The organism is Erwinia aphidicola, assembly GCF_014773485.1.
GTDB classification, from domain to species: Bacteria; Pseudomonadota; Gammaproteobacteria; order Enterobacterales; family Enterobacteriaceae; genus Erwinia; species Erwinia aphidicola.
The window spans coordinates 172,691-288,033 of record NZ_JACXBP010000006.1; the positions used below are offsets into that span (position 1 = coordinate 172,691).

A 115,343-nucleotide genomic window follows, 5' to 3' on the forward strand; every position below is an offset into this window, starting at 1 on the left:
TTATAATTTTGGGAATCGCTACTCTATATTTTCATCTCGCAAAAGCGAATGTAGCAGTTGACTGGGAGTTACAGGGAGATGATCTACATTACACAATTACATCTGCAACTTATTCACCCGGAGGCAATAAAGATATGAATTGCGGAATCTTAGGGGGAAAGTGCTTTGTTCAGATGGGACTGTCTTCTTCTCCATTTCAAGATGTACAGTGGAAAGATTATGTCTCTTTGAGAGGGAGTCAAACTTTCTCAGCTGTAGCCCAGGCCTGGAATGCTAAATATATGCCAAGAAGTGGTGTTATTTATAACTGGATAACTATTAATTCTATCAAACCGAGATGCATAAATTTATATATCTCAAGTGATATTGCTGGTGCTGCATACATGGGTAACTCATGTACTGGGACAATGAACCCTCCGCCTGTTGTTCCTCCAATTCCGCCATTATCATGTGATATTGATGGTTCTATAAATCTGGCTCATGGAGTTTTAAGCAATAATTCACTCAATGGAAACACAAAATTCATAAATTCACTCGTGCACTGCACTCGGGCTGCATCGGTAAAAATAATAGTTATAGCTAATCAGGGCGGTGATGTAGTGAAATTACGCTCCGATGGAAGTCTCAATTCTCAGCTAAAAGTAAATGGCGTTAATGGAGTGAGCGGTGTTACGCTATCAGTCCCTGGACCTGGAGGGATAAATGTGCAATTTTCGTCAACTCTCGTTACTAATGGTGAGGTATCACCCGGGGATTTTTCAGGTTCAGCCGTAGCCCTTCTCACAATATTATAATGTATTAAACACCTTTATTTTAATGTACAGACTTAAACTATTACCTTGTAGACCTTTTAAAAAAGCGTAAAAACAGTCGTTAACCTGCTGCACTCAGCTCGTCAGATACCCGACCGACTCCCTGCGGCAGGTTATATCTATTCGCTCCGGCATCTAATTTTCCTGACATATCACAGTAGCGCGATTGGCTTCCGTTAATTTACCCACAGGCTGTTACATTTCCCCTACCCCTTTCCAGCTTGTAAAATAGCACCCGCCAGTAAATCCTATTTTTATAAAACCAATATGATAGCGTCTGTTAATATACAGCAACCCGGCCGGGGTTAGTTCTAATCCACTGGTTCTCTGGCTATCGATAATTACACATAAAGTACAGACTTAAACGAACGGTATAAAGCCTCTTTATTGTGATATCGGAAATTTTGATGATACAATCTATGGAATATAATTGGTACCCTCCCACATGGCCAGTTATTGATTAAGCATAATTTTACCGATATCCTTTCTCAGCTTTCGATTTATTGCCTGTTTTATATTATAGACCTTTTTGACAGTCAGCTTTAGAATCTGCGATATCTGGATTGGTGAGTGGCCTCGCAATGATAAATCAATATGGAAGACCTCCTCCCTGTTCAGTCTTTTAATTTTTCGCATATAGGACGTATGCGAACAATAGGCAGACAATGTTAGTATTTCCAACACTTTGCTTATATTACAATCTGTATAAATAGCAGTATATATGCGCTTATCCCGCAGCACCCAATACTCTGCTAAAGGCTCCATAATACTGTCACAGATAAGGATTATCTTCAGGCCGCTTGTTCTTAGGCGATCAATCCACTCATTGTTGGTGAATAAACGTAGGTTAGGTGCTGAAAAATCAATAAATAAATAATCTTGCTTTATATCGACATTAGTACACATCCGAGCAATGCATTCAATTCCTTTACGAAGATAACAATTTGAATCTGGCCATATTTTTATCTCATTCGTTTCATACATAGAGAGCGACTCCTTTAATTTTCGTGATTCATCCTTACTGTTAATAATATAATCAGCATAAAAGCATTAGAAATATTAATGACTATACTTAATTTAGCGCACTGAAAATAAAACCACTGCATGCTAATTTAATCTAGCCAGACGCGCTTCTTAATTTTAGTGCACATCCATGACCTTCTCCTCTCTTCACGGTGAGATAATTGTGCTCGAGGGGGGGTGTTACAACAACTTGTATGATAACATGTGTTATAATAAAGAATATTATATTGCATTTCTGTCTTTATAAAGGATTTTCACTGCGCGAGTAGTGATTCTATGGAAATTTAAAGATAAAATTAATGCTTCTAAAAGGTGCCATTTTGCTGGCACCTGCTGATAAAAGAGCTGAGAACAGGATTGTCAGTTGGCTTAGTAAGAAATTAGTGGAGTTACCATGTACTTTATTCTGAACAAAGGCATTAAGTTTACGCCTGAAACAAATGAATTGTCGTTAATCCCTGATGGTAAAAACGGCATACTTATATCTAACGCAGCATCACGTTTGCTTGTCGAGATGGTCAGGAATGCAAATGAAGTGGTAAGCCGTGATGTTCTCCTGCAGAAAGTATGGGAGGATTACGGATTTAAAACATCTTACAATAACCTGTATATGGCCGTGAGTGAAATAAGAAAAACATTTGAGATACTAGGGTGCAATAAAACTGTAATCATTACGATCCCTAAAGTAGGAATTAAGCTCGTTGCTGACATTGATATATTTGATGCTTCTGAAACAAAACTCAAGCCTTTATTTTCAGAAGAACTTTCAAAGGTTACCCCAGAGGTTCCTTCATCAAATGACACCTTCTCTGATCCGAACATAGATAATCCACCCGAAGATAAATTCGGGTCAGACATTGAAACAATCACATTAAGCGCGGAAAATAAAAATTATCTTTACCGATGGATTCTCCCACTGTTAATTATGGTGTTGAGCATGACAATTTTCTACTATCAGCTCAACAAAAAATTGGGTTTCTCGCCCTTAGTTCAGTATGACGTATTCGATTATCGTTCATGCCGAATCTATATCATCAACAGTAGCGTAGGCTACAATTTAACACTCTTGAAAGAAAAAGCGCTTAAAAATCTTAATGATAATCACGTTGATTGCGGCAGCGAGAAAAAAAGCATCTATTTTCAGGATAACTTCATTCGCTCAGGAAAAATTAATGAGTATACGCTTGGCGTTTGCTCACGATCTCCCGGTAAAAACAAATGTGAGACTATTAAGTCTCTGGCTGGATAAATATGTTAAAATCAAATAAATTTTTTTACGCTGTATTGATATTAACACTGCTGCTTGGCATTTTAATTAATTACTTTTATTTTAAAAGTAAAAACCTGGTTTATACGTGTTCATCCGAATTAACCTTATCTTATCCAGATGGCAATAACATTTACGCATCATTTAATGGGTTTATTTTTAGCAATGGAACAGGGCTATCAACATATCGTGGTACAGTGGTAGGAAGAAATAGAGAATATGCTCTGAATTCAGATTTTCCCTTTAAGATTCATGGCAATAAAATCAATGTCATTGTTTATGGATCAGCAATAAAAAAATACAATGATACCACTCCAGATAATATGATTTTTCGTGAGATGTTAAGTAAAGATGCAACCTACTACCTTTCCTTTTATACATCACCTGAGGGGGATATAGTCGTTAAGGACAGAGGTGCTATAACCTATATCTGTTCTCACTGATGCTTACGTATCAATGTGGCTCATCTCACGACTTTATTCTTATGTGCCAACTCGATATGTTGGCACTCCATTGAATGTAAGCCCCTTTCATCATTAAAACTAAGAAAGGGGTATACTGCTCGATTCTTCACCCTTCAACAGCAACTGCGAGGCAGGCCGATGCGATATGCGTTTAGCTGTTAAGATACCGCTTCACGCCTCTGGGTGAGCTTAAATTTTTTCGAATTAAATTATGCACACTTTTATTTCTCAACGCTCACGCAATGCTTCGTTCATTTTATTCAGCGGCTTAAGCAGGTAATCGAGGATGCTTTTATTTCCGGTTTTGATGTCTACCGTGGCGATCATACCGGGGAAGATATAAAACTTCTCGTGGTGCTTATTTTCCAGGTAATTTGCATTGGTTTTGATCTTTACGCGGTAGTAGTAGACGTCGCGGCGCACATCATCCTGAATGGTGTCCGGTGAAATTGTCGTCACTTCGCCGTCTAAACTGCCGTAGATCGAGTAGTCGTAGGCAGTGATTTTGACTTTGGCTTTCTGGCCCGGATGAATAAACGCCACGTCGCGCGGGGAAATTTGCGCTTCCACCAGCATCTGGTCGTCAATCGGCACCAGCGTCATCAACATGCCGTTAGGCGGGATCACGCCACCGACGGTGTTAACCTCGATATTCTTTACAATGCCTTTCACCGGCGAGAAGAAGTCCAGTCGGTTGAGGGAGTCTTTGCGGCCTAAAATCACCGAACGCTGAGTCTCGATCTCCGCATTGGCTTTCGCCAGCTCCTCACCCGCGCGGACGTGATACTGCGTTTCCAGATCGGTCGCCTTGCTTTCCATTTCGTTAATCTGCCGTTGCAGCCGCAGTACTTCGACATCGCTCGCCGCGCCCTGTTTGACCAGCGGTTTGGTCATCGCAAGCTCGCGCCGGATCAGTGCCACCCCCTGTTTCAGGCCAGAAAGCTGCTTCTCGAGGCTGTTGCGGCTGGAGTTGTACAGCTCAGTTTCCGATTTCACCAGATCCGGCTCGTTGTTCAGCTCTGGTGGAAACACCAGCGGGGTATCGTTGATTTGAGCGGTCAGACGCGCCGCCGTCGCCAGCGCCGCGTGCAGACGGGACAGACTCTCCTGTACGCCGGACTCGGTTTTAGTGCGGTCTAGCTGCGCCAGACGCTGGCCGCGCTCCACCACTTCACCCTCCTGCACGTTGATGCTGTGGACAATCCCGCCCTCCAGCGACTGCACGATCTGTTCGTGCGAAGAGGGAATGACTTTGCCAGTGCCGGTGGTCACTTCGTCCAGCGTATAAAAGTTCGCCCACAGCACAAAACTCAGCAACATCAGCGCCAGGCTCCAGACCAGAACGGTCGAGCGCGGCAGGGATTTTTCCGCCAGCGGCCGGTGATACTGTTTTTGTCCATTTATCGCTTTTTTGCGTCCGATCATGATGCCCTGTCCTTATTCGCTGGTTTAACGGCCTGAGCGGGCTGTCCTTTTGGCCTGAAATGTTTATTCAGGATCTCATCTTTGCTGCCATCGAGCGTGATACGGCCGTTATCCATCACGACGATGCGATCGACCAGCTGCAACAGCGCCAGACGGTGCGTAGCGATCACCAGGGTTTTGTTTTTCCCCCACGCCGACAGGTGATGTATCAGGTTCGCCTCGGAGATTTCATCCAGCCAGGCGGTGGGTTCATCCAGCAGTAATACCTGCGGCTGCATGATGATATGCCGCGCCAGCAGCAGTGCCTGGCGCTGACCGCCGGAAAGCCCGACGCCGCCTTCGTGGATCAGGAAGTTCAGACCGTTCTCTTTTTGCTGCACAAAGGGCAGCGCGCCGCTGATGATCAGCGCCTGATGGATCTCTTCATCGGTAGCCTGCGGGCGGCCCATGGTAATGTTGTCACGCACCGAGCCAAAGAACAGCCGGGCGTGCTGGTTATGCAGCGCCACGTCGCGGCGTAAATCTGCCGGATCGATCTGTTTGATGTTGACGTTATCCAGCACCACCTGCCCTTGCTGAACCTGCTGCATCCCGGCCAGCACCTGCAACAGCGTGGATTTCCCCGCGCCGTTTTTGCCCAGTACGGCAATCTTCTCGCCCGGCGCGATTTTCAGGCGGGCGATGGCCAGATTGGCGACTTTCTCTTCTTCGTCGTAATAGAACACCGCGTCATTGAGCTGATACTCACCGGCGATTTGTGCCTTGTGGACCATTTTCTGGCCATCTTCCCGATCGATAGGCCGTTGCATCAGTTCATCCAGCCCTTTACGGGCAACTTTGGCCTGCTGCCAGCGGGAAAGCACGCCGGAGATCTGCGCCAGCGGCGCGATAGTGCGCGAGGCCAGAATGGTGGTTCCGACCAGCGCACCGGTGGTCATGTCGCCGTTCATCACCAGATAACACCCCACCAGCAGCACAATGGCATACACAATCGACTGCACTTCCTGCGTCCAGGTCATCAGCAGGCTGGTGAGAAAACGCTGACGCATACTGATATCGGCGGAGACTTCGTTACAGTGGTTCCACTGGTTCTGGAAACGCTGTTCGGCGCGCATCAGTTTGATGTCTTCAAGGGATTCCACCGCTTCCACCAGCGAGGCGTTTCGCACCGCGGATTCGCGCATCCCTTCGCTGGCGAGCTTCGCCAGGGGTTTTTGGATAAGCAGACCGGGGATCAGCAACAGCGGAATGGCCAGCAGCACCACAAACACCAGCGGACCGCCAATCATCCACAGAATGACCGTGAACAGCAGGAAAAACGGCAGATCGGAAATCACGCTGATGGTAGTGGAGGTGATTAACTCGCGCACCGATTCCAGTTCACGGATTTGCGAAATAAAGGAGCCGGTGGATTTGGAACGGGCACTGTTTTTAATGCGCAGCGCGCGGCCAAACACCCGGTCGGATATGCGCAGATCGGCGCGTTTCCCTACCACATCAGAAATATGGACGCGGACCATGCGCATCACGAATTCGAAAACAATGGCGATCATCACACCGCCAAATAGCACCCACAGCGTGGGGATGGACTGCGACGGAACCACGCGGTCGTAAACCTGCATGGAGAACAACATGCCCGCGAGCGCCAGCACGTTGGCGATCATCGCTGCCACCATGATGTCGCTGTAGCGGCGCCAGTCTTTCAGCGCCAGCTCCCAGAACCAGTTTCTTTTGTAGGGCTTGATGTAGTTATCAACGCGCGCATCGGGAATGGTTTGCAGCGGTCGCAGCAGCGTGATGCTCTGCACCCGCGCTAACAGTTGTTCAGCCGTCAGCGGCGTTTCCAGCCCCTGATCTTCGGTAAATTGCACGGCGCATTGGCCGCTGGCGTCCATATGCGTCACCACGCCCAGTCGGCCATTATCCAGCGCAACGATAAACGGCACCGACATCGGGTCGAGATCCGCCGGATGAAAATCGCGGGTCACACGTGCCAGTCCGAGCTTTTGCGCCATCTCATCGAGCACGCTCTCCTGCGGTGCGCCCATCTCCCAGGCGAGGGTGGCTTTCACATGCTCTTCTGAGTAATCCAGACGATAGTGCCGTGCAACATCCAGCATGGCGCTCAGCCACGCCGCATACCCCTTTTGTTTCTCCGCCTGCGCGGCGCGACCGTCGACGACCGCTGCATCGGGTGCGCTACTGCTTTTATCTGACATGGTCTCTTTATTCATCTGCATTGTTCCCTAATTCACTGTTCCTTCACGTTCATTCCAGAACATGATTATGGAGCGGGAGCAGCGGAGCAGAGACTGTGCCCTCTGCCCCGCCGCCTTCCATTTACCGTTAATTAGCCAACCACTAATTGATGGTTTGCCAGCAGCGTCGCCAGATCGGTATGGACGTTGGTCAGCGTCGCGATGGTCGTCATCGACTGCGCCGTGCCGCTGCCATCCAGATCAACCTTAATCACCGTGTTGTTACCTTCGGTGGTTACGCTCAGGTAATTCGCCAGATTGCCAACGCCTGAACCCAGCGTCGCGACGCCGTTAACGTAGCTGGCGTCCGCCGTACCGCTGTACCCGCTCGACTGCAACAGGTCACTCAGATCAAGACGGTCGGTATTCGCCGTCCCTTCCCAGGTCCCAACCTTGAAGCCGTTGATGGTGTCGACACCGTTGCCGCCGGTGGCATCGCTGCTGTCCAGCAACTTGTACAGCAGCGTGTCGTGCCCACCTTTACCCAGGTTGAAGGTGTCATTACCACCGCGCCCTTCGAACACGTTATTACCTGCGCTGCCGGTGATAACATCGTCGTAATTCGACCCGGCAATCCCCTCGATATCCTTGAAGGTCGCCGTGTTGAATCCGGTGTTCTGTGCGCTGCTGCTGCTGAGATCTACCGTGACCCCGCTGGTGGCGTTTTTAAAATCGACGATATCCTGACCGCCGGTGGCGCTCCATGTCGCATGGTCTGACGAGCTGCTCCAGCCGCCGCCACCGTTGTAAACGTAGGTGCCGCTTTCAGCGATAAATGTGTCGTTATAGCCGGTGCCGGTGAGGGTGCCGCTGGTCCCGCCGTTCGCCGCGTCTGCGGTGAGCGAATAGCTGCTGGTGCCGTCGCCTGCGCTCAGGTCTGTCCAGGTGGCATCGGTGGACACGCCGTTGATGTTGCGCACCAGCACCGCCGAATAGGTTTCATTCGGATCCAGACCGTAGAAGTTCACCAGCGCCGAGGAGTCGTTGACGCCGACGCCCGACTGGGCGTTGATGATCTGCGACGCCACCCGTTCACCGGCGGAGTTGTAGAGCTGCACGGTATTGCCGTAGAACACGTTCATGCCTTCGCCGTCGAGAATGCGCAGGTGAAGAGCCGTGCCGTCCGCAATGCTGGCATTGTTGGCGATGTACACCACTTTGCCGTTTGCCTGCGACACCAGCAGATCCTGCGTACCGTTCCAGTCGTAATCGAGGGTGGCAATCCCCGTCACGTTGACCAGTGAGGAAGCAAGCGTGCTGCTGCTCCAGCCTTTGCCGGTACCGTCGTTAACATACAGTTGGGCGGTCTGGCTGGCCGAATAGGTGCTGAACTTGATGATGTCCATGTCACCGTCGCCGTCCCAGTCCACGGCAGCGGACAGATAACCGGCGGACGCAGTATTGGTGGTCGATGTTTCAACCGCGGTTGGCGTGGTCAGCAAGGTTCCCTGCCCGCTGTTGTAGTAAATCGCACCGCCATAGTTGTAGCTGCCGTTAGGGTTCAGACCGGAGGAAATGTACAAATCCATCAGGCCGTCGCCGTTGAAATCCGCCCAGGTCATTGAGACGGCCGTGGTGGTGTTCGCGGCATTCGGCACAAAGACGTTGGCGATGTTCTGCGTTTCCGTCAGCGCGCCTGTGCCACTGTTGTTGATCACCGTCAGCGCATAGGCACCGCTGCGGTTGGTATGCTGCACAATGTCGACCGTACCGTCATTGTTAATGTCCACGCCGGAAATTTCCCGGTAGGTGACCCCGGCAAGACCAGCCGCTCCGTACGTACCATCTGGCGACAGCACGCCGTTGTTATTGACCAGATAGCTGCGGGAGTCGCCGCCTGCATCGCCGTATGCCATGTCCAGCCAGCCATCACCGGTTTTGTCATAAGCCATGATCCCGCCGTACCAGATGGTTGTGCCGATAGCCTGCTGACCGTAGGTATAAGTGCCATCAGTGTTCGCCGTCCATTTGCCCTGGATACTGCCGCCGTAGTTGGTTTCCGTCGCATAAATGTCTGAGGTGCCATTACGGTCGGTATCCGCCAGCGTGTAACTCACCACGATGTTGCCGCGGGAGTTGGTCAGCGTGGTGCCGGTATAGCTGTTCAGACCAGAGCTGGTGTAATCAGAGATACCGGTGACCACGTTCCACAAGCCACTGCTGTTCAGGCTGAATGCCATCGCATTGGTGGTGGTTGCCCCAGCGGTGCTCGCCCAGCTGGTGTCCACCGCCGTTTCGGCATAAACCACCAGAGAACCGTGGCTGATCCCCGCCTCGTTACCGTTGCCCGCGCTGCTTCTGACCTGTGCAGTCACGTCATACGTCGCCAGCGCCAGAGAACCCGGCAGCTGCAAATACCAGGTGTTGTTGATCGGATCGACCACCACCGCACCGCCGGATTCCGAGGTATAGGTGACGCCGTTTACCACCACCTGTACATACATCCCCTCACCCAACGCTTCAGATAGCGTACCGCTGATGATCGGTGTCGTATCCTGGGTCGATTCACCGGTCACGGTGGCAATCGTGGTCGGAATCGAGGTATCGACCGTCAGGGTGAAGTCTGACGACGATGTGACGTTGCCCGCCAGATCCTGCGAGGTCGCGACGTAAATATAGGTCCCGTCCGCCAGCGCGGAGTCCGAGAAGGTCCACGCCAGGCCCACCACCGTCGCGACGCCAACGTACACCCCGTTGCGGTAGATCTTCAGCACTTCGCCGTCGGCCAGCGCTTTGCTCAGCGTGCCGCTCAGCGTCGGCGCGGTTTCGTCGGTGTGGGTGCCGGAACCGAACGATCCCTGACGGTCTCCCTTATTGTCGGAATAGCTGGCGATAGTCGCCTGCGCTTCCGGGTTCAGCGTATCAACCGTCACCAGCTGAGAACCGACCGCCCCGGTGTTACCCGCCAGATCGATCACCCGCACCTGCACGTTGTAAACGCCATCGCCGAGTGCGGTACCGGTCGCGTCATAGCTCCAGGTGCGTCCGCGAGTGACGACGTCAATCCATGTCTGACCGCCATCGAGGCTGATCTGCGCCCATTCATCGCTCGCAAGCGTTGCACTCAGGTTGCCGGAGAACGTCAGCGTGGTATCGCTGGTGATGAAATCATGGCTGTTATCACCGGTATCGGTGCCGATCGCGCCAATGGTGATGGCTTGCGATGGCGCAGTGGTGTCAATCGTCACCACCTGCTGCGCGGTCTGGCCGACGTTACCGGCCTGATCGACCACGCGTACCTGATACAGCGTTTGCCCGTCGGTCAGCGTGCGACCATCGCTATAGCTCCACTTCAGGCCGGAGAGCGCAACGGTCGTCCAGCTCGCGCCGTTATCAATGCTGATCTGCACCACTTCGCCCGCGCCCAGCGCCTGTCCGATAGAACCGGTCACCGTCAGCGAGGTATCACTGGTGATGAAATCGCTGGCAGACACACCGGTGTCGGTGGCGATGCTGTCGATGGTCACAGTTTTGCTGCTGTCCGGCGCCACGGTATCCACGGTGACAACCTGACTGGAGATGCTGCCCACGTTACCGGCGGCATCTACCACGCGAACATAGTAGGTGTAATCCCCATCGGTCAGCGTGCGGTCATCAACGTACCTCCAGCGCGTGCCAATGGTGGTCGTGTTGAGCCACGTCACCCCCCCATCAAGGCTGATCTGCGCATATTCATCCGCCGCCAGCGTCGCGCCGAGCGTGCCGCTCACGGTCAGCGAAGTGTCGCTGGTGACGAAATCGCTGCTGCTCAGACCGGTGTCGTTGCTGACAGCATCAATGCTGATGGTTTTACTGCTGTCCGGGGCGACGGTGTCGATGGTCACCACCTGACTGGCGGTTGCGCCGACGTTACCGGCCAGATCTACCACGCGCATCTGATAGTTGTAGTCGCCATCGGCCAGCGTGCGGCTGTCGATATAGGTCCACGTCAGGCCACTGATATTGACATCTTTCCAGGTGGTGCCGCCGTCGATGCTGATCTGCGCATATTCATCCGCATTCAGCGCCGCGCCCAGCGTGCCGCGCAGGTTGATGGTGTTATCGCTGGTGATGAAATCAGTACTGCTCAGGCCGGTATCCTGCGAAACCGCATCGATAGTGATCGACTGGCTGGCCGTTGGCGCTACGGTGTCAATAACCACCGTTTTCGTCGCCGTCGAACCGACGTTCCCCGCCGCATCAATCACCCGGACGTTATAGGTGTATGACCCGTCCGCCAGCGCGCTGCCCGGGGCATAACTCCACGTGGTGCCCACCACGGTGAGCGTCTGCCAGCTGATGCCGCCGTCGAGGCTGATTTGCGCCGACTCGGCATTGCCCAGCGCCGCACTCAGCCCGCCTTTCAGCGTGATGGTGTTGTCGCTGGTGACAAAGTCCGTATTGCTGCGCCCGGTGTCTTCACTCAGCGAATCAATGGTGATGGTCATCGACGGCGCCGTGGTATCCACGGCAATCTCGTGGATGTCGCTGCCGGTGTTGCCGATACTGTTGGTGACGGAAGCGGTGATTGCGTAGTTATTGCCATCCGCCAGCGCTGACACCGCGTTGGCGCTGAGGTTGAGCGTCCAGCTCAGATCCGCCGCGACCGAAGTGGTGTACGTCTGCCCGTTGAGCGTCACGGTGACGAGGCTGTTCGCCGGTGCGGTGGTGGTGCCGCTGATAGCGAGCGAAGTGCCGTGCTCGGCGGCGTTCACCACGTCGTCCTGCGCGAAGGTGTTGATGCTTATGGTTGGCATCTCACCGCTCAGGGTAACGGACGATGCTGCCGACACCGGGTTGCCCGCCACATCACTGACGGATGCGCTGACGGTATAGCTGCCGTCCGCCGCGCCGAGGAAATCCGCCGCCGGAACGGTCACACTCCAGGTGCCGTCAGAGGCCACCGTAGCGTGATACTCACGGTGATTAAATGTGACGGTCACCGTCTGACCGGCTTCCGCGCTGGTTGTCCCGCCGATCGCCTGACCGGCATGCTGCTCGGCGGAGTTGATGATGTCATCACCGGCAATGGTGTTGATGGTCAGGGTCGGCGCGAGGCTATCGACAATCACCGACGCATTCGCCGACGCCGGGTTCCCGGCCACGTCGCTGGTGCTGGCGGTGACCGTCAGCGTGCCGTCCTGCAGGGCCGCAACGTCATTTTGCGGAACCTGCACCGACCAGAGGCCGTCGGCGCTCACCTGCGTGGTATAAGTGACGCTGTTCAGCGTCACGTGCACCGTTTGCCCCGCCTGCGCCGTCGTGGTGCCGCTCAGGGTTAACGCCTGACCCAGCTCCGCTGCATTCAGGATCCCGTCCGCGGCGATCGGGTTGATCAGCAGCGCCGGTGCGGTGGTATCAACCGTCACGTCATGCGTGGCGCTGACCGGGTTGCCTGCCGTATCGCTGGCGCTGGCTGTTACGGTGTAATAACCGTCAGTCAGTTTCGCCACATCGCTCGCCGGTATGCTTAGCGTCCAGTCACCTTTGACATCCACCTGCACAGTGTAGGTTTTGCCGTTCAGCACGACGACCACCTCTGTTCCGGACACCAGTTTTTCGCTGCTGCCGGACAGCGTCAGGCTGTTGCCCTTTTCCGCCGCATTGATAATGTCGTCCTGCGCAATGGTATCGATGCTCAGGCTGAGGGCATCAGTCATGACGGTGATCAGATGGTCGGTGCTGCCGGTGTTGCCCGCGTTATCGGTGATGCTGACCGTAAATGTCGTGTCACCGGAAGCCAATGCGCTGATAGCGCTGGCCGGAACGCCGATGCTCCAGTTGCCGCGGGCGTCAACCACGGTGGTGTAGGTATGGCCGTCGATCACCAGCGTCACCAGATTGCCTGCCTGCGTGCCGGTGCTGCCACCGGTGATCACCTGCGCCTGCGCATGTTCAGCGGTATTCAGCACATCGTCACCGGCGACGGTATTGATGGTTACCACCGGCGCGGTCACGTCAACCAGCAAGGAGCCGGTGGCGCGGCTGCTGTTACCGGCGATATCGCTGACGCTGGCGCTCACGGTGTAAGTTCCGTCAGCCAACGCGCCTGCACTCGCCGCCGGTAGCGTGGTGCTCCACGTCCCGTCTGCCGCCACGCTCGCCGTGTAGGTCTGGCCGTTAAGCGTCAGGGTGACCTGCTGACCAGCTTCGGCGGTGGAGGTCCCGCCGATCGCCACGTCCGCATTCGCTTCCGCGCCGTTAAGCACGTTATTACCGGCGATGGTATTGATGGTCAGCGTTGGCGCAGCGGTATCCACTTGCGCCGTGTTTGCCGCCGTGGCGCCGTTGCCCGCCGCGTTGCTCACGCTCACGGACACCGTTGCGTCACCGTCTTTCAGCGCCTTCATGTCCGCTGCCGCAACGGTGATGCTCCAGCTGCCGTCGGCCTGCACGCGGGTGGTGTACTGATGACCGGCAAAGTTTACGCTGACATCGCGACCGGCTTCGACGTTCTGCGTGGTGCCGCTCAGGGTCAGATCCGCCGCTTTCTCCGCCGCGTTAATGATGCCGTCGCTGGCAATGGTATCGACGCTGATCGCTACGCTGCTCAGATCGACGGTGATGTTTTGCGTGATGGTCACCGGGTTACCGGAGGCATCCGCGCCGCTGACGACGATCGCCAGCTGACCCGCAGGCCACTTCGCCACGTCTGCCGCCGGAACCGCCGCCGACCAGCTGCCGTTGGCGCCGACCGTGGCAGCATAATCGGTGCCGTTGACGGTCACGGTGACGCTGCTGCCCGCGGCGATATCAGAGCTGGTGCCGCTGATGATCTGGTTTTGATTAATCTCGATGCTGTTGACGATGTCGTCACCGGCAACCGTATTGATGCGCAGGCCCGGCAAACCGGCGTCGATACCGATCTGGCGATCGCCGCTGCCGGTATTGCCGTGCTGGTTGGTGACGCTCGCGCTGACGGTCAGGTCGCCGTCGCCCAGCGCCTGCAAATCGGCCGCCGGAACGCTGACGCTCCAGCTCAGATCCGCCTGCACTTTGGCCTGGTAGGTGTGGCCGCCGAGCGTAACGGTGACGGTGTCCCCGGCCGCCGCGTTGCTCACGCGCCCGCTCAGGGTCTGGCCTGCCGCCGCTTCGGCTGCGTTGATGATGTTATCGCCCGCCACAGCATTAATGATGACGGAAGGCAGCGAGGTATCAACCAGCAGGTTAGCGCTTTCGGTGATGGCGTTGCCGACATCGCTGTTGGCGCTGGCTGTTACGGTGTAGTTGGCTTCCCCAAGCGCTGCCAGTGCGCTGGCCGGAACGGTCAGGCTCCAGACGCCCGCAGCAATTTGCGCGCTGTAAGTGACGCCGTTCAGCGTGACGCTAACCTGAGTGCCGTCACTCAGGTTGCTGCCGGTGCCGGAAATCGTCAGATCTGCACCTTTTTCGACGGCGTTGAGTACGTTGTCCTGCGCGATAGCGTCAATGCTGAGGCCCGGCAGGCCGGTATCTACGGTCACATTGTGCGTCTGCGAACCGGTGTTACCGGCGCTGTCAGTGATGCTGACGCTCACGGTGTAAGTGCCGTCAGAGATCCCGCCGATCGCGCTGGCCGGTACGCCGACGCTCCAGTTGCCGCTGGCATCCACCACGGTGTTATAGGTATGGCCGTCGATCATCACGCTCACGCTGTTACCGCTGACCGTACCCGTACTGCTGCCGCTGATCACCTGCGCCTGCGCGTGTTCGGTGCTGTTAATGACGTCGTCACCGGCGATGGTGTTGATGGTCACCACCGGCGCGGTCGCGTCAACCAGCAACGCGCTGGTCGCCCCGGTGCGGTTACCGGCGATATCGCTGACGCTGGCGCTCACGGTGTAAGTTCCGTCAGCCAGCGCGCCTGCACTGGCCGCCGGTAGCGTGGTGCTCCACGTCCCGTCTGCCGCCACGCTCGCCGTGTAGGTCTGGCCGTTAAGCGTCAGGGTGACCTGCTGACCGGCTTCGGCGGTGGACGTTCCGCCGATCGCCACGTCCGCCCCCGCTTCCGCGCCGTTAAGCACGTTATTACCGGCGATGGTGTTGATGGTCAGCGTTGGCGCTGTCGCATCCACCAGCGCCGTATTTGCCGCCGTGGCGCCGTTGCCCGCCGCGTTGCTCACGCTCACGGACACCGTTGCGTCGCCCTCTTTCAGCGCCGCCATGTCCGCTGCCGGGACGGTAACGCTCCAGCTGCCGTCCGTTTCTACCTGCGCGGTATAGCTATGACCGGCGAAAATCACCGTCACCTTCTGACCGGCTTCGACGTTCAGCGTGGTGCCGCTCAGGGTCAGATCCGCCGCTTTCTCCGCCGCGTTAATGATGTCGTCGCTGGCAATGGTATCGACGCCGATCGCTACGCTGCTCAGATCGACGGTGATGTTTTGCGTGATGGTCACCGGGTTTCCGGAGGCATCCGCGCCGCTGACGGCGATCGCCAGCTGACCCGCAGGCCACTTCGCTACGTCTGCCGCCGGAACCGCCGCCGACCAGCTGCCGTTGGCGCCGACCGTGGCAGCATAATCGGTGCCGTTGACGGTCACGGTGACGCTGCTGCCCGCGGCGATATCAGTGCTGGTGCCGCTGATGATCTGGTTTTGATTAATCTCGATGCTGTTGACGATATCATCACCGGCAACCGTATTGATGCGCAGGCCCGGCAAACCGGCGTCGATGACGATCTGGCGATCGCCGCTGCCGGTATTGCCGTGCTGGTTGGTGACGCTCGCGCTGACGGTCAGGTCGCCGTCGCCCAGCGCCTGCAAATCGGCCGCCGGAACGCTGACGCTCCAGCTCAGATCCGCCTGCACTTCGGCCTGGTAGGTGTGACCGCCGAGCGTAACGGTGACGGTGTCCCCGGCCGCCGCGTTAGTCACGCGCCCGCTCAGGGTCTGGTCTGCCGCCACTTCGGCTGCGTTGATGATGTCATCGCCCGCGATCGCGCTAAGGGTCACCGACGGCAGCGCGCTGTCGACCAGTACGCCGTGCGTCGTGCTGCCGGTGTTGCCTGCGGCATCAACGGTGGAGGCGGTCAGGCTGTAATTCGCTTCGCCGAGCTGAGCCACATCCGCCGCCGGAACGTTCAGCGTCCACGCGCCGCCGCTGACGCTGGCAGAGTAGTCTTTGCCGTTCAGGTTCAGCGTCACGGTGGAACCGTCCGCGCCGCTGCTGGTGCCGCTCACCGTCAGGGCTTCGCCTTTTTCCATGGCGTTGATCACGTCGTCAGCCGCCACGGTACTGATGGTCAGCACCGGCGCGGCGGTGTCTACGATCACCACGTGCGAGGCTGTACCCGGATTGCCCGCCGCATCGGCGACAGTGGCGGTGATGGTGTGGCTGCCGTCCGCCAGACCGCTGACCACGGCGGCAGGCACACCGACGCTCCAGTTGCCGCTGGCATCCACCGCAGCGGTGAAGCTGCTGCCGTCGATGACCACGGTGACCAGGCCACCCGCCGGAACGCCGGTAGATGAACCGCTGATGATAAGGTTCTGCTGGTGTTCATGGGCGTTGACAATGTCGTCTGCAGAAACGGTGTTGATGGCAAGCGTTGGCGCGGTCACGTCCACCTGCAGCGAACCATTCGCGCCGGTGCGGTTACCGGCGATATCGCTGACGCTGGCGCTCACGGTATAGGTTCCGTCAGTCAACGCACCTGCACTGGCCGCCGGTATCGTGGTGCTCCAGGTGCCGTCTGCCGCCACGCTCGCCGTGTAGCTCTGGCCGTTAAGCGTCAGGGTGACCTGCTGGCCGGCTTCGGCGGTGGAGGTTCCGCCGATCGCCACGTCCGCCCCCGCTTCCGCGCCGTTGAGCACGTTATCACCAGCGATGGTGTTGATGGTCAGGGTTGGCGCAGCGGTATCCACTTCCACGGTATGCGCTGCCGTGGCGCCGTTGCCCGCCGCGTTAGTCACGCTCACGGACACCGTTGCGTCGCCGTCTTTCAGCGCCGCCATGCTCGCTGCCGGAACGGTGACGCTCCAGCTGCCGTCCGTTTCTACCTGCGCGGTATAGCTATGACCGGCGAAAATCACCGTGACCTTCTGACCAGCTTCGACATTCAGCGTGGTGCCGCTCAGGGTCAGGTCCGCCGCTTTCTCCGCCGCGTTAATGATGTCATCGGCCGCGACAGTGTCGATAGCAATCGCCACACTGGCGAGATCGACGGTGATATCGTTTGAAATCGTGACGCTGTTTCCGGCTGAACTGGTGCCGGTAACGGATACCGTCAGCGCGCCCGCAGGCCAGCTGGCAACGTCCGCTGCCGGAACCGCCGCTGACCAGCTGCCGTTGGCGGTCACGGTCGCGTGGTACTCAACGCCGTTAACCGTGACGGTAACGCTGCTGCCCGCGGTCAGGCCGCTGCTGGTGCCGCTGATGATCTGATTCTGATTGATCTCGATGCTGTTGACGATGTCGTCACCGGCAACGGTATTGATGCGCAGGCCGGGGATCGCGGCGTCAATAGCAATGTCGCGCTCACCGGATCCGGTGTTGCCGCTGATATTGGTCACCGTTGCGGAGACTTTCAGCGCGCCGTCGCCCATGGCAGCAAGATCGGCGGCAGGGATCGTCAGGCTCCACGTAAAATCATCTTCGACGGTGGCGTAATACGTTTTTCCACCCACGGTGACGGTCACCTGCTGTCCCGCTTCCGCATGGATAACGGTGCCGCCGATCGCCTGATCGGCCTTCACTTCGGTGGCGTTGATGATGTCATCACCGGCCACCACGTTGATGGTCACCGCCGGGCTGTCGGAGGAAGTTTGCAGCCCTTTGCTCACTGACCCGCTGTTGCCGACATCATCGGTGCCGCGCACGCTAACCTGATACAACGCCTGGCCCAGATTCGCCAGATCGCTGGCCGGAATGTCCGCGCTCCATGCGCCGTCGGTCACGGTGCCCTGATACTCCAGACCGTTAAGCGTAACGATAACCGTCACGCCATCCATCAGACCGGTCACGGTGCCGGTGATGGTCAGCGTTGAAAGCGCTTCGGTGGCGTTAAGAATGTTGTCGCCGCCTGCCATGTCGTTGATGGTAAAGACCGGCGCGGCGGTATTGACCACCACGTTTTGCCCGGCCGAACCGACGTTACCGGCGGTGTCTGTCGCGCTGGCGGTGACCTTATAGCTGCCGTCCGCGAGGCCGCTGATGATGCTGGCCGGTACGCCGACGCTCCAGTTGCCGCTGGCATCCACCACGGTGTTATAGCTATGGCCGTCGATCACCACGTTCACGATGTTACCGCTCACCGTACCCGTACTGCTGCCGCTGATCACCAGCGCCTGCGCGTGTTCGGTGCTGTTAATGACGTCGTCACCGGCGAGGGTGTTGATGGTCACTTCCGGCGCGGTCGCGTCAACCTGCAATGAGCCGCTGGCGCGGCTGCTGTTACCGGCGATATCGCTGACGCTGGCGCTCAGGGTATAGGTTCCGTCAGCCAGCCCTGCCGCATCTGCCGCCGGTAGCGTGGTGCTCCACGTCCCGTCCGCCGCCACGCTCGCCGTGTAGGTCTGGCCGTTAAGCGTCAGGGTGACCTGCTGACCGGCTTCGGCGGTGGACGTTCCGCCGATCGCCACGTCCGCCCCCGCTTCCGCGCCGTTAAGCACGTTATCACCGGCGATGGTGTTGATGGTCAGCGTTGGCGCTGTCGCATCCACCAGCGCCGTATTTGCCGCCGTGGCGCCGTTGCCCGCCGCGTTGCTCACGCTCACGGACACCGTTGCGTCGCCCTCTTTCAGCGCCGCCATGTCCGCTGCCGGGACGGTAACGCTCCAGCTGCCGTCGGCCTGCACGCGGGTGGTGTACTGATGACCGGCAAAGTTAACGCTCACATCGCGACCGGCTTCGACATTCATCGTGGTGCCGCTCAGGGTCAGATCCGCCGCTTTCTCCGCCGCGTTAATGACGCCGTCGCTGGCAATGGTATCGACGCTGATCGCCACACTGGCGAGATCGACGTTGATATCGTTTGAAATCGTGACGCTGTTTCCGGCTGAACTGGTGCCGGTAACGGATACCGTCAGCGCACCCGCAGGCCAGCTGGCAACGTCCGCTGCCGGAACCGCCGCCGACCAGCTGCCGTTGGCGGTCACGCTCGCGTGGTACTCAACGCCGTTAACCGTGACGGTGACGCTGCTGCCCGCGGTCAGGCCAGTGCTGGTGCCGCTGATGATCTGGTTTTGATTAATCTCGATGCTGTTGACGATGTCGTCACCGGCAACGGTATTGATGCGCAGGCCCGGCAATCCGGCGTCGATACCGATCTGGCGATCGCCGCTGCCGGTATTGCCGTGCTGGTTGGTGACGCTCGCGCTGACGGTCAGATCGCCGTCGCCCAGCGCCTGCAAATCGGCCGCCGGAACGCTGACGCTCCAGCTCAGGTCCGCCTGCACTTCGGCCTGGTAGGTGTGACCGCCGAGCGTAACGGTGACGGTGTCCCCGGCCGCCGCGTTGGTCACGCGCCCGCTCAGGGTCTGGCCTGCCGCCACTTCGGCTGCGTTGATAATGTCATCGCCCGCAATCGCGCTGAGGGTCACCGACGGCAGCGCGCTGTCGACCAGTACGCCGTGCGTCGTGCTGCCGGTGTTGCCTGCGGCATCAACGGTGGAGGCGGTCAGGCTGTAATTCGCTTCGCCGAGCTGAGCCACATCCGCCGCCGGAACGTTCAGCGTCCACGCGCCGCCGCTGACGCTGGCAGAGTAGTCTTTGCCGTTCAGGTTCAGCGTCACGGTGGAACCGTCCGCGCCGCTGCTGGTGCCGCTCACCGTCAGGGCTTCGCCTTTTTCCATGGCGTTGATCACGTCGTCAGCCGCCACGGTACTGATGGTCAGCACCGGCGCGGCGGTGTCTACGGTCACCACGTGCGAGGCTGAACCCGGATTGCCCGCCGCATCGGCGACGGTGGCGGTAATGGTGTGGCTGCCGTCCGCCAGACCGCTAACCACGGCGGCAGGCACGCCGAGGCTCCAGTTGCCGCTGGCATCCACCGCAGCGGTGTAGCTGCTGCCGCCGATGACCACGGTGACCAGGCCGCCCGCCGGAACGCCGGTAGATGAACCGCTGATGATAAGGTTCTGCTGGTGTTCATGCACGTTAATAATGTCGTCGGCAGAAACGGTGTTGATGGCAAGCGTTGGCGCGGTCACGTCCACCTGCAGCGAAGCACTCGCGCCGGTGCGGTTACCGGCGATATCGCTGACGCTGGCGCTCACGGTATAGGTTCCGTCGGTCAGCCCTGCCGCATCTGCCGCCGGAACCGCCGTGCTCCAGGTGCCGTCCGCCGCCACGCTCGCCGTGTAGGTCTGGCCGTTAAGCGTCAGGGTGACCTGCTGACCGGCTTCGGCGGTGGACGTTCCGCCGATCGCCACGTCCGCCCCCGCTTCCGCGCCGTTAAGCACGTTATCACCGGCGATGGTGTTGATGGTCAGCGTTGGCGCTGTCGCATCCACCAGCGCCGTATTTGCCGCCGTGGCGCCGTTGCCCGCCGCGTTGCTCACGCTCACGGACACCGTTGCGTCGCCCTCTTTCAGCGCCGCCATGTCCGCTGCCGGGACGGTAACGCTCCAGCTGCCGTCGGCCTGCACGCGGGTGGTGTACTGATGACCGGCAAAGTTAACGGTCACATCGCGACCGGCTTCGACATTCAGCGTGGTGCCGCTCAGGGTCAGATCCGCCGCTTTTTCCGCCGCGTTAATGATGTCGTCGCTGGCAATGGTATCGACGCCGATCGCTACGCTGCTCAGATCGACGGTGATGTTTTGCGTGATGGTCACCGGGTTACCGGAGGCGTCCGCGCCGCTGACGGCGATCGTCAGCTGACCCGCAGGCCACTTCGCCACGTCTGCCGCCGGAATCGCCGCCGACCAGCTGCCGTTGGCGCCGACCGTGGCATGATAGTCGGTGCCGTTGACGGTCACGGTGACGCTGCTGCCCGCGGCGATATCAGAACTGGTGCCGCTGATGATCTGGTTTTGATTAATCTCGATGCTGTTGACGATATCGTCGCCGGCAACGGTATTGATGCGCAGGCCCGGCAAACCGGCGTCGATGACGATCTGGCGATCGCCGCTGCCGGTATTGCCGTGCTGGTTGGTGACGCTCGCGCTGACGGTCAGGTCGCCGTCGCCCAGCGCCTGCAAATCGGCCGCCGGAACGCTGACGCTCCAGCTCAGATCCGCCTGCACTTTGGCTTCGTAGGTGTGGCCGCCGAGCGTAACGGTGACGGTGTCCCCGGCCGCCGCGTTAGTCACGCGCCCGCTCAGGGTCTGATCGGCCGCCACTTCGGCTGCGTTGATGATGTCATCGCCCGCAATCGCGCTGAGGGTCACAGAGGGCAGCGCGCTGTCGACCAGTACGCCGTGCGTCGTGCTGCCGGTGTTGCCTGCGGCATCAACGGTGGAGGCGGTCAGGCTGTAATTCGCTTCGCCGAACTGAGCCACATCCGCCGCCGGAACGTTCAGCGTCCACGCGCCGCCGCTGACGCTGGCAGAGTAGTCTTTGCCGTTCAGGTTCAGCGTCACGGTGGAACCGTCCGCGCCGCTGCTGGTGCCGCTCACCGTCAGGGCTTCGCCTTTCTCGATGGCGTTGATCACGTCGTCAGCCGCCACGGTACTGATGGTCAGCACCGGCGCGGCGGTCTCTACGGTCACCACGTGCGAGGCTGACCCCGGATTGCCCGCCGCATCGGCGCCAGTGGCGGTAATGGTGTGGCTGCCGTCCGCCAGACCGCTGACCACGGCGGCAGGCACGCCGACGCCCCAGTTGCCGCTGGCATCCACCGCAGCGGTGTAGCTGCTGCCGTCGATGACCACGGTGACCAGGCCGCCCGCCGGAACGCCAATAGATGAACCGCTGATGATGAGGTTCTGCTGGTGTTCATGCGCGTTAATAATGTCGTCTGCAGAAACGGTGTTGATGACCAGCGTTGGCGCAGTAAAGTCCACCAGTAACGCGCTGGTCACGCCGGTGCTGTTACCGGCGATATCGCTGACGCTGGCGCTAACGGTATAGATGCCGTCGTTCAGCCCTGCTGCATCTGCCGCCGGAACCGCCGTGCTCCAGGTACCGTCCGCCGCCACGCTCGCGGTGTAGGTCTGGCCGTTAAGCGTCAGGGTGACCCGCTGGCCGGCTTCGGCGGTGGAGGTTCCGCCGATCGCCACGTCCGCCCCCGCTTCCGCGCCGTTGAGCACGTTATCACCGGCGATGGTGTTGATGGTCAGCGTTGGCGCAGCGGTATCCACGGTGACATCCTGCGCGGCGCTGGCGTTGTTGCCCGCCACGTTGGTCACGCTGACACTTACCGTGGTGTCGCCGTCTTTCAGATTGCGGATATCTGCCGCCGGAACGGTGACGCTCCAGCTGCCGTCGGCCTGCACGCTGGCGTGATAAGTGCCATCCGCGAAATTAATCGTCACGCTCTGGCCAGCCTCCACGCCCTGCGTGGTACCGCTAAGTGTGACATCCGCCGCTTTTTCAGCCGCATTTAGCACGTTATCCAGCGCAACGCTATCAATGGCAATCGCCACGCTGCTCAGATCCACGTTGATGATATTGGCAATGCTGACGCTGTTGCCCGACGTGTCGGAGCCGGTGACGCTAACGCTTAGCGCGCCCGCAGGCCAGCTGGCGACGTCCGATGCCGGAATCGCCGCAGACCAGCTGCCGTTCGCGCCGACCGTAGCATGATAATCGATGCCGTTTATGCTGACGGTGACGCTGCTGCCTTCGGCGATATCAGAGCTGGTGCCGCTGATGATCTGGTTCTGACTGATTTCGATGCTGTTGACAATGTCGTCGCCCGCAATGGTATCGATGCGCAGGCCCGGCAAACCGGCGTCGATGATAATCTCGCGATCGCCGCGACCGCTGTTGCCGTGCTGATTGGTGACGCTCGCGCTGACGGTTAAATCACCGTCGCCCAGCGCCTGCAAATCAGCCGCCGGAACGCTGACGCTCCAGCTCAGGTCGTCCTGCACGGTGGCCTGGTAGGTGTTGCCACCCAGCGTCACAATCACGGTATCGCCCGCCGCCGCATGGGTCACTCTGCCGCTCAGAGCCTGGTCAGCGGTGATTTCAGTGGCATTGATGATGTCATCGCCTGCAGTCACGTTAACCGTGACGACAGGCAGCACGGAATCCACCTGCACCTGATGCGACGCAGTGCCGGTATTGCCCTCGGCGTCTGTGCTGACTGCCGTCAGGGTGTAATGGGCTTCGCCGAGCTTTGCGACGTCGCTGGCCGGAATGCTGACCGACCAGTTGCCGCCGCTGACGACGGTGGTGGTGTACTCCACGCCGTTAAGGGTCAGAGCGATCTGCGTACCCTCAGCGCTGTTGCTGGTCCCGGTCACCTCCAGCGCCTGGCCTTTGGCTTCGGCGTTAACCACATTCTCAAAGGCGACGGTATCAATCGTCAGTTGCGGCAGTTCGGACGACAGCACCACGGTCGCGTTCTGACTGCCGGTGTTACCCGCTTTATCAGTGATGCTGACGTTCACATCATAGCTGCCGTCGGCCAGCGCGCTGAACACGGATGCCGGTAAACCGATGCTCCATGTGCCGTCGGCGGCAAGCGTCGTGGTGTAAGTCTGGCCGTTGATGCTCAGCGTGACAGTATCGCCCGCTTCGCCGCCGGTGCTGCTTCCGCTGACCATCTGCGCCTGAGCCTGTTCGAGGCTGTTAAGGATGTTGTCACCGGCGATGGTGTTGATGGTCACGACCGGCACGGTGGTGTCAACGCGCAGATCGTGCGTGGTAGATGTGCGGTTACCCGCCGCATCGCTGACGGAGGCGCTCAGCGTAACACTGCCGTCTGCCAGCGCGCCCGCCTGTGCAGCCGGAACATTCACTGACCAGTTACCGTTTGCCTCAACGCTTGCGGTATAGGTCACTCCGTTGAGCACCAGCGTCACCACCTGCCCGGCTTCGGCATTTGAGGTGCCGCTGACGGTCAGATCGTGACCCGCTTCGGCTGCATTCAGAATATCGTCGCCCGCCAGCGTGGCAATAGTCAGCGTAGGTGCCTGCGTATCCACTGACAGCGTAGATGCGGAGGTGATGGTGTTGCCAGCGCTGTCTACACCGCTGACCTGAACAGTGTGGACACCGTCCGCCAGCGCCTGCGCGTCTGCGGCAGGCACAGTGATTGTCCAGCTGCCATCCGCCGCAACGGTGGTCTGCCAGGCCTTACCGTTAAGGGAAACGGTGACGGTGGTACCCGCCGCCAGATTGGCGCTCTGACCGGAAATGGCAACGTCCGCGCCCGCTTCGGCCGCGTTCAGCACGTTGTCCCCCGCCACGGTGTCGAGGGTAAGGGAAGCCTGCGCGGTAACGATGTTCAGAGTGATCGACCCGGCGCTGGTGGTCGAGCCGTTGCTCTCCTGCACCACGACCCAGGTGTGCGCGCCGGCGCTCTGCGCGGCGAGCTGCGCTGTCCACTGGCCGTTGGTGCCGACGATGGCTGTGGCAATCACATGGCCGCTGGCATCGACAATCGAAATCTCCGCGCCCGGATAGCCGGTACCGCTGAAGGTGGGTCGGGTATCGTCAGTCACGGCCTGATTAGCAAGAATACCCTGACTGTCGCCCTGCGTGTCGGTCACGAGGAAAGTCGGTTTTGCGACTTCCACCGCCTGAGTGTTATCAATGACTTCGGTTTTTCCGTCACTGCCGCCGCCGTGGCCGAGCAGCGCCCCGGCCGCGCCTGCGCCCAGCACACCGGCCAGCAGATACGGCCACTCCACGGTGACTTCGGCGGTGCTGAGCAGCAGCGGATCAATGCCCGGCAGTGGGGTTTCCACCGCCGTCAGCGCAAACGCCGGGGTATCATGAGGCGCAGTGGCGTCGGTGAAATTCACCTCCGTCATCTGCTGATTTTCATCCTGAAAGACCAGTTTATTCTCGTCTTTCTCACCAATATTCTCGAAATATCCTACGCAGCGAATGACCGATCCATCCTGCATATGAATAAGCAGATCGTTGCCACTGCGTTCGTAGCTGGCGACATTCTTTACTGCGTCGTGAATAACGACAATGCCGGATTCATTCATCGCAACAGCGGTGTTACCTTCTGCAGTGAAAGTATTTTTAAGCGACGTTTTACGAGAGATAATATCCATGGTTCTGCTCATGATATTGTGTCCATTCCTTGTATATCTGACTGGTGTTAAAACAATACCGTCAAAAGGGTATTGAATTTGCGTGCATAACTGACTTTATTTCAAATCAGGTAGTGACTGACTCCCACTCTGATTAATACCGAGCTGAGTTAATAACTCGTTGACGGCCGTGGTGTAATTTATCAGTGAATACCAACTGTCATATTTCGCACTGATTTGCGAAAACTGCGCCTGAAATACCTCCTGCTCGACGCTAAGCAGATCGTTCAGCGTGCGCTGATTGAGCTTATATTCGCTCTTGTACACATCGCGCGAGCGGACAGAATCCTGTAGCTGTTCAGCACTGGCCTGCGCCTGCCCTTCAGCGCCAGCCCAGTTGGCATAAGCCACTGAAGCTTTTTGCATCACATCCAGCTTGGCCTGATCGACCAGCGTGGCGGCAATATTTTTATGCCCTTCAGCCTGACTGACGCGAGCCGACACCGCACCGCCCTGATAAAGCGGCGCATTCACGTGTAACTGGATCTGATTATTCCAGTACGGATTATTCGTGGTTTCGTAACGCGTTCGACTCGCCTGTAAACTCAGGGTAGGCAAATAATCCGCCTTCGCCTTATTGACTTCAAATGACGCCGATTCCTGTTGCGCCTGCGCGTACAGTACCGAGGGCACTTTGGAATAATCGATATTATCCGGCAGCACTGGAGTATCGAGATTCACCGCGGCAATGGACTGATAATGGCTGGCTCGCACACCCGTGAGCGAGGCGAGTTGCGCTTTCGCCGCTGACAGGCTGGCCTGGTATTGTTTAAGCGTCGAGCGCATTCCGGAAATACGCGACTGCGCCTGCAGCACATCTGAGCGCGTGCTTAATCCGGCATCGGCACGTAATGACGACATGCGGCGGACATCCTCCAGCGCCGTAATGTTATCCTCCACCGCTTTGGTCAGATCCTGATATTTCAGCACATCCAGGTACGCCGTCGCCGTTTGCTCAGCGACGTCAGACAGTGTCGCCAACAATTTGTAGCGATAACTTTCCTGCGCAGATTTCTGCTGGTTAATGCTGGCGTTGGTTTTACCAAAGTCGTAGACAAGCTGCGACAGCGTCAGGCCGTAGGCAGCGGCATTATTCATATTGTTGAAGGTATCCTGCTGGGTCGAATTGCCGGTATTGGCGGTCAGACCGACCTGCGGAAACCACGCACTTTGCGCTTCGCGGATCTGCGCCTGGCCGATCCCCATTTGGTACGCCTGTTGCGTAACCGACGGACTGCGTGAAAACGCCTGCAAAATAGCGGTTTTCAGATCTACCGACGCCATACTTTTCATCGATGGCGGATTGGCCCACCGATCTGCGTGCCCTGATACGACGGCATTGGCGATATACGGGAACGTCAAGAAAACAATTAAAATACAGATTTTTTGTAAGCTGTTATTAAATAATTTTACAATCCATGTCATTGAATGATGAGATCCATCTTATTAATTTGCAGAGTCGGGTGTTCTTTATCCTACCCCACTTAAGACAAATCTTAAACTCTTTTTTTAGGGACAAAAAAGGGCACAGGAATATTGTTTTAGTTTCATAACGTTATTACTAATAGAAATACTTTATGCCTTGCCAATCATCAGGCTGTAAATTCGATTAGGAAGAAATAAAAAAAACATGGCGTTTATTATTATCCCTGTGAGTCTAGTACATGATATCGCCTAACGCCACTCTGTTTATGTTAAACACCCTAACACTTTAGTTAAATAATTGTTGGCCACTTGTAATAACTCCTTACCCTGTCTGAATCAGAAGATCATTCCCAGTCGCACCTTTAATATCTAAATATATCAGGCACTCCGGAATAATAAGGTCTTCTCGATATTATTTTTACGCGTTGAGTTTTAAGGAAAGTTGTTGCGGCAGACTAAATTTGACCATCTTAATAGTGGTGCATCATCGGTTATTAATTTAAAACAGCTGCTATATGATCGGGCGTAGTTCAGCGTTAACATCGCTGGCAAAACCTATCACAACGATTGCGCAAAGCGATGGTGACTATCATTCGCATATTTCATTACTTTCCTTTTATCGGCGTAATCAACCCAATTCGCCTTGCCATGACCGCTACCAGTATTGAACACAACGCCCAGTGGGTCATAGCCGATCCTGGGCCGCAACCCTGATGTAATTGCGTTTAGCCGTACTCAATAACAGTAAACCCTTCGTCATCTGTTGGTGCGGAGAAATAGCGCGTTATGATTTCGAATTGTTGATCGGTCGCGCTAAAGTCGTGTACACCCTCTGCGTTTCGGGCATGCAATCGGGCTTTACAGACCTCATCAGAGACTTTCAGATAATGCAGACGATGACTGGCACCTGACTCCTTAATGATACTCATCATCCATTCACGATGTGTAGGTGTGTTGGCCGGAAAATCCAGAACGACGGATAAACCTGCTCTGAGTAACGATACGAGGTGGGGCTTGATGGCGCTGCGGAGCTTCGAGGAACACTGCAAATAATCGGCTACTGAATGGATTTCATTGGCATAGAGCACCGCCAGCCACCGATCCTCACTGACGAGCACGGTGGCTGGCGAGGCAGCTAATTTCGCAGATAGCGTGGATTTACCTGATGCAATTTTTCCACACAGCAGGTGCAGCGTGGGTTTTCCTGCTGTGGTGACTCTATTGGTATCCATCATTTACCTCGCTAACAATTAACAGTAAGGCCCTCCTTACTGTCGCTTAACACTCACTGCATGGCTGCACTCTTCCCGCCTGCCAGACGGTACAGGCATACACCACCATTCCGGTAACGCCCAGAATCACGCCCACATAGGCGGTCGCGATCCAGCCGTAGCCTAAAGATACCGCCATGCCGCCCAGATAGGCGCCCATCGCGTTGGCAATATTCAGCGCGGAGTGATTCATTGCGGCGGCTAACGTCTGTGACTCTTTCGCCACGTCCATCAGGCGTATCTGCAGTGACGGCAGTAAAACCGACGAGGTACCAATCAGGAAAGTCGCCAGCATCCCACCCGCGACCTGCGTTGCCAGCAGCGGGAAGACAATCATAATGCAAATATTCCACAGCAGCGTCCAGCCTATCACCTTCAGCACGGTTTTATCCGCCAGCCGGCCACCCACCAGATTCCCGACAATCATCCCCAGGCCAAACGCGGCCATGGCCCACGGAATAAGCCGGGCGGACATGCCCGCCACGTGCATCAGGGTGGGTGCAATGTAGCTGAACACCGCAAACATCCCGCCAAAGCCGATCGCCCCCACCAGTAGGGTCAGCAACACCTGGCTGTTTTTCAGCGCGCCCAGTTCACGTAACGGATGAGCATCGCTGTCTGCCGAAGTGGCAGGTACAAAGCGCAATATCAGCATGCAGGTGACTAAGCCAATCACCCCGACAAACCCGAATACCACATGCCAGTTAAAGACTTGCCCTACCCACGATCCCAGCGGGACGCCAATCAGCGTGGCGATGGTTAACCCCAGCATCAGGGCACTGAGCGCCCTGCCACGCTTTCCTGCCGGAACCAGAGAAGCGGCCACCAGCGACGCTACGCCAAAATAGGCACCGTGCGGTAAGCCCGTCAGGAAGCGGGCGATAATCAGGCCGTGATAGCTTCCCACCAGCGCACTGCCTACGTTGCCAATAAAAAACAGCGCCATTAATGCCAGCAGCAGGTGTTTTCTCACCATCCGCGCCGCAATCACCGCAATCACCGGTGCGCCCACCACCACTCCAAGCGCATAGCTGGCAATCGCATTACCGGCCTGCGGTTCAGTGATGTGAAAAGAGCTGGCGACGCCCGGTAACAATCCCATGATGATAAATTCGCCGGTGCCAATACCGAACCCACCTAACGCCAGCGCGAAGATAGCCCAGCGTGCCGCTGCGGCACTCAAAACATTCTGGTTTTGCAAAACTCCCCCTTACAGGTTTCAAATTTCAGTGGCTTAAAACCCTTGCAGGCAAAACCTGACAAGATTCTAAACTAATTTGAGCCACATCACAGTTTTACAAAACTCAGGTTGATTTAAAAGTAATCGATTGCTCTCCAATACAGTATTGTCATCGATGTTTTTCCTGCGCTGCATGGGTTCCGCTGAGAAGCAGTTTGCCATGAAGCACAAAGCGGGATTTACGCGTCATGTTGAAATAGTAGAGGCCGCGAGGTGATCCCCCACCTGTGGCCGGAGAACACCTGCATGTTCGCCTCCGGCGGCCTCGTTATCACAGCTGCTTCTCATACAGCCGATAGCGCTTATAGGCCACCGCGCCGATACGCTCGAGGATATGGCGCATCCCGCTGTTGGATTCGAGGATCCACGACATCTCCAGCGCGTCGATCTGACGTCTGGCAAAGGGATCGCGCAGCGCTTCAATCAGCAGCAGAGCAATAATCGGCCCAGTGCGGCTAAATTGATACTCCTGCACCACCCCCATTAATGGCACGCGTGCGGTGCGCACCCCGCTGACTTTCAGGCGCCATAACAGTTTCGCCCAGCCAAAAGGCAGTAAGCGGCCGTTGAGATCGCGAATAGCCTCATTGAGGTTGGGTAAGCCGACAATAAAGGCACAGGGTTTGTCATCTATTTCAGCAATATAGATCATATCGTCTGGCACCAGATGCTTTAGCTGCTCTCCCATCACTGCAAATTCATGCTCGGTGAACGGCACAAATCCCCAGTTATTCTGCCAGCCTGAATTGAAAATCTGCCGCATTATCTGCATCTCTTCAGCAAAGCGCTGGCGATTAATAGTGCGAACGGTCACCTTTTTTCGCACTCTGTCCATTAGCGTGAATAAAGGCTTGGGGAAATGAAGATCGCTGCGCTGCATCCAATAGGCCAGCAGGTCAGTACCTTTACGGTATCCCTGCTGCTCCAGCGCGCGGGCATAATAGGTTTTACCATGAGTCATCATGGCCGACGGCGGTGTGTTAAAGCCGTTAATTAATAAGCCACTCTCCTGATTGATATTGAGCCCAAAGGGGCCGGTTATTTTTCTGGCACCTTTGGACTTCAGCCAGCTTTCCGCTGCGCTAAACAGCGCGCTAAATACCTCCTGATCTTTAATCGCGTCAATCATGCCAAAATGGCCGGTATCCTCACCATAAAGTTCACGGTGAAGCGTGTCTATTTGTGCCGTTATTCGGCCAACAATAACATTGTTTTTCCTGGCTACCCATGCCTGCCATTCGATATGCTCATTGCCTGGATTTTTCTCAGAAAGATGCTCCATGCGTTCCATATATAATGGCGCTATCCAGCCTGGATCGTTGTGATATAGCGAGGAGGGAAACGCAATGAAACTTTTAAGGTCCTGCTTATTAATGACTTTCTCGATGCGGATCATAACCACCCTGACTTATTTCAATTCATGAAAGCACAGCAAGTATTTAAGAATTAACTTATCTGGCGCTGTATTAGCACCTACCCTCTGAGCCAGTGATGACGGAAATTAGCGGAATGAATCTGTTCATCTTTACCACTAGATGCGTTTAACACCCTCAATGTGGAATAAACCATACACTTTTTAAAAATGGCGCGTCATACTAACTCCCGCTATGTTTTTCATCGGGCATGAGGTTTTTATGCTAATCGTTTATCAAAATAAAACTGAGCCATTTTTCACCCAACACCCTTACCGATATTTTTTCGCGTGACGTTTAACAAAAAACAACCTCTACCCTGCGTACTTCTCGGAGTTATCTGGCGGTTTTTAATCAATGGCTTTATTGCATATGTCTGAAACGAGTTCAATCCATTCTCTTCCTATGCGCTATGCTGATTTCCCCACCTTAGTGGAAGCATTAAATTATGCTGCCAGCGGAAGCACGGGAATGAATTTCTACGATCGGCACAATCAGCTCACTGCCGTATTGGAGTACCGCACGTTGAAACAGCGTGCCCTGGCAATGGCCCAGCGGTTATTAGCGCTTAAGCTAAAAAAAGGTGACCGTGTCGCCCTGCTCGCTGAAACCTGCCCAGGATTCGTCGAGGCGTTCTTCGCCTGCCAGTATGCGGGTTTAGTCGCAGTACCGCTCGCTATCCCAATGGGGGTCGGTCAGCGGGATTCGTATATCTCCAGGCTGCAGGGCTTAATGACAAATTGTCAGCCTGCGGCGATCGTGGGGAGTGAGGAGTGGTTACCCATCATCCGCTCCGCCAGCGTTAATAATCCGGGCATGCACATCCTTAGCCATCAGGCTTTGCACGCCTTACCCGCCGGGACAGCTGGCATGCCCGCTTTGTCGCCTGACGATATTGCCTATCTGCAATACACCTCGGGCAGCACGCGTTTTCCGCGCGGCGTGGTGATTACCCATCGCGCCGTGATGGCCAATCTACAGGCCATCAGTCACGACGGAATAAAACTGCGCGCTGGCGATCGCTGCGTTTCCTGGCTGCCGTTTTATCACGATATGGGACTGGTTGGCTTTCTGCTGACGCCGTTAGCCACCCAGCTATCGGTGGATTATCTGCGCACGCAGGACTTCGCCATGCGCCCGATGCAGTGGCTCAAGCTGATTAGTAAAAACCGCTGCAGCATCTCTGTTGCTCCCCCTTTCGGTTACGATCTCTGCCTGCGCCGCTGTAACGATACTTCGCTGGCTGAAATCGATCTCTCCAGCTGGCGCGTGGCGGGCGTTGGCGCAGAAAGCATTTCCGCCGAGCAGCTGGCGCATTTTGCGCAGTACTTTCGCCAGGTCAATTTCGATAGCCACGCCTTTATGCCCTGCTACGGTTTGGCGGAAAACACCCTTGCCGTCTGCTTCTCACCCGCGGCCTCAGGGACGTTGACCGACTGTGTCGACCGTGCAGTTCTCGAATATCACAGCCGGGCCGTCGCGCCCACGCCCAGCACCAAAGCCACCTCGACCTTTGTTAACTGCGGCAAGGCGTTGCCGGGTCACCGTATTGAAGTGCGTAGCGAGGACGGCACGCCACTGCCTGAACGTCAGGTGGGGCATATCTGTATATCCGGTCCCAGCCTGATGAGCGGTTATTTTCAGGATGCCGCTTCGCAGCAGAAAATCCAAGCGAGCGGATGGATGGATACCGGTGACCTGGGCTATTTGCACCAGGGTTATCTGTTTGTCACCGGCCGTAAGAAAGACCTGATCATCATTCGCGGCCGCAATATCTGGCCACAGGATATTGAGTATGTCGCTGAGCAGGAACCTGAGATTCATTCAGGTGATGCAATAGCCTTTGTGACCTCAGCAGGGCAGGATGAAGGGGCACGCATTATCTTACAGATCCAGTGCAAAGTGAGTTCGCAAGAGCGCCGGCAGCAGATCGTGCATTCACTGATGGCCCATATTCAAAGCGAGTTCGGCGTGACGGTTGATATCGAACTGCTGCCACCGCACAGCATCCCGCGCACCTCTTCAGGCAAGCCCGCCCGTGCCGAAGCGAAGAAGCGTTACCTCAGCGCCCTTGGCGTAGCGATCAACCCTCAAACCGAGCTGGCAGGTTAGTGAACAGGAGAGCAGTCGTGGCCATAACCGGCGCGACCGGTTTTATCGGCCGGCATATTGCCGACAACTTACTGGCGCGCGGCTTTTCCCTCCGAGCACTGACGCGCCAGGCATCTCGCCAGTCGATCAACCATCTCCAGTGGGTTCAGGGAGACTTGCAGCAGCCCGCATCTCTGGCGGAACTGGTGAGCGGCGCGGACAGTGTCGTTCACTGTGCAGGCCAGGTGCGCGGGCACAATGAAGCGGTTTTCACCCGCTGCAATGTCGGCGGCAGCCTGAATCTGCTGCAGGCGGCAAAGGAGAGCGGCCGCTGCCAGCGCTTGTTATTTATCTCCTCTCTGGCCGCGCGCCATCCCGACCTTTCCTGGTATGCGAAGTCAAAATATGTCGCGGAACAGCAGTTAAGCGCCCAGGCGTCACCCGTTGCGCTGGGAATTTTTCGCCCCACGGCAGTGTACGGGCCGGGTGATAAAGAGTTAAAGCCAGTGCTTAGCTGGCTGCTACGCGGCGTACTGCCGCGCACGGGCGCGCCTGACGCCAGGCTGTCGTTTCTTCACGTCAGTGATTTGGCTGAAGCGGTTAGCCAATGGCTCTGCGCCAAAAATCCCTTACCCCAACCCTATGAACTCTGTGACGGGTTAAGTACGGGATATAGCTGGGAGAGTCTGCGCCTGATTGGCGCGGAGGTGCGACGCGGCCCGGTGCGCTTAATCGGCGTCCCGTTACCGCTACTGAAATGGCTGGCTGATATTAGCGTATTTGCCTGCCGTATTGCGGGTAAAGAACCGATGCTGACCCGTAGCAAAATCCAGGAGCTTACCCACCACGACTGGTCGGCAAGCAACAACAGTTTATCTGAAGATATTGATTGGTTTCCAAAAATCACTTTGCAGCATGCACTGCGTGAAGGCTGGTTTTAAACATCTGATAAAGGGAAGTGACGAGCGCTATGATAAATCGAGAAGCGGTGATGGATTACATCCTCGCGTGTTTAGGCGGGATGGTCGCCAGTGAGGTTGAAATAAAACCGGAAAGCGATCTGATTGATGAACTCGGCCTGGAGTCCATCAAGGTAATGGATCTGTTGATGATGCTGGAAGAGAGATTTGATATCTCAATCCCGATCAATATCTTGCTGGATATCAGGACGCCAGCAGAGTTACGCGATGCGCTGCTGCCACAGCTGGAGAAGAGTTATGGGCCTCTATGATAAGTTCGCTCGCCTCGCTCGCCAGCGCGAACAGTTCCATCATTCGGGACTGACCCCATTCGGCACCTGTATTGATGAAATCTACTCCGCCACCGAGGGGCGAATTGGCAATAATAAGGTGCTTTTGGCAGGCACCAACAACTACCTTGGCCTGACGTTTAATCAGCAGGCAATAGCGGCGAGCCAGGCGGCAGTCGCCGCTCAGGGCACCGGCACCACCGGTTCACGCATGGCGAACGGTAGCTATGGCGCGCACCTTGCCCTGGAGCAGGAGCTGGCGCTATTTTTTGACCGCCCCACCGCCATCGTATTCTCCACTGGCTATACCGCCAATCTGGGCATCATCAGCACGCTGGCCACCCCGGACGCCGTGGTGCTGCTGGATGCCGATAGCCATGCCAGTATCTATGATGCTTGTGCCATGGGTGGCGCCACGATTATCCGCTTTCGCCATAACGATGCCAGCGATCTGGAGCGCCGCATGCTACGCCTTGGCGAGCGCGCGCGTGAAGCCATTATTATTGTTGAAGGTATTTATAGCATGCTGGGTGATGTCGCCCCGCTGGCAGAAATTGTCGACATCAAGCGGCGCCTTGGCGGCTACTTAGTGGTGGATGAAGCGCACTCTTTCGGCGTAATGGGCGCCAGCGGGCGCGGCCTGGCGCAGCAGCTCGGCGTTGAGCAGGATGTGGATATCATCGTAGGGACATTCAGTAAAAGCCTGGCATCCATCGGGGGATTTGCCGTCGGCGGCGCAGCCATGGAGGTTCTGCGCTATAGCAGCCGCCCATACATTTTCACCGCCTCGCCCTCACCCTCCAGTATTGCCTCGGTGCGCTCCTCATTACGCACTATTGCGCAAAAACCCGAGCTGCGCCAAACGCTGTGGAGTAACGCCCACCGCCTTTATCACGGTCTTGCCGGGCTGGGGTATGAAATGGGGCCGCACATCAGCCCGGTGGTACCGGTAATGATTGGTTCGAAAGAGGACGGTTTACGCTTCTGGCGCGGGCTGATTGCACGTGGCGTCTATGTCAACCTGGTGTTACCGCCTGCCGCCCCCGCAGATATCACCCTGCTGCGCTGCAGCGTGAATGCAGCCCACAGCGACGAACAGATTGATACCATCATTCAGGCCTTTGCTGAGCTGAAGCGCTAATTTCCCCGTCAAAGTAAGAGCAGATAAGCTGTTTGATCGCAGTCAGTGGCGTTTATCAAAGCGATAAATCAGCAGCAAAGCGCCCAGCATCAGCAGCCCTGGCACTGCCAGCGTGGTGAGCGGGGCATTCAGCGCCAGCAGCAGCCCCAGGTTAACGATTATCTGATAGCTAATGTAGGTGAGCAGCCCGACTATTACCCCCGAGGCTAATCGGCTGCCCAGCCCGGGCGAACGCGGCGCGCTAAACGTAAAGGGAACGGCGAGTAAAATCATGGCGAGGGTTAACAGCGGGCGCCCCAGCTTTTGCCAGAGCGCCATGCGGTACTCTGCCGAGGGCTGACCGCTATCATGCAGGTAGTGAATGTACAGGCGCAGCTGGTGGATGGAAAAGCTGCCGCCCGGCAGCGTGAGTTCGGCCAGGCTCATCCGGCTAAAGATCGAGCGCCAGCGCAGACTTTCTGTCGATGACAGGGTCTCTTTGCCGTTCTGCCAGCTCTTTAGCCTCACGCCGTGCAGTATCCAGCTGCCGTCTTTCAGCACCGTGGCTTTCGCGGCGAAAATATAGCTCGCCAGCGACAGGTCAGGAAGATAGTAAAATATCTCCACGCCCACGGGTTGCTGCCGGGCATCGAGGGTTTTCACTGTGGCAAATTCATTATCTTTCCTCGCCCACAGCGCGTTTCTCACCCCTCCGCTGTCAGGATCTTCAGCCACGGCCGCCGCTTTCAGCTGCAAAGCACGCTGCTGTAGCGGTGAAGCCACCCACTCATCAAGCGCGGCCAAAGCCACCGTCAGCATGACGCCAGCGGCCAGCGCGGCGAGAGAAATTTTGAAAATTGACCAACCCGCCACCCTCATCGCGGTGAGCTCCAGACTTTTTGATAATTGCCCCAGCCCGACAATGCCACCGATCAGCGCGATAAACGGTCCTAAATCAATCAGGCTTCTCGGCGATGTCATCAACACCACCAGCAATGCCTGGGTCCAGCGGTAGCCACCCGGGTTGACGTCATCAAGCTCGTTAATCAGGTTAAACGTGGTGAACAAGGGCATTAACATGCCTGCGGCAGCGGCGAATCCGATAAAGATATGGCGAATTAAATAGCGAGTTAACAGCGTCATGGTCGGTATCTCTGCCAGAGCGAAAAGTCGCGCGCCATCAGCAGCAGCAGCCCGAGAAACATCATAACGGAGAGGATCCAGACGCCGGGTATCAGGGCAAACGTACCGTTGGCAACCAGCGTGCGGCTGAGATTACCGCCGTAGAAGATCAGGGTGAACAGCACCGTTAACGGCAGCAGCGTGGCAAAACGCCCCTGCCGCGGCTTAATGCGGCTGAGTGGAATAGCCAGCAGCGCCATCAATAGCGTGTTAATGCCACGACTTTCGCGCCACTGCAGCTCGGCCCGGTCGGCAGGATCGCGGGAGCCTGACAGCGTCAGGCTCGGGGCGGATTTACGCTTCAGGCCGGGGTTTTGCCGCAGCGGCTTAAGCTGCAGCTTCATATGACGGTAAATCATCTGGTTATCCCCCGCCCCCTGGTGCTCCAACACGTCAGAGGTGCCCGCGTGCAGCATCACGGAAGGTGCGTTCGGTGACGGGTTCAGCACCCTCACCGTGTGGGCCCGATAGACACGGCTGCTATGAGCGGACGGGGTGTAAATCAGCACATCGCAGAGCATGCTGTTAGCGGAGTCGACCTCTCCTGCCAGGATCATCCGGCCATCATCATTGACGTTAAATTTATTGGCAATAAGGTGGACAACATCCAGCTCCGATTGCGACTGCTGCTCCAGCTGATAGATCTGCCCGTAAGCCCAGGGTCTGACAAACAGGGAGAGCAGCATCACCAGCATTGCCAGCGGAATGGCAAAAATCATCACGGCTTTGTAGAGGCGCAGTGGACTGGCCCCCGCGGCAAAAATCGCCGTGATTTCCGAGTCATTCCAGAGCTGACCCAGCGTGACGCCAACGGCAACATACAGCGCAACCGGCAGCAGCATTTCCAGCGCAATCAGAACCTTATAGCAGATGATATCGAACACCACTTTCAGCGCCAGGGTACCGCTCGCCGCATCGGTCAGGTAGCGTTGCGCGGAATAGCTGGCAAAAATAAAGATCAGAAAACCTGCCAGAGTCAGCACTAAGCGCTGGGTCAGACTCACGATATAGCGTTCTATTAGCAGCATGGTTTACGCGCCTCAAGGAGTAGCGGGCAGCGGCGCCGGTTGAGCACGGCTTGGCTTCAGCAGGTCATGCACGCTGTGCAGCAGCTGGCAGACCTCCTGCTCAGTCAGCGCGCCATCTTTTGCCCACTGGATATGCCCGTCTTTATCCAGCAGCAGAATCGTGGAGCTTGCTGGCTTAAGATGCCAGGTCTTTCGCCCCAGCCCCTGGCTGTCGATAATAAATTGTGCCCAGGGGTACTTTCTTTTATTTTTCTCGACTTTTCTGCCGACAAAAAAACCCGAGCCGGGAATTTCATCGTCGGTATTGACGATGGTTGTCGGTTGAAACTGTTTATCTGGAAATTGTGCGCGCTTAATCGCTTTAATCAGTAACGCATTTTTGTCCTTGGCGGAGGTGCGCCCAGCAATATACTGTAACACGCGTACTTTGCCCGCCAGCTGCGGACTCGACCAGGGGCGATAGCGGATATTATCTTTATCGAGCACCAGCTCACCCCGCTCGCTTATGGTCAGCGGCGCCATCTGCTCACCGACAATAAAATTGTGTGCGCAGGCCATGAGTGGGCATAACAACAGCGATGTGAGTAGCAATCTGCTTAACGTCATCACGCTGCGCTTATCGCTAAAATCCGCGCACTGATCTTCACCATGGATAACGTTCAAGCCATAATGCCAGGCGCTGGCGAATATCGTCATCTAATCGTGACGGTGAATCGTAGGCATTGCGCCCGGTCAGACTATCCCTCACCATCTCATCATGTCGGTCTCCCATTAGCCCATTTATGGCGGCTAAATAACGGGAAACCTGACGGAGGTGCAGGTTTTGAGGATTAAGGGTTCTGAGCGTGTCAAAGCAGGAGACCTGCTGACTGATAATCTTACGTACCGTATGGAACTCCTTTCCGCTCAGCAGAGGTTTGCGGATAAATGCGTTCAATACGTGCATCTCCCCCTGGCAATACGCAATAAAATCCTGCTCTGTGTCTAATTTTATCTGGCGCAACGAATGATTGACCATCTTCCACACGGGGGGGCTGAGATAAAATCGCAGAATGCGGGCGTAAAAAATAAGGTTCTTCTTATCATCATGGCGAAAGGCATCCTGTAATTTACCCAAAAAAACCGTCGTTTTACTGAACCACAGACTGGAGGCATGATGTTGACAATAAAGGCGCTGGGCAAAACGCAAATGCTTATAGCGCGCACGGATCAATTTATATTTTAAGCGCTCAGCTTCAGATAAGTGACCTTCATTCAGAAGCTTATTAATAAGGTCGAGTAGCTCCTCACGCGTAAAGCCCTCTTCCCAGTACTGCAGGCACAAGGCGTAATTATCCTGAATATTTTTCTGCGGGCCGTGTAAATCGATAACATCGGGCAGGCTGATATTTTCATCAACCAAATCATCCTCATCCACTGCCGCCAGCAGCTGCTGTAGCGTCTCAGGCGGAAATTTCCGCCACTCAATGTTACCGCTCATTAATGACTCTCTTTAGGCTTGGTGAAGGGTAATAAATGGCGATAGTGCCAGGCCCGCAGAGTTGGAATGAACGACAGCAGCACGTCTAAACACTGCCCTGCAAGATAGGCGTAAGCCGCACCTGACACGCCAAAAAAATGGGACAAAACAATTAACAACGCAATGTAACTGGCTGAAGAGAGCGTTTGTGCCACGAGGAAAACGCGTTGTTTACCCGCCATAAACAGCAGCGACTCCTGTGGAAAACCCAGCATAGAGACAACGATCGCGCCGAGCATGATCTCTATTAAGTGATAGGCCTGCAGATATTGCTCGCCAAAAACTGAGGAGATAACGGGTTTACCGACCACCATCACCAGCAGCGCCACCAACACGCCAATGCCGCCGGCTAAGCAGGCAGATTTCAGCCCCAGTAGCCAGGGCTGGCTGCTGCGCGGATCCAACCGCATCACTTCGGGGTAGAAGCTCTTTTCCATTAGCTTAGCCGGGGAGCCTGTCGCATCAAAAAAGGTCGTGGCAATTTTAAACAAGCCGGCCGCTGCCGGCCCTAACACTATCCCCACTAACACCGTACTGCAGGAATTGCGCGCTGACCAAATTGAGTGGGCGAAGTTGGTGGTCCAGACAAAATTCCAGGCCCCTGCCAACCTGCTGGCAGGGGCAAATAAGCGAGGGCGCAGTGCGTGATGAATGTTTCTGCGCCGCAGTTCGCGGGCGGCAAACCACCAGTAGAGCACTCCCCCGATCAGATTAGAGGCATACCAGGTGATAATGAAACCGGCGAAGCCCAAATCCCCCAGGTAAGAGATGACGCTGCCAGCAGCGCGCAATAGCGGCCTGACCGCCTGCTGGATCGCAATCAAATCAAAGCGGTCAACGGCGCGCAAAATCCCCGTGGGCGTCGATGCCGCCAGCGAAGGGATCAGCGTGCAGTAAAGTATTGCCAGCCACAAGCTCTGCCTGTCAAGCCCTAGCGAGTGTGCCAGCAGCGGCAACAGCAGCATGCCAGCCACCACGGCAATGGCACCACTGGCGATATCAAGGGCAAAGGAGAAAGAGATAACATCGCGAAACTGCCGAATATTTTTATTATCTACCGCAGTTGCGCCATATTTAACCACCAGCTGCCAGGTCTGGAACTTAATAACATCGCTAATGCCTTTCGCATAGGCCTGAATAACCACCAGCACGCCAAACATCTGCGTCGACATACCTTTGCCCGCGCAGGAGAGTGCAACCAGCCCCAGCAAAGCGCTCAGCGCATTACTGGAAGCCAGATAAGCCGCATTACGAAGAATGGTACGAAACACACCATCAGAGAACCAATGTTTCATGGAAATAGACCCACGTGCGAACCATTAAGCCAGTTCAGGAAGTCACTCGCTGAGCGCCTTTTTAAGGTGAGTATGTTGAGCCACGGAAGAAACCAGCTTAAGCGCTTCGCTCAATACGCTGTTATAGGGCGCGCGGGAGTCAAGCACAAAAATCCGCGCATGATTGTAATTAATCTTTTGCATCACGGAGATTTTATCCCGTAGCTCTTCATAATCATGGTCTGGCTTGCGGGCAAGCGCCGTCTCGATATCAATATCCAGGCGAATAACCAGTTCAGGACGGCAGTTCGCCATTTTCTGGTATAAACGGCGTTCGCGCTCGGCAAGATATGTCATCCACCCACTGCTCACCCTTTCAATACCAATCCCTGGCCCATCATAGTAAAACCCTGAAACTTCCGCCTGCGGATAGCGATCGCTAATCACCAATACTCCACGCTTTGTCAGGCGCCGTACTTTGCGTAAATTCGCCATGCGGCGTAGTGAAAAAGCATACATAATCAGCGCGGCCCATAAGGGAGGTGCCTTGCTGCTCATACGTTGAGTTTCTGAGGATTTTTTTGCCAGCCGTCGCTCCAGCCAGACACCAATAATCGGCAGGCGCTTAATTTTGTCGCCATCCTCACCGGACAGCACACCTAAGTAGCGGCGTTCGCTCATCCCACGGGCTTGCATATTTTTGACTAAATCGGCCGTGAGCGTTGATTTACCGGTGCCGTCACACCCCACCACGGCAACTAACCCGGCGATATAGCTGGCAGAGGCGTCTGTATTGACAGGGGGTCTATTTATCGCCATGGGTTTCTCTCAAAGATCGTTAAAAGGCTAAATGCCGGGCGAAGCCAGAGACGCGTTTATCACGCGCAGTGATTTAGCTAAAATCTTGTCGGCGGCCTCAAGGCCATTTAAGTCGCAAATCGTCGCGCCGTTGAAAGTCAGATGCGGAATAACCGCGCTCTTCTCGCGCAGTGAAGAAAGCGCGTGGTCGGGCTTGCGCGCATGCGCGGTTCCGGCATCCACATTCAAACGGATCAGCAGCAAAGGGGGATAGGAGGCCATCCACTGATAGATCTTTTTCTCGCGCTTTCTCAGTGCGCTTACCCACCAACTTCCGCCTGCTGTTTTGTCCAGCTGTGGACCGTCAAAACGAAACCCCGCCACTTCAGCCTGGGGATAGCGATCGGTAACCAGTAAACAGCCATTTTTACAGCGTAAAAGCATGCGCAGAAATTTATAAGCCCGCCAGCAGGAGAGTAAAAAAATCACCAATGCCGTTACTGCATCCGGTGGCTGAGCACGGCGATGGTGAACCTGGCTGGCTTTTTTTTGCAGATAATAGCCAAATGATGCGCCAATAATAGGAATTCGACTAATCCATTCGCTAATACGCCCGGAGGATTGCCCAAGATATAATAATTCTGTGGGTTCCTGTAACGAGAGATGACTCACCAGGCTTGCGGCTAGCGTTGATTTTCCTGCACCATCACAGCCCGTAATGGCAATAACCCTTACAGGAGCATGACGGCTAAAATGAGGCGCCTGACGATTCACATAAAAACCAATATCCAAAAAATTTGCCCAATGCTAATAGATCTTTTCACCTATCGATTTGCGTATAAGTGCGGTAGCAGAACTATTTATTTTTATCGCTATTTACACCGCGTTCGCTTGAAGCGAAAGCAATTAGAGCGTATTTTTTCCAGGTGCAATTTAAGGAAGAAAGTTATGCAATCCAAAATGCCCCCGCTTATCGCGGTTATTGGCAGTGATGGTTCAGGGAAGTCCACCGTGTGTGAACATCTGATTAAGCATTTAAATAAATACGGGCCATCGGTCAGAGTTCATCTCGGTAAGCAGGCCGGCAATGTGGAGCGTGCCGTGATTAAACTTCCCCTGCTGGGGAAAATGCTGGCCACAACCATCCGTCGTAATAAAGTCAAAACCGCCAAAGTGCTGCCAGGAACATTGCCAGCGGCAGTGATAATGTTTTTTGTGCTGAGGCGGCTATGGCGCTTCAGGCATATGCTGGCCTGTCGCCGCCGCGGATTGATCGTGGTCAGCGACCGTTTTCCGCAGGTGCAGTTGCCAAACACCTACGACGGCACTGTTTTCCCCGCCGCTGCCTCGGGCAGCTGCGCTGTTAACTGGCTGGCCCGGCAGGAACGCCGCGCATTTCACTGGATGGCGCAGCAAAAACCGGATCTGGTGATTAAACTCCATGTTGATCTCGAGGTGGCCTGCGCCCGCAAGCCCGACCATCAGCCTGAATCGCTCGCGAAGAAAATTGCTGCCACGCCGCTGCTCACATTTGAAGGGGCACAGATTGTCGATATTGATGCGAATCAGCCGCTAAAAAAGGTGCTTGAAGCGGCAGTAAAAGCCGTCGCGGATTTTATGACCGCTCGCTCAATAACCCTGGCCTGTGAACACCCGTCGGATAAACATTCGAGCACCTGAACCCTGTTGCGAACAAGCCTGGCCAGCAGCTAAGAAGAATCCCAGCCTGCGGCTAAAACCCTCAGAAAGCAGAGTCAAATGCGTATAATGCCAGCCAGGAATCGTTCTCTAACAACGGGTGGATCTTTTCATGTCAACACGATTATTTACTGTTTCTGCGGCAATCCTTGGTGGATGTGCCCTGTTTACCCCTTTGCTCACCTTCGCCGCTGATGACATTGCGCCAGCACCGATTGTGATTCAGGGAGCAATGCCGATTGAAGCCGAGCATTTTGCGGCCAGGCTCGACAACGCCAGGCTACAGCAAATCGGCGAGTGGCGTTTCTGGAAAGGCACCGTTGAGGGTTACCCGGTTATCGTTTCCGAAACCCTGAAAGGCATGTCGAATGCTGCTGCTGCCACCGCACTGGCGGCCGTGGAGTTCAAACCCGTCGCGATTATCAATCAGGGTACTGCAGGCGGCCACGACCCGGCGCTCAACGTCTACGATATTGTGGTCGGCAAATACTCGGTCAACCTGGGCGCGTTCAAAACCCCAGCCCAGGCAGCAGGCCAGGGCAGTCATGCCCTTGACTGGAAGCCAATGGATTTGCTGGCGTCAAAAGGCAGCGCGGGCGAGGATAAGAACGCGCACAGCATCCGTCAGTTTGCCGCCGACCCGCTGCTGCTGAAAGCCGCAGAACAGGCAATGCCAAAGTATAAAAACGGGAAAGTTGTCGAAGGCGTTATCGGCTCTGCCGACGTCTGGAACAGTGAACTAGACCGCATTCGCTTCTTCCATGAGCATTACCAGACGTCGGTTGAAGAGATGGAAACCGCCTCCGCCGCGCAGATCGCCTCCCTGTTCAATATTCCGTTTATCGGCATCCGGGTGCTGTCAAATAACATCACCAATAATGGCAAATACGATGCGAAAACCGGCTTAGTCTGCCAGGACTATGTTTACGATGTATTGAAGTCATGGATTCAACTTATCCATGAGAAAAAAGCTGAACGTAAAGCAAAAATGGACTAACGCTATCAAAAGGCCACGCCGCCGCGTGGCTTTTTTATCGAGGGACGCATGGATAATATTAATAAAAAAATGGGAATAGTGACCTATATCGATAACACTGAAAATATGCTGCAGGAGTTTACCTGGCTCTACAAGAGCTGGATCCACAGCGGCAGCTGGCGAACATCCGATCTGATTATCGTTCACCATCCGGCTATCGGGGGGCAATTACCACAAGAGCCCGGTATCCGCTTGATAGCGCACGAACCGCTCTCGCAAACCGACCCGCTGTTTCATGATTATCATTTCATTAACTCCATTGCCTGCCTCAGCGGTCCCCATATTGACCCCATCATCAAACAGTATCAGTGGCTTTTACGCACCGATGCCGATGTGTTTTTAACCCCCTATTTCGCCAATTTTACTCCTGCCTGGCCCGTTCACGGCTGTGGCGGGTACCATTTGACGGAAGATTTCAGGCAAAAAATGCTCGATTTTTGTCGCCGCCAGGGTGTTAATCACACTCAGCGGTTTGGCTGCGGGCATTCAATAATATTACCAGCCGAGTTGATGATCGCTTTTCTGCAACGCCAGGTTTACTGGTGTTATAAACTGGCAGAGGACTTTGGAAGCGATAGCGCCAATTGGGGAGCCTGGCCCGGCTGGTATCGCGGCGTGCTAACCATGTATGCGGCAGAGATTGCTGCAAATGAAGGCTGGGATAAATACCTGAGGGAGGGACGCGAGCGGATCCTTGATATGAACAGCTCCAGCCATAACCCCATCGATGCACTCACACTGCACATTCATTCCTCACACTATGATATTCATTTTTCCAAACACCAATATCGTGCGGGCAGCTACGCGGCCATTGATCCCCACTCACTAGATATCCGCTGCATTGATGATTATTGCCTGTGGATTTGTATGACGCCGATAGACACCATCAAAGCACAGGCTTTTTATCTAAGATAGGCGCTTAATAATCAGAGTTAATCAGCACTCTTTCGCCAAATGCACCGTTCCGCGGCAGCGGCAGGTTGGAGGAGTTCAACGCTCTGAGCACCCGGATCCCTTCTGCGCCAGCGGCGCGGGCATCGGTAATGTCGCTATCCGCATCACCGTAATAAATTTGAATATGGTGGCTGCGAATATCATTCACCTTCGCGCCTTTGCCTGGCGCGGTGAAAATCACCGGGTTCATCTTATCGGCTGCAATCCCAAAGTCTTTGGCAATCTGCGAGCTGATCGTTTCATGGCCGCTCTTCGGCTTGGGTCGCCCGGTGATAAACCAGATGCGATCGCCGCGCTCAAGATGCAGTTTTATTAACGCTTGCGCAGATTTTTTTGGCACCGAAAACGCATCCCACCCGTTGCTCACCTGCTCCCAAAACTCATCATTTTTGAGAAAGTCATTGCTGCCGGGAGAAAACATCTGCTGGCCGTGATAGAAGGCAGGTGTTGAGTAGAACACCGTATCATCAATATCAAAGCCAACATCAATCGGCGCTTTACCCTGCAGCCCTTCGGCGATCTGAGCGGTGGTGATCCAATGAATCGCATACTGCTGATTGAGCTGTTGTAGCGTGGCTCCCGCCTCACTCACCTCCGGCACCTCTGCAGCGCTCCAGGCCGGGGCAGTTGAGAAGAGTGAAGCCAGCAGCAGCAAGGCCGGTTTATGACGTAAAAACAGGGACATCTCTCATCCTTATTGTGGCGTTAGAACAGGTTAAAAGCGTAGTCGATTTGGAAATCAATCGAATGATTTATCGCGCGTTTAGGTTTCCCTTCTGCGCTGAGAATCGGGCGATTTTTTTGATTCTGATAATTCCATGATGGCCCACCAGAGAGCTGGAAACTGAGTTTTTTCACCGCCGACGGTTGCCATTTTGAGAAGAGAATAGTTTCACCGCGCCGGATAGCATGATCCCGATACTTAATGCCCCAGCCGAAGGCGCTCTGCAGCCCCAGCTTGATTTCCGGCGTCACGAGATATTCAGTCGTCCAGGCCACCATTTTCTCATTGTTGACGACATAGTCATTACCCCAGGCATCGGCCATCGAAGAGAATCGCCCACGGCTGTTTTTCGCCATATGGCGCTCAAAATAGCCAAGGCGATCGCTGGATTTCGCTTTGGTATAAGAAGCGCCAATCTTATGTTTCCAGCTTTTCTCGCGCCACTCAACATAGACGGACGGATGCCAGGCATCATTGTTGAACGGCCGATAATCTGCACTCATCGCTTTCCAGTTTTTCAACGCATGATTGTAATACAGCATACCTAATACATTGACCTGATTGCCGGACAGCGCCGCAGGATGCCAGCCCAGTTCAAGCCCATGGCGTTGCAGGTACTGCTGGCTTTCGCCAAAGAAGTAGAGCGCACTGTACCCCGGCTGTTTGTACAGCAGCTCGCCGGTAGAGAGGTGGCCGATCTCTGTTTTGCGGTCCGCCGTGGCGAAGTGGATCTGCTGCGGTGCGCCTCTGTCGCTATAGCGCGTCAGCCAGGCGCCGCGCAATACCCAAGGCCCTGCGCCGCTGTCCATGCGCCAGCCCTGATAGGTGCTGGGAATAGTGCGGCTGGAGTTAGTTATCGCCCCCCACTGATGGACGATTTGCCAGCCGGAATAGAGTTTTAAATAGCTGTCGTCGCCTTCCAGCTTCGCTTTAGCCAATAGCTGGCCCAACTTATGGAACCCCCTGGCGTGGCCGTTATGGTTATACAGCACACTGCGCCCGGCGAAGTCATCGCTGGCCGCCAGTTTGTACACCTGATAATAAGAGGCATCAAGCCCGATAATATCGGCGAAATAGCCGGAGTTGTAGTCCAGCGATATTCCCTGCCCCCAGGCTGTCTGCACCGAGCTATCTCCAGAATCTGAAGTATTCAGATTCTTAAATTGATTCCTGAAGGAGATTTCCGCGTGACTGTCGGTGATAAAACGACTTAATGAGTCAGTTAACTGCAAGGAGGAAGTTTCGAAGGCGCAGAGTGGCAGCGGCGCCAGCGTGAATAGCGCAGCAGAAAACAGGAACGTAGGTTTACCGGATAGCGTCAATAACATGTGTGAAATCCTTTTCTTATTGATTAATGGCTGAACTCCTGTCAGCGGGCGGCGCAATAATATCAAAACGTTCCGCAGGTAAAGTGATAAACCTCACAATTAACCGTTATTACTGGAAAAACTCAGCACCATTCAACAAATATCAAAGCTATTCTTATCGCTTGTCGTTACTTATTACGGCATGCTTGCGATATTTCTGGCGTAATAAATTGCGGGCGTACCGAAATAAAAGGTCCGTCCATTCGTTGTAGAGGTCGACCACTGAGGGATCCCCAGAAATGACTTCCATCGCTAAACGTCCGCTAACCGGTCTGAGCTCAGCCTGAGCACGCCGGAACGGCAAAAGACGCTCGCTGCGGGTTTTAAACCGCGACGCTGAGGCTTTGGGTGCAAGGAGGGAGGGCTGATTGCAGCAGGCCCACGGCCAGGGATGGCCGTGAGCCAGGCTACAGGGATGTATTCATGCCGGTGCGGTAAGCAGCCCTCCCTCCTGAAACCGGGCACCTGTCATCCCGCAACCCTATTCAAATCAATTTTTATGGAGATTCCTCAGGGATTGACCCTGTGTACCGGTCGACCCGTCAGCGTCAGTGCAGGGTCGGAAACAGGGAGACCACATTGCTGCCGTCAGCCGCGGAAAATCGGGCGTTATAGCGCAGGCGGAAGTCATGCATCTCCTGCGCATCGGGTTCAATGTCACGCAAAAAATTCAGCGCCAGCCGCACATGTTCAGCGGAGATCTCGGTTGGCAGGTAGGCTTTGCGCAGCACGCCGCGCCAGAAAGCGATGCTCTCGTCCGACTCATCGACAATACACACCTGGTAGATAAACAGCACGCTGGCGGCATTGGCGAGGTGGCTCTCATTTTCCACCGTCAGATAGTCAACGAACTCCTCGCCTGCGCTTTTCCCCATCAGGCTAATCAGCGACTCGACGTACACCGGGTCGAGATTGAGCCGCCGGGTTAACGCCTTCACCGCACGGCGCGGGCGCGAATTCAGCACGCGAAAACCAATAATAAACACCACTACCAAAGTTAAAAGCATCAGCCAGATCATGCACTATCCTGTTGAAAATGAAATCAGCCGCGCAGGGCGGAAGGCGTCATGCCGTATACGCTTTTAAAGCGATTGCTGAAATGACTTGAGGAGTTAAAGCCGCAGCGCAGCGCGATTTCGGTCAGCGGCAGCGTGCTGTGGCGCACCAGCTGTTCGGCCTGCGCCATACGCCGCTGCATCACATACTGGTGCGGGGCCAGCCGGGTCGACTGTTTAAACATGCGCGCAAAGTGAAACTCGCTCAGATCCGCGACCGCCGCCAGCTCCCCCAGCGTCAGCCCATTGCCCAGATTGGCATCAATAAACGCCAGCACGTTACGCAGCACAATGGGTGCCAGCCCGCCGCGCACCGTTGGCAGCTGCCACTGTACTTCGCTGTAGTGCTGTAACAGGTGAGTCATCAGCAGCGTTGAGGCGGAGCTGAGCGTAAGCTGGTTGGCGTTCTGCCGCCAGTCGCTGCTCAGCAGGAAGTGGCGATAGAGCTGGGTAATGCGCTCATCCTGCTGGAACACTTTTTCATCCAGCGCGATGCTGGCCGGGCTGCGGTCCCAGATCTGCAGCGCCAGATTTTTCAGGTGCTGGTCGGTGCAGTAAAGGTGGACAAAAGAGAACTCGCCACGAATATCCCACGTTGACTCGCTGTCCTGCGGCATCAGGCAGAAGCGATCCGGCGCGCCGCCGTTCTGCCAGCCGGAGCGGGTCTTATGCCAGGTGTCAAAACCCGCCTCAACGTACAGGCTCAGCGTATGGTGGTCGCTCTTTTGCGTCACGCAGTCGAAATCATTGCGCCAGGCTGCCAGCTGGATCCCGGAGCCAAGCTGCACGTGGCCCTGCAGGCGCGCACGATGCTGACTGAGATTTTCAAAGGCCTGATAGACGTTTTTCATGGCAACCGATCGCAAATTGACAGGCATTTAGTTTAAGGAGCCTGACCGCCGGATACCAGATGTTAGCGATTGGCCGGCAAAAAAAAGCGCAAGATTTTGCAAGTCACCACAGCCTGCTGCAAGTCAGCGGTGGGCAATCGGGCCACACTACGCGTAAATCCCAGGATATTAAGGTAGCCATGAACGCGTTATTGTATTTTTTAGTGGTGGTGATTTGGGGAACAACCTGGATTGCGATAGTGATGCAGCAGGGGGTGGTGTCAATCACCGTGTCCATTTTCTGGCGCTTTCTGCTGGCCGCCGCGGCAATGATGCTGGTGCTGGGCGTGCTGGGCCGCCTGCGCAAACTCTCCCTGCGCGACCACGCATTCTGCCTGCTTCAGGGCTGCTGTGTGTTTGGCTTCAACTTTGTCTGCTTCTATCACGCCGCCTCTTATATCAGCAGCGGGCTGGAGTCGGTGATTTTCTCCATGGCGGTGCTGTATAACGCCGTTAACAGCTGGCTCTTTTTCCGCCAGCGCCCGCACCCTAACCTGCTGCCCGCCGCCTTACTCGGCATTACCGGCATCGTCGCGCTGTTCTGGAACGATTTGGTCAGCACGCAAATGGCACCGCAGCTGCTGCTCGGGGTCGGCCTGAGCGCGCTGGGGACCTTCGGTTTTTCGCTCGGCAATATGATCAGTACCCGCCACCAGCGGCGCGGGCTGGAGACGCTCTCTACCAATAGTTACGCGATGTTTTACGGCGCCATGGTGATGGCGGGCATCAGCCTGTTTCACGGCGACCGCTTTATGCCGGAACTGTCGGCGCGCTACCTCGGCTCGCTGTTTTATCTGGCGATATTTGGCTCCGTGATTGCCTTCGGTGCCTATTTTACTCTGGTGGGGCGCATCGGGGCCAGCCAGGCTGCCTACAGCACGCTGCTGTTCCCGCTGGTCGCCCTGACCCTCTCAACGCTGTATGAGGGCTACGTCTGGCACCTGAATGCAGCGATCGGGCTGGTGTTGATTCTGCTGGGTAACCTGGTGATGTTTGCCAGGCCAGGGCTGTGGCGATTTGCTCAGCGCCCCGCCTCTTCCTGACAACATCATGGTTAGTATGATAAATATAATAATCACCGCTGAAATGAATATCGGGATAAATTAGACAGTGCTGTTAACCATTATTGTTGAAAAATTTTATTAATCGTTTCACATTATTAATACCATAATCTTTCGCCCGGTTAGCCGGGCGACAAATATCGGCATAGCACCTATACTTCCTTTGGTAGTAAATATATTTAACCAACGAAGTGGAGGTCTTTTTGACTATTTCTGATGAAGATGAACTGCACCACGTCATGATCGGCGAAGCCGCAATGAACCTAATCTTCAGCAGGGAAGAAGTGAGTATCGGTTCGCTCATCAACCAGCTACAGCACATGGCGCGACTGGAGGAAGATGATGACAGACTACTCAAGATTTGGGCGGCGCGGAAATGGCTGTTGCAACACAAACAGGGCAGCACTGACGCCTATAAAAAGCCGCACTGGCTAACCGCCGGGACGGAGCATGCAGACCCCGGCAACCGCGAGGCTGATATCCGCCTGCATCGTTTTTCCGATAGTGAAAATACGGAATCCTAACCGGCTGACCGCCGGATACTTTCAACCTTAACGTCAGGGATGACGTTAACAGATAACATTGGTCACGCTTCAACTAGTGAAAGCTCTCCAGCAGATAGCGGAACGCCTGCTGATAGATATCTTTGAGGCGTGATTCTGAGGCTTGCTCGCTGTGAGCGTGCAAGGTCAGCAGGACACTCTTCTTGTCCAGCGCTTTACCGCTGGCGATTAACTCGGATACTGCGCGTCCTATTACTGCATAAATTTCCGCTGGATAGTGGTGATCTTTGCCGTGCACGTGTACCCCTTGTGTGACTGGATGTACAGACAGTATAGCATTTGCCAGGAACGCTGCTCTTTCAGCACCACCAACCGGTACTACACGCCGTACCACACGCGGATTTATGACCCTGTTTTCGGAGTCATCCGGGTTATGGCGAATCAACGCGCCACAAAAAAAATTAAAATAATTAAACCTTGCTAATGAAGACCAGCCATGTTTTTATAGCCTCATCGGTTTGGAATACAGACCTTATGAAGCAGTTTTAGTAAAGCAGTCCTCAGTTCAAGTGTTATCCATAGATATCCTTTCTCATGAGCCTCCTCCTAAGTGCCCAATAAGTAAAACTCTGAAAACAGGCCTTCTGCCACACTGTGTGGCTCAAAATTAAGGAAATATTTATGTCTAATAAAATGACTGGTTTAGTAAAATGGTTCAACGCTGATAAAGGCTTCGGCTTTATTTCTCCAGAAGACGGCAGCAAAGATGTGTTCGTACACTTCTCTGCAATCCAGGGTACTGATTACAAAACCCTTGATGAAGGCCAGAAAGTTGAATTCACCATCGAGAATGGTGCTAAAGGTCCATCAGCCGCTAACGTAGTCGGTCTGTAAGCCTTTCATTATTACCGGCTCACAATCGCGATGAGGGCAACAGCCTGAGCAGATGAGTTGGAAATATGAGAAACGGGGAGTGCCTTGCGGCACTCCCCGTTTTCGTTTACGCGCCCCGCCCTCACTAATTCTCTGTTTACTCTGCCTTATTTTTTCCAAGACCCGGCTTGTATTCTTAATCCTTTCCCGCCGTCACAATGCCCGCAGATAAAGAGTGCTGCGGCGTAGCCATACCACTGCCGCTAAATCTTTGTCCTCACTGCGGGTATTCGCCCCACTTTTACTGATGTCGCGAATATTCACGCAAACACTCGCGTCGTTAGGGATTTGCCTGGCAATACTGGCATGACTATCAGAACGACCTTCTCTCTGCCTGGAAAAAAAGGATTAACAATATGATAAATAAAAAATTGATCGTTGCTGCTGTGCTGGCCGGTTCTGCTTTCGCTTCAGTGGCTCAGGCGGCTGACGGCACTATTAACTTTACCGGTACGATTATCGATACCGCTTGTACGGTAACCCCGGCAACCGCAAACCAGACCGTGGCGCTGGGGACCGTGAATAAATCGGCCTTTGGCGCAGCAGGCAGCAGCGCCAGTCCAACCAGATTTAGCGTAGTGCTGACCTCTTGCCCTGCAACGGCCACCACTGCAAGCATAAAATTTGATGGCCCAACCAATGCTGCCAACAGCAACCTGCTGGCCATTACCCCATCAGCGGGTACAGAAGCGCAGAATGTTGGGGTAGGTATTTACGAGCAGGATGCCTCAACGCTTATCCCAGTGGCGAGCGCCTCTGCCAGCAAGACGTTATCAACCACTACAGACACCACCTTCAACTTCGTCGCCAAATACGTTGCGACCGCTACGGGCGTGACTGCTGGCCCGGCGAACGCCGTTAGCGACTTCACTGTTTCGTATAACTAATTTGCACGCGAGTATTGAAGGATGTTGCTAAGCTCATGCAACCGGGCAGGGAAGCCGTTGTTGAACCTGGCGACGTCATGACGTCGCCATCAAGCAGCAGTTGCTAAGAATTCTTAAGGGGGATGTCATGTTCAGCAAGTTGAAAACTTTTTGTGTAGCCGCTGCGATTCTCAGCACCGTGCAGTTTGCCTCAGCCGGAGTCATCGTAGGCGGAACGCGTGTGATCTACAACGCAGCCCAAAAAGAGACCTCAATTGCCGTGCGTAACCCGGAGAAAGCAACGCCCTATCTGATGCAGTCCTGGGTTGAGAACGCCTCCCCCTCTGACACTAGCAAGGTACCGTTTATTATTACCCCGCCGCTATTCCGCCTCGATGCCGGGCAGGAAAATACCCTGCGCATCGTGCGCACTGGCGGGCAACTGCCTGAAGATCGCGAGTCGCTCTACTGGCTGAATATTAAATCGATCCCGGCCAGTTCAAAAGCCGATACGAACCAGTTACAGATCTCGGTCAAAACCCGCATTAAGCTGATTTATCGCCCTGCATCATTAGTCGCTAACGCACCGGATGCCTATAAAAAGTTAACTTTTTCCCGCCAGGGAAATCAGCTGCAGGTCACCAACCCCACGGCCTATCAAATCGCTTTTTACCGCGTGATAGTCGGCGGCGTAGAGATCAAAGAGCCTGGCAGCATTACGCCATTTAGCACACTGAGCCTCCCCCTGCCTGTCGGTGCTTCCGGACAGGTCAGCTGGCAGACCATTAATGATTTCGGTGGTATTACTCCGGCGGAAAGTAAAGCCCTGTAATCACCACCGCTACACCCGTTAAACCTGCCCACTGCTTTTTTCAACCACCATCATTTTATGAGAGCGGGAGGGATCCCCTTGCTGTCATTCCTGAAGGGAACGCTTTGCCATGAACAAAAAATATTACAAAACTCATGCGGCCGCCATTACCCGGCCCGGCACCGCGCGTGAGGCCTTTATGCCGTCACTGCTGGCGCTGGCTATTGCCGTATGTTCTGGCGCCGTTCAGGCTGATGACTATTTCAACCCAGCGGCGCTGGAGCTGACCCCGGAACAGGCCGGACTTGATCTCAGCAAGTTCTCAACTAATGGCGGCCAGATGCCGGGCAGCTACCTGGTGGATATTTACCTCAACGATAATAAGATCGAGACCCGTAAGGTTAAATTTGATGACCTTAACGGTAAACTGCAGCCCGAGCTGACCCCAGAACAGCTACGGTCAATGGGGATTAAGCTGGAAGCTTTCCCTGCGCTACAGCTGATGGCTGCGGATAAGCCGATAATCGGACTAAGCCAGTATATTCCCGACGCTGACAGCCAGTTCGATTTCAGCCGCCAGCGCCTGAATCTGAGTGTTCCTCAGGCTGCGCTGACTAGCGAAGCACGCGGCTATATCGCCCCCTCACAATGGGACCAGGGGTTGCCAGCCGCCCTGGTCAACTATAATTTCAGCGGTTCCAACACCCGCCGCGACGGGCGTCCCGGCAGCGACGACAATTATTATCTTAACCTGCGCACCGGCCTGAACTTCGGCGCGTGGCGTTTGCGCAACTATTCTACCTGGAGCGACGGCGGCGGTCAGCGCCAGTGGCAGAACGTCAATACCTATCTGCAGCGTGATGTCCAGGCGCTGAAAGGCCAGATGACGCTGGGGGACAGCGCTTCGCCAGGCGAGATATTTGACAGCGTGCAGTTTCGCGGCGCGCAGCTTGCCTCCGATGACAATATGTTCCCGGACAGTCTGAAAGGGTTTGCCCCGGTGGTACGCGGCATAGCCCAGAGCAATGCCCAGATAACGGTGCGCCAAAACGGCTACATTATTTATCAGACTTATGTCCCCCCTGGCCCCTTTGCAATCACTGACCTCTACCCGACTGCCTCCAGCGGCGATCTCGACGTGACCATCACCGAGGCTGACGGCAGTGAACGTCACTCGGTGCAGCCTTTCTCGGCGGTACCGGTGATGCTGCGTGAAGGGCGCCTGAAGTACGCCGCCACGGCCGGTGAGTATCGCTCCGTCATTCCAGGTGCGTTGAAGCCTGGCTTTGCCCAGGGCACGCTGATTTACGGCCTGCCGGCCAATACTACCGTTTACGGCGGCCTGCTGGTTTCCGACCGCTATAATGCACAGGTGGTTGGTCTGGGTCATGGCTTTGGCGATCTCGGTTCCCTCTCTGTGGACGTCACCCAGGCTAAAACCGAACTGCGCGACGGCAGCAACCACAGCGGCCAGTCATTCCGATTTCAGTACGCTAAAGATATTGAAGTCACTAAAACCACCTTTACCCTGGCAGGCTATCGTTACTCCACCAGCGGTTTTTATGACTTCAAAGAAGCTAACGAGCTGGGGACCACTTCCCTCGATGACTGGCGCCAGAGATATAACAAGCGCAGCAAGGCGCAGGTCAATATCAATCAGTCGCTGGAGCAGTATGGCAACTTTTATCTGTCCGCCTGGCAACAGGATTACTGGCGTGAGTCTGGATATGAACGCAATCTCGGTGCGGGATACAACCTGAGTTACAACAGCATCACCTGGGGCGTGAGCTATACCTATAGCCAGTCGCCGGGCAATAACGCTAACGACCAGCAATTTGCTATTAATATCCAGGTGCCGCTGAGTAAGTGGCTGCCGAACAGCTGGGCAAGTTACAATATGAATACCTCCAAGCGCGGCAGCACCACCCACCAGGTTGGGTTGAGCGGCACTACGCTGGCCGATAACAATCTGAACTATAACCTGCAGCAGAGCTATAGCAATCAGGGCGAAGGGGCCAGCGGCAATGTCAACGCCAACTATAAAGGGACGTATGGCGAAATGCAGGGCGGCTATAACTATGCCAAAGACGCTGAACAGCTCAACTACGGCCTGCAGGGTGGCATTGTGCTGCATCCTTACGGCGTAACCTTCTCACAGCAGCAGGGGGAAACCCTGGCGCTGGTACGCGCGCCGGGAGCCAGCGGCGTCAAAATTGAGAATAACACGGGGGTGCGCACCGACTGGCGCGGTTATGCCGTGGTGCCCTACGTCAGCACCTATCGTCAGAACCGCGTGGCGCTGGAAACTGAAAGCCTTGCGGAGAATGTCGACCTTGACGGCAATGTCCAGACCGTGGTCCCTACCCAGGGTGCCGTGGTGCTGGCCGATTTTAAGACCCGCGTCGGGCGCCGGGTGTTGATGACCCTCAGCTATCAGGGCCGCCCAGTGCCATTTGGCGCGACTGCGGCGCTGCGCCAAAATAATGACAACTCAGCCAACAGCAGTATTGTCGGCAGCGATGGTCAGCTCTATATGAGCGGGGTGCCGGATAAAGGCCAGCTGCGGGTCAAATGGGGCAATGCGGCTAATCAGCATTGTCAGGTTAACTTTGCACTACCTGACCAGGGTGCCACTACCATAACCGCAGCGGACTTTGTCTGCCGCTAAGCGAACAGGATGCACACCATGAGAATGAATAAACGAACGCGTTGTTTTTCGGCGGCATTAGGTATGATGTTCCTGCTGCCTGGCGCGGCGATGGCGGCTTGTACCTTAAAGTCAGGACCTGGCACTGGCACTATCAGTTTTGGTCGGGTTGTCGTTCAGCGCGATACGCCTGTGGGGACGATTTTGGCAACACAGTCTATTGTGTCTGGAGGAGCAACCTGGACCTGTGATGCTCGTTGGACTTATACAGGCAATCTCACACTGTTCTCAACGCTAAGCCCCTATGGTAACAGCGTATATTCAACCAATATTCCAGGTGTCGGTATGCGTATACATTTCGGGGCAGGGTTTAACAGTTATTTTCCGATCGGTTCCGTGTCTGGACCCGCTTCCTCATTTCAAGGTGGGACGATTGCTGCAGACCTGATTAAGACCTCTGCTGCTGCCGTAGGCAGCGGCAATCTCACCAATGGCGCGCTTGTTACATTCAAAATTGATGCCACGACGGTATATACATTGAATCTGTCCGGCACCAATACCATCGTCCCGGTTGCCTGCTCCGTTTCCAGCAGCGCCATTAATGTGCCAATGGGCAATGTGGCACGCAATCTCTTTACACATGTAGGGTATGCAGGCACCCCCGTTCCCTTCTTTATTCCATTGCGATGTGATGCGGGTACCAGCGTGAAGCTGACAGTCGATGCTGTCGCCGACAGTTCAGCAGCACCAGGGGTGATCGCGCTGACTTCAGCAGGTTCAGCGGGCGTGGCCAGTGGTGTTGGGATCCAATTAACCTATAGCGGCGCACCGGTCACATTTGGCAGCCAGATGCCGATTCTGACTTCCCCTGGTGGCGTATTTAATATTCCACTGATTGCGCGCTATTACCAAACTTTACCCACGGTGCAAGCCGGCACCGCCAACGCCCAGGCCACCTTCACCATGACCTACAACTAAATCCTTACTGTGCCTTGATAAGCTGTTGTTATCATCCTGTGTACGCTGAATGCCTGGCGTACACTTTTTTTTGCCATAAAAAAACGACGCGCAGAATCTTCTGCACATCGTTATTTGAGATAAAATTCTTGCTTATTTAAACAGATCGTCACGGTATTTAAATAACTCGAGGTCAGACCCTATCCCCAACTTTTTCATTCCCGTCTGCTTATGACCGCTAATGGTTTTTCGGCTGCGCTTCAGCTTGTCAGCAATATCAACAATTGCCATGCCGTCGAGGAAGCAGCGAATGACTTCTGCCTCGCGTGGGGTCAGCAGCTTGCTAAGTTTCGCCAGGTCGTTGTCCTGCGGCTGTGCCGTAAAGGCCATTTCCAGCAGTGCGTTGTCGCGTTTGCGAGTGGGCACCTGCGATAGCTCAACCGCAATATTCTCTGGCATATAGCGCTGCCCTGCCGCAACCCTGCGTACCGCATCAAAGTAGAACTGCGTCTCTTCGCGTTTGGTGATATAGCCTTTGATACCCAGCATAAATGCCGCGCGGATCACCGCCAGGCTCTCCATTGATGAAGAGAGCAGAATTTTCAGCTCTGGGTGGTGAGCCTGAATCTGTTTGATTAGCGACAGGCCATCCATCTCATCGCTGTTAAGGATATAGTCCAGCATCAGCACATCGGCATGATTATCACGCAGCCATGCCAGCAGTTCACGGCTGTGACCAAAGGTTGCCGCCATCATAATATCTTTCTCTTTGGCCGCAGCAACTTCAAAGGAGAAACGGATCATCGGATGATCGTCCAGCAGTACCACGGTGATTTTTTTATCGTTCAACAGGCTCATTAAGCAGACCTCTACAATGAGGGGGGCGTATTAGCCCCCCTAAAATTAATCTTATTATTTCTGGCCCTGGAGCCAGTGAAGCAGTTCCCCGGCGCTGGCATAACCGCGGAAAATCGCACTATAACCGTCAAAGCGATTAGTAATTTCCGCCACGCGATTGTTGTAGTAATCCGATTCTGAAGTTAGCACATCTAACAGCGTTCGTTTACCCAGGTGATACCACTGGTCGAAGAAGTCATGGCGAATGCGGTCAGATTCGGTGGTCAGGTTGCGGTACAGGTCCGCGCGCTGCAGCATCGAATGGGCATCCTGATCCGCCGCGCGCACGCGCTGCTGCAGATCGTCCAGCTGGTTCTCTGCCTGCTCGCGCTGCGCATAGGCACGCTGCACGGCTGCCTGCTCAGCGGCCTTGCTTGAACCGCCACGGAATACGCCCCAACTGACGTTGATACCGGTCTGCCAGGCTTCTTCACGCCCGTTATACTCATCGCGACCGGTGCTCTTACTGACTACCCAGTTGACCTGCGGCAGATTGGATGATTTCAGCGCTTTCGCTTCGTCGAACGACGCCTCAGCCTGCTCACGCGCCTGTGTCAGCGTAGGGTGATCGTTTACCTGCGCCATCAGTGCATTCAACGCGGCCGGGTTCAGATCCCACCGTTTTCCCGGTGGCAGTGCAACCTGGGCATCGCCCAGCAGGCGGGTGAGCAGAATCTCGCTATCGCGCGCTTTCGCCACGGCGTTATCCAGCGCCGACTGCGCCTGTAACATGCGCCCGGTCGCCTGGGTCAGCTCGCTGCGACGTCCCGGGTCCTGAGCGACGATGCCACTCAGCATCGTCACCAGCTCATTCATCCGCGCCACATACTGCTCGCTCATCTCGATAATCAGGCGCTGTTTCGCCAGCTCAACCAGTCCGCCGCTCACCTGCCAGGCGAGGTCTTCACGCTGCGCATCGAGCTGTGAATCTGCCGCTTTCACCGCATGCTGCTTGCTGTCGATGGTGTGCGAGGTCTGACCAAAGTCATACAGATTGGTAGCAATATTAAGACCAATTGCCGGCGTGGTACTGGCATTACGGTTTCCCTTACCAAACTGCCAGCGGCGCGAGTCGGTGCTGATATCCACCTGCGGCAGGCGCGCGCCTTTGGCAGCCTTAACCTCTTCACGCGCGGCCTCGCTGGCAAACTGTGCGCTGCGCAGCTGTGGGCTGCGCTGTACCGCAATGGCTACCGCGTGGTAGAACGCGGCGCGGATATCGCGCTCAGCCGGAAGATGACGCTCGCCGACGGCGACCGTTTTAGCCGGCGCGCTGTTGAACGTATTTGGCGCAACGGCCGCGTTGGCCGACGTCATCATCGGCATATTCAGGGCAGCCGCTACCAGTACCGCGCTAATACGCAGCGTCGTTAGACAGATTTTCATTATTTAAATTTCCGTTATTATCTTTCGCGGAAGGCTTCACGCGCTTTGAATATTGGCTTGAGCAAATATTCGAGAATTGTTTTTTCACCGGTGCGGATTTCAACACTGGCAACCATGCCCGGAATTATTGGCAATTGTTTATTACCGACATTCAGGGTGCTGCTGTCAGTTAATACCATCACGCGGTAGTAGGTATCGTCCGGTCGACCGGCTGTGGATTTCACATCATCTTTAATCGTGTCCGGACTGATTAATTCCACTTTGCCTTTCAGGCCGCCGTAAATGGCGTAATCATAGGCAGTAATTTTTACCGTTGCCGCCAGTCCCGGGTGGAGAAAGGCCACGTCAGAGGGGCGAATTTTCGCTTCCACTAACAGCTGATCTTCTGACGGTACAATCTCCATAATATGTTCACCAGGCTGAATTACGCCGCCAATGGTGTTGACGCTGATATTTTTCACCGTGCCGTTAACCGGCGCGGAAAGGGTGGTACGGTCCATTACGTCAGCACGCCCAATCAGGTTTTCCGAAGTCTGCGATAGCTCCAGCTCCAGCTTGTTCAGCTCGGTGTTGGCTTCCGCCTGATAGCGGTTGCGGCGCTCAACAATCTGCGACTGCAGGTCGTTGGCCTGGCGCTGCATGCGTAACATCTCCACTTCAGAGAGCAGCCCACGCGCCGCCAGCGGCTGGGACATATGAATCTCACGCTTCGACAGGTCATAGCTGCGCTGCAGCGCGCCGACTGCATCATTCAGCGCGCTTTTTCGCGCGTTGTAAGCTTTGGTTTCCTGCTCGACCACCGCACTGTCTTTCATCACCTGTTCGTCAAAGACCAGCGGCTGGCCATAAGCTTCGGCGCGCAGGCGGGCAATAGTTCCTTTCAGACCGACCACTTTGTTCAGGGCTTCACGGTAGCTGGCCTGGGCGCGGGTCGGATCAATTTTCAGCAGCACTTCGCCCTGCTTCACCACCTGCCCTTCGCGCACGTCCATTGAAGCCAGGATGCCGCCTTCCAGGCTTTGGATCACCTGCTCATGGCTGCGCGAGACGATTTTGGCCTCACCTTTGGTGATCTCCTCGACTTTGGCAAAGTGTGCCCAGGTAAGAAAACCGGCAATAACCGCGATAAAAATCAGCAGCACCAGATATGAGCCGGGCGTTCTCTGGCTCAGTAACGAGGAGTGAATATCATTCATAAAAGCCGCATCGCTGGCGCTGATTGCCTGCTTGCGGCGCAGGGATAACTTAGCCATTATGCGCTTTCCTCGGTTTCTGGCTGTGCCACTGCGGCGCTATTTGCTGCCGGTGTCGCCGTGCTCACTTTGTTAGTGCTGGTCGCGCTTACCGGCGCTTCGCCACGCAGTTTTGCCAGCACGTTCTCTTTCGGTCCATCCATCGCCACTCTGCCGTTATCGATAACAATAATGCGATCGACCAGGGTCAGCAGTGACGGACGATGGGTGACCACCACCAGAGTCTGCCCTTCGCTGGCCGCATGCAGATGGCGTAAAAATTGCTGTTCTGTCTGGGCATCCATCGCGCTGGTCGGCTCGTCCAGCAGCAGCATCTGTGGACGGGTCAGCAGGGTTCTGGCCAGTGCCACCAGCTGACGCTGGCCGCCGGACAGATTACCGCCGTGTTCCCCCACCGGCAGGTGGATACCCTGCGGGTGGCGGGCGGCGATCTGGTCCAGCCCGGTCAGTTTCAGCACGCGCATCAACTCACTGGCTGAGGCATCGGGCACGCCAAGCATCACGTTTTCACGCAGCGAGCCGTAGAACAGGCGCGCATCCTGACTGACATAGCCCACGGTGTGGCGCCAGTCGGCCGGGTCAATCTGATTCACGTCGAGACCGGCGGCAAACATCTGCCCTTCCGTTGGCATATACAGACGGGCCATGATGCGCAGCAGCGTGGATTTGCCGCTGCCAATCGCGCCGAGAATCGCCACGCGCTCGCCGGCTTGAATATCAAGGCTGATGTTGTGCAGCACTTTCGGACTTGGGCGCATCGGCGGTGCCGGGTAGCTGAACTGCACCTTCTTCAGGGTTAAGCCGCCTTTAAGATCCGGGTCCGCCACATACTCCTGCTCTTCGTCGCGATCGACCGGCATGTTCATCAGTTTGCTCAGTGACGTCAGGGCAGCTTTTGCCTGCTGGTAACGTGTTGCCAGGCCAATCACCTGCCCCAGCGGAGCCGTTGCGCGGCCCGCCAGCATGACCGTACCTATCAAGGCACCCATGGTGAGGGTGCCGGCATCAATCAGGTACACGCCAATCACAATCAGTAACACGGTCTGGAACTGCTGCAGAAACGTTACCACCCCAGTCGCCAGCGAAGAGAAACGCTTGGATTTCGCTGCGCTGCCTGCCTGCAGGGCGCTGAAGTTCTGCCAGCGGCGCTGCATATAGGCCTGACCATTAACGGCCTTCAGGGTTTCCATACCTTCCACCGACTCAATCAGCACCCCCTGCTTCAGTGACGATTCCTGCAGATTGGCCTTCATGATTTTTGCCAGCGGCCACTGAATGATCACGCAGACAATAAGAATCAGCGGCAGCATCAACATCGGAACCCAGCCCAGCGGACCGCCGATGGTGAAGATCACCCCCATAAACAGCAGGATAAACGGCAGGTCAGCCAGTGCCGCCAGGGTAGCGGATGAGACAAACTCACGTACCGATTCAAACTCGCGCAGCTGGTTAGCAAAGGTGCCCGAGGATTGCGGTTTATGCTCCATCCGTACCGAAAGCGCCTGACGAAAAAGGATACTGCCGACAATCAAATCTGCTTTTTTGCCGGCGGTATCCAGCAGATAAGCACGCACATAGCGGGTTACGGCTTCAAACAGCATCGCCACGGTTACGCCAATCGCCAGCGACCACAGGGTGGTAAATGCCTGGTTCGGGATAACGCGGTCGTACACATTCATGGTGAAGAAGATGCTAGCCAGGGCCAGCACGTTAATTAATACCGAGGCCACAGCCCCGCTGCGGTAATAGCGTCGATAGCGCCACAGGGTGCTGAACAGCCAGTGTTTCTGATTTTCCGGTAACCCTTCTACTACGCGGCGGTCTACTTTCGCCTTTGGCTTAGTCATAATGGCGTAGCCGCTGAACCACGCTTCAATCTCCTCGTGTTCAATTTCCACCGGCTCTTTGCTGACTTCCGGCAAAATAACCTTGTAGAACCAGGTCAGCTTATTTTCCGCGTTTTTCTTTTTTACCCGGTCTAGCAAAATGCAGCCGCCGGAAGATTTGCGCACCAGAATAATTGGCGTCACTTCCAGCGGTAATTCCCACAGCTGCCGCTCGACCAGGCCTGAGGTGAAACCGTTGTTTTCGAGTGCGTCCAGCGCCTGCGACGGCGACAGGAAAACGTCTTTGGCTAACCCTGCTACCAGCGCTTCCTGACTGCGCCCCATTCCATAGTGCTGGCAAATCCAGTCCACGCTTTGCAGCAGAGTATCGTCGATGCGCATTGTTACCTGCGCAAGCTGCTGCAATTCATCCTGCTGCAGATTGTGGGATTCATTCGCGTTCATCTCAATCTCTTGTTAATTAAAAGTCAGTTGTGGTGATACCAGAGCGTGAAGAGAGTGAGCAAAGCGTTGCCACTGACTTCGCCCCCTCGAGAAGTGAACAGAGAATATTAAATAGCAGGACTTTTCTGAATAGCGGATTACTTACCCGGACGTAGGAAAAGGATTACCTTTAAACGCGACTCACTGGCAGAAAATTATCCCCCTCGATCCGTCACGCCTTCTTCTTTATTTACTTTTAATCAGAACACATTTTTACGGACAAAATCTTCTCATCCAAGACATGGCCTGGTTCTTTTCTAAACCATTCCCCGCATTATCAGGAAAATTCTGAGGAACAGCCTCTGAATTTAATTCGTTCAATTCTCTCATCAGGACTCATGCATTATGAATTCACCTCTGCATCTGCTGGTTGTTGACGGCAAAACTATCACTAAGACGGCATCGCTGCCGCAGGCGGCCAAAGGCCAGCCGGTTCATATCAAAGCTATTGACGGCGGTAAATATCTGCTGTCCAGCGGTGAAAATCAGACCGCACCAGACCACATCGTGGTAAAACGCGTCGGTAAAGATCTGCAGGTCTTAACCCAGGACGGCGACGACACGCCGGAAATTATCATTGACGGCTTCTATGACCACCAGGGCGAGCTGTCCGGCATGACCGCCGACGGCACTTACCACACGTACGTCAACCAGGACGGCTCCGATCGCGACGCCTTCCTGCTGCTGGATGACAGCGGCGCATCCACGCTGATCCTCGGCAGTGATTCGACGGCGGGTCTCGAAGGCCTGGCGGCGGCGGCTGGCCTGAGCAACGGCATGATCGCCCTTGGTGCGCTGGCGGCTCTGGCAGCCCTGACCGGCATTGCGCTGGCCGCCAACAATCACGGCGGTGGCCATCACGAAAACGGTAACCACGCCCCGGCAGCTCCGGGGGCGATTACCGCCACCGACAACGTCGGCAGCGTGCAAGGGAAGATCCCAGCCAATGGCAGCACCGATGATAGCCACCCGGTATTCGCCGGTAACGGCACTCCAGGCAGCACCGTCAACGTCTACGACAACGGCAAGCTGATTGGCTCCGCGCACGTAGCAAGCAACGGCAGCTGGGAGTTTAAGCCGGTCAGCGCATTGGCCGAAGGCCCGCACAGCGTCAGCTTCAGTCAGGTTAACGCCGAGGGCGTCGAAGGCGCGAAAACTGCACCGATTTCGTTCAGCGTTGACCTTACCGCTCCGTCTACGGGCGACGACCTCAGCCTCGCCGACGGCAAAGGCCAGGACCTGACTCACGGCGGTATGACCAACGACGGTGATGTGCGCATGTCCGGCGGCGGCGCAACGCCCGGTGACGTGGTCAAGCTGTATGATGGCGACAAACCGATCGGCTCTGCGGTGGTTGATAAGGACGGCAACTGGACCGTACCCGGCACCATCGTCGGCGACGGCAAACACGACCTTAGCGTTGGCATCACCGATCCGGCCGGCAACGAGAGCGCGCGCTCCCTGCCGATTCCGGTAGACCTCGATACTACCGCACCTGCGGCCCCTGCTCCGACCCTCACCGATGGCAACGGCACCGACCTGACCCACGGTGGCCTGACCAACAACGGCGATATGGATATGTCCGGCACCGGCGGTACCCCTGGCGACATCGTGAAGCTGTACGACGGTGACAAGCTGGTCGGCTCCACCATCGTCGACAAAGACGGCAACTGGACCATTCCCGACGCATTAATCGGCGACGGCACCCATGACCTCAGCGCCAGCTATACCGACCCGGCGGGCAACGAGAGTGCTAAATCTGCACCCATTGCTGTCGATCTCGACACGACTGCACCCGCTGCGCCAACGCCCCATCTGGAAGATGGCAACCACCTCGACCTGACCGCCGGCGGCCCGACTAACAACGGCAGTCTGGAGATGTCCGGCAGCGGCGGCACTAAGGGTGACATCGTTAAGCTGTATGACGGCAACACCCTGATAGGCTCTGCAGTAGTCGGCGACGGCGGCATCTGGACCGTACCCGGCGCCATTGCTGGCGACGGTATTCATCCGATCAGCGCCAGCTTTACCGACCCGGCGGGCAACGAAAGCGCCAAATCCGCACCGATTGCGGTCGACCTGGATACCGTGGCTCCGGCTGCGCCTGCGCCAACGCTGGAAGATGGTAACGGCCTCGACCTGACCCACGGCGGCCTGACCAATAACGGTAACCTGGAGATGTCCGGTAGCGGCGGCACCAAGGGTGATATCGTCAAACTTTACGATGGCGCCACTCTGATCGGCTCTGCGGTAGTCGGCGATGGCGGCGTGTGGACCGTACCAGGCGCGATCGGCGGCGAGGGTACCCATCCAATCAGCGCCAGCTTTACAGACCCGGCTGGCAATGAAAGCCTCAAATCTGCCCCTATCGCGGTTGACCTCGACACCATTGCCCCGTCAGCACCGGCTACGCCGACGCTGGAAGATGGCAACGCTAAGGATCTGACCGCAGGCGGTCTGACGAATAACGGCAACCTGGACATGTCCGGCACGGGCGGTACTGAAGGGGAGATCGTTAAACTGTACGACGGCAATACCCTGATTGGTTCCGCCATTGTCGGTCCGGGCGGCGTATGGGACGTTACCGGTCCGATTAGCGGCGACGGCACCCACCCGATCAGCGCCAGCTACACCGACAAAGCCGGCAATGAGAGCGCCAAATCGGCTCCTATCGCGGTTGACCTCGACACCACCGCTCCGGCGGCGCCAACGCCAACGCTGGAAGATGGCAATGATAAAGATTTGACCGCGGGCGGCGTAACCAACAACGGTAATATGGAGATGTCAGGCAGCGGCGGCATTGAAGGTGATATCGTCAAGCTGTACGACGGCAGTACCCTGATCGGTTCTGGTATTGTTGGCCCTGGCGGTGCCTGGACCGTTACCGGTCCGATTACCGGCGACGGCACGCATCCAATCAGTGCCAGCTTTACCGACCCGGCAGGCAATGAAAGCGCAAAATCCACGCCAATTGCGGTGGATTTGGATACTGTTGCTCCGGTAAAACCGGTGATTGTTAGCGCGGAGGATACCACCGGCACCGTCACTGACCCGCTGCACAGCGGCGACTGGACCGATGAGAAGCAGCCGCTGCTGAGCGGTACATCCGGGGAAGAAGGGTTACGCGTTGAGCTGCGCGACCAAAGCGGCACACTGATCGGCACCGCGATCACTGGCCCTGGCGGAAGCTGGTCGGTTAGCCCTGACCTGGCGCTGGCCAACGGCGACTATAACTTTACCGTGCGCCTGATTGATGATGCAGGTAACAGTACCGACTCCGACCCGTTCGAACTGCACATTAATGATACGGTTCCGGCAGCACCGACAATCACCGACCTTGAAGATAACGTCGGCCTTGTAACCGGCAGCCTGGTATCAGGATCCATCACCGATGACACCACGCCGACCCTCAACGGCACCGGTCCGGCCAACGGTCAGGTGGTACTAATGAATAACGGCACCCCGGTGGCAACGGTGGATGTGGATGGCAGCGGCAACTGGAGCTGGACACCAACCGCCGACATGGCTTACGACAACTATGCCTTTACGGCTCAGCCGATCAGTCAGGCGGGCGTCGTAGGTGCCGCCAGTAGCGAGTTCGACTTTAAGCTGGCGGCTACCGTACTTGATCCGTTCACCAGTTATACCGAAGGCAGCACCGTTGCCAGCGGTACGCATATGAATGGATACACGATCAGCTATACGGGTAACCCTACTGTCATGGTGGGAGCTGTCGCCTGGTACCCTGCTGGCGGGAAAGTCTTACAGCTTAATGCAAGCTCTCTCAGCATGACGATGGAACTTAATCTTGACAGCCCGGCGTATAACTTCTCGATCGAGACTGCTGGGGTGAATGTGGCGGGTACGGCGTGGCTGAACTTCTATGACACCAATAATACGTTGATTGGAACACTGCAATTAGCCACGGGTGCAATCAGCACCAACAGCTATACAGCTCCCGATGGTTCACTGATTGGCCGTGTTGAAATCGTTGCGGTCAATGAAGCAAGTGGTTTCATTGTAGATAACATCCAGTACTCCAAAGCCAACGCGGCAGATATCGCCGCAGCTCACAGCGCCGGCATCAGCAGCGTTGCAGACGAATCCGCTTCTCACGATGCAGAGCACGGCATCATGGCGGTGTCGTCCGTGACGGAAGAACATCACGATGCGGCGCAGCAGCCTCAGAGTGCCGTGGAGCATCATGACCAGCAGAACAGTATTCACGGTCAGCCGCTGAATACGCTGGTGATTGATCAGGCCGAGCAGCCAATCAATCTGAGCAATATTGTGCATCAGCAGCCGGAAGTAGATGTGATTGATATTACGGCTAAAGGGGACACCACGCTGAATCTCAACGCCAACGACGTGCTGGCGATGGGCAGTGAAGATCTGTTCCTGAACAACGGCAGTACCCAGCTGATGGTCAAAGGCGATAGCGGCGATAGCGTTAACCTGGAGAGCGTCAACGGCGATAAATCACCGGATCAGTGGAACGCCCAGGGTGAAGTGACCATGGATGGTACTACCTACAACGTCTATCAGAACAGCGATCACGAGGTTGATGTGCTGATACAGCAGGGCGTTCAGGTTCACCAGCAGTAATTCCGTTGTGTTACAGGCCACCGCGCGTGGTCCTGTTTTGCCCGCCTCCTCTGGCGGGCTTTTTTTCCCTGCAATTTCCCCCGCCAGCTGAAACCAAGACCGGGCCTGGACTAACTCTTAACCCACTCAGGCACAATCAAAGAAATTTCTTAACACGCGGCTTTTTCTCACTTTTTTACAGGAACAATTCCAGATGCCCCCTTTTACTGACACCACTAATCTGCGAGAGTCACAGGCTCCTTCAGCGCTCTCCCCCACCGAGCCAGAGCGCGCCGACCCACAGGAGTGGGAAGATAGCGGCGATGATGACAACAACCGCTACGCGCGCTCCCTACAGGGCAGTGCCCCTGCTCGTGCCCTGTATACCGGCACTGACGTCAGCCACGAGTTGGTGTACCTGGTGAACGATCGCGCGCTCGATCCCATTGCCGTGGCGGGGAGTGACACTGCGCCCGTTACCTCCCTAGCCGAGACTCGCCCCGAAGACGTAAATCTACAGCAGGATGCACAGAGTTCTGACGTGCCAGCCAGCGACGCTTCCGCCACGAAAGCTGAAAATAGTGTCGTCCATCAGGAAGCTAACCACAGCGCTGACCCACAGGATAAAGGCGAGCCGCCGTTAAAATCACCATCACAGCATGCCGCTGAAGCCAAAGTTGACTCCCACGACCGGCACGCAGAACAGCAGCATGGCGAGCATCATCCGCAGGCCGATCATAGCGCGGTAACCCAACATCACGCTGCCCCGGTGCAGGATAGTTATCTGGGCACCAGCCACCATGACCCGCTGCTGGCGGATATTATTTCGCTACACACCGTTACAGCCAGCGTCGAGTCCGGCGCCAAGAGCGTTACGCCACTGCCGGGTCCCGGCGAGCTGCTGGTGCCTGCGCCAGAGCAGCTGTTCAGCGGTAATGCGATCGCCGACAGCACGCCAGCGTCCGCGCTTGAGCTGAACGACGTCGTGGGTGAAGAACCCCCAGCCAGTTGGAACAACCACCAACCCGCCTGCGATGACGGGATTGTGGCCGTAATGCCGCCAGTGACGCCATCCGAACCGGAACAGACTGAAATGCATCATCTGTTTTAACACCGCCCACTGAGCCGCCCCACGAGGGAGCAGGCGCAAACATGTTGCAATAATGATGAATCGATTTCTGCTAACTCTTCTGCTGTGTGCCGTCACGCTGTGGTCTGACGTCGTGGCAAGTACGCCAGCACCGCAAGTCCTGACGCTAACGCCGCGTATTGAAGTCACGCCGCCCGTGACAAACTTCACCCCTGATGTGACGGCCTGGCTGCGCTCGCATCCGGTAATAAAGGTCGGCGTATGGGGCCTGTCTCAACCTCCCGTCAGCGAGGGGATTGAGCGCGGCCAGCTGGCAGGAATCGATGCCGACTATTTGTCACTGCTGGAGTCGGCGCTGAACGTCCACTTCACATTACTCCACTATCGCAACAGTAGAGCCGCGCTGGCGGCCCTGAATAGTGGGGAGATCACGCTGCTGGCGGTGTGGAATAAAGCCATAACGTCGCAGGGCCGGGTACAGGCTTCACTGCCGTGGCTGCTCGACAGCCCGGTGCTGGTCAGCCGCCAGAAAATTGTCTCCGCTGCAGCAGGTATGTCTAACGCGCCACCTCATTTGCTTAACGACCTGCTGACAGATGCGGCAAACCTGACCGGCCGCACGCCGCTGGAAGAGAACAGCGGACAGCAAAATTATCATCACATTATCAACTCCGTGGCACTTGGCACTTCTGCACCCCAGTGGATGAACCGCGCCACGGCGAAATTTCTGACGCGCGACATGCAGGTCGAGCACCTCTGGCTGCTGCCCCATCCGACGCATGGCGATCTTAATCTTAGCTTCGGCGTCAGCGAGCGTTCGCCGCACTTACTGCGCGCCATTGATAGCGTGCTGAGCAGCCTGCCGCTGGTCAGTCGCCTGAGGATTGCGCAAAGTTGGGGGCTGGGTAATGACCATGTGATCAACCCACACGCTTTACAGCTTAGCGAACCGGAAAGCGCCTGGCTGCAACAGCAGAATGCCATCAACGTGCTGTTGGACAGCCGCCATGCTCCACTGAATTTTGTTGATGCCAACGGGCGACCCGCCGGACTCTCCGTTGATATTTTACAGTGGCTGAGCCAACACTTCGGCCTGACGTTTAATTATAAAATCGCCCATAGCGATGAACAGATGGCCGAGCTGCTAGGGCAGTATAAGTCGGCGATAGTGGCCAGCGATCTGAGCGCGCCAGGGGAGAGTGAGGTGATGCCCCCTACCCTGAAGCAGAGCATGCCATGGCTGGTCAGCCCGGCTATTTTGCTGATGAAAAAGGCGGATGTTCACCCCATCTCAATGCACGAACTCAGCGGAGAGAAGATCGCCATTGAGCGTGACAATCCCCTTATCCCGTGGTTGGAAACCTGGTTTCCCATGCTGCAGCTCACGCTGACAGAGACCTCCAGCCAGTCCATCGATTTACTGGAAAATGACGCAGTACATGGCGCTATTTCAACCCTGTTTGCTGCACAATATTATTTGCAACAGAACAGCCATCGCGGTCTCTATCAGGCTCTGGCACTGCCTGCCAGGCCGATCAATGTTAGTTTTGCCGCGCGCGGTGACAATGCCCCAGCCATCGCCATCATTAACAAAGCGCTGCAGGCCACCTCACCGGAAACCCTGATCAAACTCGCCGCAACCTGGCGCGTAGAGCCGGTGGCAGAGGAAGATGAGCAGGACTGGTTCTCAGATTTAGGTTCACTGATGCTGCCCGTTCTGGCCGTTCTGCTGGTTATCATTCTCAGCGCGTTGTGGATTAACCATCTACGCCACTCACTGCAGCGACTGCTCGACCGCCTCAGGCAAAATCGCATGCTGATAGCCCAGTTGCAGGCCGCCAAAGACAAAAATCAGCGTATGCTACAGGCGCATAACACCTTTATGAAAAGTATGAGTCACCAGGTGCGCACGCCGATCAATGCCATTATCGGCCTGCTTGAGCTGGAGTTACGTAAGCCGGGCAACGCAGTACGCCCCAATATCAATCTGCAAACTGCCTATGAATCTGCCTGCGAGCTGATGTCGCTGACCGGGGACGTGTTCGATATCTTTCGCGCGGAAACACCAGACCATGCGGGCAATTCACGCCTGGTAAACTTGTCCTCGCTGGTACAAAGTACCGTGGCGCTCTACCGCCAGCAGGCCGAAGAAAATTCCCAGCGAATTCTCATCACCAATCGAATGAGAGAAACACAGTGTGAAACCGACCCCCTGCTGATTATCCGCGTGCTCTCTACGCTATTGCGTAATGCGGTGAAACACACCCCAGCCGGGGATATCGAAGTGATGCTGCTGCAGGGAAACATCAATGCTCAGGGCCAGCTTCCACTGGAGATAAAAGTCACTGACCGCGGAGCTGGGCTACCAGTAAGCTGGGAAACAGATCTCCAGTTAGAGGAGTCCGCCAGTGAAACCGACCTGCACGGCACCGGGTTGAGCCTTCAAGCCTGCCGCCAGATGGTCGCGATGGCCGGAGGAAAACTGCGGATTGAGAGCGAAACAGGGCATGGCACTGCGGTCAGCCTGCATCTGAATGCCCGCTCAGCGCTTAAGCCCGCTACGCAGGTGCTCACGCCGACATCATTGAACATTCTGGTGGTGGATGATTACCCCCCGGCCTTACTGATCCTCAATCAGCAGCTTAGCGCGATGGGTCACAAGGTCACTACCGCGGTTCACGGGCTGGAAGGCTTGAATTACTGGCAGAACGCGGGGGATTACTCGCTGATCATCACCGACTGCACCATGCCGGAGATGGACGGTTTTGCCATGACGCAGCGTATTCGCACCGAAGAGAGAGAGCTGAATCTTGCGCCAATCCCGATCCTCGGGCTGACGGCAATGATTGGCGAGGAAGTGGCCCGCCTCTGCCTGGAGGCCGGAATGAATGAGTGCCTGACCAAGCCACTGTCATCTAATCATCTGCATCGTCTGATTACTCATTACACCACAGCCGGCGCTTTACACGCGACGGAATGAAGGAGACCCGTCCTGGTTTATCTATTGCGTTGCTATGAGAGAATTTAGTCATCTAATTAAGGGAATAGCATGTCTACTAATGTAATTATCTATGATAGCCACCCGATTATTATATATGGCTTAAAGCATCTGTTGGCAAATATGGATTACACCATAACCTGCAGCACTTCAGAACCGAGTGAGTTTATTTATCAGGTTGAAAGCCATATTCCCGACGTTATTATTTTCGACCCGGTTAACCTGCCAGAAGAACATTTCAATAAGCTGTGTCGGATAAAACGCTTGAACCCGCACATCAAAGTTTTTGTACTGGCGGGAGGGGACAGCGCCTATCACCTGATTCGCGGCCATCGTCTGGAAATACAGGGCTATCTGACCAAGTCAGACGAGCTGGAGAGAATTGTGATACTGCTTGAGCGAATGAAAAGTGACAGACATATCTTCGTACACTCGCCACTTCAGATCGGCAGCACCAATAAAGATCTGCAGTTAATACTGACATTCACCAACCGGGAATTGCAAATTCTGCGCGAACTGGCCAGTGGGAAAACGAATAAAACTATTGCCAGCGAGCTTTTACTCAGCAGTAAAACTATCAGTACCTATAAACGCAGTATTATGACAAAACTGAAAACGGATAAAATCCGCGACGTGGTGGATTTTGCCCGTCGTAGCGGTTTTTAGCATGGCCTGTTTAACTCCTCTGCTGCTTCCGTTTCAAGCTGAGCCAGGTAGTCATTAAGTATCCTGATTAACTGACTGTACTGTGTAGCTAATCTACCTTCATGAGCTTCAGGCTGGCGACAATTGACTTCCAGCTGAATGCAGGCATCCGCTAAGTCATTTCGCCCGGCAATCCTGACGCTGCCCGCGATACGGTGCGCCAGGTCGGCAACCTCACCAGGCTGCTCGGCAAGATGCAGCACCGCCATCCGCTCAAGATCCGCCTTCAGGGTGGTGATCATCAGGTTGCGCATAGCGATTTTAATCTGACGGTCAACTTCATCATTGGCATTTTCGATACTGCTGTCAGGCTCAACGCTTTCGGCACGTTGGTTTTGCTCAATGCTGATACTCTTTTTCACGCTTTGAACATGTTGACGGCTTACGTTAATAGCCCGCAGTGCGGCAGCCAGACTGTTGATCGAGCAGGGTTTAAACAGGCAGCTGTTCATACCCGCCCGCAAACACCGCTCGGTGATTTCATGCATGGCATTGGCGGTAAAGCCCATTATCCAGCTGGGTTCGCGCTGCTGCTCCTCTTCCGATTCACGAATAATCTCCGTCAGCTGATAGCCATTGATCCCCGGCATATTACAGTCGGTGATAATCACATCGAAGCGATTCTCCTGCCAAAGTTTTAACGCGGCGTAGCCGTCACTTGCCAGTTGGGTAGTTTGCCCGAGCCATGCCAACTGCTTTGCCAGCAGCATCCGATTGGCGGCATTATCATCTACCACCAGCACGTGGAATATCGGCAGCCCCTGCTCCGGTTGCTCACTAACGCTACTCTGCTCAGCTATCTGAGCAACAAGCGGCAGCTGTAGCGTAGCGCGTACCCGCGTGCCCATACCCTTTTCGCTGTTTAACGTCAGCGAGCCCTGCATATTTTCGCAAATGGTGCGGCTGATATATAGCCCCAGCCCGGTGCCAGCACGGCGATTTTCCGCCTGGCTGAAAGGCTGGAACAGCGCCGCCTGGCTGGCTGCCGCAATCCCAATACCGCTATCCTGTACCTCAATACAGTAATATACGCAGCCATTATCCCGGTCGATACTCTGTTGCAGTGAAAGCGAGACGCCGCCGCGATCGGTGAATTTGATTGCATTGCTGAGTAGATTCGCCAACACCTGCTTAATTCGCAGCGGGTCGGCCATGACATCCACTATCGGCTCTTCCGGGTAGAGTTTGTTGAGAGTAATATTTTTATCAATCGCCAGGCCCTGATAAACCTTCAGCATGTTGTCGATCACCTTGCCAAGGTTGATCGTTTCAGGATTGAACTCCAGATGACCGCCCTCAATACGGCTGATATCAAGAATATCGCCGATCAGCCCGACCAGGCTCTCAGCTGATTCATAGGCCACTTCCAGCGCCTGCAGATCGATCTGGTTATCGCGCCCTCTTTTCAGCGCCATATCCAGCATGCCGATAATGGCGTTCATCGGCGTGCGGATTTCGTGGCTCATGGTGGAGAGGAATACCGATTTGGCACGGTTTGAGTCCTCGGCGCGCTCTTTGGCATCGCGCAATTCGGCAAACAGCGCCTCACGTTCGGTAATATCCATCCATCCGCCAATCACCCCCATCACCTTGCCATCACTGTCGTGCCACGGCTGGATCCACTGGTAGACCGTCAGACCAATTGAGGAGTCCGGGTTACCATAGAGATCGTAGCGGCGGTCCTCAACGATCGGCTGATCGGTAGCAATCACCTCAAGCATCTGCTGATGATAGAAGCTGGCCTGCTCGGGGGAGCGCAAACCGGGTGATTGCTCCATGGTGGTACCCAGCGCTGCCTGATAATCGATTCCGGTCTCTTCCAGATAGCGCTGGTTACAGTAGATTAAACAGGCGTTATTGTCGCGTAGCGATACCGGGAAAGGCATGCTGTTCACCACTTCACGCAGTTGTGAAAGCTGGTTATTCAGCTGTCGACGCAGCTCGGCTTTACGTTTGATCTGCTGACGTAAATAGAGCGCCCAGCCAGTGGTAATCGCAATGATCAGCAGAGTAAAAAGCCCGCTGGCGATCAGCACTTCACGATAGCGTGACCAAAAATTATCCACCACGATAAAGTCACTGGGCCGCCAGCGATTGGCAAGGCTTTCCATCTCAGAGGGAGGAATACTCAGCAGAACCTTATCGAGAATATTGCGTAATACCGGATCGGCCCGCCCGACGCCAAAAGAGATCCAGGCGGGCGTATCCCCAATCGTACCTACGATTTTCAGCCGGTTAGCATACTGGGTTTTAATGTGGTAATCCGCCATCATCAGGATACTGACTGAGGCATCGGCCCGCCCTTTGGCGACGCTGGCTAACAGCTCGGATTCGTTCTCCACCGCCACAATATTAATTTCAGGATAACGGCTGCGCACCAGCGACTCAACGTTGGTGTTGTGCACCAGTGCCAGGCGTTTACCGCGCAGATCGGGCAGTGAGTGAATATCATTATTATCTTTGCGCACCGCCAGGGCGAAGGCACTGCGCAGATAAGGCCGGGTAAAGAGAATCTGCTTGCTGCGTGCCTCGCTCGGGGTTAGTGAGGCGAGCATATCGGCTTTGCCGCTGTTCACCCCGTCAACCAGCTGCTGCGTGGTGTCCACCGTAGAAAAATGGAAATGCATACCGGTTTTTAACGCAATAACCGATAGCAGGTCACCCACCATGCCATGCAGAGTGCCATTGTTATCAACAAAAGAGATGGGCGCAGCGTTATCCTGGCCATACAGCAGCACGTTAATATGCTGATGATCTGCCATCCATTTTTTTTCTTCTGGCGTAAAACTGAGCGGTGATGCCGTCTGCCCCACCTCCACCAGATTAGTCTGCCACAGCCGCTGTAGCCGATCTTTCTCCTCCTGAGGAATGGCCGCAAGCGCTTCATTTACCAGCGTAACCAGGATCGGCTGTTGGCGGCTCAGCGCGAAACCGACCAGACGATCGGGCAGCTGGCTGTAACGCTCAAGGCGCACGTTGTTGAGAAAGTTGCGGCTGAGCGAGTAGCTGTTGCCAATAAAGACCTTTTCCTGGCCGAAAGCCACAGCGCTAAGGGCATCCTGATAATTATTGTAAAAGCGAAAATTTGCCTCGGGGTAGTATTTCTTCAGCGTGGTAAGCGGTAAAAAGTCTTTCACCATCGCCACATTGATGTTGCGCAGATCGTACGGCAGCGTCTGAATATCATTGATATTGACCCCCAGCACCGGTTTTTCCACTGCATAAGGAAGGGAAAAATCATAGTCCGGGTCATCGCTGAATCCCGGTACTGAGGGGATAAGGTCAATCTCTCCTTTAGCCAGCGCCTGCCACAGCATCTTGCTGTCGTCGTATTGTTTGACGACCACTGGCAGCCCGAGCTGTACAGCCACCATGCTGATATAATCGGCGCTGACGCCTTCATATTCCTGGCGCATATTGCGCATGCCAAACGGCGGCATGTCATAACGTAATATGCCTATCACCAACTGTTTACGCTGGTGCAGATACTGCTGCTGCGTAACGCTAAGCTTTAGCGGTTTGAATTCGTGAAGCGCTGCGCGTGACAGCAAATGAAATTCTGCTGCCCATGCAGGCGTCAGTATCATTACACAGGCAGCCAGCAGCATGGATTGAAACAGGCGCATCATCGCGTCAGTCATTGATCAGGGCATTGTTGCGGGCAAAATCAATCAGCTCGATCAGCGTGCTGGCATTAAGTTTGATTTTAAGACGATGTTTATACGTGCTGATGGTCTTTTCACTCAGCAGCAGCTGCTCGGCAATCTGCTTATTGCCAAAGCCCCGCCCTATCAACATCAGTACGCTAAGTTCGCGATCAGAAAGTTGCTTAAGCGGATCCACATCGGCCGCGGCTCCGTAGTTATGGCTGCTCTGGGGAAAATAGCTAATGCCGCGCATGACCAGCTTGATAGCGTCCGTCAATTCAGCAAGATCGTCAGTTTTAGTGACAAAACCATCTGCGCCGGTCTGCTGGCAGCGCTGGGCAAAGTGCGCTGTCGCCTGCGAAGTCAGCACCAGGATCTTCAGCGGGATGGCCATCGAACGTAAGCGCTCAATCACCTGGAAACCGTCAATCTTAGGCAACCCGATATCCAGTAGGACTAAATCTGGCTCCAGCTCACGTACTTTTGCCAACGCATCGACGCCGTTATCCGTTTCAGCGACCACTTCCAGACCATGCTTTTCCAGCAGCATTTTTACCGCAAAGCGGATGACAGGATGATCGTCAACAATGATCACTTTTTTCATAAGAATTCAGTTTCCTGGATAAGCAAACTCTCCCCATAAGGGGTGAAGAAGGGCGCTACCATAGCTGGTTAATACAGATTTAACTGTAGGATATTACTTATCCTTTTGGCTATAAAAAAGTTAATTTCCCGAAAAAAAACCTTAGTTATTAGATGGTTTTTGAAAATTCCCGGTGAAAAATGACCTTGTTAAGCTGTTAAACCAATGGCGGCAAAAATAGTAAAGCCATTGCCGGATCTATTTAATCGGACTTAACTCAAATAATTCAGTTCGCTAGTGAAAAATACCCTCTATATATAATTAAAGGCAGAACCAGACGACCCTGGTGTTGGTTGCTCAATTCGCGCCCCCGCCATCAAACCTTGCGAACGCTGAGCTCGCCACGCTGATACCGCTGCACTAAGAAAAAGGGTAGCGAAATCGACCAATCCCCCCCCTGGACACCGGCGTGATAGCGATACTGCTGGCCGCCCATCATCAGCTCCACCGCCTGCTGTGCCCCGTCCGCCAGCGTGCTGCTCCCGGCCGCGCAGGAATAACCGACATTGCTGCCGACGTGAAAGGCATCGGTCTGCCAGCGGATGGGACCATGCGCCGGCCACGGCTGCGCGTGATGGAAATTAAATAGCTCGTCGTGATTAAGGATGCTTTCACGCACCGTCGGCCACAGCACCGCCTTCAGGAAGTACTGATCGGTGAAGCGCTCGGCGCCCTGGTAGCTGGCGATAAAGTTCTGGATCAGCGGTTCCACTCGCGGGAATACCCCGTTCACCCCGCCCCACATTCCGGCCAGCAGCAGCTCGGTATGGGTGAAGTAGTCGCGCATATGGTGGAAATGATACGGCGAGGCGAGCCACGCTTGCACGGCGGCGCTTTCGCGCTCCGATACCAGCGAGTCGGCATCGCGCACGATAAAGCGCTCCACCAGCGGATCGTCCATCACCAGGAAACGCCACAGCGTAGGGAAGATATCTTTATCACCGGACATATCGCGCAGCTGAGCTCCCGCATCCCTCAGACGCTGCCAGACGTGCTCAGGCACGCTGTCATCCAGATAGACGCGGCATCTCCAGTGCGGATAGAGTTCGGCTGCCGCTTTAATGTTTTCAACCAGCGTTTCACAGTAGCGCGGCTGGGCACCGTATAAACTGAAAGCGATAATATTCTTGTCACGTGCCTGAGGATTGAAGGGTTTTATCGGCCCGAGCGGCCAGCGCTGCCCGTGACGAAACTTATCATCCGCGGCCCGGAGCGAACGATGGCCGTAGCGCTGCAGCTCCTCTGTTTTACCCAGCCAGCCGCACACTTCAGCCAGCCCGTCGAGCCAGGTTTCAGAAGCCTGCTGCCGAAACGGCGATGCCTCAATGCGCTGATAGGTTTTATACGCCTGGCTGTAATTGCCTTCGCGCATCAGCGCCAGCGCGTAGTCGCTCAACACCGACATATTGCCCGGCATCATCCTCAGCACTTGCTCGCAGCACTGGCGTGCCCGTGGGTAATCCAGCTGCGCCATGGCCTGGCGGAACTGCGCGGCGAGCTGCTGGCATTTTTGCACCATAGCAGCAGAGGGAACAACGGGCTTGCGCCCTGATGATTGGATACGCGGCGGCATAATTTTCACTCATAAAGACCAGAAATTTCCGATAGTTTAAACGCCGCTTGCCTTTTCCTTCACAAGACTGGTCTTGGAATACTTTTTGTTTACAATAATCACCGCCGCATTACCGATAGTTTCCGGACGCTGTACAGCTATCCTGTACACCCAGAGCATCAACATAACCCTATGATAATCTTCACTTAGCACTTTTTGCACAAAAATTATAAGCAGAAATATTCACTATTTCTGTACAACGTGTCAAAAGATGTATAACTTTGCATTCAGAAATATTTGACCATAATTTGAACTTTACGACTGAGGGGCATTTAACATGCGTCAGGACAATTCCAACCCGAAGATTGAAAATGACATCAGCCGTTACTTTAATGAAGCCATCCTGCCCTCCCAGCAGGAAACTCTTGGCCAGATAGTGGTTGAGATTTTACGCTCAGGACGTAACCTTAACCGCAAAGCCATCTGTTCAAAGCTGCTAACGCGCCTTGAACTGGCGACCGGACACGAGCAGGAACGCCACTATCAGGAACTGATTGGGCTACTGTTTGGTCGCGGGGACTGAGTTTTAAGCAATATGTTTGCTGAATTACCACTTTTTAGTGTGCGTTACGTTACAGCTCAGTCCGACAATCTGACCGGCCCGGACGCCTGACTTGAGCAGGCGTTTTATGACCGGCATGCAGGTACCTGGATAACAGGTTTCTGTGGGCATCTTCGATGTCCCGCTTCACTGATTCAGAGACGTTGGTATGTATAAAAACGAAGAAGAGAAATTAGCCGATATTGTGATGGGCGAGGCTGTCATGGTCCTGCTCTCAAACGATGCTGCCATCAGTAAAACTGCACTTATCAGACAGTTACAAGACATGGCCGCAGCAGAAAAAGAAGGGCTGCGTCAGCGCGCCTGTCGGCGTGCTATCGCCGAAGTCAGACAATCTCAGGCCCAGGAGCAGAACCGCCAGACGCATGAGATCCGCGACCGCGATAATGTCACCCATCTTTTTACCAGTGAAGGCCCGGCTAACGGTGCAAAGAAACATTAAGACTTTTCTGTGAGTTAACTACACTTGGTTAAGTTTTTTACCTGCTGACGCCCGCGAACCCAGCCGTTCTCGTCAGTGCGTTTTCATCTCGGAGAATTTCTCCTATTAAGAAGGCTACCTCTATGCAGCAGCAATCAACAGAATCCGAAATCGTCGCCTGGTTTCAAGGAGGAGGAGAAAAGTACGCCCAGGAATCTCAGGCGCTCGGCGGCGTGATCAGGGATCTGATCGCTACGGGTCAACTGGTTAATAACAAGGCGATCATTCTGAAGCTGATTGAGAAGCTGGAAACCACTTCTGACGTGGTTGAGCTAGACGTTTACCGCCAGGTGCTGGAAGTGGTGGTTGGCCTGACCCCGGACGACGCGTAACTCTCAGGGTTAACAGGGCCGTTTTTATTCAGGCGGCCTGCAAAATTTCAGTTTTCATCTACACTTACAGGTTGTTGACTTTATTCACCTATAAGGAAATTAACGATGAAACAGAACATCTTTAAAACCACTGTGATTGCCGCACTCTCCGTATTTGTGCTGGCGGGTTGTTCCTCTAACCAGACGCTCAATACCACCGATGGCAGAACCATTGTCACCGACGGTAAGCCGCAGATTGATAATGATACCGGTCTGGTCTCTTATAAAAATGCGCAGACGGGTAAAACCGAACAGATTAACCGCGATCAGGTTAAGAACATGAGTGAACTGGATAACTAACTCGCTTAAAGCCCCGCCAGGGGCTTTTTTGATCCCCTCAGGGCACTTACCGCCCCCTTGCTCTCCCCACCCCTGCCCTTTACATTACTGGCTGCGCTTTGCAAAACTCTGCTGAAGAGGATGTCTGATGTCTCGCTACCCACTCGCGCTGTGCGCCCTGCTCTTTTCGGAGTGCCCATGAACGCCCCACAGCCAGCGAAAGCGCTGCGCAAGCGCCCGATGAAACTCAGTACCTCCGTCAGCCTGATGGTCAGTGCGGTGATCGCCACGGTGCTGCTGATCGTCCATCTGTTCTATTTTTTTCAGATCAGTGACGTAACGCGCGATGCGGTGAAAGATAAAGCGCTGGCGGTAGCGCGCACGCTGGCGGATTCGCCCGATATCCGGCTTGGGCTGACACAGTCGCCAGACAGCGACATTATCCAGCCGCTGGCCATGGCGGCGCAGCGCAGCAATGACCTGCTGTTTGTGGTGGTGACCAATATGGACGGCGTGCGCTTCTCGCATCCGAAGAAAGAGCTGATCGGTCAGCATTTTATCGGCAACGACCTCATCCCTGCCCTGTCCGGCCGCGAGAACATCGCCATTAACCACGGCAAGCTGGCGGAAGCGCTGCGCGTCTTTACGCCGGTGTATGACAGCCAGCATAAGCAGATTGGCGTGGTGGCGATAGGCATCTCGCTGAGCGAAGTGGTACAGCAGGTGAATAAGAGCCGCTGGAATATCCTGTGGACCGCCCTGTTCGGTATGCTGGCCGGTGCGCTGGGCACCTTCCTGCTGGTGCGGGCGGCCAAGAGCATTCTGTTCGGGCTGGAGCCTTATGAAATCTCCACCCTGTTTGAGCAGCGTCAGTCGATGCTGCAGTCAATGAAAGAGGGGGTGATTGCCATTGACGATGGCTCGCAGGTGACGTTGATCAACCACGCGGCGCATCTGCTGTTTCGCGAGACCGGCGCGCAGGCCGCAGAGCGCGATATCAGTGCGGTGGTGGCCGACTCCGGCCCGCTGATCGCCAACCTGCATGAGGTACTGCAAACCGGCAGGCCGAAGCGCGATGCCGAGATTGATTTCAAGGGTCACCCGCTGCTGTGCAACACCATGCCGGTACGCAGCAATGGCGCCATTATTGGGGCGATCTGCACCTTCAGGGACAAAACCGAGGTCAGCCAGCTGATGCAGCGCATGGACGGCCTGGTCAACTATGTCGATGCCCTGCGCGAGCGCTCGCACGAATTTATGAATAAGCTGCACGTGATCCTCGGCCTGCTGCACTTAAAAAGTTATGGCAAGATGGAGGATTATATTCTGAAAACCGCCAATAATTACCAGACGGAAATCGGCTCCCTGCTGGGGAAAATTAAGTCTCCGGTGATTGCCGGATTCCTGTTAAGCAAGATGGGCCGCGCCTCCGATACCGGCAACCAGCTGATTATCAGCGATGAGAGCCTGCTGGCCGACAGCGGCAATGAACAGCAGGTGGCGGCCCTGATCACCGTACTCGGCAACCTGATTGAGAACGCGCTGGATGCGGCGGGCGATCAGGGCGAAGGCGAAATCAGCGTGCTGCTGCACAGCCAGAACGGCTGGCTGACCTGCGTGGTCAGCGACGACGGCCCGGGCATTGCAGAGGAGCAGCTGGAGGCGATTTTCGCGCGCGGCGTGTCGACAAAAGGTGAACAGCGCGGCGTCGGGCTGTTCCTTGCCCGGCAACAAACCGAGAGCCTTGGCGGCAAAATTATTGTAGAGTCCGAACCTGGCGTTTATACGCAATTTTTTGTACAACTGCCCTGGGATATAGAGAGTAAAAGCGCATGATCAATGTTTTAGTCGTCGATGATGATGCGATGGTGGCAGAGCTGAACCGCTGCTATGTCGCACAATTACCCGGTTTTCACTGCTGTGATGTGGCCTCAACCCTGCAACAGGCGCGGGACCGGGTGCTGGATCCGGAATTCGCCATCGATCTGATTTTGCTGGATGTGTATATGCAGCAGGATAACGGGCTGGACCTGCTGCCGGTACTGCGTGAAGCGGGCCGCGCCATCGATGTGATTGTTATCTCCTCCGCCGCCGATGCCGCCACCATCAAGCAGTCGCTGCACTACGGCGTGGTTGATTATCTGATTAAGCCTTTCCAGTTTGCCCGTTTCGAAGAGGCGCTGACCGGCTGGAAGCAGAAAAAGACGCTGATGGATAACCATCAGTTCTACGAGCAGGCCGACGTTGATCAGTTGATCCACGGCAATCCTGCCGCCGCGGAGGATCCCAAGCGCCTGCCGAAAGGGTTAACGCCGCAGACGTTACGCACCCTGTGCCAGTGGATTGATGCGCACCCCACGGAGGAGTTTTCCACTGACGATCTGGCAGCAGCGGTGAATATTTCTCGCGTCTCCTGCCGTAAATATCTGATCTGGCTGGCGCAGGTTAATATTCTGTTTACCAGCATTCACTACGGCGCCACCGGCCGCCCGGTGTACCGCTATCGCCTGCAGGCGGAACACAGCGCGCTGCTTAAGCAGTATTGTCAGTAAGACGGTAGCGGGCGTCTGACAGCGTAAAGCGGAACTGGCGCTGCGATGAGCAGATCACCTGACGATCGCGGGTAACGAAGATGGCCTCAATGTGCGGATAGTCGCCAAGGTAGGCGAGGCCTTTTTCGACGCCCATGCCGTACATCAGGGTGGTCCAGATATCACCGTCAATCGAGTTTTCAGAAACAATCGTGACGCTCAGCAGCTCGTTATCCAGCGGGTAGCCGCTCTGCGGGTCGAGAATGTGATGGTATAAGCGCCCGTCGAGCTCGAAGTAGCGCTCGTAGATCCCCGATGTCACCACCGATTTTCCCGTGACGTTTATCACACCGATCAGCTCATCATCGCGGCCAAACGGCTGTTTCAGACCAATGCCCCACGCCTGCCCGCCACTGTCACCCAGCGTCTGCACATTGCCGCCGAGATTAATCAGCGCGTGCGCCACCTGCTGCTGGCGCAGATAGTCACGCACCACGTCGGCAATGTAGCCTTTGGCAATTGCGCCGAGGTCAATTTCCATACCGGCCTGCTGCAGAAACACCGAACGCGCCCCGGCATCAAGGATCACCTGATGAGGATCGGTGAGCGCCAGCAGGCCACGCAGCTCGTCGGCGGGCGGTACGCTGCTGCCGCGAAAGCCAATTTTCCAGCGTTTGACCAGCGGGCCGATGGTGCAGTTAAAGCAGCTGCCCGGCAGAACGCTGACCGCTCTGGCGCGGGCAATGAGGTCAAACACCGGCTGGCTGACCACCACCGCATGCTGACCGGCGGCGTGGTTAATCGCCATCACTTCCGACGCATTGCGGTTAACGGTTAAGCTGTTTTCCTGCTGCTTAATCAGCCGAAAGACGTTGCGCGCCAGGGTGTCATCGTGGTCGAACAGCTTGAGCAGGATGGGCGAGCCCATCATCACGGCGGAATAGGTGTAAGAACCTGCAGGCATAGTGCCATCCTCCTGGCAAAACGGGCGAGGCATGCCTCGCCCCTACGGATTGTTGCGCGTTAAACCGCAGGGGTCGGGCATGCCTCGCCCCTACGGATGGTTGCGCGTTGAACCGTAGGGATCGGACATGCCTCGCCCCTACGGATGGTTGCGCGTTGAACCGTAGGGGTCGGGCATGCCCGACCCGCCGTTGATTACTGTTTTGCGTAATTCGCCGCGTTACGCCCGGCCAGGATCCCGAAGATAATGATATCTGCGACCGCGTTACCACCGATGCGGTTAGCACCGTGGATGCCGCCAACCACCTCACCCGCCGCCCACGCGCCGTGGATCACCTGCTTCTGCGCGTCGAGCACCGCGGTATCGGTGTTGATGGTGACGCCGCCCATCGTGTGGTGGACCCCCGGGGCGATGCGGATAGCATAATAGGGCCCCTTGTTCAGCGGGTGACGCAGCGCGGTGGTGCGCCCGAAATCCTCATCCTTTTGCTGCGCAACAAATTCATTGTAGCGCCCCAGCGTGGTTTGCAGCGCTTCCTGGTCCATATTCAGCTTCACCGCCAGTTCGTGCGGAGTCGGGGCGCTAATCACAAACCCTTTGGCGATATATTCGTCGGCGGCTTTATTGGCCGCACGCACCTGGTCGTCAAAGATAATCCAGGCACTTTTTTCCGGCAGGGCAATGATCTCCGCCGACACTTTGTCGCGCGTTTCCATCTCATTATAGAAGCGCTGACCGGCCTGGCTGACCAGAATCGCCCCGCCGCCGCGAATCGCTTCGGAGACCAGGTAAGAAGTGGTCTGCTCAACGGTAGGGTGGATCTGAATTTCGCCCATATCGACGGTATCTGCGCCAATCTGTTGCAACAGGGCGATGCCGCTGCCGGTGGCGCCTTTATGGTTGGTGGTCACAAAGCCGTCCAGCTCAGGGCGGTATTTCACCACCATTTCGCGGTTGGCGCTGAAGCCGCCGGTGGCAACAATTACGCTTTTGGCGTTGAGAATGCGGCTGTCGTTGTACTCATCCACCACCTTCACGCCGCTTACCGCGCCGTTTTCAACCAGAATTTCGGCCACCGAAGTTTCCAGCAGCACTTCAATTTCACGCTGATTGACGTTTTTCACCAGGCCGCTAATCAGGAAGCCGCCGACTGCTGAACGGTCCGCCGGACGGTGGGTACGGTCGATGCTCATGCCGCCGGTAATGGTGATGTCATTAAGTTCAATGCCGTGGCCTGCCAGCCAGTCGATGGCTTCCGGGGCCAGATCGACAAACTCGCGCAGCAGTGCAGGATTGTTTTTAAACTTGCCGCCTTTCAGCGTCTCTTCATAGAACAGCTCTTTACTGTCCTCAATGCCTTTCAGCTTCTGGAAACGGGTTTCCGCCGCGTTCATCCCGACCGAGGCTTTGATGGTGTTGCCGCCAATGGTGGGCATCTTCTCGATGATCACCACGTGCGCCCCGGCTTCAGAAGCCTGAATCGCCGCCGCCAGACCTGCGCCACCGCTGCCGACCACGACCACATCGTAATTCTGCGGTGCCTGCGGGTTGCCGCCCTCTTCAATCACGTGCTCCTTGCTGGAGGTGGTCAGTGCGCGGGAGACCGCTTTTTTCAACGCCTCACTCTGGGTCGTCGCCCCGGTGATCGCATCCACGTGGGGGCTGTTAGCCACCAGCATGCGGGTACGCAGGCTTTCAAAGGTGGTGGTGAAATCGACGTCCAGCGTGTCGTCCGGCACCAGGGTGATATCGGTGATACGGTCGGTGTCGAGCACCACGTTGATACGCAGCTTCAGCGCTTCGGCTTCCACTTTTTCCTGATAAACCCCGGCCTTGTATTTACGGCCGCCGGTGCTGACGTCGCGGATCATTGCATCGACCAGCGAGAAGCGCCACAGCGGTTCCGGGATGTTAAGCGCTTCACGCTGGGTGCTGTCGATAAACAGCTCCAGGTGGTCATTTTTGATAATGCGGTCGGCCCAGTCCGGGTAAGCAATACAGGCTTTACCTACGGCAACCAGGTCGAAGCCGTGCTCCAGCGCGCTTTCCGCATCGGCTTTATTCACCACGCCGCCGACGCCAATTACCGGCACTTTGGCCAGGGTTTCAGAGCGCTGCGCAAGGTATTTAGTAATAAGTGGAGTGGGGTCTTCGCGGTCGACAATCGACGGGCGCAGCAGCTGGCCGACGGAGAAGTGGACATAGTCGAGACCGCGCGCCGCCAGTTTTTCCAGCAGGTAAAGCGTGTCATCCCAGCGGATGCCAGGGACTTCCAGCTCTTCCGGCGAGAAGCGATAGCCGATAATAAAGGATGGCGCGGCAAAGCGTTGCGCCATTTTATGGGTGATTTCCAGCACTTCCAGCGGGAAGCGTGCGCGGTTATCGCGGCTACCGCCCCACTTGTCGTCGCGCTGGTTAGAGTTTGGCGAGTAAAACTGCTGAATAAGATAGGTGTTAGCACCGTGGATTTCGACGCCGTCGAAGCCCGCTTTAATAGCGCGGTTCACCGCATCACCGAACTTGGTGATCATCACCTCCACTTCTTCTGCCGTCAGCGCCTGTGGGGTGGTGGCGCCTTCACGCGGCGCGGCAATGGCGCTGGGTGCCACGGGGGTTCTGCCGCCAATCAGCTCAGGCTCCACCATGCGGCCACCGTGGTAAATCTGCAGAATCGCTTTCGAACCTTTTGACTTGATCGCGTCAGCAATTTTGCTTAAACCGGAAATTTTGTTGTCGCTGTCGATGGCGATGGCACCGGGGAAGGCCGGGCCTTTCGGATCGATAAAGCAGCATTCCACAATCACAGTACCAATGCTGCCCGCGCGATCGCGATAGTACTCAACCAGCTCGCTGGTCACCGTACCGTCATAAAATCCCGTACAGGTGGTCATCGGCGCCATCAGTAAACGGTTTTTCAGTACGGCGCCGTTAGGCAGAGTCAGCGGGTTAAGGATCGGGGTGATGGTATTCATTTAGTGAACTCCGAAATTTAAAAGTTTTGAATTCTTTGGCGACCGTTTTCTTATAATTATTCTGTGGTCCGATGTCATGAAACCAATATACCAATTTCTTTAACTACAATAGTTATTTCTTTAGTTTTTTAACTTTTAAATAAATCCAGCCAATAATTCACACAATGATGAGAGTAATTGTCATTCTAATTGTTAACCAATAGTTTCCAAAAATCAACCTTTCGTTCACATCATAATTAACACCATTAAATTCAGACTCTTACGAAAATGATACTGGCATTTTATTGTACCTGGCTTTACGTTATGCCACCCTAATCGACGCAATCCCCAAACCTGCCATCGTCTAATTAACGGCGATTGTTAAAAAATAAAATGACAGATTTATTTTTATTGATCTGGATCAAAGTCTATATTTAGAGAAGTATCATTATATTCTTATCCACCCAATAAATTAGCTCAGAATTTATTGAGACCAACGAAAAGTATTTTTGGACGTTTCGGTTAAACAACGATATAAATAGAAAAGTAAGTAAAAAAATCACCCGTCAGAAACCGGAATATCTACCGAATTCTTCTTAACTTGCAGATAAAAACTATGAAACCAACAGTGATGAGTGAACCCGCGAAGGCTGCTCCAGCCTCTTCGGGGCAAAAAAAACATCTGATCATGCTCTTTCTGCCAGTACTGGTCGCGGTACTGCTGTTACTGGTGCCGGTCCCGCAAGGACTGGAGCCATATGCCTGGCACTTCTTCGCCATCTTTGTCGGCGTGATTGTCGGTTTGATCTTCGAACCGCTGCCGGGGGCCGTTATCGGGCTGACCGGCGTGGTGGTGATCGCACTGTTCAGTCAGTGGCTGCTGTTCAGTCCCGCTGAGCTGGCCGACCCGAAATTCAAAACGGCTACTCAGGCATTTAAGTGGGCGGTTAGCGGGTTTGGAAACTCCACCGTCTGGCTGATCTTCGGTGCCTTTATGTTTGCCGCTGGCTATGACAAAACCCAGTTCGGCCGCCGCCTGGCGCTGATTCTGGTGAAGTATCTTGGACGCCGCAGCCTGACGCTGGGCTACGCCATCACCTTCGCGGATCTGCTGCTGGCCCCGTTCACCCCGTCGAATACCGCGCGCAGCGGCGGCACTATCTACCCGATTATTGCTAACCTGCCACCGCTGTACGGTTCAAAACCCAATGACCCAAGCGCGCGCAAAATCGGTTCTTACCTGATGTGGGTCGCCATTACCGCCGCCTGTATCACCAGCTCGATGTTCCTGTCGGCGCTGGCACCTAACCTGCTGGCGCTGGCGCTGGTGAAAAGCATTATCGGCTTTGATATCTCCTGGGGCATGTGGTTCCTCGCCTTCCTGCCGCTGGGTATTATCCTGCTGCTGACCATGCCGCTGCTGGCTTACTGGTTCTACCCACCGGAAGTGAAGTTCAACGACGAAGTGCCACGCTGGGCGATTAGCGAACTGGAAAAGCTCGGCAAGCTGACCCGTAACGAAATCCTGCTGCTGGTGTTCGTGGTCTCTGCCCTGCTGATGTGGATCTTTGCTACCGCCTGGATTGAACCGGCGATGGCCGCCCTGCTGGTGGTCGTGCTAATGCTGTGGACCGGCGTACTGAACTGGAACGACATCACCAGCAACAAACCGGCGTGGAATACCTTTGCCTGGTTCGCCACTCTGGTGGCGCTGGCGGATGGCCTGGCACGCGTTGGCTTTATCGCCTGGCTGGGTAAAGAGGGTGGCCAGCTGCTGCAGGGCTATGACCCGCAGGTCTCTGCCGTGGTGCTGATGATTGCCTTCTTCCTGCTGCACTATCTGTTCGCCAGCACCACCGCGCACACCACCGCGCTGTTACCGGCTATGTTGACCATCGCGGCCTCTATTCCGGGCATCAATATGCCGGTGTTCTGCCTGATGATGTGTACTTCACTGGGTGTGATGGGGATTATCACCCCTTACGGCACCGGTCCAAGCCCGATTTACTACGGTAGCGGCTATCTGCCAACCAAAGACTACTGGCGCCTTGGCACCATCTTTGGCGCCATCTTCCTCTGCGCGCTGATGCTGATTGGCTATCCGTGGATGGTGATGATGTTCTGATGATTTTCATCACAGAGCCACGATGAACCATGCAGATGTTGCAACAATGTAATACCATTCCCTACCCGCCGGTCTCGCTCCTGAGACCGGCAGGATAAAAACAACGAATTATCGCCAGTGATGTTGTGCGCCAGAGCCCGGCGGCAACCGGTCATTAAGTGAGAAAACAATGTCGAATAAACCTTTCTACTACCAAAATCCCTTCCCTCTTGCCAAAGAGGATACCGAATACTATCTGCTGACTGACCAGCACGTCTCCGTGGCGGAGTTTGACGGCCAGCAGATCCTGAAAGTGGAACCGCAGGCGCTGACGCTGCTGGCGCAGCAGGCGTTCCACGACGCCTCCTTTATGCTGCGCCCGGCGCACCAACGCCAGGTGGCGGCAATTCTGGCCGACCCGGAAGCCAGCGAGAATGACCGATACGTGGCGCTGCAGTTCCTGCGTAACTCCGAGATTGCGGCCAAAGGCATTCTGCCGACCTGCCAGGACACCGGCACCGCGATCATCACCGGTAAAAAAGGCCAGCGCGTCTGGACCGGCGGCGGCGATGAAGCGGCACTGTCGCAGGGCGTGTACAACACCTACATTGAAGATAACCTGCGCTATTCACAGAATGCCGCGCTGGATATGTACAAAGAGGTGAACACCGGCACCAACCTGCCTGCGCAGATCGACCTGTACAGCGTTGACGGTGACGAATATAAGTTCCTGTGCATCGCCAAAGGCGGCGGCTCGGCGAACAAAACGTATCTCTACCAGGAGACCAAGGCGCTGCTCTCCCCGGGTAAGCTGAAAGATTACCTGACCGACAAGATGCGCACCCTCGGCACGGCAGCCTGCCCGCCTTACCATATCGCCTTTGTGATTGGCGGCACGTCGGCAGAAAGCACGCTGAAAACCGTTAAGCTGGCTTCGACCCACTATTACGACGGCCTGCCCACCGAAGGTAACGAACACGGTCAGGCGTTCCGCGACGTGGCGCTGGAGCAGGAGCTGCTGCGTGCCGCGCAGGATCTCGGCCTGGGCGCGCAGTTTGGCGGTAAATACTTTGCCCACGATATCCGCGTAATCCGTCTGCCGCGCCACGGCGCATCCTGCCCGGTGGGCATGGGGGTTTCCTGCTCGGCTGACCGTAACGTGAAGGCGAAGATCAATCGCGACGGTATCTGGATTGAGAAACTGGAACATAATCCAGGCCAGTATATTCCTGCCGAGCTGCGCCAGCAGGGTGAAGGCGAAGTGGTCCACGTTGACCTCAACCGCCCGATGAAGGAGATCCTCGCCCAGCTGTCGCAGTACCCGGTTTCGACCCGTCTGTCGCTGAGCGGCACCATCATCGTGGCGCGTGATATTGCCCACGCCAAGCTGCAGGAGCGTATTGCCAGCGGTGAAGGCCTGCCGCAGTACGTGAAAGATCACCCGATCTACTACGCAGGACCGGCCAAAACCCCGGAAGGCTACGCATCAGGCTCCCTCGGCCCGACCACGGCGGGTCGCATGGACTCCTACGTCGATCAGCTGCAGGCCAACGGCGGCAGCATGATCATGCTGGCGAAAGGTAACCGCAGCCAGCAGGTGACCGATGCCTGCCATAAGCACGGCGGCTTCTACCTCGGCAGTATCGGCGGCCCGGCTGCCGTACTGGCGCAGCAGAGCATTAAGAGCCTGGAGTGCGTGGAGTACCCGGAACTGGGTATGGAAGCGATCTGGAAAATCGAAGTTGAAAACTTCCCGGCCTTTATTCTGGTCGATGATAAGGGCAACGATTTCTTCCAGAAGATCCATGACACCCAGTGTGCAAAATGCGTAAAGTGAAAGTCTGAATAGTTGTTTTACGCCTTCCCTCCGGGCGGCCCCTCTCTCATGGGCCGCCCTTTTTATTACATCCAGCCCGCCAAATTATGATTTTTTATGCAAAATTATCAATTATTCAGTCATTATGCGTTGTCGCGCTACGCCAAATCTTTCATAATCGCACCACATCCTAATTTTTAAGGCGAAGGTCGTAATGAGTCAGAGATATCGCGTGTTTATTGACGGTCAGGCGGGCACCACCGGATTGCAGATCCAGCAGCGTCTGGTGAACCATCCGCAGATTGACATGCTCAACATTGATGAGGCGCAGCGTAAAGATGCCCGCGCCCGCCAGGCACTGATGAAACAGGCCGATGTCACCATCCTTTGCCTGCCCGATGCCGCCGCGCGTGAAGCGGTAGCGCTGGCAGATGAAGTCGGCGCACGCGTACTGGATGCCAGCTCCGCGCACCGCGTGGCAGACGGTTGGGTTTACGGCCTGGCGGAACTGGCTGCCGATCAGCGTGAGAAAATTCGTGCTGCCAGCCACGTCTCAAATCCTGGCTGCTATGCCACCGGCGCTATCGCCCTGCTGGCCCCGCTGACCCAGGCCGGTTTGCTGCTGGCCGATCGACCGCTGGCGATCAATGCGGTTTCCGGCTACAGCGGCGGCGGCAAGCAGATGATTGAAAAGTACCAGCAGGCGGGAACCGGCTACGCGGCTTACGGGCTGGGCTTTGATCATAAGCATCTGAAAGAGATTCAAGCATGGAGCGGGCTGAGCAGCCGCCCGATCTTCCAGCCTGCGGTGGGTGATTATGCCCAGGGGATGCTGGTGTTTATCCCGCTGAACGACGTTGACGGTGAACCGCTGCAGCAGGCGCTGGCGCAGTTCTATGCCGCTCAGCCATTTATCAAGGTGCATGAGCTGAACCAGCTGGATGCCGACAGTGCGCCGTATCTGCTGCCGGAAGCGCTGAACAATACCAATAATATGGAGCTGTTCGTTTTCAGCCATGCAGAGCAGCGCCAGAGCATTCTGGTGGCCCGCCTCGATAACCTCGGCAAAGGAGCCTCCGGTGCCGCGGTGCAGAACCTCAATATTATGCTGGGCCTGAACGAAGAGACCTGCGTGAACCTGTAATGGGTGGTGCTTTTTTGTTCAGTCACAACGAATACCGTATACCTGTAGGGGTTGACCTTCTTTTTCGGTCAACCCGTTTCTGACCCCGCCGCCGCTGGCCGACCAGAAAAGCGGTCGGCCACGACGAAAACCTGTCAACGCGTGACGTTTTGCGTAATGCCTCTGAAAACAACCGCACAACGCTTTACCCCAACGACCTGCCGTGTCTACTGTGCCGTTTGAGGAGGATTAATCATGCTAAAACGGAAATCGATGCGTCTGCCCCACTATCCCTATCACCACCCCGGCGCCTATTTCGTCACTCTGGTGACCCACTGCAGGCAGCATCTCTTCGGTGAAATGCAGAATGAGAACTTGCTGGCGAATCACCTGGCTGACGCCGTTAACCGCCACTGGCAGGCATTGGCGCTGCGCTTTCCCGGCATTCAGCTGGATGAATTCATCATCATGCCCAACCACCTGCATGGCATTATCTGGCTGACTCAGTGTCAATCCTGTTCGCTGAGCACCCTGATGGCGCTTTTTAAAGGCAGCGTCAGTAAAGAAGCCAACCGCCTGCATACCATCTGGCAACGGGGGTTTTATGACCGGGTTATTCGTAATCAAGATGAGTTAGATAACATCCGCACCTATATCAGAAATAATCCCCGGCAGTGGCATCTTGACCGTCTCAACCACGACGAATACCGCCTACCCCGTAGGGGTTGACCCGCTTTTCCGGTCAACCCGTTTCTAGCCCAGCCGCCGCTGGCCGACCAGAAAAGCGGTCGGCCACTACACGTACCGCAGACCCGTAGGGGTTGACCCTCTTTTCGGTCAACCCGTTTCTGACCCAGCCGCCGCTGGCCGACCAGAAAAGCGGTCGGCCACTACGCGTACCGCATTCCCGTAGGGGTTGACCCTCTTTTTCGGTCAACCCGTTTCTGAAACTGCCACCGCTGGCCGACCAGAAAGCGGTCGGCCACTGCCGTTATAACGGTTTATGCGCGGTCTCTTTGGCTAACCATACTGATACTCCGGTTATCAGCAGCGCTGCGCAGACGTACAGCGACACCGCCAGCGTGCTGCCCATCTCTTTATACAGCGAAGTGATGATCAGCGGCGCAAAGCCTCCGCCGACAATGCCCGCCAGCGTATAGGCCAGCGATGAACCGGCATAGCGAACCCGCGTCGGGAACTGCTCGGTGACAAATGCCGCCTGTGGGCCATACATCATGGCGTGGATCAGCAGGCCGCCAATCACCGCGAGGCAAATTAACAGCGGTTGGCTGCTGTCGAGCAGCGTAAAGAAGACAAAGGCCCAGACCATCGCCAGCAGCGCACCCATCAGATACACCGGGCGGCGGCCAAGGCGATCGGAAAGCGCGCCAAACAGCGGTACGGTCACTGCATTGCCCAGTGCACCGAGCATGGTCGCCATCAGCGCCAGCGGACGCGGCAGGTTAAGCACCGTAGTGACATAGGTCAGCGTGAACACCACCACCAGCGCATACAGCACGTCAGAGCCAATGCGCGAGCCACCGGCGATCAGCAGCGCGCGCGGATGCTGGGTAAATACCTCTTTCAGCGGAGTCTGGGTAGTGTTATGCGCTTTCTCCAGCTGTAAAAACGCCGGAGTTTCACCCACGCTGCGGCGCACCCACAGGCCAAACAGCACCAGCAGCAGGCTCAGCAGGAACGGAATACGCCAGCCCCACTCCTGAAATGCCTCGGCGGGCAGCAGCAGGGTCACCAGAGTGATAAAGCCAGTGCCAATCAGCGTGCCGCAAGAGGGACCAACCTGTGCAAACGAAGCGTTGCGCCCGCGCTGGTGCGGCTGACCGTGCTCCATCGACAGCAGCACCGCCCCGGCCCACTCACCGCCGAGCGCAATGCCCTGAATAAAGCGCAGCGCCACCAGCAGCACCGGGCTCCAGATCCCCCAGCTGGCATAGCCGGGCAGCAGCCCCATCATCGCCGTGGTGACGCCCATAATCACCAGCGTGGTGACCAGCACAAAGCGCCGGCCAAGCACGTCACCCAGATGCCCGAAGACCATGCCGCCAATCGGGCGCGAAACGTAGCCTACCGCATAGGTTGAAAACGCCAGAATGGTACCGACCAGCGGGTCGAACGACGGGAAGAACACATGGTTGAATATCAGCGCCGCCATAATGTTGTAGACCGTGAAGTCATACCACTCCAGCGCGGTGCCGACTGAACTGGCCGCCGCGAGACGGGCGGTGTGCGGGGTGTTCTTGCCAGCGGCCTGTTCACGCTGATGCAGGGTTACTTCAGTTTCCGAAATGGTCATGGTCAGTCTCCGGGTTCAGTCAGATACGGCCGCTTATGCCACCACCGGCAGAGCGTGCGTGTGGTACTGGTGAGCTATCGTGCGCCCACCCACTTCGTCAACCAGCTCCATGCGGAACTCCGCCGCTGGGCGAATACCGCCAATGGCCGCCAGCGTCCCGCAGGTCATCGCCATGCCGTCGCGGAATGCCGTGCCGTAGCGGTCCATCAGATCCTGCGGCGTGCGCATGGCGGCCAGCGTGCCCTGCTGGTAAAGCTGCCACTCCCCCTGCTCTTTGATCCAGGAGCGCAGGATCAGGGAATCCCAGCGGGCAATCACGCTGTCGAGCGGCCAGGCCGTGTGCGCCACCGGTTTGATACACAGCTGTTTTGACATCGCCACGCTGACCGCTTCGAACTCACGGTCAGTATGGTCAGAGGCCAGCGACAGCCACAGCTTGCCCTGATGGGCAAAGATCAGCGGTTCGGCCTCCCCTGACGTCGCCTCGCCCACCACTTCCAGCTGGGCATGCTGGCTAAGCTGATTCGCCGTGACGCGGTAAAACAGCGGCACTGCACCAGGACGGGGCACACCCAGCGCCTCGAGCTCATGGATATGGTGCAGTACAGCGGCTTCATCCCTGCCGGTCCACCCTGCTATAATTAGATGATTTACAACAACATTAATTTCATTTTCTGTTTCTGATGCGCGATTAAAGGTGAGATTCATGGTTCGCTGACTCCAGTTGAAATTACTGTGAAATTTCACTCTACTTTAAACAAAGCGATTTTCGTGCCATGTTTTTGTGTAGAATGCAAAGCAGGTCAACATTTGTTGGAGAAAAGCGTGTCGGCTGAAGAACTCTATCCCCTGAATTCCCCCCCCAAAGCCCGCGTCCTGTCGCTGAATGAGCTGGCCTATCTGCGTTTCAAGCAGGCGCTCATCACCCTGCGCTATCGCCCCGGCGAATACCTCAATACCGCGCAGGTCATGGCCGATCTGGAGATGGGGCGCACCCCGGTGAACCAGGCGGTGCACCGTCTGGCAGCAGAGGGGCTGCTACAGGTCATCCCGCGTAAGGGAGTGATGGTGGCTCCGCTGTCGATTGACGATGCGCAGGAGCTGATCGAAGTGCGTCTGGCGAATGAAGGTTTATGCGTGCGCCTTGCCGCTCAGCATATAACGGAAGCCGCGCTCAGCACGCTGCGTGACCTGAATCAGCAGATCGCCGCCGCCTGCGACAAGCGTGACCGCGCCGGAATGATGATGCTCGATCAGCAGTTTCACCAGACGCTGGCCGCGATTGCCGCGAATGGCCGGCTGGCGGATATCCTCAGCGTAATCCACGCGCAGGCGCAGCGCTTTTGGGCCACCACCCTGTCGCGGGAGAGCCATATGTACGAAGTGGTGGCGGAGCACGAGGCGATTATCAGTGCATTAGCCGCCCGCGACAGTGAAGCGGCTATCGCTGCAACGCGCGCGCATATTCTCTCTTTTCAGCGCGCGCTGCTCGGCCAGTAGACGTTTATCCGCCGCCTCACCCGGGCGGCGCCAGCCAAAAATCCCTTCTGACTCACATTTTGCCGCATCAATTCCTGAATATTTGCCAATTCTCGTCTAAAGTTTTTCGTATGCTCAATAACTTACAGATCGCCTAGGATCTGGACATGGAGAATTGCTGATGAGAAGAGCCGAAAAACGTCAACGGAATATGCCTCTGTTCACCCCACTACTGCTGGCTGGCTCCCTTGCCGTCAGCTTCTCGCTTCAGGCAGAAGATAATCAGCGAATGTTAAACAGCACGCCACAGCCGCCGGATGTGCGCCTTGGGCCGCTGTTCCACGCGGTGCAGGCCGCCAAGCTCTACCCCGACCAGAAAACCTTCGCCGATGCGGTGCCAAAAAACGATCCCACATCGATCCTCAGCGACTGGCAGATGCAGAAAAGCCAGCGCAACTTCGACCTCAAGCGCTTTGTCGCCACCAACTTTACCCTGCCGGCGGAAGGAGATAAGTACGTGCCGCCAGCCGGCCAGAGCCTGCGTGAGCATATCAACGGCCTGTGGCCCGTGCTGACGCGCTCCACCACCCAGGCAAGCCAGTGGGACTCCCTGCTGCCGCTGCCGAAGCCTTACGTGGTGCCGGGCGGGCGCTTCCGCGAAGTTTATTACTGGGACAGCTACTTCACCATGCTGGGGCTGGCTGAGAGCGGCCACTGGGATCGCGTGCAGGACATGGTCGATAACTTCGCTACCGAGCTGGACAAATATGGTCACATCCCGAACGGTAACCGCAGCTACTACCTCAGCCGCTCGCAGCCGCCGTTCTTTAGCATGATGGTCGACCTGCTGGCGAAACACGACGGCGACGCGGTTTACAGCAAATACCTGCCGCAGCTGCAAAAAGAGTACAACTACTGGATGGCGGACGCCGACAGCGACGCGCTGAAAGCGGGCCACGCCAGCAAGCGCGTGGTGAAGCTGAAAGATGGCACCCTGCTCAATCGCTACTGGGATGCACGCGACGTGCCGCGTACAGAATCTTATATGGATGATATCGCCACCGCGCAGAAGGCCAGCGGCCGCGACAAGCCGGAGCTGTACCGCGATCTGCGCGCCGGAGCCGCTTCCGGCTGGGACTTCAGCTCGCGCTGGTTTGACAAACCCGGCGATCTGTCGACCATCCACACCACGCAGATTGTGCCGGTGGATCTGAACGCCCTGATGTTCCACCTTGAGCAGACGCTGGCAAAAGCCAGTAAAGTCGCCAAACAGGATGATGCCAGCCAGCGCTTCGCCGCGTTGGCGCAAAAGCGTCAGCAGGCAATCAACCAGTATCTGTGGGATGACAAACAGGGCTGGTACGCCGACTACAACTGGAAGAAAAACAGCGTGCGCCCGCAGCTAACCGCTGCCGCGCTGTTCCCGCTCTATCTGCAGGCGGCCACCGATGAGCACGCCAGCCGTACCGCCGCGGCAGTGAAGGCTCAACTGCTGAAAGAGGGCGGGCTGGTGACCACCACCGTTAATAATGGCCAGCAGTGGGACGCGCCGAACGGCTGGGCGCCGCTGCAGTGGGCGGCCGTCGAAGGGCTGAATCACTACGGCCAGCAGGATCTGGCAAAAGAGATCGGCATGCGCTTCCTGCAAAACGTGCAGACCACCTACGACAAGGAACATAAGCTGGTGGAGAAATACGTGGTGGAAGGGAAAGGGCTGGGCGGCGGCGGCGGCGGTGAATACCCGCTGCAGGACGGCTTCGGCTGGACCAACGGCGTCACGCTTAAGCTGATGGATCTCTACTGCCCGCAAGGGGTGACCTGTAATAACGTTGGCGATATTACCGCAGCGAAACCCGCCAACTAATCTGACGCGCTTTTAACCAGGGCGATCGACCGATCGCCCTGACATAATCCTCACCCGATCTCTTCCCCTTCATACTGATATTGCCCCTTGACCTACAAAATTTAGGGTTGAAATTTCCTTACTAAAAACTAACAATTCTCATTGTCATTCTCATATCGTTTTGTGTTTAGCCGAGAGTGGCGCTTTTCGCTGGCCCCATTACTCTTCCCGGGGCGCCGCCTGTACCTCACAAGGGACTATTAAAACAATGACTTACAACCTGAAGCGTTCCGTCTTGTTGTGCGCTATCGCCATGACCGCTCCCGGTATTACTCTGGCCGCCAATGAAACTATGGTGGTCACTGCCGCTCCGCCGCAAACCGCCGATAGCCCGACGCAGGGCTACACCGCGACCACCTCTACCGGGGCGACCAAAACCGATGAACCCTTGATCACCACCGGGCAGTCAATCTCGGTGGTGACGCGCCAGCAGTTTGTTGATCAGGGGGCTAACACGGTCAGCCAGGCGCTGAACTATACCCCGGGCGTATTTTCCAACTTCGGCGGTGGCGCCACGCGTTTTGATACCATCGCCCTGCGCGGCTTCCACGGCGGGGACGTCGATAACCTGTTCCTTGACGGCATGCGTCTGATGAGCGACGGCGGCAGCCATAACATTATGCAGATCGACCCATGGTTCATTGAGCGGCTGGATATCATTAAAGGCCCGTCATCCTCCCTCTACGGCCAGACGGTGCCGGGCGGGCTGGTGAATATCACCATGAAGCGCCCGCAGTTTGCCCCCGAGGGCCACTTTCGCCTGACGGGTGGATCGCAGAACACCAGGGGTGCGGCATTTGACTACACCAATGCGATTAACGACCAGTGGGCATTTCGCCTGACGGGGATGACGCAGACCAGCGATACCCAGTACGACAACTCGCGCGAAGAGCGTTACGCTATCGCCCCTGCTCTGCTGTGGCAGCCGAGCGAAGATACCTCGCTGCTGCTGCGCGCCTATCTGCAAAAAGATCCGGCCGGCGGCTACCACGGCTCCACGCCGCTCTCCGGCACGCTGACCCAGCACAATGGCCAGTGGCTGAAGGATGGTTTCAACGAAGGTGAAAGCTCCGTCCAGCAGTACAAGCGCCGCGAGCAGATCTACAGCTACGAATTCTCACACCGCTTTAATGAAATCTGGTCGGTGCGCTCCAACGCCAGCTATACCCACAGCAGCGTAGCGCTGGATCAGGTGTATCAGACCGGCTGGATCGGCAACAGTAACCAACTGGCGCGCGGCTACAGCGGCTCCCGCGGCTCGCTTGACGGCTGGTCGACCGATAACCAGCTGGAAGCGGATTTCGCTACCGGCGAGCTGCAGCACAAAGTGGTGGTGGGTGCGGAGTATCATCGCTTTACCAATGACGTCTGGACTGGCGCCGGGACTGCCAGCCCGCTCGATCCGTTCACCGGTGCCACCGCATCGCACGGCGTGGCGGTTACTTATCAGGATAACACCACGCGCCATTACTATCAGAGCGGGCTGTACCTGCAGGATGAGATGCAGTGGGATAAGTGGCACGCCAATGTCTCCGGCCGCTACGACCGCATTGTTTCGCAGCAGGACAACCACAGCACCGACATCAGCAAACGCCGCCAGGACGATCACATCAGCGGGCGCGCTTCCCTGCTGTATGCCTTTGACAGCGGGATCTCCCCTTACGTCAGTTACGCGCAGGCCATCACGCCTGCCAGCCTGAATGACAAGGACGGCAATGCGCTGAAGCCGTCGACTTCTGAGCAGTATGAAGCCGGGGTGAAATTCCAGCCGCCGGGCACCAACGACATGTATACCGCCGCGCTGTATGACCTGACGCAGAAAGATGTCGCCACGCGTGATGCCAATGACATTGCCAGCGCCAGCTATGTGCCGGCCGGTAAAGTGCATTCGCAGGGGATTGAGCTGGAAGCGCGGAATCAGCTGACGCCGCGCCTCAGCACCATCGCCGGATACACTCTGAACCGCCTGCGCTATAAAGAGTCGCTGGACGGCAATTCCGGCCACACTCCGCTGCTGACGCCAAACCAGATGGCTTCCGCCTGGGCGCATTACCAGTTTGATTACGGCATCAGTGCCGGGGCCGGGGTGCGTTACATCGGTAAGCAGTGGGCCAACGACGAGAACACCGCGCGCGTGCCGTCGGTGACGCTGGTCGATGCTTCGGTGCGTGCCGATCTTGGCGGCTGGAACAGCCAGTTGAAGGGCGCGTATGTGCAGGTAAACGCCAACAACCTGTTTAACCGCGATTACATCGCCGCCTGCTACAGCACCACCAACTGTTACCTCGGTGCCGAGCGCAGCGTGATCGCCACCGTCGGTTACGATTTCTAAACCGCAGGCAGCAAAAAGGGAGGCATCAGCCTCCCTTTTTTTAATTCATGCTGCCGGTCAACTGCGGACTTTGCGGTAGATCCACAGCACGACAATCGCACCGATCACCGCGACAACAAAGCTGCCGAAGTTGAAGCCGTCAACTTTGCCGAAGCCGAAGAAGGTGCTGATCCAGCCACCTACTACTGCACCCACCACACCCAGTACGATGGTAATAATGAAACCACCACCATCTTTACCCGGCATGATCCACTTGGCGATAATACCGGCAATCAGACCAAAAATGATCCATGAAAGAATACCCATTGATAACTCCTTAATATCTTGTGATTTAACCGTCACTGTTTAACACGCCCTTAGTATAGGCGAAGATTATAAGTCTGTGATTTAAATCCAGAGTTTCAGAGAAACTTTTGTAAAAAATCCGTAAAGCCCAACGCAGGCTTGCCGATAACCGTATCAGAGTGGCTAACCGCATGATTTGCACCTGGACTGGAGCTGGATGTGAAAGAGGACGATAAAGAGCAGTATCTTAAACGCGGGACGCTGGCGGTCCTCGCCGTATTGCGCGATCTGCTGGAACATCAGACGCCGGTGATGGTTTCACATCCGCGCGGTCAGTTCATCACCCGCCTGCTGTCCGCAGATAAAGAGAGCCTGGTGCTCGATTACGGCAGCAACGACTACGACAACCAGCTGGCTAAAGAAGCCCAGGAGCTGCACGTCACCGCCGAAATGCGCGGCGCCAAAGTTGAATTTGCCCTGCCCGCGCTCAGCCTGAGCGAGCATGAAGGCCTGCCCGCGTTTAGCGCCGCCCTGCCAGAACTGTTATGGATGATCCAGCGCCGTGAGTTTTTCCGCGTGAATGCCCCGCTTAGCCCGGTTTTCTACTGCTATATCCCCTGGCCGGATGGCTCCGGTGAGGGTCGCCTGCGCTTGCAGGATCTGTCGCTGGGTGGCATAGGCGTGCTGGCCGAAGATGCGCTGCCTGATGGGCTGGAATCCGGCGTCAGTATCAAAAAGCTGCGCGTGGAGATGGGTGAGTATGGGCGTTTTGAGGTGGATGCTCAGCTGATGACGATAGGTAAGCGCAGCGTGGTCGGCAGTAAAAGCGAAACCATCGTCACGCCGCGCCTCAGCTTACGCTTTCTGTCGCTCGATGCCGCGCAGGAGCGCGTGCTGCAGCAGGTGATCTTCTCGCTGGAGCGGCTGGCGCGCGATAAGGCCAACCGCTTCCAGTAAGCGTCAGATGGTGCGGTAAGCGGTGGTGACTTTCCACAGATAGCGCGGAGCCTGTGCCGCCGGATGTTTTTCCTGCACGTGCTGATAAAACTCTTCCGGGCTCATGGCGTTGATCATCGCAATCGCGCGGTCACGATCGCGTGAGAAGGTGCGCAGCAGCGCACCGGCGCCGTTCGCGTATGAGACAATAGTGGCGTAACGCAGGGTTTTCGGATCGCGGATACCCGCCAGCTGCTGCTCCTGCAAAATACGCAGGTAGGCGGCACCGATATCAATATTCTTTACCGGGTCGCGCAGTTCCGATTTGCTCGGCTGACCGCGCAACCCCGCAGCGCGATACACTTCCCGCCCTGCCGTTGAAGCTTTAATCTGCATCAATCCAATGGCATTCGACTTACTGACTACCGTTGGATTGCCGCCCGATTCAACCGTGATGATCGCTTCAATCAGCTTCTGGTCGATGCCGTTACGCTGCGCCGCCTGCTCGGTCATCATTGACCATGCACTCGCCACTTTTGAAGGCGGTGCCTGCGTCAGCGGGGTATCCGGCTGATGAGCCACTTTTCTCTCGGGTTCGCTGGAGCACCCTGCCAGCATTAAGGCCGCGACTATCGCTACCGTTTTCACGCTTTTCTGCACGCTTTTTCTCACGCTTATTTTATCCTGTGCGCCTTTGGTCTGGCGTTATCATACGGGTTACCGCAGGTCTGAGAATTGCCGTAACTCCTAATTTGTGCGCGCTACCAGTGACTTCGCCGCTGCGATTCGTCATCATCTGGGCCATACGGAGAAATTGGACCGCTGCCGGAGGAAATAAATCCACGACGGCGCATAAAAAACCAGCAAAGTGACGATTATGGCGATAACCCCACGCAACATTCATCTGATTGCCCCTTCCGGCTTCTGCCATAATCCGGCAGCCGCCGAGCGCGGCGTTGCCCGCCTGCGGGCCGAGGGCCATCGCGTAGACAACGGTGACGTGATTACCCGGCGCGAGCAGCGTTTTGCCGGCAGCGATAGCCAGCGACTCGCTGATATCAACGATTTGGCGCGGCTGGAAACGGTGCCGGACATCGTGCTGGCGGTGCGTGGCGGCTACGGAGCCAGCCGCCTGCTGCCCGACATCCACTATTCAGCGCTGGCCGAGCGCCTGAACAATGCCCCGCTGGCGCTGTGCGGGCACAGTGACTTCACGGCGATTCAGCTGGCGCTGCTGGTGAAAAGTGGCGTTGTCAGCTTTAGCGCGCCGATGCTGGCCGGGAATTTCGGCGCTGAGACTTTATCTGAATTCACCCTCGACCACTTCTGGCGCGCCCTGACTTCGCCTAAATTAACACTGGAATGGCAGACAGCCTCTCCCGCCGTTACTGCATCAGGCACGGTTTGGGGCGGCAATCTGGCCATGATCGCCTCGCTGATTGGCACCCCCTGGCTGCCAGAGTTCGACGGCGGCATTTTGGTGATCGAAGACGTGAACGAACACCCTTTCCGCATTGAACGCATGCTGTTGCAACTGCACTACAGCGGGATCCTTGCCCGCCAGAGTGCCATTGTCACCGGCAGCTTTAGCGGAACCACTTTGACCGACTACGACAACGGCTATGATTTTGCCAGCGTCTGGAACCTGATCCGCGACCTGACCGGTGTTCCGGTGGTCAGCGGTCTGGCCTTTGGCCACAGTGCCGACACCGTCACGCTGCCCCTGGGATCGCACGGGCAGCTGAACGTCAGCGGTACCACCGGCTCACTGACGCTGACAGGTTACCCGACGCTGCGCTGATCGTTAGGAGCGCAGACATGAAGCAGCTGTATGAAGATCTCTGGATATCCACGCCTGAGTTTCCTGCAGGCGAAGAGGAACCAGAATTGATGATGCACGGCTTTTTGTTGCAGCATCTGCGCGGTAATTTGCTGATTTCACGGGTCGAGAACCCGGAAGATCACCAGGTCATTGCCGATCGGGGCGGGATTATCCGCCACTACTTAACCCACTGGCACGAGGCTGGCCCGGGCGTGCGGCTGTTACAGCAGCGTTTTAACTCGGCCCTCTACTGCCACTCGCGGGCGCTGGGCCAGGTGAGCCGATTTGCGGAAGCCGATGCCACCTTTAATGCTGCGGAAGTTCACTGCGGCAGCTTCCACGTCGTGCCCACCCCGGGACACACGCCGGGCAGCACCAGCTATCTGTATGCCTCACCGCACGGTAAAACCTATCTGTTTGTCGGTGACACTGTCACATTGTCTCGCGATCGCTGGGTAACGGTGCTGGTCGAGGAGAGTAATGAAGCAGACCTGCGCCAGACGCTTGAATTCTACCGCGCGCTGCGTCCGGATGTGGTGCTGATGGGCACCACCGCCGGGCATCTGGCGTGGCAGGAGGTGGACGTGCGCCAGTGGCTGTCGCTGCTTGATGAGGCGGAGAATAATCCGCTGGATCTGCGCCATCACGAGCACCTTCTGCCCGGCCATCACTGATTAGGCTGGCGGCTTATGTACAGCCATAATAAACATCATTGGCCGCTCGCGCTCTTCTGCCAGCGCCGGCTGTAGAGCGACCTGCTCTGCGGTTGGCCCCCACTCATCCAGCGCGCTGATAACAAACCCTGCGGCAATCAGCAAATTAATCCAGCTCGCCAGCGTGCGATGCTGTTTGATCACGCCATCAGCAAACCAGTTAGTGACGCGCTGGCCTTCCTGCTGATAGCCGCTGACCGGCCAGGATTTCTGCTGGTTGTCATCAATATGCCAGCCCTGCCGGGCTGGCGCGGTATAGATAGGGTGCTCGGCCGTGAAGATAAACTGGCCGCCGGGCTTCAGTGCCGCAAACACCACCGCCAGCATCGCCGGTAGTGCTTCGACATAGTGCAGCGCCAGCGCGCTGAAGGCGACATCAAAGGTCTGTGCGGGCAGCTGCAGGGTTTCGAGATCCGCTCGCTGCCAGGCAATTGCCGGGTTATCGCCCAGGCTGATGGCTTTCTCCAGCATCTTTTCGGAGACATCCAGCGCCAGCACGGAGTGCGCGCCCTGCTGGCAGGCATAGCGGCTAAACCAGCCATAGCCGCACCCGAGATCAACCACCTCTTTTCCGGCAAGCTCCGGTAGCAACGCCTGCACGCTCGGCCACTCCGGTGCGCCATCCAGCCCCTTAACCGAACGATCTAATGTGGCATAGCCGGCAAAAAAAGCCGGATCGTCATAAATATTTTGCGCCATGGTCTTTTCCTTTTATCAGCCTGGGCAATTTTAATGCTGATATGCGCCTGATGAAAACCCCTGCAGAAGGGTGCAGATAAATAGTCATTGAACCTTGTCGTGGTTACCTGTATTTTTATACAGCAAAAAATAACAAGGAGCAGAGATGTTTGTTGAACTGATTTATGACAAGCGCAACGTTGCGGGTCTGCCGAATGCCGAACAGCTGATCCTGGCCGAGCTGGAAAAGCGCGTGCAGCGTGTGTTTCCCGATGCGCTGGTCAAGGTAAAACCGATGCAGGCCAACGGCGTGAAAAGTGACGCCAGTAAAAGCGATAAGTCCACGCTGTTACGCATTATTGAAGAGATGTTTGAGGAAGCCGATCAGTGGATGGTGTCTGAAGAATTTTGATGATGTAACTGCGAGGTCAGCCAAAAAAATTGATTTTAATTAAGATTGAAGGTGCTTTTCATTTGCATTAATTGAGAATCATCCTATCATGCTAATTAATAGATTTCCCTGGTGTTGGCCCGCATTAAAGCTCTTCGCGGGCTTTTTTTTGCCTGAAAGATAAGGCAGCTTAACCAGTTAGTCACTTTTCCCGCATCCCATGCCGGTAGCGCGCCGCGCCGCAGGAAGCTTTAGCGCCTGTTGCGTTCGGCCAGCTCTTCACTCAATAAATCACACACTTTTGCCGCAAAAGCCGAGCTGTCACGCAGCATCTGAATGGCCTCCTCAAGAGTCTGTGGCGGCATCTGCCCCACAATACGCCAGCCAAGCGCGATGTTTTTGGCATCGATAAGCCGTTCGGAACCCTTTTCACTTGCCGCACTTTCAGACACGTTTCTCTCCTGCTGTAAATTTTGGACCTATTTTACGGAGCCAGGCGGCACTATCACAACCCCACATCCTGATGGAAATCGGCTAACGGTTAATTTTTACACTACATTTGCTTAAAATTTGCATTTTCCGCGCTTATTTCGGACTAATGCCAGATAAAAGACAGACAATTCTTAACGGTAAACCCCCTTTTATCCCCTATGCGCGTGCGCATTCTCAGCCCTATACCCTGATTCAGTCCCTTCCCCTCGACAAATAAAAAAATCGCCCGATTAAGGGCGATTTCGGCTTAAGGCGGCAAACTAACTGAAATAGGGCATCTTGCGGTCAATACCATTAATGTTGAGCGTGACATAGCCGGCCGGCACCGTGCTGCCCGGGGCTGCGGCCACCGCGGTGGCCAGCGTCACCACGCCATTTTCGTTCGCGCCAAGACCTGCCAGCCCGTTATGCATGCTGAGGCGTGCGTTGGGGGTAACGGTGCCAATCTGCGTCTCATCCGTGACTTCGTTCAGGTCCGGGGTATACAAGGAACACTCCCCCGACTCAAAGCGCGTTGGTCCGGTAGAGCGCAGATTAAACATGGTGTCACCGCTGCCTGCCTTCAGCTTCACCCAGACCTCGACAATATTTTCATAGCTGCGCCTGTATTTGACATCCAGCACCGCAGGCTGCCCGCGGTGGTACATATCGCCCCACACGGCGGTGGCGCAGCGCTGAAAATTGAGCCAGGTGGCGCCGGAGGCCACCGTCTGCGTCGGGCTGCCCGCCACTCCGGAGGGATTAGCAGTGGACATCTTGCCGATAAGCTCAATCGTCCACTGCTGATTCACCCTGGGGAAGACAAACTTGCCCACCTTGAACCATTTATCGCTGTCAGCCGTGTTGGTCAGCTTGTAGCCGCTGTACCAGCCTGCCTTCATCGACCCGGTCATGGTGGTGCCGAAATTCTCATCCCGGCGCCAGCCGCCTTCGTATCCTGACAGCCAGCGCCCGCTGGCGTTGTCCAGGCTGACTTTCGCCCCCGCCTGTAAATTAAGCTGGCGGAACAGCGCGCGGCTGTTGTTCATACTCAGCGGGTTATCGCAGTCCTCCACGCTGAGGGCGTCAACAATCCACTGCCCGTTGGTCAGGTCACCCGGGAAGCGCGTATGTTCAATCCACACGTTGCGAATAATCCCCTGGGTCATACGCGGCATCATCAGCGTGGCGTCAGCGAAGCCATACTGGAAATTGGCATTGGTCAGCTCGACGGCCGTAGCATGATCCCACACGCCGTTAGGGGAGTTAGACCAGCCCACCTCAAATACCCGCGCGTAGGTGTACTGGGAGTAAATCTGGTCAAAGCGGGTATCGAGCGTGTCGAGCAGTTTGATCGCCGTGCCGCCGTTGTACTGCACGTGGAAGCAGCGGATATTCACAAACTCCCCTTCGATAGTGATGTTTTCGAAAAACGGCTGCACGTTGGAGAGCATATCCGGGGTAATCGCGCCCGTTGTTGCGCTGGTGTCCGCCGTTGCCTGCCCGTTCCAGCTGATGCCGCGGATCACCGTGCGGCGCGCGTTCACTTTGAACACGGTGCTGGGCGATTTATCAGAGACAATCACCGTGCGCGGCGTAGCGCCATAAGGACTGTCATCACCGTACAGGGCAAAGCACGGAATTTCGCTGGCGGTAAGGTCAATCGGGTTGATCAGGAACTTGCCGGCGGGAAAACGTACGCCAAGATTTTTGGCATTGCTATCGTAGCTTTGTGACCAGCTGAACATGCGTTTGAAGGCATCACTGTCGTCGGTAATCCCGTCACCGCGCGCGCCAAAGTGATAGAGATTGACCTGTTCAGTGTCATTGATGATGCGCTTCCAGAAAAAGCCGCTGCCTTTGGCTACGGTGCCGCCGTCATCACTCAGGGGGGTGGTGCCGGAGAAGCCGACAAAGTCGCCGCCGCCGTGGAAGGTGGAGTCTTTATCGTAGTAACGTTTGAGCATGGCGATATCACCGGCCTTAGCAGGTGCAGTGGTACGCAAATCGGCAAAGCAGTTAACTTCAATCATAAATACCTCCGGGATGAGACAGGTGAAACCTGTCGGGGATGCCCTGACGGGCGATGTGAAGGGTTTTTCAATGGAATCAGGCTTTAACGGTCGCCAGGCCGCAGTACCGCAAATATCGTGGCGACATTGCCTTTGGCACGATAGACCGCCGCGCAGAAGATCAGATTGATCACCACCGCCGCCCAGTGCGTATGCACGTAAACATCAAAAAGAAAGCGGAACGGTACCGAGGCATAGGCGAGGATGATCAGGTATGCCAGCCAGGAAGCCCACCACTGGTGTTTAGCTCCGGGCTTATAGAAAAACATCAGCCTCAGCACGATAGCCGAGCACACCACCACATTGGTGATAACGATTGGATCACTTGTTGCCATGATGACCTCCTCTCCAGCGTGTCAGCCAGGTTGCCGGATCCTGCTGGCTGAAAAACGTCAGCGTTTTAATCGCCAGTGCGGAGAGCAGCACCGCGCCCAGGCCGTCCAGCGGTTTATCGCTATAGCCGAGGATCTGCGCCAGCTTCGCCCCAACCAGACCTGCGCCGTACACGCCCACAATCCAGGAAACCACAAAGTAGGCAGCGCGGCGGATAACCTGAATATCTGCCGCTGTGGCAACGTAAAACACCGCACCGGCAAAGGCGCCAAAGAGTACCCCATAGTCGGTGGTGCCTGGCATGCCGAACAGGCCAGCGCCCGTCGTCACCGCAGCGCCCAGACTGACTGCTAATATTGATGCTGCCATATTGCCTCCGTTGCTCTGCCCTCAGAATTCAGAGATAAAAAAAGCCCCAACGTAATGTCGGGGCTGCTTAGCGTTCACCGTGCTGGCGGGGAAGCGCGTTTTTATAAAGTTAACCTGCTTTTTGCGTACGCGTGAGCCGGAAAGAGAAATTTTCAGCAATTTTTAGTACCGCAGATTTATTGTCGCGCTCGAGGCACCTGCAGTGAGCGCCGCGCCAGTTCGCCTGAGCGTTCATTGCGCCCTGGCTGAAAACAGCTCATATTGCAGCTGGAGTGACAGTAAAGTGTCCAATCGCGAGGTCATATGAATTGTAACAATATCCACCTGCAGAGCATTGCGCCGCCTGCGGTTTTCTCCGGTATCCCACCCGTTGCGTTAAGCGATGCCACCATTCTTGAGCGCAAAAACAAACTGCTGGCGCGGATGAGTGACGCGGGCTATGACGCCCTGGTGATTTATGCGGATAAGGAGCACGGTGCAAATTTTGAATATCTCACCGGTTTTATTCCGCGCTTTGAAGAGGGGCTGCTGATCCTCAACCGCAGTGGACAAGCCAGCCTGATCCTCGGCAATGAAAACCTGAAAATGGCTAACCACTGCCGCATCCCGGCTGCGCTGCACCACTGCGCGTTTTTCTCGCTGCCGAATCAACCGATGGCGCAGGAACAGCCGCTTGAGGCCCTGTTCAGCGCGGCAGAGCTTGGCGATAAAACTAAGATTGGCGTGGTGGGCTGGAAGATGTTTACCTCCTCCACGGCGGATAACCGCAAGATCTTCGATCTGCCGTGGTTTATCGTCGAGGCGCTAAAAAACAGCCTGGCGGATAATGCCGTGCTGGAGAACGCCGCACATCTTTTTATCAGCGGCGAGAACGGCGCCAGAACCACTAATAATGCCAACGAGATCGCACATTATGAGTACGGCGCTAACCTCGCGTCCTGCTGCATCCTCGCGGCGATGAACGCGGTTGAACCGGGCCTGCGTGAGAGCGAACTGGGTGCGCTGCTGGCCGCCGAAGGCCAGTATCACACGGTGGTGACCATTGCCGCTGCCGGGCAGCGCTTCGAGAAAGCCAACCTCTATCCCAGCTATAAGCAAATCGAAGCGGGACAGCCACTCTCGATGACCACCGCCTTCAAAGGCGGGCTTTCCAGCCGCAGCGGCTTTGTTATTAGCGATGAAAGCCAACTGCCGCAACGTCAGCATGACTATTTAGACCGCGTGGTGAAACCCTACTTCGCAACGGTCGCCAGCTGGCTGGAAGCGATTCGCATCGGCATGCCCGGCGGCGAGCTGTATCACCTTGTTGAAACGGTGCTGGAGCAGAAAAAATATGGCTGGCACCTGAACCCGGGCCACCTCGGCGCTGACGAAGAGTGGATGTCATCCCCCGTGTATGCGAACTCGGCGGAAACCCTGAAAAGCGGCATGATCGTGCAGATTGATATTATCCCCTCCGTACCCGGCTACAGCGGCACCAGCTGCGAGGAGTGCATCGCGCTGGCGGACGGGGCGCTTCAGGCGCAGATCCAACGCGATTACCCCGAACTCTGGCAGCGCATCAGCACCCGGCGCCACTACATCATTAACACGCTGGGTATTGATCTCAGCGATGAGGTCATTCCGCTATCGAATACCGTGGCATACCTGCGCCCGTTCCTGCTCAATAAGCAGTTGGCGCTGGTCTGCCGTAAGCCTCACGCCAGCTGATACTGCACGGAGAGCTGCCCTTTCTTCTCTTTCACCTTGAGGATGCGGACTTCGCCGACCTGCGCAGTGGAATCCACATGGGTGCCACCGCAGGCATAGGCGGGCAGTTCACCCCAGGTTACCTTGCGCCGCCCGGCTTCTTCACTCAGCTGGCGGCGTAGCCCCTGCGCCACCAGCGCCGCGACGCCCGAGGTGAAATCCTCAGCGCTGACGTCGCTGAGCGGCTCGCGCGGCTCGAATACCACGCGCCCTTCCCCCGGCCGATGGTCGCCCTTATTGCCGTACCAGCCAAACTTCTCGCCCACCGCCGCTATCAGATGCCCGGCGGAGTGATAGCGGGTATGCAGCTGGCGCAGCGTAGCGTCGACGCGCAGATCCACCGCCCCCAGCGCTACCGGTCCATCGGTATAGTGAGCGACTTCGTCCCCTTCCTGCACCGCATGCAGCATGTTGACCGCGCCCAGCGTGCCCCGGTCCGAGGGCTGCCCGCCGCCCTTCGGATGAAACAGGGTGGACGAGAGGATCACGCGGTAGCGCCCATCCTCCTGCGCGCTGCAGCCGATGACGCTGCTGGTACATTCCAGCGCATCGCTGTGGTAGTAGAGTCTTTCAGTCATCGTATATTTCCTTATCTGTTAGCCTGCAAAATTCTTCAGCGCATCAACGGTGGTTGTGGAGCCGCCGCAGACAATCACCAGCACATTTCTCAGCCCGGCCGCGGGGATTTTTTTGCCGTACAGCAGGGCCAGCGCCGCGCCGCAGGCCGGCTCCACCAGCGTGCGGTGATCGTCAAGAAATGCCAGGCAGGCATCAACGGCTTCACGATCGCTAACGCGCAGCGGGATGACCGGCCTCTCTGCCGCCACGTCAAAAGCACGCTGGCACACCTGACGCGCCCCGAGCGAGGTCGCTATTCCGGACAGTTGCGCAAGCTTGGTCAGGCATCCCGCCTGCAGGGATGCAAAATAAGAAGCCATGCCCTCGGTTTCGGCGGCATATATCGGCACATCGTGCAGCCCGTTACGCCGCAGCCCTTCATCCACCCCGGCGAGCAGCCCGCCGCCACCTACCGCGACGACAACCGCATCCGGGCGCACACCTTCGGCCAGCACCTCATCGATCATCGAGGCATGGCCCTGCCACAGTAGCGGGTCATCAAACGGATGGATAAACACATCATCATTCCCCCGCAGCGATTGCGCCCGTTCGTTGGCTTCTGACCACATGCTGCCATGCACTATGACCTCGGCACCCTCTATGGAGAGCAGATGTTTAGCGCGCGCGGTGGTGGTTTCCGGTACCACCACCACCGTCGGCACGCCAAGCCTGCGCCCGGCATAAGCCACAGCCAGGCCGGCATTACCGCCGGATGAGGTGATGAAACGCTTTGCACCATTGGCATAGTGCTGCTCACAAACATAGCCAATACCGCGCATCTTGAACGATCCGCTGGGCTGTGAGGCTTCCATCTTCAGCCATATGCGCGTGTTTACCAGCTGGCTGAGGGGCAGGGATTCAATCAGCGGGGTAACGATATTCAGGGGCATAACCACGACTCCAGAAAGGAATAACCGGACGATCAGCTGCCCGATTTTTTAAGTTCATCCAAATAGTTATAGATGGTGTAACGCGTAATACCGAGCGCTGCGGCGGCTTTCTCGACGCCGCCTTTCATCAGGAAGATCCCCTTCTCCTGCATCTGCCTGACCGCCAGCAGTCGGGCCTTTTTGCTGTCGGCCCTGCTGCTGCCCGGGCTGAGTTCCGTGGCGCTGGTGATGATGTCGCGCATCAGATCTTCGATATTTTCATGCGCGGCCTCAATGGTATTTTGTCGCGGCGCCGCATCATCCTGCGGGGGAATGGTACGGGTAAGGCTTTGCAAAATATTCAGCGCATCGCTAATGCTCTGGTTATCGACGTTAATGCAGAGTGCGGCAAAAGGCGCTTTCCCCGGGGTGCGATAAAAGGCGGTGCTGCTGCGCAGTGGCGCACCGCTACTGCTGTAGGTGGGGTAATCCAGCATCAGGGTGACCGGCTCAGCGCTCGCATCCATCGCGCTAATAAAGGCTTTGTCACTGCGCAACCCCGCCAGCACCGAGTCCCCTCTGCGCCGCCCGGTCACGTGCGGATTGGCGATTTCGGCAATGGAGAACTCCGGCGAGCGCAGATCGTGCAGCACCACTTCGGTATTGGCAGCAATCACGCTGCCGATAACGCGCACCGCCGCGGCCAGCATCAGCAGGAGATCGTCCTGGTAGCGAGAGTCAGCGAGGTTCATAGCAGATCTCTATTAAACATTATGTTGACGATAATAGCGATAAACGCGTTTAGATCAACATAATGTTGATCTAAACGCGGATCTCTCTGCTTCCGGCCAGGCCGCTGGGAGAATTTGATGATTAACTGGCGGAGCGCGTGTCCCCTGATACAGAGTCGGTGAGTGTCGCCCTCACATGAGGCAGACTCTGAGGATAGTTTTGCTGAACGAACTCAATCATTCTTTCGCGCACGTAGCAGCGCAAATCAAAGGCCGTTGGCGAGTTCTGCGCCGTCATCAATAACCTGATGGTCATGGTTTTTTCATTCGTATCGGTCACCTGCAGTACCTGAGTCTGCTTATCCCACAATTTGGTTTCGCTGAGGATCTGTTCAAAATGCTTACGCAGAGGCTCCAGCGGCATGGAATAATCGAGGTAGAGAAAAACAGAACCTAAAATTTGCGCGTTATTACGCGTCCAGTTCTGGAAGGGATTTTCAGTAAAGTAGGTAATGGGAAGTACCAGCCGACGCAGGTCCCAGATACGCACCACCACATAGGTCAGGTTTATCTCTTCAATCCAGCCCCACTCATTTTCGACCACCACCGCATCATCAATTTTTATCGGCTGCGTAAACGCTATCTGAATGCCGGCAAACAGGTTAACAAGCGACTTCTGCAGGGCAAAACCGATGATGATCCCAGCCACTCCAGCACCGGCCAGAATCGTCGTACCGAATTTGCGCACACTAGGAAAGCTGAGGAGGATCAGCGTCAGGCAGAATGACACCAGCAGCACGATAGCCACTTTCTTAACATACATTATTTGGGTACGAATTTTACGCGCGCGGAGATTATTCGACAGATTAATGTCATAGCGTATAAAAAGCATATCCTGCGCAACGTTGGTCAGGCGAATTAAAATAGAGCAGAATGATAAAATAATAAATATATTAAGCGTGGTGGTAATAAAGCCCAGAGAGCCCGGCTGAATATCAATATAATGGATCCCGACATTGATCAACATCAGGGGAATGAAAAGAAACAGTGAACCACGAAGATGCTTTTCCAGTGATTTAAACAGCTTACGGTCACGGCTCTGCCAGTAGCGGATGAACCTGAGCAGGATAAACCGGGCGAGGAATCCCAGGACGAGTGAGAGCGTGACGAGTAATACGGCAGGCACCCAGGTTGGCGCACCAGATAACTCACCAAATATCATTTGCATCCTTTACCCTTATAGCCAACTAACAACCTCAGGCTGTCAGATAAGTAACAAAATAAGTAACCGTTGTCTTGCCGGTTATCTGCGAAGTGATGATTGGTACAGATGAAACCTTCAAATCCGCTTCGCGACTGTTTGAAAATCTCGAAATGCGCCAACAGCTTAAGGTTAGCACAGATGCACCCCCCTGAAATTCTGGGGGCGACGACCGACTCAGCGTCAGTGAGCAGGCGCGGTTGCCAGCTGGCCGGATGCTTCGTAAGCAACTTTCTTATCCTGACCAGAGGCCTGCGGCTCAAGTACGTATATGGCCTGAACGCTGTTTTCGACCAGCGACAATTCAGGCAGTATGGACACCCGGTAAAACATCAATGAAAAGGGATTTTATGTCGCCAAGATCGCCACTGCTAACGTTACCTCTGCTGACAACCTCGCTATTGCTGCTAACGGGCTGCCCGCCTGCACCAGACCTCACTCAGTGGCAGCGCCCCGATACCGATATCGACGGCGTGCGCGTTGCGATGGGTCAATGCGGCGTGCCCCTCCCCGGCCCCGATATCCCGAAAACCGACAATGAGTCAGTTCTCTATTATCAGTGCATGGAGAAAATGGGTTTTACCCGCAAGGACGGTTTCAAAATTTGCAGCGTTCGCGTCTATCATGATACGCCTGCCTGCCGCAGTCAGGAGCAGGGGCGCCCGTTGAATCAAAGCCAGCTCGAGGCGCTGCCTTTTGTCGCAGACAGAGGGTTCCATCCTATTAAGCCGGATTCCGGCGTGAGCGCGTTCTCCCTGATTAGCTGGCGTCAGGCGGGGGCCTCGCTGCATTTTTCTCATGAAAGTGAAAATGACCGGCAGGCGCTGGTGGTGATGTATCAGTGCGGCTATCCGCAGCCTTTAGGCTCGGTGCCTTACGTGCCGACGCTACGCAAAGCCGCTGAAGTTCAGCGTTGCATGCTGGATAAAGGCTTCGAGCCAAAAAACACGCTCAGTTTGGTCTGCCGCAATTATCCGCAGGTCACCGGCTGCCCTGAGTCGCTTGCCAGGGATTAGCCACTGCAATGGCGGTAATATCACTTTCTGGTACCTTGCAGGGGGACAGCTTACCAATAGTTGTGGTTAAGAGCGGGTTCAGATACCCCTTCAATAGCAACGCCGTTGACGCGTTTAAAAGCGTCGATTCGCCGTTAACCATTACTGAACTTTCAATATCTCCTGCGCGCACCGCAGCCGTCACCTATTCCGTGACTGGCGCGCTGCGCAGTAAGAACAATAGTGGAATGCTAAATAATCAGCACCGAAATGAACAATCCGTCTCTTTGGCCAATTAATCAAGCTGTCGACATATAAACCCCCTACCCAGACTGGTCGAATATAGTTAATGAACATTTTCTGAGTAAGTTTTACCGTATACTCAAAGATTACTCGTCAAAAACGGTGATGCGCGACCGCTATGAAATCGGGTATGATAGTTAAAACGCATTTGCGTCACATAACAGGTAATAGCATTCAGGAAGAGATGAATATGACTACAGGATATTTGCGCCCTATCAATGAAAGAGAGCTTCAGCAATGGCAGGCTTTGTCTCATGACGATTATGTTATCGATTTAATGAAAAGTTTCGACTACCCAAGGAATAAAGCAGAGCAAGAAGCTGCTGAGGCAATTCAGAAAGCATTGCCTCTAGGGCTCAATACGCCACTGCAGTATATTCGCATTTATGAGCACGAACATCATGCTGTAGGCTACCTTTGGTACAGCCTTGAGGAGCGCTCAGCGTTTTTACTGGATGTGATGCTCCTGCCGTCTCACCAGGGAAAGGGGCTTGGAAAGGCCATGATGCAGGCGTTGATTAATGAACTGCGGGATGCAGGCGCCAATGAACTTGAACTTCGCGTCGCGCCGCATAATCAGCGGGCTATATCCCTGTATGAACAAGCTGGTTTTCGTCTGACGGGGCTGGATATGCACCTAACCCTTACTCGATAAATAATAAACCCGGTATATTCTCAGCCCCGATCCTGATCGTTTACCCCGGACAACCTTATACTGGGGTGGCCTGGAAACCGTCATAAAGCCGGAGCAAAGCTTAAGGAGAAGCTTCTCGAAATTAAGAGGTAAGCCTCTCATTTAAACCATTTATCTGATTGTCTCCTGTGGCGGGTTAATAACCGTTGCGCATGGTCGCAACGACCGCCGGCTGTGTAGTTCGCTTACTTGCAGGACCGTAAGGTCGTGCGTACTCAACAACACTTCACCCGGTAGCGCAGTATTTTGCAGGTGAATGCCTGGAGTGAACGCGCTAGTTGAAGCTCAACCGGCTCATCGAGGTAACAACCATTGCGTTTAATTTTGTTCAGCGATCTGACCAACCAATGGGTAATGGAATGCTTCTTACGCAGCCAGAAGACAAATAGATACCGGCGAAGGGCCAGGACATACAGGAAAGCTGGCATTTTATAATTTCATTTACTTTTCATTTACTTCTCATTTAGATAAGCAGAGTATTATGTAACTCGCATGATACCCTCCTCTCTTTAGCTGGAAAGAATTTGAAAATTTTCCCTTCGATAGATATTAATATTTTATAGAAGTATGTTAATGATATTCTGGTTTCGCATTTCACTTGCCACTTTATTGTCAGCAGCATTTGGATTTACATTTCATGTATTATATGGAAGAGGAGTAGCTGCTGAATACATGGATAATGCCATAAAAACGGGCAAGATGGACAGCGTATTACAAGAGCCTTACCCCTCATATATTATAGTTATCGCTGCGTTGACTTCTTTGATACCTACTATAGGAAAGGTTTTTATCTGGTTGTTTGTTCGAGATAAACTCCCTGGAAATAGACTCTTAACTAAAGGATTTGTTTTCACCTGCCTAATGATTATTGCTGACGGAGGATTATTACGCCAGGACTTCATGAATCTCCTTGTAGGAATGCCGATGGATGTTTGGTTTGTACATGGTGCGGAACAATGGATTATTGTTCCAGTTATGTGCTTTCTTATTGTATTTTTATCCCCTAAAAAGATATAAATAAATAATATTGCCAGCATACTTTCTGTAAGCATCCTGATTGATGATTTCAAGTGACCAGCTAAGATCAACCAGACCTTTATCGTTTTCCAGTACTGGTTTTCTGGTTGATTTAGTGATTATCAACCGTGATTGTCATGCGTCTGGAGGCCAGTCATGCACTGAGCAGTACGCCACTGCCATTTCCTGGCACTGTTGCAAA

Annotated in this window: 83 protein-coding genes (1 of these 83 cut by a window edge); 42 read left to right on the forward strand and 41 right to left on the reverse strand. The window is 55.5% G+C overall.

Features of this window, described 5'->3' with window-relative positions:
• The 3 genes from ID864_RS15710 to ID864_RS15720 form a co-directional block, all read left to right on the forward strand.
• A protein-coding gene (locus ID864_RS15710; protein WP_191150057.1) for an MrpH family fimbial adhesin crosses the window boundary here: on the forward strand, positions 1-794 show its 3' portion. It extends 19 nt beyond the left edge of the window; the window shows 794 of its 813 coding nt (coding positions 20-813); the start codon falls outside the window, past its left edge; the stop codon is at positions 792-794.
• A gap of 1,435 nt (positions 795-2,229) precedes the next feature.
• Positions 2,230-3,084, forward strand: a complete 855-nt coding sequence (locus ID864_RS15715) for a transcriptional regulator (RefSeq protein ID WP_191150058.1) — start codon at positions 2,230-2,232, stop codon at positions 3,082-3,084.
• 2 nt (positions 3,085-3,086) lie between these two features.
• A complete protein-coding gene (locus ID864_RS15720; protein WP_191150059.1) occupies positions 3,087-3,545 on the forward strand; it encodes a hypothetical protein in 459 nt (152 codons plus the stop codon).
• A gap of 249 nt (positions 3,546-3,794) precedes the next feature.
• Here ID864_RS15720 and ID864_RS15725 read toward each other — a convergent pair whose 3' ends face one another.
• The 7 genes from ID864_RS15725 to ID864_RS15755 form a co-directional block, all read right to left on the reverse strand.
• Positions 3,795-4,991 (reverse strand): HlyD family type I secretion periplasmic adaptor subunit, encoded by a 1,197-nt coding sequence (locus ID864_RS15725; protein ID WP_224750527.1) that lies wholly within the window; start codon positions 4,989-4,991, stop codon positions 3,795-3,797.
• The gene (locus tag ID864_RS15730; protein WP_263575965.1) at positions 4,988-7,225 is read right to left on the reverse strand and encodes a type I secretion system permease/ATPase; all 2,238 of its coding nucleotides are present in this window, start codon (positions 7,223-7,225) and stop codon (positions 4,988-4,990) included. The genes ID864_RS15725 and ID864_RS15730 overlap by 4 nt, the downstream gene beginning before the upstream one ends.
• 116 nt (positions 7,226-7,341) lie before the next feature.
• Positions 7,342-25,329 (reverse strand): Ig-like domain-containing protein, encoded by a 17,988-nt coding sequence (locus tag ID864_RS15735; RefSeq protein ID WP_224750528.1) that lies wholly within the window; start codon positions 25,327-25,329, stop codon positions 7,342-7,344.
• A gap of 96 nt (positions 25,330-25,425) precedes the next feature.
• Positions 25,426-26,793 carry a TolC family outer membrane protein gene (locus ID864_RS15740; RefSeq protein ID WP_396018884.1) on the reverse strand — a complete coding sequence of 456 codons (1,368 nt, stop codon included), beginning with the start codon at positions 26,791-26,793 and terminating at the stop codon, positions 25,426-25,428.
• A gap of 725 nt (positions 26,794-27,518) precedes the next feature.
• Positions 27,519-28,025: an AAA family ATPase gene (locus tag ID864_RS15745; protein ID WP_099754435.1), complete on the reverse strand. Its 507-nt coding sequence runs from the start codon at positions 28,023-28,025 to the stop codon at positions 27,519-27,521.
• Between the two features lie 46 nt (positions 28,026-28,071).
• Positions 28,072-29,265 carry an MFS transporter gene (locus ID864_RS15750; protein WP_048918537.1) on the reverse strand — a complete coding sequence of 398 codons (1,194 nt, stop codon included), beginning with the start codon at positions 29,263-29,265 and terminating at the stop codon, positions 28,072-28,074.
• A 310-nt stretch (positions 29,266-29,575) separates the two neighbouring features.
• Complete coding sequence (locus ID864_RS15755; protein ID WP_099754432.1) at positions 29,576-30,700, reverse strand: N-acetyltransferase; 1,125 nt, start codon at positions 30,698-30,700, stop codon at positions 29,576-29,578.
• 388 nt (positions 30,701-31,088) lie between these two features.
• Here ID864_RS15755 and ID864_RS15760 point away from each other — a divergent pair, with 388 nt between their 5' ends.
• From ID864_RS15760 to spt, 4 genes are read left to right on the forward strand one after another with little or no spacing between them, the layout of a single operon-like run.
• The gene (locus tag ID864_RS15760) at positions 31,089-32,828 is read left to right on the forward strand and encodes a fatty acyl-AMP ligase (RefSeq protein ID WP_224750529.1); all 1,740 of its coding nucleotides are present in this window, start codon (positions 31,089-31,091) and stop codon (positions 32,826-32,828) included.
• Between the two features lie 17 nt (positions 32,829-32,845).
• Positions 32,846-33,748, forward strand: a complete 903-nt coding sequence (locus tag ID864_RS15765; RefSeq protein WP_048918534.1) for an NAD-dependent epimerase/dehydratase family protein — start codon at positions 32,846-32,848, stop codon at positions 33,746-33,748.
• 29 nt (positions 33,749-33,777) lie between these two features.
• Positions 33,778-34,038 carry an acyl carrier protein gene (locus ID864_RS15770; protein WP_048918533.1) on the forward strand — a complete coding sequence of 87 codons (261 nt, stop codon included), beginning with the start codon at positions 33,778-33,780 and terminating at the stop codon, positions 34,036-34,038.
• Positions 34,025-35,197, forward strand: a complete 1,173-nt coding sequence (gene spt, locus ID864_RS15775) for a serine palmitoyltransferase (RefSeq protein WP_048918532.1) — start codon at positions 34,025-34,027, stop codon at positions 35,195-35,197. Before ID864_RS15770 ends, spt begins: the two co-directional genes overlap by 14 nt.
• Before the next feature lie 42 nt (positions 35,198-35,239).
• On the opposite strand, the gene lptG is transcribed toward spt, so the two are convergent.
• Genes lptG through ID864_RS15810 form a run of 7 tightly spaced genes read right to left on the reverse strand, consistent with a single transcriptional unit; the run spans position 35,240 to position 41,769 of the window.
• Positions 35,240-36,319: an LPS export ABC transporter permease LptG gene (gene lptG, locus ID864_RS15780; RefSeq protein WP_099754430.1), complete on the reverse strand. Its 1,080-nt coding sequence runs from the start codon at positions 36,317-36,319 to the stop codon at positions 35,240-35,242.
• Positions 36,316-37,386 carry an LPS export ABC transporter permease LptF gene (gene lptF, locus ID864_RS15785; protein WP_048918530.1) on the reverse strand — a complete coding sequence of 357 codons (1,071 nt, stop codon included), beginning with the start codon at positions 37,384-37,386 and terminating at the stop codon, positions 36,316-36,318. The genes lptG and lptF overlap by 4 nt, the downstream gene beginning before the upstream one ends.
• Positions 37,387-37,398: 12 nt before the next feature.
• Positions 37,399-37,992: a YtfJ family protein gene (locus ID864_RS15790; RefSeq protein WP_048918543.1), complete on the reverse strand. Its 594-nt coding sequence runs from the start codon at positions 37,990-37,992 to the stop codon at positions 37,399-37,401.
• A 37-nt stretch (positions 37,993-38,029) separates the two neighbouring features.
• Positions 38,030-38,866, reverse strand: coding sequence for a hypothetical protein (locus ID864_RS15795; RefSeq protein WP_099754429.1), 837 nt, complete (start codon positions 38,864-38,866; stop codon positions 38,030-38,032).
• Complete coding sequence (locus tag ID864_RS15800; RefSeq protein ID WP_048918528.1) at positions 38,866-40,200, reverse strand: lipopolysaccharide biosynthesis protein; 1,335 nt, start codon at positions 40,198-40,200, stop codon at positions 38,866-38,868. Before ID864_RS15800 ends, ID864_RS15795 begins: the two co-directional genes overlap by 1 nt.
• A 42-nt stretch (positions 40,201-40,242) precedes the next feature.
• Positions 40,243-40,998 (reverse strand): nucleoside/nucleotide kinase family protein, encoded by a 756-nt coding sequence (locus ID864_RS15805; protein WP_048918527.1) that lies wholly within the window; start codon positions 40,996-40,998, stop codon positions 40,243-40,245.
• A 27-nt stretch (positions 40,999-41,025) separates the two neighbouring features.
• Positions 41,026-41,769: a nucleoside/nucleotide kinase family protein gene (locus tag ID864_RS15810; protein WP_224750530.1), complete on the reverse strand. Its 744-nt coding sequence runs from the start codon at positions 41,767-41,769 to the stop codon at positions 41,026-41,028.
• A 156-nt stretch (positions 41,770-41,925) separates the two neighbouring features.
• On the opposite strand from ID864_RS15810, the gene ID864_RS15815 reads away from it, so the two are divergent.
• The 3 genes from ID864_RS15815 to ID864_RS15825 all read left to right on the forward strand — a co-directional run bounded on the left by ID864_RS15815 (position 41,926) and on the right by ID864_RS15825 (position 44,626).
• Positions 41,926-42,657, forward strand: a complete 732-nt coding sequence (locus tag ID864_RS15815) for a dTMP kinase (protein WP_048918526.1) — start codon at positions 41,926-41,928, stop codon at positions 42,655-42,657.
• A gap of 130 nt (positions 42,658-42,787) precedes the next feature.
• Positions 42,788-43,672: a 5'-methylthioadenosine/S-adenosylhomocysteine nucleosidase gene (locus ID864_RS15820; RefSeq protein ID WP_099754427.1), complete on the forward strand. Its 885-nt coding sequence runs from the start codon at positions 42,788-42,790 to the stop codon at positions 43,670-43,672.
• Between the two features lie 48 nt (positions 43,673-43,720).
• Positions 43,721-44,626, forward strand: coding sequence for a DUF7164 domain-containing protein (locus tag ID864_RS15825; protein ID WP_191150062.1), 906 nt, complete (start codon positions 43,721-43,723; stop codon positions 44,624-44,626).
• Positions 44,627-44,630: 4 nt separating this feature from the next.
• Here the strand turns inward: ID864_RS15825 and aphA are convergent, their stop codons facing one another.
• From aphA to ID864_RS15845, 4 genes are all read right to left on the reverse strand, one after another.
• Positions 44,631-45,350 (reverse strand): acid phosphatase AphA, encoded by a 720-nt coding sequence (aphA, locus tag ID864_RS15830; protein WP_099754425.1) that lies wholly within the window; start codon positions 45,348-45,350, stop codon positions 44,631-44,633.
• Positions 45,351-45,370: 20 nt separating this feature from the next.
• Positions 45,371-46,717, reverse strand: coding sequence for an OprD family outer membrane porin (locus tag ID864_RS15835; RefSeq protein WP_099754424.1), 1,347 nt, complete (start codon positions 46,715-46,717; stop codon positions 45,371-45,373).
• A gap of 587 nt (positions 46,718-47,304) precedes the next feature.
• On the reverse strand, positions 47,305-47,775 hold the full coding sequence (locus ID864_RS15840; protein ID WP_099754423.1) for a DUF1198 family protein: 471 nt from the start codon (positions 47,773-47,775) through the stop codon (positions 47,305-47,307).
• 23 nt (positions 47,776-47,798) lie between these two features.
• Entirely contained in the window at positions 47,799-48,662 is an 864-nt protein-coding gene (locus ID864_RS15845) for a helix-turn-helix domain-containing protein (protein ID WP_048918539.1), read from the reverse strand.
• A gap of 179 nt (positions 48,663-48,841) precedes the next feature.
• On the opposite strand from ID864_RS15845, the gene ID864_RS15850 reads away from it, so the two are divergent.
• Together ID864_RS15850 and ID864_RS15855 are read left to right on the forward strand one after the other, a co-directional pair.
• Positions 48,842-49,744, forward strand: coding sequence for a DMT family transporter (locus ID864_RS15850; protein WP_048918538.1), 903 nt, complete (start codon positions 48,842-48,844; stop codon positions 49,742-49,744).
• Positions 49,745-49,965: 221 nt separating this feature from the next.
• On the forward strand, positions 49,966-50,286 hold the full coding sequence (locus ID864_RS15855) for a hypothetical protein (protein WP_191150063.1): 321 nt from the start codon (positions 49,966-49,968) through the stop codon (positions 50,284-50,286).
• A gap of 73 nt (positions 50,287-50,359) precedes the next feature.
• Here ID864_RS15855 and ID864_RS15860 read toward each other — a convergent pair whose 3' ends face one another.
• Entirely contained in the window at positions 50,360-50,563 is a 204-nt protein-coding gene (locus ID864_RS15860) for a hypothetical protein (protein ID WP_048917284.1), read from the reverse strand.
• A gap of 383 nt (positions 50,564-50,946) precedes the next feature.
• Here ID864_RS15860 and cspE point away from each other — a divergent pair, with 383 nt between their 5' ends.
• From cspE to ID864_RS15885, 5 genes are all read left to right on the forward strand, one after another.
• The gene (gene cspE, locus ID864_RS15865; RefSeq protein WP_048917283.1) at positions 50,947-51,159 is read left to right on the forward strand and encodes a transcription antiterminator/RNA stability regulator CspE; all 213 of its coding nucleotides are present in this window, start codon (positions 50,947-50,949) and stop codon (positions 51,157-51,159) included.
• 395 nt (positions 51,160-51,554) lie between these two features.
• Positions 51,555-52,085: a fimbrial protein gene (locus tag ID864_RS15870; protein ID WP_191150064.1), complete on the forward strand. Its 531-nt coding sequence runs from the start codon at positions 51,555-51,557 to the stop codon at positions 52,083-52,085.
• A 127-nt stretch (positions 52,086-52,212) separates the two neighbouring features.
• Positions 52,213-52,896, forward strand: coding sequence for a fimbrial biogenesis chaperone (locus ID864_RS15875; RefSeq protein WP_191150065.1), 684 nt, complete (start codon positions 52,213-52,215; stop codon positions 52,894-52,896).
• Between the two features lie 109 nt (positions 52,897-53,005).
• Positions 53,006-55,543: a fimbria/pilus outer membrane usher protein gene (locus ID864_RS15880; protein ID WP_318153236.1), complete on the forward strand. Its 2,538-nt coding sequence runs from the start codon at positions 53,006-53,008 to the stop codon at positions 55,541-55,543.
• A gap of 18 nt (positions 55,544-55,561) precedes the next feature.
• Positions 55,562-56,500, forward strand: coding sequence for a fimbrial protein (locus ID864_RS15885; RefSeq protein WP_191150066.1), 939 nt, complete (start codon positions 55,562-55,564; stop codon positions 56,498-56,500).
• 132 nt (positions 56,501-56,632) lie between these two features.
• Here the strand turns inward: ID864_RS15885 and ID864_RS15890 are convergent, their stop codons facing one another.
• Genes ID864_RS15890 through ID864_RS15905 form a run of 4 tightly spaced genes read right to left on the reverse strand, consistent with a single transcriptional unit; the run spans position 56,633 to position 62,306 of the window.
• Complete coding sequence (locus ID864_RS15890; RefSeq protein ID WP_191150067.1) at positions 56,633-57,337, reverse strand: response regulator transcription factor; 705 nt, start codon at positions 57,335-57,337, stop codon at positions 56,633-56,635.
• A 54-nt stretch (positions 57,338-57,391) separates the two neighbouring features.
• Positions 57,392-58,762, reverse strand: a complete 1,371-nt coding sequence (locus ID864_RS15895) for a TolC family protein (protein WP_191150068.1) — start codon at positions 58,760-58,762, stop codon at positions 57,392-57,394.
• 17 nt (positions 58,763-58,779) lie between these two features.
• The gene (locus ID864_RS15900) at positions 58,780-60,015 is read right to left on the reverse strand and encodes an HlyD family type I secretion periplasmic adaptor subunit (RefSeq protein WP_191150069.1); all 1,236 of its coding nucleotides are present in this window, start codon (positions 60,013-60,015) and stop codon (positions 58,780-58,782) included.
• Positions 60,015-62,306: a type I secretion system permease/ATPase gene (locus ID864_RS15905; protein ID WP_191150070.1), complete on the reverse strand. Its 2,292-nt coding sequence runs from the start codon at positions 62,304-62,306 to the stop codon at positions 60,015-60,017. The genes ID864_RS15900 and ID864_RS15905 overlap by 1 nt, the downstream gene beginning before the upstream one ends.
• 384 nt (positions 62,307-62,690) lie before the next feature.
• Between ID864_RS15905 and ID864_RS15910 the strand changes: the two genes are divergently transcribed.
• From ID864_RS15910 to ID864_RS15925, 4 genes are all read left to right on the forward strand, one after another.
• The gene (locus ID864_RS15910; protein WP_191150071.1) at positions 62,691-66,950 is read left to right on the forward strand and encodes an Ig-like domain-containing protein; all 4,260 of its coding nucleotides are present in this window, start codon (positions 62,691-62,693) and stop codon (positions 66,948-66,950) included.
• Between the two features lie 193 nt (positions 66,951-67,143).
• Complete coding sequence (locus tag ID864_RS15915) at positions 67,144-68,040, forward strand: hypothetical protein (protein ID WP_191150072.1); 897 nt, start codon at positions 67,144-67,146, stop codon at positions 68,038-68,040.
• A gap of 52 nt (positions 68,041-68,092) precedes the next feature.
• Positions 68,093-70,999, forward strand: a complete 2,907-nt coding sequence (locus ID864_RS15920) for a response regulator (protein ID WP_191150073.1) — start codon at positions 68,093-68,095, stop codon at positions 70,997-70,999.
• 69 nt (positions 71,000-71,068) lie between these two features.
• Positions 71,069-71,683: a response regulator transcription factor gene (locus ID864_RS15925; RefSeq protein WP_191150074.1), complete on the forward strand. Its 615-nt coding sequence runs from the start codon at positions 71,069-71,071 to the stop codon at positions 71,681-71,683.
• Here ID864_RS15925 and ID864_RS15930 read toward each other — a convergent pair.
• The 3 genes from ID864_RS15930 to ID864_RS15940 form a co-directional block, all read right to left on the reverse strand.
• Complete coding sequence (locus ID864_RS15930) at positions 71,680-75,351, reverse strand: transporter substrate-binding domain-containing protein (RefSeq protein WP_224750531.1); 3,672 nt, start codon at positions 75,349-75,351, stop codon at positions 71,680-71,682. The genes ID864_RS15925 and ID864_RS15930 overlap by 4 nt on opposite strands.
• Positions 75,352-75,355: 4 nt before the next feature.
• Positions 75,356-75,973: a response regulator transcription factor gene (locus ID864_RS15935; protein ID WP_187496904.1), complete on the reverse strand. Its 618-nt coding sequence runs from the start codon at positions 75,971-75,973 to the stop codon at positions 75,356-75,358.
• Positions 75,974-76,328: 355 nt separating this feature from the next.
• Positions 76,329-77,585, reverse strand: a complete 1,257-nt coding sequence (locus tag ID864_RS15940) for a tetratricopeptide repeat protein (protein ID WP_396018885.1) — start codon at positions 77,583-77,585, stop codon at positions 76,329-76,331.
• A gap of 316 nt (positions 77,586-77,901) precedes the next feature.
• Between ID864_RS15940 and ycgZ the strand changes: the two genes are divergently transcribed.
• From ycgZ to dcuR, 6 genes are all read left to right on the forward strand, one after another.
• Positions 77,902-78,147, forward strand: a complete 246-nt coding sequence (gene ycgZ / locus ID864_RS15945) for a regulatory protein YcgZ (protein WP_048916274.1) — start codon at positions 77,902-77,904, stop codon at positions 78,145-78,147.
• Between the two features lie 187 nt (positions 78,148-78,334).
• Positions 78,335-78,628, forward strand: a complete 294-nt coding sequence (locus ID864_RS15950; RefSeq protein WP_053110430.1) for a hypothetical protein — start codon at positions 78,335-78,337, stop codon at positions 78,626-78,628.
• Positions 78,629-78,750: 122 nt separating this feature from the next.
• A complete protein-coding gene (locus ID864_RS15955) occupies positions 78,751-78,999 on the forward strand; it encodes a biofilm/acid-resistance regulator YmgB/AriR (protein ID WP_048916275.1) in 249 nt (82 codons plus the stop codon).
• A gap of 105 nt (positions 79,000-79,104) precedes the next feature.
• Positions 79,105-79,338, forward strand: coding sequence for a YgdI/YgdR family lipoprotein (locus tag ID864_RS15960; protein ID WP_048916276.1), 234 nt, complete (start codon positions 79,105-79,107; stop codon positions 79,336-79,338).
• 177 nt (positions 79,339-79,515) lie between these two features.
• Positions 79,516-81,153: a sensor histidine kinase gene (locus ID864_RS15965; protein ID WP_048916277.1), complete on the forward strand. Its 1,638-nt coding sequence runs from the start codon at positions 79,516-79,518 to the stop codon at positions 81,151-81,153.
• Entirely contained in the window at positions 81,150-81,869 is a 720-nt protein-coding gene (gene dcuR / locus ID864_RS15970) for a two-component system response regulator DcuR (RefSeq protein WP_048916278.1), read from the forward strand. The genes ID864_RS15965 and dcuR overlap by 4 nt, the downstream gene beginning before the upstream one ends.
• Here dcuR and ID864_RS15975 read toward each other — a convergent pair.
• Positions 81,850-82,812 (reverse strand): FAD:protein FMN transferase, encoded by a 963-nt coding sequence (locus ID864_RS15975; RefSeq protein ID WP_191150075.1) that lies wholly within the window; start codon positions 82,810-82,812, stop codon positions 81,850-81,852. The two genes, dcuR and ID864_RS15975, sit on opposite strands and share 20 nt — an antisense overlap.
• Before the next feature lie 194 nt (positions 82,813-83,006).
• Positions 83,007-85,784: a flavocytochrome c gene (locus tag ID864_RS15980; RefSeq protein ID WP_048916280.1), complete on the reverse strand. Its 2,778-nt coding sequence runs from the start codon at positions 85,782-85,784 to the stop codon at positions 83,007-83,009.
• 595 nt (positions 85,785-86,379) lie between these two features.
• On the opposite strand from ID864_RS15980, the gene ID864_RS15985 reads away from it, so the two are divergent.
• The 4 genes from ID864_RS15985 (at position 86,380) to ID864_RS16000 (ending at position 91,535) form a co-directional block, all read left to right on the forward strand.
• On the forward strand, positions 86,380-87,888 hold the full coding sequence (locus ID864_RS15985) for an anion permease (RefSeq protein WP_048916282.1): 1,509 nt from the start codon (positions 86,380-86,382) through the stop codon (positions 87,886-87,888).
• A 169-nt stretch (positions 87,889-88,057) separates the two neighbouring features.
• Positions 88,058-89,704 carry a class I fumarate hydratase FumA gene (fumA, locus tag ID864_RS15990; protein ID WP_048916283.1) on the forward strand — a complete coding sequence of 549 codons (1,647 nt, stop codon included), beginning with the start codon at positions 88,058-88,060 and terminating at the stop codon, positions 89,702-89,704.
• A gap of 193 nt (positions 89,705-89,897) precedes the next feature.
• Positions 89,898-90,827, forward strand: coding sequence for an N-acetyl-gamma-glutamyl-phosphate reductase (argC, locus tag ID864_RS15995; protein WP_048916284.1), 930 nt, complete (start codon positions 89,898-89,900; stop codon positions 90,825-90,827).
• 234 nt (positions 90,828-91,061) lie between these two features.
• Positions 91,062-91,535 (forward strand): transposase, encoded by a 474-nt coding sequence (locus tag ID864_RS16000; RefSeq protein WP_191150076.1) that lies wholly within the window; start codon positions 91,062-91,064, stop codon positions 91,533-91,535.
• A gap of 262 nt (positions 91,536-91,797) precedes the next feature.
• On the opposite strand, the gene ID864_RS16005 is transcribed toward ID864_RS16000, so the two are convergent.
• Both ID864_RS16005 and ID864_RS16010 read right to left on the reverse strand, forming a co-directional pair.
• Positions 91,798-93,120, reverse strand: a complete 1,323-nt coding sequence (locus ID864_RS16005) for an MFS transporter (RefSeq protein ID WP_133623417.1) — start codon at positions 93,118-93,120, stop codon at positions 91,798-91,800.
• A gap of 33 nt (positions 93,121-93,153) precedes the next feature.
• On the reverse strand, positions 93,154-93,828 hold the full coding sequence (locus ID864_RS16010) for a DUF2848 domain-containing protein (RefSeq protein ID WP_191150077.1): 675 nt from the start codon (positions 93,826-93,828) through the stop codon (positions 93,154-93,156).
• Between the two features lie 117 nt (positions 93,829-93,945).
• Between ID864_RS16010 and ID864_RS16015 the strand changes: the two genes are divergently transcribed.
• The 3 genes from ID864_RS16015 to ID864_RS16025 all read left to right on the forward strand — a co-directional run bounded on the left by ID864_RS16015 (position 93,946) and on the right by ID864_RS16025 (position 98,834).
• Entirely contained in the window at positions 93,946-94,620 is a 675-nt protein-coding gene (locus ID864_RS16015; protein WP_048916305.1) for a GntR family transcriptional regulator, read from the forward strand.
• 160 nt (positions 94,621-94,780) lie between these two features.
• Complete coding sequence (gene treA / locus ID864_RS16020; RefSeq protein ID WP_263575966.1) at positions 94,781-96,463, forward strand: alpha,alpha-trehalase TreA; 1,683 nt, start codon at positions 94,781-94,783, stop codon at positions 96,461-96,463.
• Between the two features lie 247 nt (positions 96,464-96,710).
• Positions 96,711-98,834 carry a TonB-dependent siderophore receptor gene (locus ID864_RS16025; RefSeq protein WP_191150078.1) on the forward strand — a complete coding sequence of 708 codons (2,124 nt, stop codon included), beginning with the start codon at positions 96,711-96,713 and terminating at the stop codon, positions 98,832-98,834.
• A 57-nt stretch (positions 98,835-98,891) separates the two neighbouring features.
• On the opposite strand, the gene ID864_RS16030 is transcribed toward ID864_RS16025, so the two are convergent.
• On the reverse strand, positions 98,892-99,140 hold the full coding sequence (locus tag ID864_RS16030) for a GlsB/YeaQ/YmgE family stress response membrane protein (protein WP_048916290.1): 249 nt from the start codon (positions 99,138-99,140) through the stop codon (positions 98,892-98,894).
• 198 nt (positions 99,141-99,338) lie between these two features.
• On the opposite strand from ID864_RS16030, the gene ID864_RS16035 reads away from it, so the two are divergent.
• Positions 99,339-100,076 carry a flagellar brake protein gene (locus tag ID864_RS16035; RefSeq protein ID WP_191150079.1) on the forward strand — a complete coding sequence of 246 codons (738 nt, stop codon included), beginning with the start codon at positions 99,339-99,341 and terminating at the stop codon, positions 100,074-100,076.
• 3 nt (positions 100,077-100,079) lie between these two features.
• Here ID864_RS16035 and emtA read toward each other — a convergent pair whose 3' ends face one another.
• Complete coding sequence (emtA, locus tag ID864_RS16040) at positions 100,080-100,715, reverse strand: membrane-bound lytic murein transglycosylase EmtA (RefSeq protein ID WP_099754161.1); 636 nt, start codon at positions 100,713-100,715, stop codon at positions 100,080-100,082.
• A 217-nt stretch (positions 100,716-100,932) separates the two neighbouring features.
• Here emtA and ldcA point away from each other — a divergent pair, with 217 nt between their 5' ends.
• Complete coding sequence (gene ldcA, locus ID864_RS16045) at positions 100,933-101,856, forward strand: muramoyltetrapeptide carboxypeptidase (protein ID WP_191150080.1); 924 nt, start codon at positions 100,933-100,935, stop codon at positions 101,854-101,856.
• A gap of 17 nt (positions 101,857-101,873) precedes the next feature.
• Positions 101,874-102,551, forward strand: a complete 678-nt coding sequence (locus ID864_RS16050; protein ID WP_048916293.1) for an MBL fold metallo-hydrolase — start codon at positions 101,874-101,876, stop codon at positions 102,549-102,551.
• Here ID864_RS16050 and ID864_RS16055 read toward each other — a convergent pair whose 3' ends face one another.
• Positions 102,552-103,289: a class I SAM-dependent methyltransferase gene (locus ID864_RS16055; protein WP_099754152.1), complete on the reverse strand. Its 738-nt coding sequence runs from the start codon at positions 103,287-103,289 to the stop codon at positions 102,552-102,554.
• A gap of 145 nt (positions 103,290-103,434) precedes the next feature.
• Between ID864_RS16055 and ID864_RS16060 the strand changes: the two genes are divergently transcribed.
• The gene (locus ID864_RS16060) at positions 103,435-103,680 is read left to right on the forward strand and encodes a DinI-like family protein (protein ID WP_048916295.1); all 246 of its coding nucleotides are present in this window, start codon (positions 103,435-103,437) and stop codon (positions 103,678-103,680) included.
• A 230-nt stretch (positions 103,681-103,910) separates the two neighbouring features.
• On the opposite strand, the gene ID864_RS16065 is transcribed toward ID864_RS16060, so the two are convergent.
• The 4 genes from ID864_RS16065 to ID864_RS16080 form a co-directional block, all read right to left on the reverse strand.
• On the reverse strand, positions 103,911-104,111 hold the full coding sequence (locus ID864_RS16065; protein WP_099754151.1) for a hypothetical protein: 201 nt from the start codon (positions 104,109-104,111) through the stop codon (positions 103,911-103,913).
• A 300-nt stretch (positions 104,112-104,411) separates the two neighbouring features.
• A complete protein-coding gene (locus ID864_RS16070) occupies positions 104,412-106,163 on the reverse strand; it encodes a glycosyl hydrolase family 28-related protein (RefSeq protein ID WP_191150081.1) in 1,752 nt (583 codons plus the stop codon).
• 83 nt (positions 106,164-106,246) lie between these two features.
• Entirely contained in the window at positions 106,247-106,537 is a 291-nt protein-coding gene (locus tag ID864_RS16075) for a phage holin family protein (protein ID WP_048916298.1), read from the reverse strand.
• Positions 106,524-106,904, reverse strand: coding sequence for a putative holin (locus tag ID864_RS16080; protein ID WP_048916299.1), 381 nt, complete (start codon positions 106,902-106,904; stop codon positions 106,524-106,526). Before ID864_RS16080 ends, ID864_RS16075 begins: the two co-directional genes overlap by 14 nt.
• A gap of 303 nt (positions 106,905-107,207) precedes the next feature.
• Here ID864_RS16080 and ID864_RS16085 point away from each other — a divergent pair, with 303 nt between their 5' ends.
• Complete coding sequence (locus tag ID864_RS16085; RefSeq protein WP_191150082.1) at positions 107,208-108,614, forward strand: M24 family metallopeptidase; 1,407 nt, start codon at positions 107,208-107,210, stop codon at positions 108,612-108,614.
• On the opposite strand, the gene ID864_RS16090 is transcribed toward ID864_RS16085, so the two are convergent.
• The 4 genes from ID864_RS16090 to ID864_RS16105 all read right to left on the reverse strand — a co-directional run bounded on the left by ID864_RS16090 (position 108,602) and on the right by ID864_RS16105 (position 112,099).
• On the reverse strand, positions 108,602-109,231 hold the full coding sequence (locus ID864_RS16090; RefSeq protein ID WP_099754148.1) for an alanyl-tRNA editing protein: 630 nt from the start codon (positions 109,229-109,231) through the stop codon (positions 108,602-108,604). The two genes, ID864_RS16085 and ID864_RS16090, sit on opposite strands and share 13 nt — an antisense overlap.
• An 18-nt stretch (positions 109,232-109,249) precedes the next feature.
• Complete coding sequence (locus ID864_RS16095) at positions 109,250-110,161, reverse strand: pyridoxal-phosphate dependent enzyme (protein WP_191150083.1); 912 nt, start codon at positions 110,159-110,161, stop codon at positions 109,250-109,252.
• A gap of 32 nt (positions 110,162-110,193) precedes the next feature.
• On the reverse strand, positions 110,194-110,892 hold the full coding sequence (locus ID864_RS16100; RefSeq protein WP_048916303.1) for a helix-turn-helix transcriptional regulator: 699 nt from the start codon (positions 110,890-110,892) through the stop codon (positions 110,194-110,196).
• Between the two features lie 121 nt (positions 110,893-111,013).
• Positions 111,014-112,099: a mechanosensitive ion channel family protein gene (locus ID864_RS16105; RefSeq protein WP_048916304.1), complete on the reverse strand. Its 1,086-nt coding sequence runs from the start codon at positions 112,097-112,099 to the stop codon at positions 111,014-111,016.
• Between the two features lie 383 nt (positions 112,100-112,482).
• Here ID864_RS16105 and ID864_RS16110 point away from each other — a divergent pair, with 383 nt between their 5' ends.
• From ID864_RS16110 to ID864_RS16120, 3 genes are all read left to right on the forward strand, one after another.
• The gene (locus ID864_RS16110) at positions 112,483-113,148 is read left to right on the forward strand and encodes a hypothetical protein (protein WP_099754160.1); all 666 of its coding nucleotides are present in this window, start codon (positions 112,483-112,485) and stop codon (positions 113,146-113,148) included.
• 412 nt (positions 113,149-113,560) lie between these two features.
• Positions 113,561-114,085 (forward strand): GNAT family N-acetyltransferase, encoded by a 525-nt coding sequence (locus ID864_RS16115; RefSeq protein ID WP_224750532.1) that lies wholly within the window; start codon positions 113,561-113,563, stop codon positions 114,083-114,085.
• A gap of 612 nt (positions 114,086-114,697) precedes the next feature.
• Positions 114,698-115,141: a hypothetical protein gene (locus ID864_RS16120; protein WP_143355001.1), complete on the forward strand. Its 444-nt coding sequence runs from the start codon at positions 114,698-114,700 to the stop codon at positions 115,139-115,141.
• Positions 115,142-115,343: the final 202 nt, after the last annotated feature.

Excerpts from the sequence above, each read along its gene's own strand:
- ID864_RS15715 (WP_191150058.1), top strand. The coding sequence starts at position 2,230 with ATGTACTTTATTCTGAACAAAGGCATTAAGTTTACGCCTGAAACAAAT.
- ID864_RS15720 (WP_191150059.1), top strand. The coding sequence starts at position 3,087 with ATGTTAAAATCAAATAAATTTTTTTACGCTGTATTGATATTAACACTG.
- ID864_RS15725 (WP_224750527.1), bottom strand. The coding sequence starts at position 4,991 with ATGATCGGACGCAAAAAAGCGATAAATGGACAAAAACAGTATCACCGG.
- ID864_RS15730 (WP_263575965.1), bottom strand. The coding sequence starts at position 7,225 with ATGAATAAAGAGACCATGTCAGATAAAAGCAGTAGCGCACCCGATGCA.
- ID864_RS15735 (WP_224750528.1), bottom strand. The coding sequence starts at position 25,329 with ATGGATATTATCTCTCGTAAAACGTCGCTTAAAAATACTTTCACTGCA.
- ID864_RS15740 (WP_396018884.1), bottom strand. The coding sequence starts at position 26,793 with ATGACATGGATTGTAAAATTATTTAATAACAGCTTACAAAAAATCTGT.
- ID864_RS15745 (WP_099754435.1), bottom strand. The coding sequence starts at position 28,025 with ATGGATACCAATAGAGTCACCACAGCAGGAAAACCCACGCTGCACCTG.
- ID864_RS15755 (WP_099754432.1), bottom strand. The coding sequence starts at position 30,700 with ATGATCCGCATCGAGAAAGTCATTAATAAGCAGGACCTTAAAAGTTTC.
- ID864_RS15760 (WP_224750529.1), top strand. The coding sequence starts at position 31,089 with ATGTCTGAAACGAGTTCAATCCATTCTCTTCCTATGCGCTATGCTGAT.
- ID864_RS15770 (WP_048918533.1), top strand. The coding sequence starts at position 33,778 with ATGATAAATCGAGAAGCGGTGATGGATTACATCCTCGCGTGTTTAGGC.
- spt (WP_048918532.1), top strand. The coding sequence starts at position 34,025 with ATGGGCCTCTATGATAAGTTCGCTCGCCTCGCTCGCCAGCGCGAACAG.
- lptG (WP_099754430.1), bottom strand. The coding sequence starts at position 36,319 with ATGACGCTGTTAACTCGCTATTTAATTCGCCATATCTTTATCGGATTC.
- lptF (WP_048918530.1), bottom strand. The coding sequence starts at position 37,386 with ATGCTGCTAATAGAACGCTATATCGTGAGTCTGACCCAGCGCTTAGTG.
- ID864_RS15790 (WP_048918543.1), bottom strand. The coding sequence starts at position 37,992 with ATGACGTTAAGCAGATTGCTACTCACATCGCTGTTGTTATGCCCACTC.
- ID864_RS15795 (WP_099754429.1), bottom strand. The coding sequence starts at position 38,866 with ATGAGCGGTAACATTGAGTGGCGGAAATTTCCGCCTGAGACGCTACAG.
- ID864_RS15800 (WP_048918528.1), bottom strand. The coding sequence starts at position 40,200 with ATGAAACATTGGTTCTCTGATGGTGTGTTTCGTACCATTCTTCGTAAT.
- ID864_RS15805 (WP_048918527.1), bottom strand. The coding sequence starts at position 40,998 with ATGGCGATAAATAGACCCCCTGTCAATACAGACGCCTCTGCCAGCTAT.
- ID864_RS15815 (WP_048918526.1), top strand. The coding sequence starts at position 41,926 with ATGCAATCCAAAATGCCCCCGCTTATCGCGGTTATTGGCAGTGATGGT.
- ID864_RS15820 (WP_099754427.1), top strand. The coding sequence starts at position 42,788 with ATGTCAACACGATTATTTACTGTTTCTGCGGCAATCCTTGGTGGATGT.
- ID864_RS15825 (WP_191150062.1), top strand. The coding sequence starts at position 43,721 with ATGGATAATATTAATAAAAAAATGGGAATAGTGACCTATATCGATAAC.
- aphA (WP_099754425.1), bottom strand. The coding sequence starts at position 45,350 with ATGTCCCTGTTTTTACGTCATAAACCGGCCTTGCTGCTGCTGGCTTCA.
- ID864_RS15835 (WP_099754424.1), bottom strand. The coding sequence starts at position 46,717 with ATGTTATTGACGCTATCCGGTAAACCTACGTTCCTGTTTTCTGCTGCG.
- ID864_RS15840 (WP_099754423.1), bottom strand. The coding sequence starts at position 47,775 with ATGATCTGGCTGATGCTTTTAACTTTGGTAGTGGTGTTTATTATTGGT.
- ID864_RS15845 (WP_048918539.1), bottom strand. The coding sequence starts at position 48,662 with ATGAAAAACGTCTATCAGGCCTTTGAAAATCTCAGTCAGCATCGTGCG.
- ID864_RS15850 (WP_048918538.1), top strand. The coding sequence starts at position 48,842 with ATGAACGCGTTATTGTATTTTTTAGTGGTGGTGATTTGGGGAACAACC.
- cspE (WP_048917283.1), top strand. The coding sequence starts at position 50,947 with ATGTCTAATAAAATGACTGGTTTAGTAAAATGGTTCAACGCTGATAAA.
- ID864_RS15870 (WP_191150064.1), top strand. The coding sequence starts at position 51,555 with ATGATAAATAAAAAATTGATCGTTGCTGCTGTGCTGGCCGGTTCTGCT.
- ID864_RS15875 (WP_191150065.1), top strand. The coding sequence starts at position 52,213 with ATGTTCAGCAAGTTGAAAACTTTTTGTGTAGCCGCTGCGATTCTCAGC.
- ID864_RS15880 (WP_318153236.1), top strand. The coding sequence starts at position 53,006 with ATGAACAAAAAATATTACAAAACTCATGCGGCCGCCATTACCCGGCCC.
- ID864_RS15885 (WP_191150066.1), top strand. The coding sequence starts at position 55,562 with ATGAGAATGAATAAACGAACGCGTTGTTTTTCGGCGGCATTAGGTATG.
- ID864_RS15890 (WP_191150067.1), bottom strand. The coding sequence starts at position 57,337 with ATGAGCCTGTTGAACGATAAAAAAATCACCGTGGTACTGCTGGACGAT.
- ID864_RS15895 (WP_191150068.1), bottom strand. The coding sequence starts at position 58,762 with ATGAAAATCTGTCTAACGACGCTGCGTATTAGCGCGGTACTGGTAGCG.
- ID864_RS15900 (WP_191150069.1), bottom strand. The coding sequence starts at position 60,015 with ATGGCTAAGTTATCCCTGCGCCGCAAGCAGGCAATCAGCGCCAGCGAT.
- ID864_RS15905 (WP_191150070.1), bottom strand. The coding sequence starts at position 62,306 with ATGAACGCGAATGAATCCCACAATCTGCAGCAGGATGAATTGCAGCAG.
- ID864_RS15910 (WP_191150071.1), top strand. The coding sequence starts at position 62,691 with ATGAATTCACCTCTGCATCTGCTGGTTGTTGACGGCAAAACTATCACT.
- ID864_RS15915 (WP_191150072.1), top strand. The coding sequence starts at position 67,144 with ATGCCCCCTTTTACTGACACCACTAATCTGCGAGAGTCACAGGCTCCT.
- ID864_RS15920 (WP_191150073.1), top strand. The coding sequence starts at position 68,093 with ATGATGAATCGATTTCTGCTAACTCTTCTGCTGTGTGCCGTCACGCTG.
- ID864_RS15925 (WP_191150074.1), top strand. The coding sequence starts at position 71,069 with ATGTCTACTAATGTAATTATCTATGATAGCCACCCGATTATTATATAT.
- ID864_RS15930 (WP_224750531.1), bottom strand. The coding sequence starts at position 75,351 with ATGATGCGCCTGTTTCAATCCATGCTGCTGGCTGCCTGTGTAATGATA.
- ID864_RS15935 (WP_187496904.1), bottom strand. The coding sequence starts at position 75,973 with ATGAAAAAAGTGATCATTGTTGACGATCATCCTGTCATCCGCTTTGCG.
- ID864_RS15940 (WP_396018885.1), bottom strand. The coding sequence starts at position 77,585 with ATGCCGCCGCGTATCCAATCATCAGGGCGCAAGCCCGTTGTTCCCTCT.
- ycgZ (WP_048916274.1), top strand. The coding sequence starts at position 77,902 with ATGCGTCAGGACAATTCCAACCCGAAGATTGAAAATGACATCAGCCGT.
- ID864_RS15950 (WP_053110430.1), top strand. The coding sequence starts at position 78,335 with ATGTATAAAAACGAAGAAGAGAAATTAGCCGATATTGTGATGGGCGAG.
- ID864_RS15955 (WP_048916275.1), top strand. The coding sequence starts at position 78,751 with ATGCAGCAGCAATCAACAGAATCCGAAATCGTCGCCTGGTTTCAAGGA.
- ID864_RS15960 (WP_048916276.1), top strand. The coding sequence starts at position 79,105 with ATGAAACAGAACATCTTTAAAACCACTGTGATTGCCGCACTCTCCGTA.
- ID864_RS15965 (WP_048916277.1), top strand. The coding sequence starts at position 79,516 with ATGAACGCCCCACAGCCAGCGAAAGCGCTGCGCAAGCGCCCGATGAAA.
- dcuR (WP_048916278.1), top strand. The coding sequence starts at position 81,150 with ATGATCAATGTTTTAGTCGTCGATGATGATGCGATGGTGGCAGAGCTG.
- ID864_RS15975 (WP_191150075.1), bottom strand. The coding sequence starts at position 82,812 with ATGCCTGCAGGTTCTTACACCTATTCCGCCGTGATGATGGGCTCGCCC.
- ID864_RS15980 (WP_048916280.1), bottom strand. The coding sequence starts at position 85,784 with ATGAATACCATCACCCCGATCCTTAACCCGCTGACTCTGCCTAACGGC.
- ID864_RS15985 (WP_048916282.1), top strand. The coding sequence starts at position 86,380 with ATGAAACCAACAGTGATGAGTGAACCCGCGAAGGCTGCTCCAGCCTCT.
- fumA (WP_048916283.1), top strand. The coding sequence starts at position 88,058 with ATGTCGAATAAACCTTTCTACTACCAAAATCCCTTCCCTCTTGCCAAA.
- argC (WP_048916284.1), top strand. The coding sequence starts at position 89,898 with ATGAGTCAGAGATATCGCGTGTTTATTGACGGTCAGGCGGGCACCACC.
- ID864_RS16000 (WP_191150076.1), top strand. The coding sequence starts at position 91,062 with ATGCTAAAACGGAAATCGATGCGTCTGCCCCACTATCCCTATCACCAC.
- ID864_RS16005 (WP_133623417.1), bottom strand. The coding sequence starts at position 93,120 with ATGACCATTTCGGAAACTGAAGTAACCCTGCATCAGCGTGAACAGGCC.
- ID864_RS16010 (WP_191150077.1), bottom strand. The coding sequence starts at position 93,828 with ATGAATCTCACCTTTAATCGCGCATCAGAAACAGAAAATGAAATTAAT.
- treA (WP_263575966.1), top strand. The coding sequence starts at position 94,781 with ATGAGAAGAGCCGAAAAACGTCAACGGAATATGCCTCTGTTCACCCCA.
- ID864_RS16025 (WP_191150078.1), top strand. The coding sequence starts at position 96,711 with ATGACTTACAACCTGAAGCGTTCCGTCTTGTTGTGCGCTATCGCCATG.
- ID864_RS16030 (WP_048916290.1), bottom strand. The coding sequence starts at position 99,140 with ATGGGTATTCTTTCATGGATCATTTTTGGTCTGATTGCCGGTATTATC.
- ldcA (WP_191150080.1), top strand. The coding sequence starts at position 100,933 with ATGGCGATAACCCCACGCAACATTCATCTGATTGCCCCTTCCGGCTTC.
- ID864_RS16050 (WP_048916293.1), top strand. The coding sequence starts at position 101,874 with ATGAAGCAGCTGTATGAAGATCTCTGGATATCCACGCCTGAGTTTCCT.
- ID864_RS16055 (WP_099754152.1), bottom strand. The coding sequence starts at position 103,289 with ATGGCGCAAAATATTTATGACGATCCGGCTTTTTTTGCCGGCTATGCC.
- ID864_RS16060 (WP_048916295.1), top strand. The coding sequence starts at position 103,435 with ATGTTTGTTGAACTGATTTATGACAAGCGCAACGTTGCGGGTCTGCCG.
- ID864_RS16070 (WP_191150081.1), bottom strand. The coding sequence starts at position 106,163 with ATGATTGAAGTTAACTGCTTTGCCGATTTGCGTACCACTGCACCTGCT.
- ID864_RS16075 (WP_048916298.1), bottom strand. The coding sequence starts at position 106,537 with ATGGCAACAAGTGATCCAATCGTTATCACCAATGTGGTGGTGTGCTCG.
- ID864_RS16080 (WP_048916299.1), bottom strand. The coding sequence starts at position 106,904 with ATGGCAGCATCAATATTAGCAGTCAGTCTGGGCGCTGCGGTGACGACG.
- ID864_RS16085 (WP_191150082.1), top strand. The coding sequence starts at position 107,208 with ATGAATTGTAACAATATCCACCTGCAGAGCATTGCGCCGCCTGCGGTT.
- ID864_RS16090 (WP_099754148.1), bottom strand. The coding sequence starts at position 109,231 with ATGACTGAAAGACTCTACTACCACAGCGATGCGCTGGAATGTACCAGC.
- ID864_RS16095 (WP_191150083.1), bottom strand. The coding sequence starts at position 110,161 with ATGCCCCTGAATATCGTTACCCCGCTGATTGAATCCCTGCCCCTCAGC.
- ID864_RS16100 (WP_048916303.1), bottom strand. The coding sequence starts at position 110,892 with ATGAACCTCGCTGACTCTCGCTACCAGGACGATCTCCTGCTGATGCTG.
- ID864_RS16105 (WP_048916304.1), bottom strand. The coding sequence starts at position 112,099 with ATGCAAATGATATTTGGTGAGTTATCTGGTGCGCCAACCTGGGTGCCT.
- ID864_RS16110 (WP_099754160.1), top strand. The coding sequence starts at position 112,483 with ATGTCGCCAAGATCGCCACTGCTAACGTTACCTCTGCTGACAACCTCG.
- ID864_RS16115 (WP_224750532.1), top strand. The coding sequence starts at position 113,561 with ATGATAGTTAAAACGCATTTGCGTCACATAACAGGTAATAGCATTCAG.
- ID864_RS16120 (WP_143355001.1), top strand. The coding sequence starts at position 114,698 with ATGATATTCTGGTTTCGCATTTCACTTGCCACTTTATTGTCAGCAGCA.